This window comes from Solibacillus sp. R5-41, from assembly GCF_002736105.1.
Taxonomy (GTDB): domain Bacteria; phylum Bacillota; class Bacilli; order Bacillales_A; family Planococcaceae; genus Solibacillus.
The window spans coordinates 3,008,229-3,123,571 of sequence record NZ_CP024123.1 but is presented as its reverse complement, the minus strand read 5'-3'; the positions used below and the strand labels follow the sequence as shown (position 1 = coordinate 3,123,571).

Annotated in this window: 101 protein-coding genes, 1 pseudogene and 3 other annotated features (1 of these 105 only partly in view); of the genes and pseudogenes, 83 read left to right on the top strand and 19 right to left on the bottom strand. The window is 37.8% G+C overall.

Features of this window, described 5'->3' with window-relative positions:
* The 4 genes from CSE16_RS15410 to CSE16_RS15395 all read left to right on the top strand — a co-directional run.
* Window positions 1–556 carry the 3' portion of a response regulator gene (locus CSE16_RS15410; RefSeq protein WP_099424730.1) on the top strand. The gene continues 128 nt to the left of window position 1, outside the view, so only the last 556 of its 684 coding nucleotides appear in the window; its start codon lies beyond the left edge, outside the window; it ends in the stop codon at window positions 554–556.
* A 222-nt stretch (window positions 557–778) separates the two neighbouring features.
* Window positions 779–1,801: a tripartite tricarboxylate transporter substrate binding protein gene (locus CSE16_RS15405; protein WP_172954445.1), complete on the top strand. Its 1,023-nt coding sequence runs from the start codon at window positions 779–781 to the stop codon at window positions 1,799–1,801.
* A gap of 59 nt (window positions 1,802–1,860) precedes the next feature.
* Window positions 1,861–2,325 carry a tripartite tricarboxylate transporter TctB family protein gene (locus CSE16_RS15400; RefSeq protein WP_099425855.1) on the top strand — a complete coding sequence of 155 codons (465 nt, stop codon included), beginning with the start codon at window positions 1,861–1,863 and terminating at the stop codon, window positions 2,323–2,325.
* Window positions 2,326–2,344: 19 nt separating this feature from the next.
* On the top strand, window positions 2,345–3,871 hold the full coding sequence (locus tag CSE16_RS15395; protein ID WP_099424728.1) for a tripartite tricarboxylate transporter permease: 1,527 nt from the start codon (window positions 2,345–2,347) through the stop codon (window positions 3,869–3,871).
* 387 nt (window positions 3,872–4,258) lie between these two features.
* Here the strand turns inward: CSE16_RS15395 and CSE16_RS15390 are convergent, their stop codons facing one another.
* A complete protein-coding gene (locus CSE16_RS15390; RefSeq protein WP_099424727.1) occupies window positions 4,259–4,669 on the bottom strand; it encodes a VOC family protein in 411 nt (136 codons plus the stop codon).
* 570 nt (window positions 4,670–5,239) lie between these two features.
* On the opposite strand from CSE16_RS15390, the gene CSE16_RS15385 reads away from it, so the two are divergent.
* From CSE16_RS15385 to CSE16_RS15370, 4 genes are all read left to right on the top strand, one after another.
* A complete protein-coding gene (locus tag CSE16_RS15385; RefSeq protein ID WP_099424726.1) occupies window positions 5,240–7,135 on the top strand; it encodes a PrkA family serine protein kinase in 1,896 nt (631 codons plus the stop codon).
* A gap of 494 nt (window positions 7,136–7,629) precedes the next feature.
* Window positions 7,630–8,793 (top strand): sporulation protein YhbH, encoded by a 1,164-nt coding sequence (gene yhbH / locus CSE16_RS15380; RefSeq protein WP_099424725.1) that lies wholly within the window; start codon window positions 7,630–7,632, stop codon window positions 8,791–8,793.
* A gap of 12 nt (window positions 8,794–8,805) precedes the next feature.
* The gene (locus CSE16_RS15375; protein ID WP_099424724.1) at window positions 8,806–10,212 is read left to right on the top strand and encodes a SpoVR family protein; all 1,407 of its coding nucleotides are present in this window, start codon (window positions 8,806–8,808) and stop codon (window positions 10,210–10,212) included.
* Between the two features lie 251 nt (window positions 10,213–10,463).
* A complete protein-coding gene (locus tag CSE16_RS15370; RefSeq protein ID WP_099424723.1) occupies window positions 10,464–12,128 on the top strand; it encodes a ribonuclease J in 1,665 nt (554 codons plus the stop codon).
* 105 nt (window positions 12,129–12,233) lie between these two features.
* Here the strand turns inward: CSE16_RS15370 and CSE16_RS15365 are convergent, their stop codons facing one another.
* The 4 genes from CSE16_RS15365 to CSE16_RS15345 all read right to left on the bottom strand — a co-directional run bounded on the left by CSE16_RS15365 (window position 12,234) and on the right by CSE16_RS15345 (window position 15,483).
* Window positions 12,234–12,959 carry an alpha/beta fold hydrolase gene (locus CSE16_RS15365; RefSeq protein ID WP_099424722.1) on the bottom strand — a complete coding sequence of 242 codons (726 nt, stop codon included), beginning with the start codon at window positions 12,957–12,959 and terminating at the stop codon, window positions 12,234–12,236.
* 660 nt (window positions 12,960–13,619) lie between these two features.
* Window positions 13,620–14,429: an aminoglycoside adenylyltransferase domain-containing protein gene (locus tag CSE16_RS15355; protein ID WP_099424720.1), complete on the bottom strand. Its 810-nt coding sequence runs from the start codon at window positions 14,427–14,429 to the stop codon at window positions 13,620–13,622.
* A 242-nt stretch (window positions 14,430–14,671) separates the two neighbouring features.
* Window positions 14,672–14,953: a hypothetical protein gene (locus CSE16_RS21460; RefSeq protein WP_157764842.1), complete on the bottom strand. Its 282-nt coding sequence runs from the start codon at window positions 14,951–14,953 to the stop codon at window positions 14,672–14,674.
* Between the two features lie 56 nt (window positions 14,954–15,009).
* Window positions 15,010–15,483, bottom strand: a complete 474-nt coding sequence (locus tag CSE16_RS15345) for a GNAT family N-acetyltransferase (RefSeq protein WP_099424719.1) — start codon at window positions 15,481–15,483, stop codon at window positions 15,010–15,012.
* A 295-nt stretch (window positions 15,484–15,778) separates the two neighbouring features.
* Here CSE16_RS15345 and CSE16_RS15340 point away from each other — a divergent pair, with 295 nt between their 5' ends.
* Window positions 15,779–16,552: a Cof-type HAD-IIB family hydrolase gene (locus CSE16_RS15340; RefSeq protein ID WP_099424718.1), complete on the top strand. Its 774-nt coding sequence runs from the start codon at window positions 15,779–15,781 to the stop codon at window positions 16,550–16,552.
* A gap of 329 nt (window positions 16,553–16,881) precedes the next feature.
* Here the strand turns inward: CSE16_RS15340 and CSE16_RS15335 are convergent, their stop codons facing one another.
* On the bottom strand, window positions 16,882–17,328 hold the full coding sequence (locus CSE16_RS15335) for a universal stress protein (protein ID WP_099424717.1): 447 nt from the start codon (window positions 17,326–17,328) through the stop codon (window positions 16,882–16,884).
* Window positions 17,329–17,516: 188 nt separating this feature from the next.
* Window positions 17,517–18,113 carry a biotin transporter BioY gene (locus CSE16_RS15330; protein ID WP_099424716.1) on the bottom strand — a complete coding sequence of 199 codons (597 nt, stop codon included), beginning with the start codon at window positions 18,111–18,113 and terminating at the stop codon, window positions 17,517–17,519.
* Between the two features lie 297 nt (window positions 18,114–18,410).
* On the opposite strand from CSE16_RS15330, the gene CSE16_RS15325 reads away from it, so the two are divergent.
* Window positions 18,411–19,877: a protein adenylyltransferase SelO gene (locus CSE16_RS15325; protein ID WP_099424715.1), complete on the top strand. Its 1,467-nt coding sequence runs from the start codon at window positions 18,411–18,413 to the stop codon at window positions 19,875–19,877.
* Window positions 19,878–19,932: 55 nt separating this feature from the next.
* Here the strand turns inward: CSE16_RS15325 and nspC are convergent, their stop codons facing one another.
* From nspC to proC, 3 genes are all read right to left on the bottom strand, one after another.
* Window positions 19,933–21,120 carry a carboxynorspermidine decarboxylase gene (gene nspC, locus CSE16_RS15320; RefSeq protein WP_371514500.1) on the bottom strand — a complete coding sequence of 396 codons (1,188 nt, stop codon included), beginning with the start codon at window positions 21,118–21,120 and terminating at the stop codon, window positions 19,933–19,935.
* Between the two features lie 8 nt (window positions 21,121–21,128).
* Window positions 21,129–22,361 (bottom strand): saccharopine dehydrogenase family protein, encoded by a 1,233-nt coding sequence (locus CSE16_RS15315; protein WP_099424713.1) that lies wholly within the window; start codon window positions 22,359–22,361, stop codon window positions 21,129–21,131.
* 407 nt (window positions 22,362–22,768) lie between these two features.
* On the bottom strand, window positions 22,769–23,578 hold the full coding sequence (proC, locus tag CSE16_RS15310) for a pyrroline-5-carboxylate reductase (protein ID WP_099424712.1): 810 nt from the start codon (window positions 23,576–23,578) through the stop codon (window positions 22,769–22,771).
* A 471-nt stretch (window positions 23,579–24,049) separates the two neighbouring features.
* Here proC and CSE16_RS15305 point away from each other — a divergent pair, with 471 nt between their 5' ends.
* The 16 genes from CSE16_RS15305 to CSE16_RS15230 all read left to right on the top strand — a co-directional run bounded on the left by CSE16_RS15305 (window position 24,050) and on the right by CSE16_RS15230 (window position 45,853).
* Window positions 24,050–25,048, top strand: a complete 999-nt coding sequence (locus CSE16_RS15305) for a CDC27 family protein (protein WP_099424711.1) — start codon at window positions 24,050–24,052, stop codon at window positions 25,046–25,048.
* A gap of 105 nt (window positions 25,049–25,153) precedes the next feature.
* Window positions 25,154–26,443 (top strand): trigger factor, encoded by a 1,290-nt coding sequence (gene tig / locus CSE16_RS15300; protein ID WP_099424710.1) that lies wholly within the window; start codon window positions 25,154–25,156, stop codon window positions 26,441–26,443.
* Window positions 26,444–26,680: 237 nt separating this feature from the next.
* Window positions 26,681–27,952 (top strand): ATP-dependent protease ATP-binding subunit ClpX, encoded by a 1,272-nt coding sequence (clpX, locus tag CSE16_RS15295; RefSeq protein WP_099424709.1) that lies wholly within the window; start codon window positions 26,681–26,683, stop codon window positions 27,950–27,952.
* 237 nt (window positions 27,953–28,189) lie between these two features.
* Entirely contained in the window at window positions 28,190–30,529 is a 2,340-nt protein-coding gene (lon, locus tag CSE16_RS15290) for an endopeptidase La (RefSeq protein ID WP_172954442.1), read from the top strand.
* Between the two features lie 2 nt (window positions 30,530–30,531).
* Window positions 30,532–31,113: a ribosome biogenesis GTP-binding protein YihA/YsxC gene (gene yihA / locus CSE16_RS15285; protein WP_099424707.1), complete on the top strand. Its 582-nt coding sequence runs from the start codon at window positions 30,532–30,534 to the stop codon at window positions 31,111–31,113.
* 385 nt (window positions 31,114–31,498) lie between these two features.
* Entirely contained in the window at window positions 31,499–31,672 is a 174-nt protein-coding gene (locus CSE16_RS15280; protein ID WP_099424706.1) for a YjfB family protein, read from the top strand.
* 286 nt (window positions 31,673–31,958) lie between these two features.
* The gene (locus CSE16_RS15275) at window positions 31,959–33,602 is read left to right on the top strand and encodes a phosphate ABC transporter ATPase (RefSeq protein ID WP_099424705.1); all 1,644 of its coding nucleotides are present in this window, start codon (window positions 31,959–31,961) and stop codon (window positions 33,600–33,602) included.
* A 102-nt stretch (window positions 33,603–33,704) separates the two neighbouring features.
* The gene (locus CSE16_RS15270; RefSeq protein WP_099425854.1) at window positions 33,705–35,147 is read left to right on the top strand and encodes an S-layer homology domain-containing protein; all 1,443 of its coding nucleotides are present in this window, start codon (window positions 33,705–33,707) and stop codon (window positions 35,145–35,147) included.
* Between the two features lie 14 nt (window positions 35,148–35,161).
* Window positions 35,162–38,131, top strand: coding sequence for a VWA domain-containing protein (locus CSE16_RS15265; RefSeq protein WP_099424704.1), 2,970 nt, complete (start codon window positions 35,162–35,164; stop codon window positions 38,129–38,131).
* A 251-nt stretch (window positions 38,132–38,382) separates the two neighbouring features.
* Window positions 38,383–39,741 carry a glutamyl-tRNA reductase gene (gene hemA / locus CSE16_RS15260; protein WP_099424703.1) on the top strand — a complete coding sequence of 453 codons (1,359 nt, stop codon included), beginning with the start codon at window positions 38,383–38,385 and terminating at the stop codon, window positions 39,739–39,741.
* Window positions 39,742–39,986: 245 nt separating this feature from the next.
* The gene (gene ccsA, locus CSE16_RS15255; RefSeq protein ID WP_099424702.1) at window positions 39,987–40,814 is read left to right on the top strand and encodes a cytochrome c biogenesis protein CcsA; all 828 of its coding nucleotides are present in this window, start codon (window positions 39,987–39,989) and stop codon (window positions 40,812–40,814) included.
* Between the two features lie 18 nt (window positions 40,815–40,832).
* Window positions 40,833–41,765, top strand: a complete 933-nt coding sequence (hemC, locus tag CSE16_RS15250) for a hydroxymethylbilane synthase (RefSeq protein WP_099424701.1) — start codon at window positions 40,833–40,835, stop codon at window positions 41,763–41,765.
* Window positions 41,755–42,498: a uroporphyrinogen-III synthase gene (locus CSE16_RS15245; protein WP_099424700.1), complete on the top strand. Its 744-nt coding sequence runs from the start codon at window positions 41,755–41,757 to the stop codon at window positions 42,496–42,498. The genes hemC and CSE16_RS15245 overlap by 11 nt, the downstream gene beginning before the upstream one ends.
* Window positions 42,495–43,475 (top strand): porphobilinogen synthase, encoded by a 981-nt coding sequence (gene hemB, locus CSE16_RS15240; protein ID WP_099424699.1) that lies wholly within the window; start codon window positions 42,495–42,497, stop codon window positions 43,473–43,475. Before CSE16_RS15245 ends, hemB begins: the two co-directional genes overlap by 4 nt.
* 1 nt (window position 43,476) lies before the next feature.
* Entirely contained in the window at window positions 43,477–44,766 is a 1,290-nt protein-coding gene (gene hemL / locus CSE16_RS15235; RefSeq protein WP_099424698.1) for a glutamate-1-semialdehyde 2,1-aminomutase, read from the top strand.
* A 346-nt stretch (window positions 44,767–45,112) separates the two neighbouring features.
* Entirely contained in the window at window positions 45,113–45,853 is a 741-nt protein-coding gene (locus CSE16_RS15230; protein WP_099424697.1) for a hypothetical protein, read from the top strand.
* Here the strand turns inward: CSE16_RS15230 and CSE16_RS21960 are convergent.
* The gene (locus CSE16_RS21960) at window positions 45,834–46,025 is read right to left on the bottom strand and encodes a hypothetical protein (RefSeq protein ID WP_099424696.1); all 192 of its coding nucleotides are present in this window, start codon (window positions 46,023–46,025) and stop codon (window positions 45,834–45,836) included. The two genes, CSE16_RS15230 and CSE16_RS21960, sit on opposite strands and share 20 nt — an antisense overlap.
* A 643-nt stretch (window positions 46,026–46,668) precedes the next feature.
* On the opposite strand from CSE16_RS21960, the gene CSE16_RS15215 reads away from it, so the two are divergent.
* From CSE16_RS15215 to CSE16_RS15195, 5 genes are all read left to right on the top strand, one after another.
* Window positions 46,669–47,457, top strand: a complete 789-nt coding sequence (locus CSE16_RS15215; protein ID WP_099424694.1) for a helix-turn-helix domain-containing protein — start codon at window positions 46,669–46,671, stop codon at window positions 47,455–47,457.
* Between the two features lie 473 nt (window positions 47,458–47,930).
* Window positions 47,931–49,079 (top strand): chromate efflux transporter, encoded by a 1,149-nt coding sequence (gene chrA, locus CSE16_RS15210; RefSeq protein WP_099424693.1) that lies wholly within the window; start codon window positions 47,931–47,933, stop codon window positions 49,077–49,079.
* A gap of 108 nt (window positions 49,080–49,187) precedes the next feature.
* Window positions 49,188–49,566: a binding site (T-box leader), on the top strand.
* A gap of 88 nt (window positions 49,567–49,654) precedes the next feature.
* Window positions 49,655–52,297, top strand: coding sequence for a valine--tRNA ligase (locus tag CSE16_RS15205; RefSeq protein WP_099424692.1), 2,643 nt, complete (start codon window positions 49,655–49,657; stop codon window positions 52,295–52,297).
* Window positions 52,298–52,394: 97 nt separating this feature from the next.
* Complete coding sequence (locus tag CSE16_RS15200; protein WP_099424691.1) at window positions 52,395–53,663, top strand: bifunctional folylpolyglutamate synthase/dihydrofolate synthase; 1,269 nt, start codon at window positions 52,395–52,397, stop codon at window positions 53,661–53,663.
* Window positions 53,664–54,911 (top strand): bifunctional folylpolyglutamate synthase/dihydrofolate synthase, encoded by a 1,248-nt coding sequence (locus tag CSE16_RS15195; protein ID WP_099424690.1) that lies wholly within the window; start codon window positions 53,664–53,666, stop codon window positions 54,909–54,911.
* Between the two features lie 198 nt (window positions 54,912–55,109).
* On the opposite strand, the pseudogene CSE16_RS21955 reads toward CSE16_RS15195, so the two are convergent.
* The 3 genes and pseudogenes from CSE16_RS21955 to CSE16_RS21595 all read right to left on the bottom strand — a co-directional run.
* Window positions 55,110–55,295, bottom strand: a pseudogene (locus CSE16_RS21955) (site-specific integrase); the annotation flags it as partial.
* A gap of 396 nt (window positions 55,296–55,691) precedes the next feature.
* Window positions 55,692–57,347, bottom strand: a complete 1,656-nt coding sequence (locus CSE16_RS15185) for an alkaline phosphatase (RefSeq protein WP_099424689.1) — start codon at window positions 57,345–57,347, stop codon at window positions 55,692–55,694.
* Window positions 57,348–58,278: 931 nt separating this feature from the next.
* On the bottom strand, window positions 58,279–58,425 hold the full coding sequence (locus CSE16_RS21595) for a hypothetical protein (RefSeq protein WP_172954393.1): 147 nt from the start codon (window positions 58,423–58,425) through the stop codon (window positions 58,279–58,281).
* Window positions 58,426–58,535: 110 nt separating this feature from the next.
* Between CSE16_RS21595 and CSE16_RS15175 the strand changes: the two genes are divergently transcribed.
* From CSE16_RS15175 to CSE16_RS15070, 22 genes are all read left to right on the top strand, one after another.
* Window positions 58,536–58,817 (top strand): hypothetical protein, encoded by a 282-nt coding sequence (locus CSE16_RS15175; protein ID WP_099424688.1) that lies wholly within the window; start codon window positions 58,536–58,538, stop codon window positions 58,815–58,817.
* Window positions 58,818–59,038: 221 nt separating this feature from the next.
* Window positions 59,039–59,656, top strand: a complete 618-nt coding sequence (locus tag CSE16_RS15170) for a translation initiation factor 2 (RefSeq protein ID WP_099424687.1) — start codon at window positions 59,039–59,041, stop codon at window positions 59,654–59,656.
* A 94-nt stretch (window positions 59,657–59,750) separates the two neighbouring features.
* The gene (locus CSE16_RS15165) at window positions 59,751–60,344 is read left to right on the top strand and encodes a Maf family protein (RefSeq protein ID WP_099424686.1); all 594 of its coding nucleotides are present in this window, start codon (window positions 59,751–59,753) and stop codon (window positions 60,342–60,344) included.
* Between the two features lie 10 nt (window positions 60,345–60,354).
* On the top strand, window positions 60,355–61,053 hold the full coding sequence (radC, locus tag CSE16_RS15160; protein WP_099424685.1) for a RadC family protein: 699 nt from the start codon (window positions 60,355–60,357) through the stop codon (window positions 61,051–61,053).
* 808 nt (window positions 61,054–61,861) lie between these two features.
* Entirely contained in the window at window positions 61,862–62,878 is a 1,017-nt protein-coding gene (locus tag CSE16_RS15155) for a rod shape-determining protein (RefSeq protein ID WP_099424684.1), read from the top strand.
* Between the two features lie 12 nt (window positions 62,879–62,890).
* On the top strand, window positions 62,891–63,811 hold the full coding sequence (gene mreC / locus CSE16_RS15150) for a rod shape-determining protein MreC (RefSeq protein ID WP_099424683.1): 921 nt from the start codon (window positions 62,891–62,893) through the stop codon (window positions 63,809–63,811).
* Window positions 63,811–64,338, top strand: a complete 528-nt coding sequence (gene mreD / locus CSE16_RS15145; RefSeq protein ID WP_099424682.1) for a rod shape-determining protein MreD — start codon at window positions 63,811–63,813, stop codon at window positions 64,336–64,338. The genes mreC and mreD overlap by 1 nt, the downstream gene beginning before the upstream one ends.
* A gap of 31 nt (window positions 64,339–64,369) precedes the next feature.
* Complete coding sequence (locus tag CSE16_RS15140; RefSeq protein WP_099424681.1) at window positions 64,370–65,038, top strand: septum site-determining protein MinC; 669 nt, start codon at window positions 64,370–64,372, stop codon at window positions 65,036–65,038.
* An 87-nt stretch (window positions 65,039–65,125) separates the two neighbouring features.
* Window positions 65,126–65,923, top strand: coding sequence for a septum site-determining protein MinD (minD, locus tag CSE16_RS15135; RefSeq protein WP_099425853.1), 798 nt, complete (start codon window positions 65,126–65,128; stop codon window positions 65,921–65,923).
* A gap of 287 nt (window positions 65,924–66,210) precedes the next feature.
* The gene (locus CSE16_RS15130) at window positions 66,211–66,756 is read left to right on the top strand and encodes a M23 family metallopeptidase (protein WP_099424680.1); all 546 of its coding nucleotides are present in this window, start codon (window positions 66,211–66,213) and stop codon (window positions 66,754–66,756) included.
* A gap of 1 nt (window position 66,757) precedes the next feature.
* Entirely contained in the window at window positions 66,758–67,369 is a 612-nt protein-coding gene (locus tag CSE16_RS15125) for a M50 family metallopeptidase (protein ID WP_099424679.1), read from the top strand.
* Between the two features lie 40 nt (window positions 67,370–67,409).
* Window positions 67,410–67,495, top strand: a sequence feature (ribosomal protein L21 leader region).
* A gap of 16 nt (window positions 67,496–67,511) precedes the next feature.
* Complete coding sequence (gene rplU / locus CSE16_RS15120; RefSeq protein ID WP_099424678.1) at window positions 67,512–67,820, top strand: 50S ribosomal protein L21; 309 nt, start codon at window positions 67,512–67,514, stop codon at window positions 67,818–67,820.
* A gap of 21 nt (window positions 67,821–67,841) precedes the next feature.
* Window positions 67,842–68,180 (top strand): ribosomal-processing cysteine protease Prp, encoded by a 339-nt coding sequence (locus CSE16_RS15115; protein WP_099424677.1) that lies wholly within the window; start codon window positions 67,842–67,844, stop codon window positions 68,178–68,180.
* A gap of 13 nt (window positions 68,181–68,193) precedes the next feature.
* A complete protein-coding gene (gene rpmA, locus CSE16_RS15110) occupies window positions 68,194–68,490 on the top strand; it encodes a 50S ribosomal protein L27 (protein WP_099424676.1) in 297 nt (98 codons plus the stop codon).
* Between the two features lie 322 nt (window positions 68,491–68,812).
* Window positions 68,813–69,337 (top strand): Spo0B domain-containing protein, encoded by a 525-nt coding sequence (locus CSE16_RS15105; protein WP_099424675.1) that lies wholly within the window; start codon window positions 68,813–68,815, stop codon window positions 69,335–69,337.
* A 5-nt stretch (window positions 69,338–69,342) separates the two neighbouring features.
* Complete coding sequence (gene obgE, locus CSE16_RS15100; protein WP_099424674.1) at window positions 69,343–70,632, top strand: GTPase ObgE; 1,290 nt, start codon at window positions 69,343–69,345, stop codon at window positions 70,630–70,632.
* Window positions 70,633–70,649: 17 nt separating this feature from the next.
* The gene (locus CSE16_RS15095; protein WP_099424673.1) at window positions 70,650–71,105 is read left to right on the top strand and encodes an ACT domain-containing protein; all 456 of its coding nucleotides are present in this window, start codon (window positions 70,650–70,652) and stop codon (window positions 71,103–71,105) included.
* Between the two features lie 413 nt (window positions 71,106–71,518).
* A complete protein-coding gene (pheA, locus tag CSE16_RS15090; protein WP_099424672.1) occupies window positions 71,519–72,391 on the top strand; it encodes a prephenate dehydratase in 873 nt (290 codons plus the stop codon).
* A 10-nt stretch (window positions 72,392–72,401) separates the two neighbouring features.
* On the top strand, window positions 72,402–72,791 hold the full coding sequence (locus CSE16_RS15085; protein WP_099424671.1) for a thiol-disulfide oxidoreductase DCC family protein: 390 nt from the start codon (window positions 72,402–72,404) through the stop codon (window positions 72,789–72,791).
* Window positions 72,792–72,895: 104 nt separating this feature from the next.
* Window positions 72,896–73,441, top strand: coding sequence for a sigma-70 family RNA polymerase sigma factor (locus CSE16_RS15080; protein ID WP_099424670.1), 546 nt, complete (start codon window positions 72,896–72,898; stop codon window positions 73,439–73,441).
* A complete protein-coding gene (locus CSE16_RS15075; RefSeq protein WP_099424669.1) occupies window positions 73,434–73,844 on the top strand; it encodes a helix-turn-helix transcriptional regulator in 411 nt (136 codons plus the stop codon). Before CSE16_RS15080 ends, CSE16_RS15075 begins: the two co-directional genes overlap by 8 nt.
* Window positions 73,831–75,105 (top strand): FtsW/RodA/SpoVE family cell cycle protein, encoded by a 1,275-nt coding sequence (locus tag CSE16_RS15070; protein ID WP_099424668.1) that lies wholly within the window; start codon window positions 73,831–73,833, stop codon window positions 75,103–75,105. Before CSE16_RS15075 ends, CSE16_RS15070 begins: the two co-directional genes overlap by 14 nt.
* Window positions 75,106–75,121: 16 nt before the next feature.
* Here CSE16_RS15070 and CSE16_RS15065 read toward each other — a convergent pair whose 3' ends face one another.
* Window positions 75,122–75,649, bottom strand: coding sequence for a transcription repressor NadR (locus CSE16_RS15065; protein ID WP_172954392.1), 528 nt, complete (start codon window positions 75,647–75,649; stop codon window positions 75,122–75,124).
* A 202-nt stretch (window positions 75,650–75,851) separates the two neighbouring features.
* Here CSE16_RS15065 and CSE16_RS15060 point away from each other — a divergent pair, with 202 nt between their 5' ends.
* The 8 genes from CSE16_RS15060 (at window position 75,852) to CSE16_RS15025 (ending at window position 82,981) form a co-directional block, all read left to right on the top strand.
* The gene (locus CSE16_RS15060) at window positions 75,852–76,865 is read left to right on the top strand and encodes a LysM peptidoglycan-binding domain-containing protein (protein ID WP_099424667.1); all 1,014 of its coding nucleotides are present in this window, start codon (window positions 75,852–75,854) and stop codon (window positions 76,863–76,865) included.
* On the top strand, window positions 76,856–77,695 hold the full coding sequence (locus CSE16_RS15055; RefSeq protein ID WP_371514492.1) for a phosphotransferase: 840 nt from the start codon (window positions 76,856–76,858) through the stop codon (window positions 77,693–77,695). The genes CSE16_RS15060 and CSE16_RS15055 overlap by 10 nt, the downstream gene beginning before the upstream one ends.
* A gap of 174 nt (window positions 77,696–77,869) precedes the next feature.
* Window positions 77,870–78,490, top strand: a complete 621-nt coding sequence (ruvA, locus tag CSE16_RS15050) for a Holliday junction branch migration protein RuvA (protein ID WP_099424665.1) — start codon at window positions 77,870–77,872, stop codon at window positions 78,488–78,490.
* 15 nt (window positions 78,491–78,505) lie between these two features.
* On the top strand, window positions 78,506–79,510 hold the full coding sequence (gene ruvB / locus CSE16_RS15045; protein WP_099424664.1) for a Holliday junction branch migration DNA helicase RuvB: 1,005 nt from the start codon (window positions 78,506–78,508) through the stop codon (window positions 79,508–79,510).
* Between the two features lie 15 nt (window positions 79,511–79,525).
* On the top strand, window positions 79,526–80,563 hold the full coding sequence (gene queA, locus CSE16_RS15040) for a tRNA preQ1(34) S-adenosylmethionine ribosyltransferase-isomerase QueA (protein ID WP_099424663.1): 1,038 nt from the start codon (window positions 79,526–79,528) through the stop codon (window positions 80,561–80,563).
* A 96-nt stretch (window positions 80,564–80,659) separates the two neighbouring features.
* Window positions 80,660–81,811 carry a tRNA guanosine(34) transglycosylase Tgt gene (gene tgt, locus CSE16_RS15035; RefSeq protein ID WP_099424662.1) on the top strand — a complete coding sequence of 384 codons (1,152 nt, stop codon included), beginning with the start codon at window positions 80,660–80,662 and terminating at the stop codon, window positions 81,809–81,811.
* 151 nt (window positions 81,812–81,962) lie between these two features.
* Window positions 81,963–82,223 carry a preprotein translocase subunit YajC gene (gene yajC / locus CSE16_RS15030; RefSeq protein ID WP_099424661.1) on the top strand — a complete coding sequence of 87 codons (261 nt, stop codon included), beginning with the start codon at window positions 81,963–81,965 and terminating at the stop codon, window positions 82,221–82,223.
* A 101-nt stretch (window positions 82,224–82,324) separates the two neighbouring features.
* A complete protein-coding gene (locus CSE16_RS15025) occupies window positions 82,325–82,981 on the top strand; it encodes a DUF421 domain-containing protein (protein WP_099424660.1) in 657 nt (218 codons plus the stop codon).
* On the opposite strand, the gene CSE16_RS15020 is transcribed toward CSE16_RS15025, so the two are convergent.
* A complete protein-coding gene (locus CSE16_RS15020) occupies window positions 82,946–84,451 on the bottom strand; it encodes a putative polysaccharide biosynthesis protein (RefSeq protein ID WP_099424659.1) in 1,506 nt (501 codons plus the stop codon). The two genes, CSE16_RS15025 and CSE16_RS15020, sit on opposite strands and share 36 nt — an antisense overlap.
* A 93-nt stretch (window positions 84,452–84,544) precedes the next feature.
* On the opposite strand from CSE16_RS15020, the gene CSE16_RS15015 reads away from it, so the two are divergent.
* Together CSE16_RS15015 and secDF are read left to right on the top strand one after the other, a co-directional pair.
* Window positions 84,545–84,871, top strand: a complete 327-nt coding sequence (locus tag CSE16_RS15015) for a post-transcriptional regulator (protein WP_099424658.1) — start codon at window positions 84,545–84,547, stop codon at window positions 84,869–84,871.
* A 204-nt stretch (window positions 84,872–85,075) separates the two neighbouring features.
* On the top strand, window positions 85,076–87,349 hold the full coding sequence (gene secDF / locus CSE16_RS15010) for a protein translocase subunit SecDF (RefSeq protein WP_099424657.1): 2,274 nt from the start codon (window positions 85,076–85,078) through the stop codon (window positions 87,347–87,349).
* Window positions 87,350–87,411: 62 nt separating this feature from the next.
* Here the strand turns inward: secDF and CSE16_RS15005 are convergent, their stop codons facing one another.
* Window positions 87,412–87,774: a LapA family protein gene (locus CSE16_RS15005; RefSeq protein ID WP_099424656.1), complete on the bottom strand. Its 363-nt coding sequence runs from the start codon at window positions 87,772–87,774 to the stop codon at window positions 87,412–87,414.
* 160 nt (window positions 87,775–87,934) lie between these two features.
* Here CSE16_RS15005 and CSE16_RS15000 point away from each other — a divergent pair, with 160 nt between their 5' ends.
* From CSE16_RS15000 to CSE16_RS14965, 8 genes are all read left to right on the top strand, one after another.
* Complete coding sequence (locus CSE16_RS15000; RefSeq protein WP_099424655.1) at window positions 87,935–88,225, top strand: DHH family phosphoesterase; 291 nt, start codon at window positions 87,935–87,937, stop codon at window positions 88,223–88,225.
* A 982-nt stretch (window positions 88,226–89,207) separates the two neighbouring features.
* Window positions 89,208–91,289, top strand: coding sequence for a single-stranded-DNA-specific exonuclease RecJ (recJ, locus tag CSE16_RS14995; protein ID WP_253896099.1), 2,082 nt, complete (start codon window positions 89,208–89,210; stop codon window positions 91,287–91,289).
* Between the two features lie 14 nt (window positions 91,290–91,303).
* On the top strand, window positions 91,304–91,816 hold the full coding sequence (locus CSE16_RS14990; RefSeq protein ID WP_099424653.1) for an adenine phosphoribosyltransferase: 513 nt from the start codon (window positions 91,304–91,306) through the stop codon (window positions 91,814–91,816).
* 227 nt (window positions 91,817–92,043) lie between these two features.
* Entirely contained in the window at window positions 92,044–94,236 is a 2,193-nt protein-coding gene (locus CSE16_RS14985; protein ID WP_099424652.1) for a RelA/SpoT family protein, read from the top strand.
* A gap of 272 nt (window positions 94,237–94,508) precedes the next feature.
* Window positions 94,509–94,949: a D-aminoacyl-tRNA deacylase gene (gene dtd / locus CSE16_RS14980; protein ID WP_099424651.1), complete on the top strand. Its 441-nt coding sequence runs from the start codon at window positions 94,509–94,511 to the stop codon at window positions 94,947–94,949.
* Between the two features lie 250 nt (window positions 94,950–95,199).
* Window positions 95,200–95,415, top strand: coding sequence for a DUF2642 domain-containing protein (locus tag CSE16_RS14975; RefSeq protein ID WP_099424650.1), 216 nt, complete (start codon window positions 95,200–95,202; stop codon window positions 95,413–95,415).
* A 66-nt stretch (window positions 95,416–95,481) separates the two neighbouring features.
* On the top strand, window positions 95,482–96,375 hold the full coding sequence (locus tag CSE16_RS14970) for a manganese catalase family protein (RefSeq protein WP_099424649.1): 894 nt from the start codon (window positions 95,482–95,484) through the stop codon (window positions 96,373–96,375).
* Between the two features lie 152 nt (window positions 96,376–96,527).
* Window positions 96,528–98,582 (top strand): EAL domain-containing protein, encoded by a 2,055-nt coding sequence (locus tag CSE16_RS14965; protein ID WP_099424648.1) that lies wholly within the window; start codon window positions 96,528–96,530, stop codon window positions 98,580–98,582.
* A gap of 85 nt (window positions 98,583–98,667) precedes the next feature.
* Here the strand turns inward: CSE16_RS14965 and hisA are convergent, their stop codons facing one another.
* Window positions 98,668–99,423 (bottom strand): phosphoribosylformimino-5-aminoimidazole carboxamide ribotide isomerase, encoded by a 756-nt coding sequence (gene hisA, locus CSE16_RS14960; RefSeq protein WP_099424647.1) that lies wholly within the window; start codon window positions 99,421–99,423, stop codon window positions 98,668–98,670.
* A gap of 221 nt (window positions 99,424–99,644) precedes the next feature.
* Between hisA and CSE16_RS14955 the strand changes: the two genes are divergently transcribed.
* Entirely contained in the window at window positions 99,645–102,152 is a 2,508-nt protein-coding gene (locus CSE16_RS14955) for an SF1B family DNA helicase RecD2 (protein WP_099424646.1), read from the top strand.
* 58 nt (window positions 102,153–102,210) lie between these two features.
* Here CSE16_RS14955 and yeiL read toward each other — a convergent pair whose 3' ends face one another.
* Window positions 102,211–102,885, bottom strand: coding sequence for a transcriptional regulator YeiL (gene yeiL, locus CSE16_RS14950; RefSeq protein WP_371514490.1), 675 nt, complete (start codon window positions 102,883–102,885; stop codon window positions 102,211–102,213).
* A gap of 88 nt (window positions 102,886–102,973) precedes the next feature.
* Here yeiL and CSE16_RS14945 point away from each other — a divergent pair, with 88 nt between their 5' ends.
* The 11 genes from CSE16_RS14945 to udk all read left to right on the top strand — a co-directional run bounded on the left by CSE16_RS14945 (window position 102,974) and on the right by udk (window position 115,065).
* Window positions 102,974–104,125, top strand: a complete 1,152-nt coding sequence (locus CSE16_RS14945) for a 3-phenylpropionate MFS transporter (RefSeq protein WP_099424644.1) — start codon at window positions 102,974–102,976, stop codon at window positions 104,123–104,125.
* Between the two features lie 213 nt (window positions 104,126–104,338).
* Window positions 104,339–104,548: a binding site (T-box leader), on the top strand.
* A 69-nt stretch (window positions 104,549–104,617) separates the two neighbouring features.
* Window positions 104,618–107,290 carry an alanine--tRNA ligase gene (alaS, locus tag CSE16_RS14940; protein WP_099424643.1) on the top strand — a complete coding sequence of 891 codons (2,673 nt, stop codon included), beginning with the start codon at window positions 104,618–104,620 and terminating at the stop codon, window positions 107,288–107,290.
* Window positions 107,291–107,434: 144 nt separating this feature from the next.
* The gene (locus tag CSE16_RS14935; protein ID WP_099424642.1) at window positions 107,435–107,707 is read left to right on the top strand and encodes an IreB family regulatory phosphoprotein; all 273 of its coding nucleotides are present in this window, start codon (window positions 107,435–107,437) and stop codon (window positions 107,705–107,707) included.
* A complete protein-coding gene (ruvX, locus tag CSE16_RS14930; protein WP_099424641.1) occupies window positions 107,704–108,120 on the top strand; it encodes a Holliday junction resolvase RuvX in 417 nt (138 codons plus the stop codon). The genes CSE16_RS14935 and ruvX overlap by 4 nt, the downstream gene beginning before the upstream one ends.
* A gap of 64 nt (window positions 108,121–108,184) precedes the next feature.
* Complete coding sequence (locus CSE16_RS14925) at window positions 108,185–108,472, top strand: DUF1292 domain-containing protein (protein WP_099424640.1); 288 nt, start codon at window positions 108,185–108,187, stop codon at window positions 108,470–108,472.
* A 136-nt stretch (window positions 108,473–108,608) separates the two neighbouring features.
* Entirely contained in the window at window positions 108,609–109,121 is a 513-nt protein-coding gene (locus CSE16_RS14920; RefSeq protein WP_099424639.1) for a DUF1292 domain-containing protein, read from the top strand.
* 640 nt (window positions 109,122–109,761) lie between these two features.
* Window positions 109,762–110,880, top strand: a complete 1,119-nt coding sequence (gene mltG, locus CSE16_RS14915) for an endolytic transglycosylase MltG (protein ID WP_099424638.1) — start codon at window positions 109,762–109,764, stop codon at window positions 110,878–110,880.
* A 682-nt stretch (window positions 110,881–111,562) separates the two neighbouring features.
* Window positions 111,563–112,195 carry an O-methyltransferase gene (locus CSE16_RS14910; protein WP_099424637.1) on the top strand — a complete coding sequence of 211 codons (633 nt, stop codon included), beginning with the start codon at window positions 111,563–111,565 and terminating at the stop codon, window positions 112,193–112,195.
* A 6-nt stretch (window positions 112,196–112,201) separates the two neighbouring features.
* A complete protein-coding gene (locus CSE16_RS14905) occupies window positions 112,202–113,134 on the top strand; it encodes a peptidase U32 family protein (RefSeq protein WP_099424636.1) in 933 nt (310 codons plus the stop codon).
* A 17-nt stretch (window positions 113,135–113,151) separates the two neighbouring features.
* Complete coding sequence (locus CSE16_RS14900; protein ID WP_099424635.1) at window positions 113,152–114,429, top strand: peptidase U32 family protein; 1,278 nt, start codon at window positions 113,152–113,154, stop codon at window positions 114,427–114,429.
* Window positions 114,430–115,065: a uridine kinase gene (gene udk, locus CSE16_RS14895; protein ID WP_099424634.1), complete on the top strand. Its 636-nt coding sequence runs from the start codon at window positions 114,430–114,432 to the stop codon at window positions 115,063–115,065.
* Window positions 115,066–115,343: the final 278 nt, after the last annotated feature.

The following is a 115,343-nucleotide window of genomic DNA, read 5'->3' as shown; positions in this document are numbered from 1 at the left end:
AATTTGGTTAGATACATTGAAGCCGGATTTAATATTATTGGATATATATTTTCCAGATAAATTAGGTACGGAGCTAATTGATTATATTAAACAAACGAATATTGAAACAGATATTATATTAATTACAGCTGCTGCCGAAGTTGATATTGTTAAGAAAGCATATGCCAGTGGGGTAATTGATTTTTTATTAAAACCTTTAACAATGCAACGATTTAGGGAGTGTTTGCAAAAGTACAAGGAAAAAAAGGATATATTAAACTCTTCGGATAGGTTAAAAGCGAATGAAATCCATCGCTTATGGAATAACATGACTTTTACAGAGGAATCGAGAGAACACAGTCCTAAAGGGATTGATCCGGTGACGAAAAATGGAGTAATTAACTTCCTAAATACTTGTGGTGGTGGAGTTACAGCTGAAAAATTAGGACGAGAACTTGGTATTAGTCGTACAACCGCGCGTCGCTATTTAGAGTATCTAATGGTAGAAAAAATAATATATGTAGAGCATATATACGGTACTGTTGGTAGACCCGAAAGGCGATATTTTATCAAGTAAATAGAACGAAAAAAGAGTATGTAATTGTTTAATGAAAAACAATTACATACTTTTTTATTTGCAAACAATTGAAGGACTCAGTGAACATTATGAACAAAATGGATAATATAAAATCAATAGACAATATTTCCGAAATGTATAAATAAATTGAGTTATATATTTTAATAAAGATAGCGCTTACAAAAAGGGAGCGTATATTCGAAGGGGGGAATATTCATGTCAATGAAAAAGAAACTAGTTGCACTATTTTCAGCAGCATCACTAACGTTAGCGCTAGCCGCTTGTAGTGATGGCGGAGGGGAGTCAGGCGGTAGTAGTAGCAAGGAAGAGTATCCGAAAAATAACCTTACAATTGTTGCTCCGTCTGGGGCAGGTGGAGGCTGGGATTTAACAGCTCGTTCAATCGGTAAAATTATGAATGAAACCAAATTAATCGAAAAAGCAATTACAGTTGAAAACAAACCTGGTGGTGGCGGTGCTGTATTTATGGCAACATACGCAACGAAAGAAACGGAAAATGATCATATGTTAATGGTCAAGTCTCCACCAATTTTAATAAATAATTTAAAAGCAGAGGGTAACAGCCCATATGGTTATAAAGATACGACACCACTTGCACAATTAACGAAAGACTTTGGCGCAATTGTTGTTCGTGCGGATTCACCATATAAAAGCTTAACGGAATTATTAGATGCAATTAAGGCTGATCCAACAGCGATTACAATGGCTGGTGGTTCGGCACCGGGGTCAATGGACCACTTAATTACAATTTTACCAGCATATGAGTACGGTATTGATCCGAAAGCGGTAAAATACGTTTCTTATGACGGTGGCGGTGAAGCGATGGCAGCTTTATTAGGGAAAAATGCGGATGCAATTGGAACGGATATTTCAACAGTTGCAGCGTACGTTAAGAGTGGTGATGCTCGCGTATTAGCCGTAACATCTCCAAATAAAGTGGCGATTGAAGGGTTAGAAGATGTTCCTACACTTTATGATTTAGGCATTGATACAGAATTTACAATTTGGCGCGGAATTTTCGGTCCGAAAGATATGACTGAAGCTGCTAAAGAATATTGGGTTGAAAAATTAACTGCTCTAAATGACAAGGAAGAATGGAAAGCAGAGTTACAACGTAATGGCTGGGAGCAAGACTTCCGTGTAGGTGACGATTTTACTAAATTCCTTGAAGAACAAGAAGGAACGATTACTGAAATTTTAACCGCTTTAGGAATGCAAAAGTAATGTAAAAGATGCGAGCAAAAATGAATTGCTCGCATCCTCTTTTAGGAGGTATCAAAATGATGAATTTAAAATTCGATCGATTCGCTAGTGTTGTTTTTCTTGCTTTAGGTATTCTTGTTGTTGTCGAATCACAAAATATTTCTAAAAGTGCATACGGCTCACAAATTGGACCTAGCACTTTTCCGTTAGGTTTAGGCATTATTCTTATTATTTTAAGTATTTTCTTGTTTATTGAAACAATCAAACATAGGGCTACTTATAAAATTGTAGGTGAGGAAGAGGATATTAAGTCTCCTAACTATAAGCGATTTTTCATAATATTTATCGCGGCTTTGGGTTACGTTCTATTACTAGAAAAACTAGGTTATTTAATTACTACATTTGCGTTTCTTGTTATCGGATTCCAAACGCTAGAAAAGGGAAAATGGGTTCCTACGATTATTATAGCGGCCGCCTTTTCAGCAATTATTTATTTCGGATTTGTATATGTTTTAGGCGGCTCTTTGCCGGGATTACCAATTTAAGGTGAAGGGGGACATGTAATTGGACACTATACAATATTTAATGAATGGCTTTGCAATAGCATTTCAATGGCATAATATTTTATTTGCTTTATTAGGGGTTATTATTGGTACTGCGGTTGGCGTTTTACCAGGTATTGGACCGATGAGTGGGGTAGCGTTATTAATACCAGTTACTGCTACATTAACATCGGGCTTACCTTTAGAAATGGCTGCTACTAGTTCAATCATCTTACTATCGGGCGTCTACTACGGTGCGATGTATGGTGGATCTACAACATCCATTTTATTAAATACGCCAGGAGAATCCTCCTCAGTCGTAACAACTTTAGATGGTTACCAAATGGCGCGACAAGGAAGAGCAGGGGCTGCATTATCAATAGCTGCCATTGGATCATTTGTTGCAGGGATTGTTGCCTTAATTGGGCTAGTTTTATTAGCTCGACCATTATCAAAGATTGCAATAAATTTTGGACCTGCTGAGTACTTTTCGTTAATGTTACTAGGTTTAGCAGCAGTTAGTGGTTTAGCAGGGAAATCCATTACAAAAGCATTAATTATGACTGTACTAGGTTTATTATTAGGTACTATAGGGATTGATGCAGTCTCAGGTATTGCACGATTTACGTATGATCAACCAGTACTCTTTGGTGGAATTGAGTTTTTAACTGTTGCAGTAGGGCTATTTGCTTTAGGAGAAGTGTTTAAAACGATTTTCGAAAAGGACGGCAATGACGAGCCAATAGCGAAAATTAATCGAATTTTACCAACAAAGCAAGACTTAAAAGATAGTGCTGCACCAATTGCCCGTGGATCTTTACTTGGCTTCTTTTTAGGTGTATTACCAGGTGCAGGTGCTACGCTAGCATCCTTCTTTGCTTATATTACGGAGAAAAAAATTAGTAAAAATCCAGATTCATTTGGAAAAGGAAATATTGCAGGGGTAGCCTCCCCGGAATCTGCAAACAACGCATCTTCGGGTGGTGCGATGATTCCGCTTTTAACATTAGGTATTCCTGGCTCTGGTACGACTGCTATTTTAATGGGTGCCTTTATAATGTACAACATTCAGCCAGGTCCATTATTATTCGAAGAACATCCGCAAGTTGCTTGGGGATTAATCGCAAGTATGTTTTTAGGTAACTTAATGCTACTCGTTTTAAATATGCCTTTAGTACGTGTTTTTGCAAAAATTATTCAAACACCTAAGAAGTATTTATTACCTATTATTTTTGCAATTTCAATTTTTGGAGTTTATGCAGTTCAATATACAACATTTGATTTACTATTATTATTAGGCTGTGGTGTTTTAGGCTATTATTTCGCTAAAAATGATTTCCCAGTTGCTCCGCTTGTTTTGGCCTTAGTATTAGGGCCAATGATTGAAAATAATATGCGCCGTGCATTAACGATTTCAAACGGGGAATACAACATTTTTGTAGAGAAACCTCTATCACTAGTCTTTTTAGTAGTGGCATTTTTATGGATCTGTATTCCGTTAGTTTTAAAATTACGTGGTAAAAACGTCATTATTAATGAAGAAGGTTGAGTAGCACGTGTATTTATTAAAGTGAACATCTCCTTTTTGAGGGGATGTTTACTTTTTTTGCTTTTATATTATGGGAAAGCTGATTTATGAAAACATATGATTTAATAGCGTTTAATTCAGGTGATTTATTGTGTTCGTATGATATTTAATATTGGGTTCTAGTGAGACTTGCATAAAATCGTTTTTTTAACATTGTAAAACCGTTGTAAGAAAAACGTACGTCAGAAGTTGCATTAACTAAATTTGCGGAATTCTGCATATAAGGATGTATAAATGATGTTAAGAGAAAAAACCACGAACGTTGGCTTAACAACATTCGTAGCTTAATGGTGTACCCCAAAACTTTGATTTGGGAACGTTTTATTGAATAAATATTTCTACTGTCTTTTAAATACCCTCAGTGTTCATTAATACAATACGCCAACCATCGGGGTCTGCAATTGTCACACCTTTTTCTTCCCAATAAGGATTTTCTGGTGGAATTTCGAAATACCCCATATTAGCGAGTCGAGATTGTACAGCTTGAATTTGTGTGGTATCAGGCATATAAAAAACGAGTAAATTATCATCTGTTGGTGCAGGGCATGGACTTCCATCCACATGCTCAGTAAATTCTAAATGATACGTCGCATCGGGTAAGCCAATCATAATGCCATTGTATCCGCGATGCCCTTCGAACCCTCCGATTTTTGTAAGCCCAAGACCTTCGCAATAAAACTGTTCTATTAATTTTAATTTATCTGTTGGTCGCGCAATGCGAAATTGTGCAATATGAAATGTTTGTGTCCACTGTTTCATAATTATCCCCCCCTCTTTCCATTTTAATGGTAAAAGGAGAAAAATACTTTACAACTTTTGATTGAATTAAAGTAGGCTAAAACGTTCCCAAAGCACGTTAGTGAATCTTTTTTTCTTAGCGTTATAAACTAGCTTTTTCTGGAGCTTCCCTTATTTAACTAAAAAAAAGCGCCAGGCATATCAATATTTAATAATAATAGTCTAGGTATCCTATTCTGTGCATTTGAATTAGTGAAATATAGCCAACAAATTCTTTATCATTTATTTCGTTGTCTTTATAAGTACTTTTAATAATTGTATTTCAATCATTTCGATGTAAATAACGCCTTTTCAACATAATTATTCTCCTTTGAAAAAACGGGAATCCAAACTTCACCAAAATTATAACGTAGTGGATTTGGTGGGGAAATGGAAAAATAAGATAAATATGATGATCGCTTAAAGACCGAATAGTTCTCAAAAATTTGGTGACTACTTTTAGAACAATGACAGATAATAAAAAAGTCTAGGTATCATAATTTCCCTCCGTTCATATTATGTAAAAACCGTGCCCAGGATGGAGGGAAGACAATCGAATTTTTAAGAAAAATTAGGAATTATCGAGAAGAAGAAAATAGGCTGAAGTGGGAAGGTAGTTTTGCAGATTACTTAAGGATTGTGAAGGAAAGACCAGAAGTTGCTCAAACGGCCCATTCACGCGTTTACAATATGATTAAAAGCTCCGGGCTTGAACAACGAGATGGACAAAAATTATTCAACTTTTTTGGAAAAGAAATTTTTGGTTTGGAAGTAGCATTGGAGCGGTTGGTCGAAGAATATTTCCACCCTGCTGCGAAAAGGCTAGATGTTCGCAAAAGAATATTATTATTAATGGGGCCGGTTAGTGGAGGAAAGTCAACGATTGTCACGTTATTAAAACGGGGACTTGAACAATATTCACGAACAGAAGAAGGCGCAGTTTATGCGATTAAAGGGTGTCCGATGCATGAGGATCCTCTCCACTTAATCCCGCAGCATTTGCGCAAAGACTTTTATGAAGAATATGGGATAAGGGTTGAAGGAAGCTTATCACCACTAAATGTGATGCGTCTTGAACAGGAATATTATGGACAGATTGAGGAAGTTCGAGTGGAGCGCATTTTCTTCTCGGAAGATAACCGAGTTGGGATTGGTACGTTTACACCTTCAGATCCAAAATCACAGGATATTGCAGATTTAACCGGCAGTATTGACTTTTCGACAATTGCAGAATATGGGTCAGAGTCTGATCCACGTGCATATCGTTTTGACGGTGAGTTGAACAAAGCGAATCGCGGTATGATGGAATTTCAAGAAATGCTGAAATTAGATGAAAAGTTTTTGTGGAATTTACTTTCGTTAACGCAAGAAGGGAACTTTAAAGCTGGTCGATTTGCCCTTATTAGTGCGGATGAATTAATCGTGGCCCACACCAACGAAACGGAATACCGTACATTTATTGCAAATAAGAAAAATGAGGCATTGCATTCAAGAATTATCGTTATGCCAATTCCGTATAATTTAATCGTCAGCCAAGAGGAAAAAATTTATGAGAAAATGATTAATGATAGTGATATGGCACATGTTCATATTGCACCACATGCTCTCCGCGTTGCAGCGATTTTTTCGGTGTTGACTCGATTAGAAACACCGAAAAAAGCAGGCGTAGACCTTCTTAAGAAAATGCGCTTGTATGATGGTGAAAGTGTTGAGGGTTACAATCAAGTGGACTTGGAAGAGCTGAAAAAAGAGTATCCAAACGAAGGAATGCATGGAATTGACCCGCGTTATGTAATAAATCGTGTGTCTTCTGCCATCATTCGTAAAGAAGTACCATCAATTAATGCGCTGGATGTTTTACGGTCATTGAAGGATGGACTTGACCAGCATGCTTCGATTTCTCAGGAAGATAGAGAAAAATATATGAATTATATTGCGGTTGCCAGAAAAGAATACGATGATATTGCGAAAAATGAAGTGCAAAAAGCGTTTGTGTATTCGTATGAAGAATCTGCGAAAACAATGTTAAATAATTACTTGGATAATGTGGAAGCCTATTGCAATAAAAATAAAATCCGTGATCAGTTAACAGGGGAAGAAATGAATCCTGATGAAAAATTAATGCGCTCAATTGAGGAGCAAGTCGGGATTTCTGAAAATGCTAAAAAGGCATTTCGTGAGGAAATTTTAATTCGACTATCGGCATTTGCACGGAATGGAAAACGTTTTGATTATAACTCGCATGATGCATTGCGCGAGGCTATTCAAAAGAAATTGTTTGCGGATTTAAAGGATGTCGTTAAAATTACGACTTCATTGAAAACACCAGACGAAGCACAGCTTAAAAAGATGAATGAAGTCGTTGCAACACTTATTGATGAGCATGGCTATAATTCAACTTCAGCAAATGAACTATTACGCTATGTAGGTAGTTTATTGAACCGTTAATGAACAAAAGGGGTATCCAAATAATTTGGATATCCTTTTTTATTTTTTGAATAAAGTACAAAAACGAAAAAAAATCGCATAGTATAGACAAAGCCATTTTTTATCGGCTGTTTTAAGAATTGCAACATTACCTTTTAGAATAAGTGATAATTTATTAAGGAAAAGAAATTTTATCAGAAATTTGGGCTCAATACTACACTATAAGTTAATTGGGAAATAGTCTAAATATGAACCCGCCGCCTTCCACTGGAAACGGCGTACCAAATCCAGAAAGTTACAGAATGCATAATCTGATATATGCTGACCTTGCACAAAGTAAAAAGCTGTGTGACTCATGTGCTTAGCCAGCCTAACAAGTGCACCATAATTAGAATCCATATTAAAAATCTTTCGTCAACAGAAGGAATTATTTATTTCTCTTTATATAGTCTTACTCATGTTTAAAAATTAGCCGACATTTGGAAAAAAAAAATTGATAGATTGGTGAGGATAAAATGAGTGAACAAGATCAAAATCGTTTTGTTGTCTCACAGGAAAATTGGTCTCTCCACCGTAAAGGCCACCAAGATCAGCAACGTCATAATGAAAAAGTAAAAGATGCCATTAAAAATAATTTACCGGAATTAATAAGTGATGATAGCATCATTTTGTCGAATGGTGACAAGGTGATTAAAATTCCGATCCGTTCTTTAGATGAGTATAAAATCCGCTATAACTATGATAAGTCAAAGCATGTTGGTCAAGGGCAAGGAGATAGCCAAGTGGGAGATGTTGTGGCGCGGGAACCTGCTGGAAAGAGCGCGGGCCCAGGGAAGGGAAAAGAAGCTGGAGACAAACCAGGGCAAGATTATTTTGAAACTGAAATAAGTATTGAAGAAATACAGGGGATGCTGTTTAAGGAGTTGGAATTACCGAATTTACAGCAAAAAGAAATGGCGGATATTACGACTGAAAAGATTGCATTCAACGATATCCGTAAAAAAGGTTTAATGGGAAATGTCGATAAAAAACGAACGATTATTACAGCGATTAAACGCAATGCATTGCATGGAAAAGCAGCAATTAGTCCGATTTACAATGATGATTTACGTTTTAAAACGTGGGATGAAGTCGTTAAACCCGAATCAAAAGCGGTCGTGCTTGCGATGATGGATGTTAGTGGGTCAATGGGGAATTTTGAAAAATCTTGTGCAAGAAGCTTTTTCTTCTGGATGACGAAGTTTTTACGTTCGAAGTATGAAACGGTTGAGATTGAATTTATTGCGCATCATACCGTTGCGAAAATCGTGACAGAGCAAGAGTTTTTTACAAGGGGAGAAAGTGGCGGTACGATCTGTTCATCTGCTTATATAAAAGCATTAGAGCTAATTGACCAAAAATATCATCCAGCTCGCTATAATATTTACCCTGTGCATTTTTCGGATGGTGAAAATTTAACAATTGACAATGAAAAGTGCTTGAAATTAGTGCATGAACTGATGAAGGTGTCGAGCATGTTTGGCTATGGTGAGGTCAATGAATCGAACCGTTCCTCTACGTTAATGTCTACTTATAATAAAATAGACGACCCGAAATTCCGCTATTCGATTATTAAGAAAAAGCAGGAAGTGTATGATGCGTTGAAGAGTATTTTCAAAAAACAGGAAGCCGATTTGTGAGGAGGCTAATGAATGGAAAAAGAGCTTCGCCAAGCAATTGATGAAATTACGGAAATCGCAGTAGGGTGTGGTTTAGATTTTTATCCGATGCGCTATGAAATTTGTCCGGCTGATATTATTTATACATTTGGTGCTTATGGGATGCCTACCCGCTTTACCCACTGGAGTTTTGGGAAACAATTTCACAAAATGAAGCTGCAATATGATTTAGGGCTTAGCCAAATTTATGAGCTTGTCATTAATTCTAATCCTTGTTACGCCTTTTTACTCGATACAAATTCGTTAGTACAAAACAAACTCATTATCGCGCATGTGTTAGCCCATTGTGATTTCTTTAAAAACAATGTGCGCTTCTCGAATACGAGACGAGATATGGTCGAAAGCATGACCGCAACAGCTGAGCGGATTGCGAATTATGAAATTTTGTACGGAAAAGAGGAAGTGGAACGGTTTTTGGATGCGGTATTAGCCATTCAAGAACATATCGATCCTTCCATATTGCGTCCGAAGCTGTCTGCGCCAGAGGAAGATGGAATAGAAGAAGTGCGTATAATAAAAACGCCGTATGACGATTTATGGCAATTGGGGGAAACAGAAAAATCGCCACAATTAGCACAACCAGCACGACCGAAAAAGAAGCAATTCCCCGCACAACCAGAAAAAGATTTATTGCTATTTATTCAAGAATATAGTCGAGAATTAGAAGATTGGCAGCGTGATATTTTAACGATGCTGCGTGAAGAAATGCTGTATTTCTGGCCGCAATTAGAAACGAAAATTATGAATGAAGGCTGGGCATCTTACTGGCATCAACGAATTATGCGAGAATTAAATTTAACAACCTCCGAAACGATTGAATATGCCAAATTAAATGCGGGTGTTGTGCAGCCTTCAAGAACTTCGATTAATCCTTATTATTTAGGGATAAAAATCTTTGAGCATATTGAAAAGAAATACGATAACCCGACGGATGAAATGAAACGTTTTGGTGCGAAACCAAATGCAGGTCGGGAGAAAATATTTGAAGTGCGAGAAATTGAATCGGACGTTTCCTTTATTCGAAATTATTTATCGAAGGAATTAGTAAAAGAAGAAGATCTGTATGTTTTTGCAAAAAAAGGCCAGGATTATCGAATTACAGATAAGGATCATGAAGAAGTAAAAAACCAACTAATCTCCATGCGTGTAAACGGAGGATTTCCATATATCGTAGTAGAAGATGGCGATTATTCGCGAAATGGGGAATTATATTTAAAACATGGCTACGAAGGAATGGAATTAGATATGACCTATTTAGAACATGTTCTTCCGTATATTTATCAGCTTTGGGGTCGCCCTGTTTCCTTAGAGACAGTATTAGAAGGAAAACCGATTATTTATATGTTTGATGGTAAAAAAGGTACTCGTAGATTTAAATAAGAGGGGGGTTAAATACCCCAAATAAATAATTTGCACTTTCCAGGACGTAAAAATCCACTGAGGAAGTGCTTTTTTGTGTTGCTAAAAAGAAAATTACTTAACATTTAAGCGAATCAATCGGTACATAGTGGATTGGGAATCTGAAATGATTATAGTCGTATATCTCGGCCTTTATAAAGCAATACTAGTATGTGTTAAAGCAATCAACAATTGACTTTTTTCAATCATTGAAACAGCAGGAGGGAATAGTATTGGCAAGCACAGAAAATGGGTTATCCATTTTTGCCTTAGGTGGCATTAATGAAATTGGTAAAAATATGTATGTTATCCAATATTCAAATGAAATTATTATCATTGACTGCGGTGCAAAATTTGCAGATAAAAGCTTGTTGGGTGTTGATTTAATTATCCCTGAGCTTACTTATTTACAGGAAAATAAAGATAAAATTAAAGGTTTAATTGTGACGCATGGACATGAGGATCACATTGGTGGTATCCCATACATGCTTAAAAAGTTAAATGTGCCAATCTATGCTTCTCGTTTTACACTTGGTTTGATTGAATTAAAACTAAAAGAACATAAATTACTTCGTGAAACTGAATTAATTGAGATTACTGCTGATTCCCATATAGATTTTGAACATATTGCTGTTACTTTTTTTAAAACAAGTCATAGTATTCCGGACTGCTTAGGATTAGTCTTTCATACACCTGAAGGTAAGGTTGTTCATACAGGGGATTTTAAATTTGACTTAACACCAGTAAATGATCAAGTATCAGACATTCATAAAATGGCTGAGATAGGTACGCAAGGCGTTTTGGCATTAATATCTGAAAGTACGAATGCAGAACGTCCTGGGTCGACACCATCGGAAAAATTAGTAGCTAGACATTTAGAAGATGAGTTTCTAAAAGCGACAGGGAAGATTTTTATCTCAACTTTCGCCTCAAACGTCAATCGAATTCAGCAAATAGTTGAAACCGCTAAAAAAACGAATCGAAAATTGGTATTGCTTGGTCGGAGCATGGTGAATGTTACATCCGTTGCAATGGAACTTGGCTATTTAAACATTCCTAGTTGGATGCTTGTTGATGCTCGTGATATGAAGCAAATCCCGCCAGAGCGTGTTGTTATTTTATGTACGGGAAGCCAAGGGGAGCCTCTAGCTGCACTTTCCCGGCTATCAACTGGCAATAATCGCGACGTCAAAATTGTACAAGGAGATACAGTAATTTTTGCTGCCTCACCCATTCCAGGAAATGAAAAAGATGTTTCTAAAATTGTAGATAATGTATTTCAACTTGGTGCAAAGGTTGTTTATGGAAGTTCCAGCATAACGGGGATGCATGTATCGGGACATGGTTATCAAGAGGATTTGAAGCTAATGCTCACATTAATGAAACCTAAATATTTTATTCCAATCCATGGTGAATATCGAATGCTTCATATACACCGTTTATTAGCTGAGGCGGTTGGTGTACCGTTTTATAATACCTTTATATTACAAAATGGAGATGTTGTTGATATTGCGGGTACTGTTGCTAGGCAAACACGTAGCATACCTGCTGGCGATACGTATGTTGATGGTATTGGTATTGGAGAGGTAGGGGAAATTGTATTACGCGACCGAAAACAGCTTTCCGAGGATGGGATGTTGGTTATTGTCGTAACGATCAGTAAATACGATGGTTCAATTATTGTTGATCCCGATACAATTTCTCGTGGATTTGTTTACGCAAAAGAGTCAGAGGGAATGTTAAATGATATAAATGAACTTGCTAAAGAAGCAGTTAATAAATTTAATGAAGCAAATCCTTTTGCGATGAAGCGAGCAATTAAAAAAGTAGTTGATCAATATGTATTTACTCTTACAATGAGAAAACCAATGATTTTACCTATAATTATTGAAATTTAGCCTAATATTTCTCACATCAAAAGACCTGTCTCGAAAGGCGTAAAATCTACTTTTAAGACAGGTTTAATAATTTTTTCATTAATTATCATTAGGCTTTTTCGTTTGTCATTTTTTTAGTAAATCATCAAGCAAACGATTGAATACTTTTTGATTTTCTAGTGGCGCATTATGTCCTACACCTTCTACTATTTCGGTTCTCCCAAACCGAGCAAGAGTTTTAATCGACCGCTGCATTAACCAATTTTCCTTTTCGCCAATTGTGAATAGAAACTGAGTATTAGCATTTGTGATGCTAGCCGGTAGTATAAAATTTAAATTTGCTTTTAAAATCATTATTAAATTTTCTCGACTAATATTACATGTGTCAATAAAATATTTTTCGAAATATGTATCACTTATTCCAAGTGTTTTTGCCTGTAATTTAGCAAATGTTTTTTTCTGGATTAATGGATACGTTACAAAGATTGTTAGGGGAATACATAGGCTCATCGTTTTTTGTGGAATAACTAATGCACTATTAATCATTGCGCGTTTGAAAGAATTTGGCCGTTCGTTGATCATTTGAAGGGCAATTTGAGAACCGAGAGAAAATCCAATGATGTTCCAATTTTTATTAGGGGCTACTTCTTCAAGTATAGTCCATAATTTATTTATGGTTGTACTCATAGAAAATAGTTCATCACTGTTCGCTCCATGGCCGGGTAAATCTGGGACTATACAATGATAATTATTGAAATAATTAATTTGTGACTCCCACATCCAACTACTTACACCACCACCATGAAGAAACAGCAATATTTCTTCACCATCGCCAAATTCTTTAAATACCATAATGTAACCCCCTGATCATTTTTAACTAACTATAAAGCGATTAATAAAGAATGAGTAATCAGTGAAAATGATATCCGATTTTAGTTAACTATATAAATTAAACTTAAGAATCCCTCATGTAAAAATTCACAAAAAGGGGTAGTTGATTTCCATTTCTTTCCGGATACTTTCTGCGGGCACGGCTCCAACTAACTTGCTTCGAGATAAATCTCGAAACAAGTGGATTTTCTGGCCAACACGATGTTGGTCATGAAGGCGTTGTCACAGGACTTGACGGTTTTAGTCTTCGTTCCTTTGCTACTGTTCGCGCTGAAATGAGTATCTACCAACCTAATTTCTAATTATATTCTTCCTAATATAAAGTTAATTTCATATGTTCAATTACTATATTGAAATACTAGTTCGGCACTAAAATCTGTTCTTACAATACTATCCCGCTTGCAACATATGCCGTCTGCTCCCACCTCCCACGGTAGCGGCGCAATAAATGCAGAAAGATTCAGAGGCAAAACTTTATATAGGATAGCCTTGCACAAAGCTTTGTGACTCATATGCTTAGCCAGCCAAACAAGCGCGCACTTTATAAGAATCCATAATAGAAACCTTACATCGAAAGGAAGGAAACTTTTGTTTAACTTATATAGTTGAAACATCAAACGTTTATTGAAATAGGTTATTACACTTATGGATCATGAATTCCATATAGTCCAATGCGTCTTTTCGCCTTTTGAAAACAGATTTGTAAAGAGACTTTTTATTGCCGTTTCGCAATCGCATGGACTCATGAATAATCTTATGCCACTTTTGTGGAACTTCTTTTAATGCATATTCCCCCGCTCCAACTTTCGAGGTAATATCTTTTTCTTTAAAAGAATAATAAAGGCGAGAAACCCCCAAAACCCCCCATTCCACCATATTTAAACTAAATAATAATCCTATGTAATTGCTGGAAGGAAACTTTTTGCAAGCACGCCACCAACCGAGCCAATAAGTATTAAGATTATTTCTCATATTACTCGTCAAAATATTCCAATCTATTGTATAGCTGTCCTCTTCAATTTTTTGTCCTATAATCGTGATACCGTATTTTTTTAATTGATAAGCGTCGATTGAGTTTTTATCGAACATTGTATAACCAAGAAACTTTCCATCATTAAAGCGCATTGAAGGAATGCTTCCGTTGTGTAACGACTCCATATCTTTGTTCGTAATATAAAACCCGTCTAATATTATTTTTTTGTATTTACTGTGCAGTTCCTTATGAATTTCTTTTAATGTTGTTAATTCTTTTTCAGTTAATTCCCTGTTAATTACTGCAATAAAATCAATATCACTAAAACCATCGTTAAATGCCCCTAATGAGATGGAACCGTAAAGATAATAAGCTTCAATTAAATTGGGTAATTTCAATTCAATGTAATCAAAATATGATTGTAAAACTTTCTGAATTTCCTTTGAGTTTTTCTTCATTCGATTCTCCGATGTATTTTTATTTATAATTATTTTAACATTCAGAACCTTGCAATTCCATAAAAATGAAAAACGAGTTGAGCTTTGAATTCCCTTTTTTTACTGGAGTTTATGTTATTGCTGTCAGAAATAATGTATTAGTGGGTGTCTCGTATGTATAAAATCATTACGGAAGAAACTTAATTGGCCATTCCTAGTTCACATAATAAAAGAATGCGTTTTTTTAAATTATGAAACGAGGTTTAAATGAATAATAGTACAAAGCAGTTTTGGGATAAGTGTTGGCTTGAATTGGGGAAAAACAACTGAGCAATTGTAGATGCTTTCCAGTTTGGTGTAGATGCCGATTTTCTGGAAAGCTTAGTTGTAGAAGGGAAGAAAACCGCTACATGTTCGGGCTTTGTTTTGTATGAGCTAGAAAAAGAGCCGTTACCACAGAAAGGGCTATTATTATTTACTCTTCGTAGGGCATCGTAAACTGCAAAAGCGCCGGAAAATAATAATATCCCAAATAGTAGCTCCATCACTTTGCCTCCCAATTAGGTTCATTTATTTCGAATGAAAATCAATTTTCCAAACCTCATATTTGTATGTGCATCTTGCTGCTTACACTTTCCATTCCGAAATGTTGATAAAATTCGATTGCATTAGTATTAAATGCCCAAACATTTAATTCGACCGAGGTAGCGCCCATTTCCTTAGACCAATCCATACATGCTTCAAAAAGTAATTTTCCGACACCTTGCTTTTGCATATCTTTTTTGACACCAAAATCGTGAATATACCCATATTTACGTTGTACCAGTGATTGGAATGGAGGGGAAGATTCAATGCTTATGACAGCAAAACCGATGACAGTTTCGTTCATTTTGGCAATGCAAATAGTACTGTTTCGATCTTCGAGTAGTTCTTGATAATAAGTTTCGGGCATAACCGAATCAGCATGTTTAAAAACAGACGGCATATGAAGTGCATGTTCATCATGGCCTTCTTTCACTAGAGCATTTACAGCCAAATAATCTTCTTCTGATGCTGAACAAATGATTGGCAACAATTCTCTCACATCCTTTAAATTGATTGTTTTCAAAATTGTAACATAGCTTAGTAATAAAGATCGATAATTTTAAAAATACAAACTATTCGCAAAAAAATTTGATACAATTACTTTAATATGATGAATTAAGAAAATTCAATGAAAGAACCATATTGTGGCTTATTTTTCTAAAGGTCGCTCGATAATTATTTTAAATCAGATGGAGATTATGAAGGGATGTAATGTAATGTAATTGAATTATAGCGCGTATTTTTGAATAAGCTCTACGGAGAAAATGATACAAAAGGAGTTTACAATGAATTATAAGATTGTATTTTTTGATGTCGATGGAACACTAATAAATTATGAAGATGGTTATATTTCTGCAAGTACAAAGAATGCGATACAAATACTAAAAAATAAAGGAATCAAATTAGTAGTAGCTACGGGTAGACCATTATCGATGTGTCAGGAATTAAAAGATTTAGGGATTGACACGTTTATCACAGCGAATGGCGCATATACTAAACACCAAAATCAAGTAATACATAAAATACCATTGGCAAAACATATTGTTCGTTCAGTAAAAGAGGTTGCGGATGAAAATAAACAAAGTCTTTCATTTTTTACAGAAGAATTAACAATGAATAAAATACACAATCCAACTACTTTCCAAGCAATGAGTGAGACACTGTCATTACTAGAATATCCTAAGATCAATGAAGAAAACGTTAATGAAGAAATCTATTTAATGTGTTTATATGCAGGAGAAGAAATTGTTCGGAAATATGAAATACAATTTCCGGAATTAACATTTCAACGCTGGCATCCATATATCGTTAATGTTTTGCAGGAGGAAGTGTCAAAATCGATTGCTGTTAAAGAAGTATTAAAATATTTTAATATCCATTCTAGTGAAGCGATTGCATTTGGTGATGGGGATAACGACATCGATATGTTAGAAAGTGTAGGTTATGGTATTTCCATGGGTAATGGAAGTGAAAAATTAAAAAATATTGCTGACTTTGTAACGAAAAAGTCAAATGAGGATGGTATTGAATTTGCGTTACAGCATCTTCAATTAATTTAATTTCAGCGGTTGAATTAAAAATGTTATATGAATTGTTTAATTCAACTGGGAAGTTAGAAAGAAGCCTATATCATTAGATTTAATTCTATGGGAAATTAAAATGTAATGTAAAAGAAGTTACTGCTTAGTCAGCCAATTCAAGCACCCACTTTATTAGAATCCGTATTAGAAAACTTGTCTCTGCAAAAGATAGTAACATTTTAATTTTTATCGTTAATCGCATATTCTGGCCAAGGCCTTTAAAATTCAATAAAAAAACATCTTGGCATAGGCGCAAAATGTCTTTTTGTTACTCTATTCATTTTAAATCATTGTAATCCATTATTAAATCATTCAGGTGTACGAACGACTAATACATCACATTTTGAATGACGAACGATTGCTTCGGTATTTGAGCCTATAAAAAATTGTTCGGCTGCATTTAATCCTGTTGCCCCACAAATAATTAGATCCACAGGTACAAGTTCGGCTAATTTTTTTGACAAAATGGTTTTCGGAACACCATTTGTGATGATTGTTTTTACATTTGTAACGCCCGCTTCTGTTGCTTGTGTACGATAATTTTCTAATAAAACTTCGCCATGCTTTTGTACAAGTTCAATCATATTTTCATATAACATCTCGACACTTGTTGAAACACTTGTATCGATAACATGAACAATATGTAAAGTTGAGCCGACATTGCGAATTGCTACGTCGATTCCTTTACGAAATGCGAGTTCTGCTTCTTTTGAGCCGTCTACTGCAACGACGATATTTTGATAATGGTTCCCCATAAAAAATTCCTCCTTTAGATTAGTTTAATTATATCGAATATTCAAGGAAAGTAAAAATAAAGGACCCTTTTCAGTTGAACTGTAGGGTGCATCATTATTGAAAAATAAAAACAGGTGAGGAACATTGACGATTCCTACACCTGTTTTTATGTGTGTATTATTTTATTTAAGTGGAGCCAAGTTCAATGTTACTTTTGTTTAATAGGAATGAGTTTCAACGTTTTTTGGATGCGGAATGCGAAGAAGCCTGCAAAAATCGCTAAAATAATATCTTTTGGCATAGGTGGTAACATCCATAACCATGCCATTTTATAACTAAAACCATCTGGTGCTGCTGCCCATAATTTATAAGCAAAATACATCCAAGTAGTTCCTAAAACATAGTTAATTGCTGTTGCTGTAAGTGCAGCGGTAACATAGGCAATTCGTGTTTGGAAATGCTCTACGATTAAGCCTGCCACATAGGCACTTATAATAAATGTTGCGATAAAACCAAATGTGGGCTTCAAAAGAATTGAAGGTCCACCCATAAATTGTGCAAATACCGGCGCACCAGCAAGACCGATGAGCATATAAACGGTACAAGCGATCGCCCCTTTTCGACTACCTAATACTAATCCTGCTAAAACAGCAAAAAAGGTTTGAAGTGTAATCGGAACACCGCCAACTACTAAAAACGGTGCAAATGTAGTGATATTCGCCCCAATCATAATTAGTGTAGCAAATAATGCGCTATAAACGAGGTCAATTGTTTTTAAGTTAGAAGTTTTAGATATTGTTTCCATAGTAATCTCCTTAGTGTTAATGTGCGAAAAAAATAGGTTAACGTAAATATAAAGGGAAATAGAATTGTTGTCAACTGATTTTTAGTTCAGGTTAACGTAAGGTGGTTTCGTTACGACCAGGACGCTTTCCATCTGTGCGCCGCATGTGCTTAGCCAGCGTAACAAGTACATACTTTATAAGTATCCATATAAAAAACGTATCGAAGTATAATAAACAACATAAGCATCAACATAGTTATTAGGAAGCAAAAACAGCTATAATAGAAGGCAAAGCTTGAAGAAAGAAAAGAGGATACAATGACGAATCAAACAAAAGAAAATTATGGATTTCATTTTGATAATAGCTACTTACAATTACCACATGAGTTTTATGGAAAAGTGAAATTAAATCCGGTTGAAGAGCCAGCAATTTTATTATTGAACCGAACTTTGGCTAAGCAGCTTGAGTTAGATGTAGATGCGTTATTTACGGATGGTGCACCGATTCTTGCAGGAAGCCAAATGCCAAATGAAGCGGCACAAATTGCACAAGCATATGCCGGACATCAGTTTGGTCATTTTAATATGCTTGGAGATGGTCGCGCTTTATTAATCGGGGAGCATGTGACAACAAATAATACCCGTTTCGATATTCAATTAAAAGGCTCGGGGCGCACACCATATTCACGTGGTGGAGACGGTCGCGCGGCATTAGGACCGATGTTGCGTGAGTTTTTAATAAGCGAGGCTATGTTTGCATTACATGTCCCAACAACACGCAGTTTAGCGGTCACGACAACAGGGGAGCCCATTTACCGTGAGCAAATATATGAAGGGGCCGTGCTAACACGTGTTGCCGCAAGTCATTTGAGAGTCGGAACATTTCAATACGCAGCTAATTTTTGTGACCGTGACGCATTAAAGGAATTAGCGGACTATGCAATTATTCGACATTACCCACAATTAATGCATGCCGAAAATCGTTATGTAGCATTTTTGGAAAAAGTGTTAGATCGTCAAGCATCTCTTGTTGCTAATTGGCAATTCATTGGATTTATCCACGGGGTAATGAATACCGATAATATGACGATTAGTGGGGAAACAATTGATTATGGACCATGTGCGTTTATGGATCACTATAATCGCAGCACGGTATTTAGCTCAATTGATACACAAGGTCGCTATGCATATGGTAAACAGCCTCAGATGGCAGGATGGAATATTACCCGTTTAGCAGAAAGTTTATTACCGCTCATTCATGACGATGTGGATGAGGCGATACAGCTCGCTCAAAAAACAATTGAACAGTTCCCAACTTTATATGAAGCGTATTACTATAATGGGATGCGCGAAAAGCTGGGGATGTTAACAGCTGAGCTTGGGGATGAGGCATTAGTGGATGAACTACTTACTTTGATGGAAGAACATGAAGCTGATTATACGAATACATTACGTGCCTTATCGGAAAATAAACGACCGAATAAACCGATTTTTCAGTCTCCGAATTTTGGAGAGTGGGAGCAAAAATGGATGACGCGAATTACGCAGCGAGGGGCGACTTTAGAAGAAGCACTAAAAGTGATGCAATCGGTCAATCCAATCGTTATTCCACGAAATCATCAAGTAGAGCAAGCGATTCAAGCATTTGTGGAAGGGGACACGGCACCCTTTTTGGAGTTATTGCAAGTGCTAACAAATCCATTTCATTTACAACCGGAACATCAAAAATACACACAGCTCCCTAGCGAAGATGAACCGCCATTTGTGAGTTATTGCGGGACGTAAAATAAAAGGGGGAGATGTTGAATCAACAACATCTCCCCCTTTAAAAAATATTTAATTAAGACAATCGGTTACGGTAGTCCTCATATTGGAACGAACGGATTACTTTTATTCCTTGCTCATCATTGTATGAACAAATACTCGGTAAGTTAACCCCGTTGAACATATGTGTTTTGACCATCGTATAATGAGCCATATCCGTAAAGACAAGCTTGTCACCAGGTTGTAATGGTTCATCGAATGAATAATCCCCGATAATATCCCCAGCAAGACAAGTCATCCCACCTAAGCGGTACGTATATTGTTTTTCGTTTGGCATACCTGAGCCAATAATCATCGCGCGATAAGGCATTTCCAACGTATCTGGCATATGACAAGTTGCTGAAGAATCAACGATCGCTAGTTCCATACCATTGTGGACAATATCAAGCACTGTCGCCACTAAATAGCCGGTATTTAATGCAATAGCTTCACCTGGTTCTAAAATAACTTTTACTTGATACGTATCTTGAATGCGATTAATTAAGCGAACTAAAAGCTCCACATCATAGCCTTCACGAGTAATGTGATGACCACCACCAAAGTTAATCCATTTCATTTGATGTAAGTATTCACCGTATTTTTCTTCGAAGTGGACAAGAATGCGCTCTAGTACATCCGCACCTTGCTCACACATCGCGTGGAAATGAATGCCCTCTACGCCATCAAGCTCATCTGGACGGAATGATTCTACCGGAATACCGAGACGTGAATTGATGTAGCAAGGGTCATATAATGGTGTTTCAACCTCTGAATAACCAGGATTTACACGTAAACCAATTGAAATGTTTTTCTCATGATTTTGCACTTTTTGCTTGTATTTATTTAGCTGATCAAATGAATTGAACACAATATGGTCTACATATGTTAAATATTCATCGATTTCATGCTCAGCATAAGCAGGTGCATACGCATGAACCTCTTTGCCGAATTCTTCATAGCCTAAACGCGCCTCAAATAAAGAGGATGAAGTAATTCCTGCAAGATAGTTCCGTGCTAATGGGAATGTCGACCACATTGAAAAGCCCTTTAAAGCTAATAAAACTTCGCAGCCTGTACGGTCTTGTACGGACTTTAACAGTTCTAAGTTTTTTGTTAATAAGCGCTCATCTACAACAAATGCAGGAGAAGGGGCCGTTTGCCAATCAATTCCTGTTGCTTTTTCGAGTGCTTCATCCATAATGGATCGCTTGCGTTCATTTTTCATGCTGCTCATTATGCCTTAACATTTTCTTCAGAAGTGAAATCTAAATCAACTAAATCTGGATTTTCTGTTTCTTGCCATGGAAGACCCCATTTATTTAATGCATTCATGAAAGGATCTGGATTGAAGTCCTCTACATTCCAAACGCCTGGTTTTTGCCATTCGCCGTTCATTACAAGCATCGCACCAATCATAGCAGGTACACCTGTTGTGTAAGAAATCGCCTGAGAACCTACTTCACGATAGCACTCTTGGTGATCGCAAATGTTATAAACATAGTAAGTTTTTTCTTTTCCGTCTTTTAATCCTCTTACGATACAGCCAATATTTGTCTTTCCTTTTGTAAGAGGTCCTAATGTTGCAGGGTCAGGTAATACGGCCTTTAAAAATTGAATTGGTTGAATCATTTGGCCTTGGAATTCAATTGGTTCAATTGATGTCATGCCAATGTTTTCAAGAACGTTTAAGTGTGTTAAATACTTTTGGCCAAACGTCATCCAGAAACGGATTTGTTTTAAGCCTTTAATATTTTTTGCTAAAGATTCTAATTCTTCATGGTAAAGAAGGTAGCAATCTTTTTCGCCTATTTCTGGTAAGTTGTATACCATTTTATATTCTAAAGGCTTCGTTTCAACCCATTCGCCTTCTTTCCAAAAACGACCGTTCGCAGTAATTTCGCGAATGTTGATTTCTGGGTTGAAGTTCGTAGCGAATGGAAGTCCGTGGTCTCCACCGTTTGCATCAACGATATCGATGTAATGAATTTCATCGAAGTGATGCTTTTGTGCATGCGCTGTGAATACGCCTGTTACACCTGGGTCGAAACCAGAACCTAGAAGTGCAGTAATGCCTGCTTCTTCAAAACGCTCCTTGTATGCCCATTGCCATTTATATTCGAATTTCGCAGTATCAAGTGGCTCATAGTTCGCCGTATCGATATAATGCGTTTTTGTTGCCAAGCATGCATCCATAATTGTTAAATCTTGATATGGTAAAGCTACGTTAATTACCACATCTGGTTTAAATCCATTGATTAGTTCAATTAGTTCGTCCGTATTGTCCGCATCCACCTGTGCAGTATGGATAATCGTTTTACCGCCGTCTAATTTCTCTTTCAAAGCATCGCATTTAGATTTTGTTCGACTTGCGATCATAATCTCCTCGAATACTTCAGAATTTTGTACACATTTGTGTACTACTACGCTAGCTACTCCGCCAGCACCAATAATCAATGCTTTTCCCAATTCCTTGTCACGCTCCAAATCTCATTTTATTTTATTTGTTTCAATCCGAAACAAGATTGATTATATAAAATAGTAGAGCAGTTAGCAATTATGTTTTTATTAAAATATTATTGAAGGGTTTTTTTGCGTTAAAAAAAGAAAAAAAACGCAAAATTGAGTAATTGCATGTTTTTGTATAGGGAATATAAAAGGTAATTAGGCAGAGTAAGCGTTAACTTGCTTCAGCAGACTCCTTATACTTCTATATGTTGGGGTGAATGCCAAGTAAAGCCTTTATTCAGTGGGGGTTAATACCTCGGCTGAAAAGAGGAACTCTGACTAAGAATGTTGCGTCCTACGGCAATGCCAGAGTGGCCAACATCGTGTTGGCCCAAAGCCCCGGCGGATGTCACAGATTTTTTGTCGCTTTATTTCACGCGGTCCTTTTGCAGGAGTGCGTCTTTATTCGTTACGGCATCTACCGCATCATAAATTGTGCTTTCAAAATGGTTTACTTGTAATGAAGTAACGCCTTGAATCGTTGTTCCACCAGGGGAACATACTTGGTCAATAAGTGCCCACGGATGTGCTTCGGATTGTAACACCATTTGTGCGCTTCCTAAAACAGAGCTTGCGGCAATTTCAAGCGCCATTTGCTTTGGCATACCTTCACGAACTGCAGCGCGAGCAAGGGAATCAATATATAAATACGTAAACGCTGGAGAAGAGCAACCGATCGTTGTAAAAATTGAAAATAGATTTTCTGGTAATTCCACGATAGTTCCGACAGTCGAAAATAATTGTTCTACTAAACTTTTTTGATCCACATTGGTAGATTGTGTTGAGTAGCAGCTTGTAGAGGCACCAATTGTTGCATTGATATTAGGCATAACGCGGAAAACAGGCGTTGTTGGTAGGAAGCTTTGTTGTAAATAATCAAGTGATTTTCCTGCTGCAATCGAAATGACAAGATGATTGTCAGTTAAATGTTGTTTAATTGTTGGCAGTACATCGGGAAACATTTGTGGTTTGACAGCAATCACGATTACATCAACATTTTGCATCATTTCTTCAATAGATGACGCGGCCTGTATGCCATACATTTGAACAAGTACATCTGTCTTATTTTCCGTGCGGTTTATTCCGTAAATGGAGGACGCTTCAAACTCGCCACTTGCCACCATTCCTTTAATAATTGCTGAGGCCATATTCCCAAGACCGATAAAACCGTATTTCATTTCAATATTCCTACTTTCGTATTAGAAAAAGCATGAGAAAGGCCTTTAAATTCGCAATAATGCATAGCGATTAGTATACCTCACGTAAAAAGGAATGCAACTAGACCGTCTTATTCGGTAAGAATTTATATAAGTTAAGCCAAAGAATCTATCCTTTTGATGTAAGTATTCTATTATGGATTCAAATATAGTGCGTGCTAATATGGCTGGTTAAGCACATGAGTCACACAGACAATGTTAGCACACATCTGTACGACTCATCTTTGTGCTTTGTTCAAGACAGAGCTCGCGGAAAGCGTCCGGACCGGAAATCACCACCCCTTTTTTAGGATAACTTTTAAAAGAGGGATTCTTTAGTTCAATTAATATAAAATTGTTTGAAAATATTGTTGTTCTTGCTATACACATGTAAAATAAAATCAATGATAAGAAATGAAAACACTTTGACTTATTATTGATGGAGTGAAGCGTATGAAAAAAAAGAAGAATTTTAAAAAGCATGGAAATGTGGTTCTTTTTCCCGGTACTATTGAACGAATGGTAGATGAAGCGCGTGAACTTGCCGAAAATTATCACTACGCTCAGGCGAATGAATTGTTTGAAAAGGTTTTTAAATTAACAACGGGTGATGAAACTTCTTTAAGTGTTTATGCTTATTCTTTATATGAAGCGAAAAATTTCAAAAAGGCAAAAGAAGTATGTGAGGAGTTATTGACGCTTGGTCCAAGTATGTATTTTGAGGTAATGGAGCTCTATTTAACGATTTGCATGCAGCTAAGACAATATAAGCAAGTTGAAAAAATAATTGCATCTTTATTTGATGAGGATGTCATTCCACTGGACCAGGTCGAAAAATTCCATCGATTACAAAAGCTGAATGCTGATATTGCAGAGAATCAGAGTACTCAGCTCGAGGAATTTGTTGAAGAGCCATCATTTGAAGAAATGTTTGAGTTGGACGGAGCAGCCTTTATACAAAAGTCTTTTCAAGCACAATTAGTCATCGTCCATGAGCTAGAAGGAAAAAATGTTCGACCAATGATTACTGAGCTAAAATGGATTGTCGAGCATGAAGACGTGCATCCGTTTATACAAAGCTTAATTTTAATTTTATTAGTGGAACAAGATGTCAATGTATCACTTAAAATTTCTAAATTCAATCGGATGGAAATGGTTAACCCTGCACAATTGGAGCTGCCAATGGAAACGCCGCAATTTCAAGCGGTATATCAGCATGTGTTGAATCGTCTAGAGCAGGAGCCTTCTACGCTTGAATTAGTGGAATCACTAATTGCCAAGCACGCGATTGTTACGTATCCATTTGAATGGTTAGACTATGATAGTGAAGATGTGGCAATCAGCTATATTGATTTTGTAAGGACAATGTTCGGGGAAATTCGGGAAATGGATTATGAAATTATCGACTTTATTCAAAGTCTCGAAGGATTAATGAATTTAACAGACATATGAAAAAAGTTGAAACATTGAGCATATATGATATACTAAAATGGTTGTCAAATTATATAAACGACGAGTTTGTTAATCAAACAAAAGTTAACTTTGGAGGTAATATACATGTCAGTAAAATGGGAAAAACAAGAAGGTAATCAAGGTTTATTAACGGTTACTGTAGCTGCTGTAGAAGTAGATAAAGCAATCGATGGTGCATTCAAAAAAGTAGTAAAACAAATTAACGTACCAGGTTTCCGTAAAGGGAAAATGCCTCGTCCGATGTTCGAAAAAATGTACGGCGTAGAAGCATTATACCAAGATGCATTAGAAATCGTGATCAATTCTTCATACCCAACAGCTTTAGATGAATCAGGTGTTGAGCCAGTTGATTTCCCTGAAATCGCAGGTACTGAAAACTTCGCTAAAGGAACTGACTTCACTTACACTGCAACAGTTACTGTGAAACCAGAACCAAAATTAGGCGAATACAAAGGCTTAGAAGTTACAAAACTTTCTACTGAAGTAACAGACGAAGAAGTAGAAGAGCAAATTACTGCTCAATTAGCTAAAAAAGCAGAATTAGAAATTAAAGAAGATGAAGCAATCGTTGATGGCGATACAGCTGTAATCGATTTTGAAGGCTTTGTAGGTGAAGAAGCATTCGAAGGCGGTAAAGGCGAGGATTACGCACTTGAAATCGGTTCAGGTTCTTTCATTCCTGGATTTGAAGAGCAATTAGTAGGCGCTAAATCTGGCGAAACTAAAGATGTAATGGTTACTTTCCCAGAAGAGTACCATGCTGAAGAATTAGCAGGTAAAGAAGCGAAGTTTGTAGTAACTGTGAAAGAAGTAAAAACAAAAGTACTTCCTGAGTTAAACGACGCATTCGCAAAAGAAATCGACCCAGAAGTTGAAACGGTTGATGCTTTACGTGCAAAAATTAAAGAAACTACTGCTGCTCAAAAAGAAGCTGAATCAGAAGGTTCTTTACGTGATGAGTTAGTAGAAAAAGCTGCTGCAAACGCAGAAGTTGACGTTCCACAAGGGATGATCAACACAGAAGTAGACCGCATGATCCAAGAATTCGGTCAACGTTTACAATCACAAGGTATGAACCTTGAATTATACTACCAATTCTCAGGTCAAAACGAGCAAGCTTTACGTGAGCAAATGGCTGCTGATGCAGAAAGCCGCGTACGTGTTTCTTTAGTATTAGAAGCAATTGGTCAAGCTGAAAAAATCGAAGTTTCTGAAGAAGACATCAACGCTGAAGTTGAAAAAATGGCTTCTCAATTTGGCATGACAAGCGAGCAAATTTTAACTGCTTTAGGCGGTACTTCAGTTTTAGAGAACGACATTCGTACTCAAAAAACTGTTGAGCTTTTAGTTGAAAATGCTAAAATCTCTAATTAATAAAATTGTAAGCAGATAGACTTTTTAACAAGGTACGGGCTATCCCGTACCTTGTTTTATCACATAAGCATCTTTTGACATACATGGATAAACATTATTTTGCACTATATGTTGCAAGGGAAGTTTTTCTAATACATAATCAATTTTAATACAAAAAAAGCAACAAGCTGCAGTCAATTTATTTGATAAAAGTAAAAGAATCTTGTAAGATAGTTGCTTGAATAGGGGTGAACCAAATTGTTTAAATTTAATGATGAAAAAGGCAATTTAAAATGCTCTTTTTGTGGTAAGCCACAAGAACAAGTTCGTAAGTTGGTTGCAGGACCAGGCGTATATATTTGTGACGAATGTATCGAGTTATGTTCAGAGATTGTCGTCGAAGAGCTGGGTATTGAAGAGGAAATTGAATTCAAAGATATTCCGAAACCTAAGGAAATATTAAATATTTTAGGTGACTATGTAATTGGACAAGAGCGTGCGAAAAAAGCACTAGCTGTTGCTGTTTACAATCACTATAAGCGTATTAATTCAAATTCTAAAATTGATGATGTTGAATTATCGAAATCAAATATTGTATTAATCGGTCCAACAGGTAGTGGTAAAACATTACTTGCCCAAACATTAGCACGCATTTTAAATGTACCTTTTGCGATTGCAGATGCAACGAGCTTAACAGAAGCTGGTTATGTCGGTGAGGACGTTGAAAATATTTTATTAAAGCTGATTCAAGCGGCAGATTATGATATTGAGCGAGCTGAAAAAGGGATTATTTATATTGACGAGATCGATAAAGTAGCTCGTAAATCAGAAAATCCTTCGATTACTCGCGATGTATCTGGTGAAGGTGTACAACAAGCATTATTAAAAATTCTAGAAGGTACAGTTGCAAGTGTTCCCCCTCAAGGCGGACGTAAGCATCCACACCAAGAGTTTTTACAAATTGATACATCGAACATTTTATTCATCGTTGGTGGGGCATTTGATGGAATCGAAACAATCATTAAGCGTCGTCAAGGTGAAAAAGTAATTGGTTTTGGTTCAAATTCAAAGGCTATGGAAGAAGAAGGCACATTAATGTCTCAACTTGTTCCAGAGGATTTATTGAAATTTGGATTAATTCCGGAATTTATCGGTCGATTACCAGTACTTGCTACATTAGAACAATTAGATGTAGATGCACTTGTACAAATATTAACAGAGCCAAAAAATGCGTTAGCGAAGCAATATCAAAAAATGCTTGAACTTGATAATGTCGAGTTAGAGTTTGAGGATGAAGCGCTGGTTGAAATTGCAAAATTGGCCATTGAACGAAAAACAGGTGCTCGTGGATTACGTTCGATTATTGAAGTGACAATGTTAGACGCTATGTTTGAGTTACCATCACGTGAAGATATTAAAAAATGTATCATTACAGCTGAAACAATTCGCGATAAAGCAGAACCAAAATTAATTTTAGAAGATGGCTCTGTTTTAGTAAAAGATACGGACAACAAAAAAACGTCAGCTTAATTTTAGTTGACTTTCGAAACAAACATGCAGCTGACTTTGACTTCATAAGCAAGTCCAAGGTCAGCTTTTTCTTAACAAATAAATCTTACATATATGTATAAATGTGAACTTGTGTTTAATTTACCTTTCGAAAGACACGCTGTTCGAATAAAAGAGTCTATATATAATTAATTGTATGTAAAATTTTAAAAAGGTAACACATACTACATTAACTGCGGGTTGTTTTTTTTGATTTGGATGGAGGTGAATACCCGCGTGAATAAAATACTAAAAAATATGCCAATTTTGCCTTTAAGAGGTTTACTCGTCTTTCCATCGATGGTTTTACATATTGATGTTGGACGAGAGCGGTCTGTTGCTGCTTTAGAGCATGCGATGTTAAATGACAGCACAATCTTTTTAACGACACAAAAAGATTTACGCGTCGAATCGCCAGCAAAAGCAGATCTATTTGATTTAGGAACAATAGTGCGTGTAAAGCAAATGTTAAAACTACCAAATGGGACGTTACGAATTTTGGTCGAAGGTGTAAACCGTGCGAAAATGCTTCGCTACAAGGAGACGGAAAAATTTACAGTGGCTGATTTAGAAGTGTATGTAGATGATACTTACAAAGACGCTGAAACGGAAGCATTAATGCGTACACTTTTAACTTATTTCGAGAAATATGCAAAGTCTTCCAATAAAATTACGACAGAAACAATTGAATCGGTATTGGAAATTGAAGAACCAGGCCGTTTAGCCGATGTTATTGCATCGTATTTACCAATTAAAGTTATAGAAAAACAAGAAATTTTAGCGATTACTTCGATAAAAAAACGAATAGATAATTTAATTATTCGTTTGCATGATGAGCAAGAAATATTGAATTTAGAGAAAAAAATCGGCTCGAAAGTAAAACAAGCGATGGAACGCACGCAAAAAGAATATTATTTACGTGAGCAAATGAAGGCGATTCAAACAGAGCTTGGCGATCGTGAAGGAAAAACAGGCGAAATTTCAGAGTTGCATAAAAAGATTAATCAAGCTGGAATGCCACAGTCAACATTGGAAGTAGCTTTAAAGGAATTAGATCGTTATGAAAAATTACCTGCTGCGAATGCAGAGAGCGGTATCATTAGAAATTATTTAGAATGGCTTATTTCGATTCCTTGGAGTAAAAAAACAGAGGACCGCATTGATATTACCTATGCAGAGGAAGTTTTAAATCGCGATCATGATGGCTTGGAAAAAGTGAAAGAACGTGTGCTAGAGTATCTTTCGGTGCGCCAGCTTATGAATTCATTGCGTGGGCCGATTCTTTGTTTAGCTGGACCTCCAGGAGTAGGGAAAACAAGTTTGGCGCGTTCGATTGCAGAAAGTTTAGATCGTAAATTTGTTCGCGTGTCACTTGGTGGCGTTCGAGATGAATCTGAAATTCGCGGACACCGACGTACGTATGTTGGTGCAATGCCAGGGCGTATTATTCAAGGGATGAAAAAAGCAGGGACGGTCAATCCGGTATTCTTGCTGGATGAAATTGATAAAATGTCAAATGATTTCCGAGGAGACCCATCTGCCGCGATGTTAGAAGTACTTGATCCGGAGCAAAATAATACATTCAGCGATCATTATATTGAAGAACCTTACAATCTGCAGGATGTATTATTTGTCGCAACTGCCAATGATTTAAGTACAATTCCAGGGCCTTTATTAGATCGTATGGAAGTTATAACGATTGCAGGTTATACGGAATTTGAGAAAAATGAAATTACAAAAAATCACCTCGTTCCTAAGCAAATGAAAGAACACGGGTTAAAAAAGGCACAGCTTTTAATTAAAGATGAAGCCATTTTAGATTTAATTCGTTACTATACACGTGAAGCGGGTGTGCGTGGTTTAGAACGACAAGTGGCAACCGTTTGTCGTAAAGCAGCAAAAATCATAGTTTCAGGTGAAAAGAAAAAAGTAACGGTGAATTCGAAAGTATTAGTTGATATGCTAGGGAAACACCGCTACCGATACGGACAAGCAGAAATAGAAAATCAAGTAGGTGTTGCGACTGGTTTAGCGTATACAACGGTCGGTGGTGATACACTACAAATTGAAGTTTCATTAACACCAGGAAAAGGGAAACTTCAATTAACAGGGAAGCTTGGCGATGTGATGAAGGAATCAGCACATATTGCATTATCTTATGTACGAACATTGACGCATCAGCTTGATTTGGATGCGGATTATTTCGATCAACATGATATTCACGTCCATGTTCCAGAAGGCGCTGTACCAAAAGACGGTCCATCGGCAGGTATTACGATGGCCACTGCGATTGTGTCAGCAATTACTGGAAAAGCGATTAAACGTGAAGTCGGCATGACAGGCGAAATTACGCTTCGTGGTCGTGTATTACCAATCGGGGGCTTAAAAGAGAAATCATTAAGCGCACACCGAGCAGGATTAACGACAATCATTATTCCAAAAGATAATGAACGTGATATTGATGATATTCCAGAAACAGTTCGTGAGCAGCTCATATTTAAACTAGTGTCACAGGCAGAAGAAGTTCTGGCTATTGCACTAGACGGAGGTTTTAAGTAGTAATGAAAGTCCATAACGTTGAAATGATCGGTAGTTTTGTCCGACCAGAACAATTTCCAGAAGACGGTTACCCAGAGTTTGCCTTAGCAGGGCGCTCAAATGTTGGGAAATCATCTTTCATTAACCGTATGATTGGTCGTAAAGCGATGGCGCGAATTTCGTCAAAGCCAGGAAAAACACAGCAATTAAACTTCTATAAAATTGAAGATCAGTTTTTCTTTGTTGATGTACCAGGGTACGGTTATGCAAAAGTTTCAAAATCAGAGCGCGCAGCATGGGGTAAAATGATTGAACAATACTTCATGGGACGCGAGCAACTAAAAGCAGTCGTTTTAATTGTTGATTTACGTCATCCACCAACTAATGATGACTGCATGATGTATGATTTTTTAAAGCACTATAATATTCCTGTTATCGTTGTATCAACAAAAGCGGATAAAATTCCAAAAGGTAAATGGGATAAGCATAAAAAAATCGTACGTGAAACATTACAAATGGATAAACAAGATCCTTTATTCGTGTTCTCTTCAGAAAAAGGCCTTGGTTTCGACGAAGCATGGGCTGAAATTGAAGCACGTATGTAAGGAAAAACAACAACATCCATCAATTAAAAAATCATCCTTTTGGTCTAACCAGGAGGATGATTTTTTGCGCTTTCAACATGATCTTGTCGTTACAGATAAGCATCGATTATGTGCAAAGATTGTATTGTTACCATAGAAATCGGTTCCTCATCATAACCGGGGGGATTTCCATTTCTGTACGGTCGCTTTCCGCGGACACGTCCTGAGCCTGTAGTCTCAGGCATCGTGCTGTTCCCGCAGGAGTCGCCTTCCCTCCCAATCAACATGCATTTCTATATAGTCAAGCGCATCATTGAGTATCGACCACAATTTTATTTCACGAATTTTAATGAATTCCTTGATGTCGCGCGTCATTTGCCGATAAACCTTTTAGGAGGTGCTACATATGGATATTGCCGCTTTAGCAATGTCAATGAAGCAAGCACAATTAATGCAAAATGTTTCATTGGCTGTCACAAAACAAGCGATGGAATTTCAACAGCAAAGTACAGAACAAGTTATTGAACTTCTAGATGCACCACACCCAACATCGGGTCACTCGATTGATGTTTCGGTTTAAAAAAAGCGGCACAAGATTTTTTATGTGCCACTTTAATCTAACTTTGGTGAAATATAGCGATCAAAGGAAACTTTCATCCGTGGTGAAGCTCGCGAAATAATAGGTGTACTTACATAAAATATGGAATTTTTGTAATGCAGGTTAAGGACGTGTATGAGAAAAGTGTCCATACCGTAATAGAGTTCAATTTAATTACGGTAATTATCCAAATCATTACATATAAACATTTTTGTCTTATATTTTGATATAATTGCTAGGAGAAAGTAAGAAAAAGGAGGCGGAACAATTGCTGAAAAAAATGGCAACAATTTTATTGGCGATTATTTTTGCTTTAGCAGCACTGCCATTTGGGCAACAGACTGAAGCAGCTACGACATATAAATTTGTCAACGTGAAATATGATGAAACAGAAAATAAGGATGGTACGGTTAATCGTACGTTAAGCAAGGTCACTTTAGAAAATAGTGCTGGAAAAACAGCAACTTTTAATATCGATAAAACGGCAAGGCTGTACATAAATAATACCTTAACTACGATTGATGGTTTTAAGGCAGGTATGGATGTTACGGTAAAAGTAAATTTAAGAAAAGTAACGGAAATGCGTGGTACAACAAATATAGAAGATGGTGCTATTGTTCCAAATAGTAAGCAAAGTGCGGGTGTTGTCACAAAGATTGACCCGAATGGCTTATTTATTACAGTGAAATTAGATAATGCTGGAACGAAATCGTATTACGTGAAAAATAGCACGACGATAATAAAAGGCAAGTCAACGGTTGATTTAAGTGCACTATATGAAGGGGATCGTGTGAAGCTAAAATTTGCTTCAGCAGATACTTCAGCGGTATCGGAAATTAATATTATCACTACTGGTGTTATGGTAGAAAATTTATACAAGGCCAAATTAAATACAGTAAACACAAGTAAAAATACGTTTACCGTACATAATGCGCATCCATTTACGAACTGGTTATTCGGTGAAAATGAAAAGATGGATAAAAATACATTTGAATTTACAAGTAACACAACGATTTATGCGGGCAATGAAAAAATCTCGGAAAATCAATTGAAAAACTATAAAAATAGCGACTTGTATTTTGTAACGACAAAGCAATTTAGTAAAGAGGTCGTTGAAAAAATTGTAGTATTAGCTAAAAATGAACGCTCGTATTACCAATCATTATCTGAAGTGAATTCGAAATATGGTTACTTTGCGTTATCTAAAGTGGGTAGATTATTTTACCATGATGGTTCTATTTTAGTTCGTAACGGTCGCTTAGTAGAACCTGATACGCTTGCTGCGAATGGGACAGCCTATGTCATTACGGATGGCACGACGAGTGATAAATATGCCCATGTGGTGAATGTTACGAACGACAGCTTCACATCACCAAACTTATCGTCGCATCAGCTCTATTTTGGTCGTTTAGACGTAGCTGATTTAGATGCTTATAAAGTCGAACTTTCGGGCATGGAGTACTTTAAAAATAACTTCTGGACGAAATTCAATTCTGAATCGATCTTCTCATTTAGTAATTCAACAGCGGTTACGGAGTTAGATGGCGATACGAAATACAAAATTATTCCAGAAACTGAATTGTTCTTATATGAAGGGCAGTACGGATACTTCTATGTGAAGGACGGCCATATTCAAGCGATTCACTTTATCAAAAATGGAGCACGTTCTGTCATTACAGCAACGGGTCGCGTGAATAGCATCGGGACAAACTCCATTTCGGTTAAAGATGTTAGCCAGTGGGTAAATGGCGGGGAATGGTCATACTTCGGAGAAACGAAAGTAGACTTGAATAAGGTAGTCATTATTAAAAACGGAAAAGCGATTAAAGCAAGCGAATTAAAACCTTCTGATCGCGTCGTATTATTAATGGACGAAAATCTCGTAACACATGTAGTAATGGTAAACGAATAAATGGAGGGCATGTAGGATTTTACGCCTACATGCCGTCTCATCTTTACAAAGGTGCTTTCATTGCACAAATTAAAAACGAAAAGAGGGATAATTGTTGTGGGAATGAAAAAAAATGTTCTTTTCTTTATAGCATTTACCGTTTTCCTAAGTATGATAGTTAGTTTACCAGCACGAACTTCAGCTCAATCCATTGACTTAAATGGTGGCATAAAAAATGAGTATATATATGAAGAATATGTGTTCATTACAGGGAAGCCGATTAAATTTACAGGTACAAGTAAAAATGTGACAGTAACAGTCAAAGAAAATAAAGGCAAGCTAACGGAAACGTATAAATTTACATTAACTGGACCAAATAGCGAAAAACTAGCACGTAATTTTGTATATACATATGATGTGACAAATTATGATCAAATCGGTCAAAGTACAGCGGATGGAGAAGTAACGAAATTTACCGAAACAATAACGATTGGCAAGGATAAATATACGTTAGTGGATTATCAATTATCTAAAAGCGCTGTGACGGATAAGCGACCAGCATCGGATTACTATACAGGTAATGCCATTGCGAGAAAAACTTACACATATAGTAGCGGTAGTGGGCGCAATGAAAAGGTACAAGAAATTACCGTAAATGCTGATAGTCGTCATGTAGGGTATGAAAACTTCTGGGGAGCTACAGAAACTCAAATTACAGAGTTTGAAATGATTTATGCAGATGGCTCAATTGGTACAGTAGAAAATCGGGTATCTACAACGAAATCACGCGAGTTAGAGTATGATGAAAGTATGTCGTCTTTAGCAAGCTTTAATGGCACTTACAAAGCAATTAGTTCGGCTGATACACTTTCAGAATATGTTTATGAACTGCCTAAAACGAAGGGTAAAATCGCATTAGATAACGACTATATGCCAAAAGTTGAAATGTTAAAAATTCCAAAATTCCGTGATCTTTCATCGCACTGGGCACGTGGAAGTATTGAAAAACTATATTCTTTAGGAATTTTAGATGACCAATCCAATTTCTTCTCACCAAATACACCGATGTTACGCTATGATTTTGCGATTGCAATCGGTAAAGCAGTTGATTTACGTGTATTAGAGGATACTTCGAAAAAGAAAAAAACACCACCTACAAGCATTTTTAGAGATGTGAAACGCACAACAAAAGATTATAACTATTTAGTCGCTTCTGTTAATAAAGGGGTTATTCAGGGGATGACGGCTACAAATTTTGAACCGGATGGCTATTTATCACGACAACAAGCAGCAACTATTTTAGTGCGTGCATTAGGGCTTGAAGGCAAAGCGCCAGATCCAGGCTATACAACGTCATATGTGGATGATAACAAAATATCAGATTATGCACGAGATTCTGTTTATGTAGCATCAGAGCTGGGATTGATGAAAGGCAGTGGGGGTAAATTCAACCCGAAAGGCATTTTGACACGTGCCGAAGCTTCATCAATTATTGAACGTTATTTAAAATATTTAGAGAATGACTTAAAGCAAAATTATCGCGATGATATTTTGTTCTTTGAATAAGGGAGTGAGTTCTTGTGACAAATTTTAAGAAGCTAATAGCGGTATTTTTATCTTGTCTGATTGTATTTTCAAGCGTATTACCTATGAACCCAATCGAAGTAGATGCAGCGACGAATCAGATTAAAGATATTAGTACGACAAATGCAAAGTACAAGCCTGCAAAATGGGCAGTTGACAATAATTATTTTCAACTTTTTCCAGGTGGTAAATTCCAACCAGATACGCCCGTAAAAGAGTGGGAAGTATTGCAAATGATTGCAAAACTAGATGGGAATTATCAGTTTAAAAGCTATGAAAAAGATATGATTTACTCGTATTATGGAGAATTGAATATTCCATTATATGGAGTTGGTATTGTATCAAAACAAAACGCGACTATTTCGAGAAGTCATTTTGCACGAATTTTTGCTGCGATGAATGGCTTAGATTTATCAGAAAAGCAAGCGATTCAATATTTATATATGAGTGAAATTACGACAGGAACGACAGGTAAACGTACGTTTGAAGATTACAAACCTACGAGCAATCTTAACCGCGGCGATTTAGCTGTATTTATGTACCGCATGAATCAACAAGGAAAGATTGCATTAGAAGGGTTAACGAGTAAAGCAACAGGTAAGGACGATCATAAAATTACATTACCAGCGGACTTTATCGAAAATGCAGATGGCTCGGTTATATTGAAGCCAAAGCCAGGAGAAAATACGGATGATAAAGTAAATCGTCCAAGTGTTTATAAAGCAGTAGAAAGCATTAATGTAGCTTCTGAAAAATTAATTGCAAATGGTGTCGATTCAACATTAATTACGATTCAATTAAAAGATAGCTATGGAAATCCAATCCCATATGATGAATCATTAGCATTTAAAGTGACTTCTGAAGCAGGTGCATCTTTCTCTGCAACGGATTCAAGCACAAGTGGTAAAGCAAAAGTTGTGTATACGGATGGACCGGAGCTCAATGTATTTGTGACCGCACCAGCTTTGACGAAATCATATGTCGATAAAATTCGATTTGAATTAGTGAACAATGATGATCCAAAATATTATACGTATAAAAATCAAGTAATTGAGGCATCGGTTCGCTATGTTCCGGAAGCGGAATTACGTATTTCGTATGAAGTGTTTGATCCAGATCAACCGGACTGGACAGGTGGGAATGTTGACCCAGGCGTGAAGCCATTACCAGCATTACCAGAAGGCGTTATTGACGGGAAAACGGTACCATTTTCTGTGAATGGTGTCATTACGGTTTCAGATTATGATGAAGATTTAAAACTGATGACAGGTTCTAAATACGAAACATATAACCATCCGACAACAGGGAAACCAATACAAGGTGAAATTACTTCTAAAGAAATTCAGTATGGCAATGCAGAACTAAAATTAGAAGGTCAAGTTATTTCAGTATGGTTATTTGAACAAATTTTAGAGTATATGATTTATGGCAATGAAAAGAATCCAAATGGCTGGGGCGGAGTTGGCTCAGCGAAAGTGATGTATACGCTTAATAAAGAAGGTCGAGCAACATACGACTTGCAAGGTGTTATGAGTGAAGAACATACGTCTCAATTTGATTCGACATTACATGCAGCGATCATTTATTTAATCAACTTTTTACCAAAAGCAGATGATATTACGTTAGCGCATGAAGAAAGTGTCCTTGCGATTAAAGCGCTGTACGACAAACTTAGTCAAATTGATAAAAATATTTTACAAAAAGGATTTGCGCAAGCGATTGGTAAGCTTGAAGGGGCATTGTCGAAAATTGAAGTTTTGAAAAAGGGACAAGAGCTAGAGGAACGTCCTGAAGGTATGGACCGTTATACGAAGGTCATTGTGAATGTCGTCGCGCCAAGTGGTGTCGTTATTACGGATTACCGGGGAACAGTCGAGGTAACATTTAATGGTACGTCAAGAACTGTTGCTTTTGATACGAATACAAAGGACTATAATACAGGGACAGGTTATGCCGGATCTGCGGTCGTGTATTTTGATGATATCGTTTACGGAAAATCACCTGTAACAGCGAAACTCGTCGACAAAGACCCACGTTATGCGAAAGCATTGCAAGGACTTGATAATAAAACGGCAACAAGTGAAATTTTCGCCAATCCTAAGTTTGAGAAAAATATTTGTAAAGGCAAAGCAGAGGTAGCATTTGTTGTGGATCACTCGGGCTCAGTTCGCAAAAACGATCCAAATAACGACACAGCGAAAAAAGTAAAACAAGTAATTAATCAGCTAGCTCAAGATACAAATCATGTGTATCACTTTAACCGTAAGCCTTACCATGAGAAATCAGGCACGGCAAGTGATGTGACAAAAATTCCGAGTTTACTAGAATATCAATACGAAAGCAATGCAACAAATATTGCAGATGCGGTGGATATTGCGATTAACAAATTCTCAAACAATCAGCAGACGGCAAAAGCGCTTGTACTCGTAACAGATGGTAAAACGTCGAAATCAAAAATTGACAAGATTACACAATTAGCAAAAGACAAAAATGTGAAAGTGTATACAGTTGCGATTGGGAAGTATAATACAATTAATGAAACGCTATTAAAAACCCTTTCAACAGATACAGGTGGCGCGTACTTTAATTCTGAAACTATTTATAATATCCATGGTTCATTCCAGGCGATTATAAATTCAATTTTATGTAATAAAGAAGTGGTAGATAATAGCTGCGCAGTAGGAGATACATTGTTTAACGAAGCTTCTGTTAATATTTCACGTACAAATGTGATTTTAAATGCACGTATTAATCAAAATTGTACGAATGTGTCTGCTGTATCGGTTATTTTTACAGCCTCTGGAGGAAGCGTCACGTATGATTTACAAAGTCGAGGTGCATCGATTTTTAGATTAACACGCTATGTAAATGAATTTAAACCATTCAATTTATACAATGACGTCGAATTCCAAGCATTTGATCAAGCAGGCAAATTAATTGCTGCGAAATCAGTTAAAATTCAATAAATTATAGTGGTATAAATTCGCATCTATTTAAAAAGGCATGTTTGTTTTAATCAACATGCCTTTTTTTCATTCATAGCGGACAAACTATAGACTAAGTTCATTGAAAAGAAACGGGAACTTTGTTACACTTCTTTTAGAATCATTATTAATTAAAAATACTTTTCATAGCTTGTTCACAAAATGAAAGTGAAAATTATGTTCTTTATGATAAAATAGAAACCATGAATGAAACGTGTGAGGTGTGAGGGTTCATGCATACATTAGTAGTAGGCTTGAATTATAAAACGGCGCCTGTCGAAATTCGCGAAAAGTTATCCTTCATTGAACAGGATATACCTAATGCAATGGCAGCGCTACAACAGGAAAAAAGTGTCTTAGAAAATGTAATCGTTTCAACGTGTAACCGTACAGAAATATATGCGGTTGTTGATCAGTTGCACACAGGACGCTATTATGTAAAAAACTTTTTAGCTAATTGGTTCAAAATTCCAATGGATCAGTTTGAGGACCATTTATTTATTCGCGAGGAAGATGAGACGTTCAATCATTTATTCCGAGTAATTGCTGGAATTGACTCAATGGTGTTAGGCGAAACGCAAATTTTAGGACAAGTAAAAAAGAGCTTCCTACAAGGTCAAGAAATGGGCACAACAGGAACAGTGTATAATCAGCTCTTTAAGCAAGCGGTTACATTTGCCAAACGTGCGCATAATGAAACAGCAATTGGAGAAAATGCTGTTTCGGTATCATATGCAGCAGTTGAATTAGCAAAGAAAATATTTGGTTCTTTACAAAACAAGCATGTGGCGATATTAGGTGCTGGTAAAATGGGTGAACTAGCGATTCAAAACTTGTATGGTAATGGTGTAGGAAAAGTAACAGTTATTAATCGTACATTTGAAAAAGCGCAACATTTAGCGTCGAAGTTTGAAGGCAATGCGAAATCAATGGACGAGTTACAATGCACATTGCTTGAAGCGGATATTTTAATAAGCTCGACAGGTGCAACTAGTTATGTAATTGATCATGGTTTGATGAAGGATGTCGCAAAGCTCCGTAAAGCTGATCCATTATTTATGGTCGACATTGCGGTTCCACGTGATTTAGATCCAAAAATTGGTGATATTCCGAACATCTTCTTATATGATATTGATGATTTACAAGGAATTGTACAAGCGAACTTAGCAGAGCGTGAACGTGCGGCTACTGAAATTACAGCGATGATTCAAGAAGAGCTTGTCCAATTTAAAGATTGGTTTAATACGCTTGGTGTAGTCCCAGTCATTTCGGCGCTGCGTAAAAAGGCTGCTTCTATTCAAGAAGAAACGATGCTTAGTATTGAAAATAAAATGCCCGAGTTAACAGACCGTGAGCGAAAAATTTTAAGTAAGCATACGAAATCGATTATTAATCAACTTCTAAAAAATCCGATTTTACAAGTGAAGGAAATGGCGAATTCGACTCAAGCAAGTGAGCAACTCGCGTTATTCCAACAAATTTTTGGAATTGAAGAGGAAGTACAGCAAGAAGTGCGCGCTCAGCAACAGGAGCAAAGCAATGCACGCAAAAATACAAATGAAACAGCTGTGAATCCAGGCTTATCTTATTAAGCAGGAGGAGTAGTTGGCTTAAGTTCGTCGCGTTATTAACCAATGGGGCGATGTTCAGTGCGTGTTTGAACACATAAAAAAATACTAACACCGCTTTTATCTCACCACCCATAGAGGTGGGGGTCTTCTGCTGAACGAAGATTAACAGGAGCGTTTTCGTATCTATATGGTAAAATTATAGATAGTGAAGACGCTTTTTTGACATTATTTTAACTATAGAGAAGTTTTTTAGGAGAAGGTTGCGTATGACAGAAGTAGCGATGACTAGATTATATGAGCTCATGATTATTCTTTATGCGCTTAGTATCGTTCTGTATTTTATTGATTATTTATATAAAAACTTAAAAGCAAGAAGGGTGGCTTTTTGGTTTGTATCCATTGTTTGGATCATGCAAATAGTATTCATCGTCTTGTTTATAGTCGAAACAAAACGATTCCCAGTACTGTCCTTATATGAAGGGGTATTTTTTTATGCGTGGCTTTTAACAACACTATCCATCATTTTACATTGTATTGCCCGCGTAGATTTACCTGTATTTTTTATTAATGTATTAAGCTTCATTTTTGTTACGATCCACATGTTTGCACCTAATACGACAACTCAAATTGTGGGAGAATCACTTGTTTCAGAAATGCTGTTTATTCATATTAGCTTTGCTATTGTTTCTTATGCAGCTTTTTCATTATCCTTTGTTTTTTCGATTTTGTATTTAATTTTATATCGTATATTAAAACAAAAGAAGCTTAATAATTTATGGTCCAGGCTACCAAGTCTTCAACAGATGAGTAAATGGATAAGTTATTCGAATATAGTAGGTGTTCCATTGCTCCTTATTAGCCTAATTTTAGGGTTAGAATGGGCCTATATGACATTAGAAGGGCTTTCGGTTTTCGATGTGAAAATTATTAGTTCATTTATCGTATCTGTTGTCTATTTACTTATTTTATTATTACATCGCCAAGGTAAATTAGTTGGTGTAACATTTGCCTGGGTACAAGTTTATTTATTTTTACTTGTTGTTATTAATTTTTTCCTTGGCAGCAAACTATCGAATTTCCATTTATGGGTTTAACAGAAAGGTCGGAGTATTTTGAGAAAAATTATTGTCGGTTCACGAAAAAGTAAATTAGCTTTAACACAAACAAATTGGTTTATTAATGAGTTAAAAGCTGCGGGTGTCCCATTTGATTTTGAAATACAAGAAATCGTGACGAAGGGTGACCGTATTTTAGATGTCCAATTATCAAAAGTTGGTGGTAAAGGGCTTTTCGTAAAAGAAATCGAGCAAGCACTGTATGATAAAGAAATAGATTTTGCCGTGCATTCTATGAAAGATATGCCTGCTGTATTGCCAGACGGTCTTGTAATTGGCTGTATTCCACCACGTGAAGATGCGCGTGATGCCTTTATTTCAAAAGGTCATGTGAAATTTGCAGATTTGCCACAAGGAGCAGTCGTTGGGACAAGCTCATTACGCCGTAGTGCACAGCTTTTACAAGTGCGACCGGACCTAGAAATTAAATGGATTCGTGGAAATGTAGATACTCGTTTAAATAAATTAGAAACAGAAGAGTACGATGCGATTATTTTAGCGGCTGCTGGCTTAAAACGTCTTGGCTGGAGTGATGAAGTTGTAACGGAGTATTTAGATATCGATATTTGTCTACCTGCTGTCGCACAAGGGTCACTTGGAATTGAGTGTCGTGCCGATGATGCGGAATTATTAGAGCAATTAGCGAAATTGACAGATGCACTGACTTGGCAAGCAGCTCATGCCGAACGCTCATTTTTAGCGGCGATGGATGGCGGATGTCAAGTACCAATCGCAGGTTATGCGACAGTGGACGGGGAATCGATTACATTAACAGGTTTAGTTGCAGCACCAGACGCCTCTATTTTCTTTAAGGAGTCTATAACAGGTACAAATGCAGATGCTGTCGGAAAAGAAGTTGCTCGATTATTGACGGAGCAAGGAGCATTTGACTTAATTCAAAAGGTGAAGGCTGAGCTTGATGCCGAGTAAATTGCCGCTAGCAGGTAAAACGATTATTTTGACCGGTTCGAACAAAATACAATCGATTGTACCTTTTATTAAAGCAAGTGGTGGGCGCGTGAAAACGTTTCCGCTCATTGAAGTACAGGAATTGGTGTCGGATAAAGATGAAATGCGTCTCACACAATGTAATGACTATGATTGGCTCATTTTTACGAGTCAAAATGCGGTCAGTGCATTTGTAGCGAAACTAACGCGGTTTGGGATTTCGGCATCTACAATTCAATGTAAAATTGCGGTTGTTGGTGAGCGAACAGCCGAAAGCCTACAACAACATGGTTTGGCGTATCATTTTATGCCAACTGTGTATAGTGCGGACGTTTTTGTACAAGAATTCGACTATGAAGGCAGTGCACTATTTTTACGTGGTAGTCTTGCGAAGTCGACAATTGCGGACGGTATTGGCGCAGATGAATGGACGCTTTATGAAACGGTGCCATCTATCAAGTATATTCAAGCGCTTCATGAAACTTTAATTGGCGAACCAGAACCGATTGTCATTTTTGCTAGTCCGTCTGCTGTTGAAATTTATGCACAGGAGCTAGTCCCGATGCTTGATTGGAGATTCGTCAAATTTGCAACGATTGGTCATGTTACGACACAAGCTTTAGCGAAATATGGGATTACACCGATTGTCCAACCGCAACAATATACGATGAAGGCCGTTATCGAACAACTTATTTTGGAGGAAACAAAATTATGACTGAACTATTTTTCCAACGTCATCGCCGCCTACGTCAAAGTGCAGGTATGCGTGCATTAGTAAAGGAAACATACTTAAACAAAGAGGATTTAATTTATCCATTATTTATTATTGAAGGCGAAAACATTAAAAATGAAGTAAGCTCAATGCCAGGTGTATTTCAGCTTTCTTTAGATAATTTGGCGACAGAAGTAGATGAAATTGTTACTTTAGGTATTCGTGCGGTATTATTATTCGGTATTCCAGCTGAAAAAGATGCTGTTGGTACTGGTGCGTTCCATAATCACGGAATTGTACAAGAGGCAACTCGTCTTATTAAGGCACGTCATCCGGAGCTATTAGTCATTGCAGATACGTGCTTATGTGAATTTACAGATCACGGACACTGTGGTGTCGTAGAAGGCAATCAAATTTTAAATGACCCTTCACTTGATGTTTTAGCGCGTACAGCTGTTTCACAAGCACAGGCAGGCGCGGACATTATCGCACCATCGAACATGATGGACGGCTTCGTGTCGGCGATTCGTGCAGGTTTAGACGCAGCAGGCTTTGAGCATATTCCGATTATGTCTTACGCTGTGAAATACGCATCGAGCTATTATGGACCTTTCCGTGAAGCTGCGGATGGTGCACCGAAATTTGGTGATCGTAAAACGTATCAAATGGATCCGTCCAATCGTATGGAAGCGATTCGTGAAGCGACTTCAGATATTGATGAAGGTGCCGATTTCTTAATTGTGAAGCCAGCGCTTGCTTATATGGATATTATCCGGGATGTGAAAAATAGCTTCCCAGTTCCAGTTGTTGCTTACAATGTGTCGGGTGAATATTCAATGGTCAAAGCCGCTGCCGGGAATGGTTGGATTAATGAAAAAGCGGTTGTTTTGGAAACATTGCTTGGCATGAAACGTGCAGGATCCGATTTAATTATTACGTACCACGCAAAAGACGTGTGTCGTTGGTTGGAGGAGAAATAATATGCGTACTTATGAAAATTCTAAAGCAGCATTTACAGAAGCAATTGATTTAATGCCTGGTGGTGTAAATTCACCCGTACGAGCATTTAAATCGGTTAACCTAGAGCCGATTTTTATGGAGTCTGGTTCAGGTGCCGTTATTAAAGACATTGATGGCAATGAATATATTGACTATGTTTTATCATGGGGACCGCTTATTTTAGGACATACGCATCCAGAAGTTGTCACAGCTATTCAAGAACAAGCGGCAAAAGGTGCTTCATTTGGCGCGCCAACATTATCTGAAAATAAATTAGCGAAATTAGTATTAGATCGCTTACCGTCTGTCGAAATGATTCGCTTTGTTTCTTCAGGAACGGAAGCAACGATGTCAGCTCTTCGTTTAGCGCGCGGATATACAGGACGCGACAAAATCTTAAAATTCGAAGGTTCTTATCATGGGCACGGGGATTCATTACTAATTAAAGCGGGTTCAGGTGTTGCGACATTAGGTTTACCAGATTCTCCAGGTGTACCTGTGGCTGTTGCAAAAAATACGTTAACGGTTGCGTACAATGATTTGGAATCAGCAAAATTAGTATTCGAAAAATATGGTCAAGAATTAGCCGCTGTTATTTTAGAGCCTGTTGCAGGAAATATGGGCGTTGTTCCACCACAACCAGGCTTTTTAGAAGGCTTACGCAAGCTAACAGAAGAAAATGGTACGGTGTTAATATTTGATGAAGTCATGACAGGCTTCCGTGTCGATTATGGTTGCGCACAAGAATATTTTGGCATCCAACCAGATCTTACTTGTCTTGGGAAAGTAATTGGTGGTGGCTTACCAGTAGGTGCATTCGGCGGGAAACGTGAAATAATGGAAAATATTGCGCCAGCAGGTCCGATTTATCAAGCGGGTACGTTATCAGGAAATCCACTTGCAATGACGGCAGGTTTTGAAACATTATCACGTTTAAACAAAGAAACATACACATATTTCCGCAAGCTTGGTGACCAATTAGAAGCTGGTTTCCGTGAAGCGGCATCAAAATACAATATTCCACATACTGTAAATCGTGCGGGTTCGATGATAGGCTTTTTCTTCACGAATGAAGATGTTATTGATTTTGAATCGGCAAAAACTTCTGATTTAGCATTATTTGCGGAGTACTTTAAATTAATGGCGGAAGAAGGCATTTTCTTACCACCATCTCAATTCGAAGGTCTCTTTATTTCGACAGCACATACAGAAGCGCATATCGAAAAAACGGTACAAGCATTCCATAAGGTGTTTGAAAAATTAGCTCGTTAATAACAATTGTTCAATTTCGCCTTGGCGTAATTGCGTCCAGATTTTGAATTGTGCTCGCACAATTCAAAGTCTGTGACATCCGCCGGAGGCATTATTTTCATTCAGTGGGCGTTTGAATATCCACTGAAAAAAGACTGAAATAGCATTCATCTTACCATCTGTAGAGGTGGGAGTTATCTACTGAATAATAAAATGACATTTTGCCTACGGGTCGAAATGTCATTTTTGCATTTATTATGTACATACGGTTTGGTAAATTGTCTATTAAAGCACGTAATGTGTCGATATCATAAAGTTTTTCATAAAGAGAATAGATTGCACATAGAGTTATTCGAGGGGGGATCAGATGAAGGATATTTCCTGGGAAATGGATGAGTACTTCTTTTTTCCAAACCATTTGGGTTCTGTAGCAGAAGTACAATCGTTAAAAATTTCACCACAATGGGTGCCGGTGGAACTCGACAATTCGATGCGACTAAATGGTATTTATCATTTTGCTGTAGAAGTTGCTTTCAATAATACGGCGGAAGCGACATTACAAAAAGGCGCCTATATTGAAGAATTAGATTTTAGTGATAACGTTGGCTATTTTGAATATGCCTTACCATTTGGTATTGATTTACCAGATACGGCTAAGCAGCTTGACGGTGTGAAAGTCATAATTGAGGGAGAGCAAAGTGCGGTATTTGATGGAGGCTGTCAGGTAAAGTGGAATGTTCGGTGTCAATATGAAGATAATGTCGTAGAGAAAATCGACAATCAAGAAATATTGGTATTTAAGGACGAAAATGACGAACTTGAATTAAAAATAAATACCCTTTCAGAAACGCTTGAAGCAAGTGCCATTCAAGAAACGTATGAAGCAAATGTAATTCATGAAACACCTGAAGTAAATAAAGTTCCGGAGATTGCTGAAGTAAAAGAAACGGTCGTGCTTAATGTAGTGAATGAAGTCGCTGAATCTCCAAAGCAACTGGAAGAACAATTGATGTATACCGTACCTTCAGATGACTTTTATCACGAACTGTCTGAAGCGTATAAAGTACATCAAATTGTCATTCCAAAAGCTAGAGATAATCACAAGTAAATAAATAACTAAGTCCAATTAAAAGAACGAGTAAAATAATATCGCCTGTTGTCGGGAAAAATATTGTTCGGATAGCTTGGAAAATCGTTATGGGGATGATGCAGTGTTTAATATAAAAACGAGTTTTCCGTAACCAAGGTGGAAGTAAGTATGGATTATAACCTTTCCGCACGTTCATCATCTCCTTTTTGTTAGTATATGCAAGACTAGGTCATGAAGTGAAAAATTGATGCATCGGATTTTGAAAATGAAAAGGCATGGCTTAGCGATCAAGCGGGCTATGTCTTTTCATTTTATTTAAAACAACATCGGGTTAAGTTGACAGGAAAAATTAATACGATTGACACGAATTCCTATATAAAATTGTACGGTATTACATAAATGCAACCGTAAGTTGTCAAAGTGCAACTCCAAGATGGTAGAACTGTATGCCCTTTATTTCTAAAGTAAATAGTGAAGTGAAATTTATTAATGGAGGGAAAAATCATGGTCAAAATGAAGGTTGCAGGAGTTATTTTAACGTTGGGATTATTAGTCTTTTTGAAAATTTACCTGAATTCAATACCAAGAATTAGCGAGTCAATATCAAATATCGTCGTTTTTCTAGGTGTAGTCATTGCTACCATTATATTTGTTGTGTCCAAATTAAAGAAGATGAGTAGTAACAAGTAGGGGAAATTGGGCTGTAAAAAAACTGAGCGAATAATTAATTATTTATCTTTTAATGACAGAATATTTAGTGTATTCATTTTGCTAATACGTAAAGGGAATTTGTTACAATATATATAAACCTATATTTAAAGGAGTTCATACAAATGACATTTGGTGAAAAACTTTTTAAATTAAGAAAAGAAAAAGGACTGTCTCAAGAAGCATTAGCGGAAAAACTAAACACAACAAGGCAAGCAATTAGTAAATGGGAAAATGGCCAAGGATACCCAGAGACAGAAAGGCTTCTTATGATTGGAAATGTTTTTGAGGTAACTATCGACTATTTATTAAAGGATTCTGTTGAGCCAAGCAATGATAAAAAAGCCGGATATTATGTTAGCAAAGAAATGGCAGAAGGATATTTATTGTCTGCAAATAGGGTTTCAAAATATTTAGCGTTAGGTTTTTTCTTAATCGCCTTATCCTGTATTCCCTATTTCATATTTAATCAAGACCCAGCAATATATATAATCCCAACCATTGTTTTAGCTACATTTGGTATCGGGATGTTTGTATCAACATCATTTATTGAAGAAAATCAATATAAAGTATTAAAAACAGAACCCTTGCTATTTGATGAAAATTACCTTAAAGAGTTGACTAATAGATACAAAAATTTAAAGAAAAGATATTTCGTTATTAATCTAGCGGGTTCCGGTTTATTTATCTCTGGAATATTAACTTTAGGAATCGAAAGAAGGTTTTTTACTACTGAATTTTTATTACCTTATTATCCAATCTGTATTGGATTAATTGCAATTGGTATCTACATTGTGATACGAACTTCAAGCCAGCTTGATGCATATAAATTATTGGCGAAAAACGATATCTATACTAATAGAATTTTTTTTAAATTTCAAAGGAAGTTGAGAAAAAGGATGGATGAATTTTAAAAGAAACTGCCTCAAGGTATTCATCTACTGAAAGTGATTGTGATTTATTTGGAGGGGAATAGACACAATTAAAGTTTGAAGCAATCCTAAAATACTGTGATGATTCATTAGGCAAATCTAAATAAGAAATCGCCGCCTCTCATTGGAAGCGGCGTATTCAATGCAGAAAGCTTCAGAATCCTAAACTATAATAGTGGGACTCAGGCTAAAACCGCCACGTGCTTAGCCAGCAGAATATCCACTAGCAAATAAGAATCCTTAATAGTAATTCTAATTAGTATAGGCTGTCCTTTGGTGTGGGAATTTATTGAAGGTGGATAGACATATTGAAAGTTAAAACATCATTTGAAACAGCACAGGGGAATGCTAAAATGTGAAGTTATTGTAAAAATAATTATTGTTTTGTAATTGTCCTTTTAGGAACGTGGAACATTTAGTAAAGTTAGGGCAAGTTCTTTTTTAGGAGTGAAATATTGCGGAATTTATGGGTTATTTTTTGGACATCGTTGAAACTAGGATTCACATCATTTGGAGGACCCGCTGCACATTTAGGTTATTTCCAGCAAATATATGTAAAACAAAAAAAGTGGCTGACAGATGAACAATATTTAGATTTATTGGCATTAAGTCAGTTTTTACCCGGACCCGCCTCCAGTCAGGTAGGTATGGGGATTGGGCTTCGAAAAGGTGGTATCACTGGTAGTATTGCAGCGTTTATCGGATTTACATTACCGTCAGTGATGATGCTCATTATATTTGTTTACATAATGGAACGCTTTCAATTTAGTATTGGCTGGCTACAAGGTTTGAAAATTGTTGCGGTTGCGATTGTTGCCCAAGCCATTTTGGATATGGGTAAAAAAATACTAAAAACCCCTATGCAGTATGCGCTGTTAGTTTTAGTTGCGATTTTATTACTGTACGCTACATCTATTTATTCACAAATTGGTGTTCTTATCGGAAGTGCAATGATTGGTTATTTGTTTTTTAAACAGCCAGGCCAAGTGATTCCAAGTGTCGTTTTTTCAAAAAAATGGGGAGCCGTATTTTTATCCGCATTTTTTGTTTTATTACTCGGCTTGCCTATTGCTGCCCAAACATTAAAATGGGAATGGCTTGTGCTATTTGAAAAGTTTTATTTAGCGGGGTCGCTTGTTTTTGGTGGTGGCCATGTTGTTTTGCCGTTACTAGAATCTCAGTTCGTTGGTTCTTACGTGACAGCAGAAGATTTTTTAGCAGGCTACGGCTTAACACAAGCTGTCCCAGGTCCATTGTTTACGTTTGCTAGTTACTTAGGGATGGTGATTGGTGGAATTCCGATTGCTATACTTGCGACAGTGGCTATCTTTTTACCGGCATTTTTATTAATTGTTGGGGCGTATCCATTTTGGTCAAGTATTAGTAGTCATCAAGCGTTGCGCGGGGCTGTGGCTGGAATGAATGTTGCGGTAATAGGGATTTTAATCGCTGCTTTTATTTCGCCAATCATCACGTCAACGATCTATGATGTAATGGATGCATTTTGGGCAATCGTTTTATTTGTTTTACTTGTAAAGTTTAAAATAAAGCCATGGAATATTGTTCTCATTGGCGTTTTAATTGGCTTTACGTTTTATCGATAAAATCAGCTGAACAAAGAATTTTGTTTGAGCTGTATTATTTTGCGATGGAAACCATCCCTAATACTTGAAATTTTGACGAAAAGAGCTTAAAATATATTCAATTATATAATTGAAACGTAGAGTAGGAAGAGTATGCTTGAACGTGATGGTTAGAGAGGAAACGGTAGCTGAAAAGTTTCTACATTGCACAAGCAGAAGGTAGCCTAGGAGTTGACTTAGTGAACAAAGAGTAGCTAATGTCCGGTTTAACACCGTTATCGAATGAAGTGCCAATTGGCTTTATAAAAAGTGTTTCACAAAGCGTAAATTGACGAATAAATGGCTTGAAAGAAAGCGTTTGTCAGTCAAGGAACGACGAAATGAAGCAACCGCAGTGAACTTAAGGTTCATGAGGATTGCTGAATGAGGAGTGACGCAGAATGCGAACGCTTGACTCAAGCCATTGGAAATAAAGGTGGTACCGCGAAACAACTCCCTCGTCCTTTTAGTGATGAGGGAGTTTTCTGTTTGTTCAAAATCTGGACGTAATTACGTCGAGACGCAATCGATTATCATTTTCTAAAGGAGAGAGTACAATGACTGAAATTTCAATGCCTACAAAGTATGATCCGCAGTCCACAGAAGCAGGCCGCTATGAATGGTGGTTAAAAGGTAAATTTTTCGAAGCAGATCCAACAAGCGATAAGGAACCATACTCAATTGTTATTCCACCGCCAAACGTAACGGGGAAATTACACCTTGGTCACGCATGGGATACAACGTTACAAGATATTTTAACTCGTATGAAGCGCATGCAAGGCTATGATGCACTATGGTTACCAGGGATGGACCACGCAGGGATTGCAACTCAAGCGAAAGTAGAAGAAAAACTGCGCGGAGAAGGCATCACACGTTATGATCTTGGCCGTGAAAAGTTTCTAGAAAAAACATGGGAATGGAAAGAGGAATACGCTTCTCATATCCGTGCGCAATGGTCAAAACTAGGTCTTGGTTTAGATTATTCAAAAGAACGCTTCACATTAGATGAGGGCTTAAACGTAGCTGTTAATGAAGTATTCGTAACATTATACGAAAAAGGCTTAATTTATCGCGGTGAGCGTATTATTAACTGGGATCCAGCTGCTAAAACAGCGTTATCTGACATCGAAGTAATTCACAAAGAAGTAGAAGGCGCATTTTACCATATGGAATACCCATTAGCAGATGGTTCTGGCGTATTACGTGTTGCGACGACTCGACCAGAAACGATGCTTGGTGACTCGGGTATCGCGGTTCACCCTGAAGATGAGCGCTATGCACATTTAGTAGGGAAAACAGTTATCCTGCCAATCGTTGGACGCGAAATTCCAATTGTTGCAGATGATTATGTAGATAAAGATTTCGGAACAGGCGTTGTTAAAATGACACCAGCCCATGACCCAAATGACTTTGAAGTAGGTAACCGTCATAACTTAGAGCGAATTTTAGTTATGCATGAGGACGGCACGATGAATGAGCGTGCTGGTAAATATAATGGTATGGATCGTTTTGAATGCCGTAAGCAAATCGTAGCGGACTTACAAGAAGCGGGCGTATTAGTAGAAATCGAAACGCATGTCCACCAAGTAGGTCACTCAGAGCGTACAAATGCTGTAGTAGAGCCTTATTTATCGAAGCAATGGTTCGTGAAGATGGGTCCATTAGCAGAAGATGCGTTAGCGATGCAAGTGAGTGAGGACGAAAAAGTAAACTTCGTGCCAAATCGATTTGAAAATACGTATAACCGTTGGATGGAAAACATTCATGACTGGTGTATTTCACGTCAATTATGGTGGGGGCATCAAATTCCGGCTTGGTACCATAAGGAAACAGGCGAAGTATATGTAGGTAAAGATGCGCCAGCAGACGCTGAAAACTGGACGCAAGATGAAGATGTACTCGATACATGGTTCTCATCTGCTTTATGGCCGTTTTCTACGATGGATTGGCCAAATAAGGAAAGTGAATTATTCAAACGTTATTATCCAACAAGCACGCTCGTAACGGGCTATGATATTATTTTCTTCTGGGTAAGCCGCATGATTTTCCAAGGGAAGGAATTTACAGGGCAACGTCCATTTAAAGATGTGTTAATTCACGGATTAGTACGTGATTCAGAAGGGCGCAAAATGAGTAAATCCCTTGGTAACGGAGTAGATCCTATGGAAGTAATCGAGCAGTATGGTGCTGACTCTTTACGTTATTTCTTAGCGACAGGGTCTTCACCAGGGCAAGATTTACGTTATTCTACGGAAAAAGTAGAGTCAACGTGGAACTTCGTTAATAAAATTTGGAATGCTTCACGTTTTGCATTAATGAACATGGAAGGCTTAACATTCGAGCAAATCGATTTAACAGGCGACCTTTCAACTGCAGATAAATGGATTTTAACGCGATTAAATGAAACGATAGAACGTGTTACGACATTATCGGATAAATATGAGTTCGGTGAAGTAGGGCGTGAGCTTTATAACTTTATCTGGGATGATTTCTGTTCTTGGTACATTGAAATGGCGAAATTACCATTATACGGTGAAGACGAATCAGCAAAATTAACAACACGTTCAGTATTAGCGTATGTTTTAGACAATACGATGCGTTTATTACACCCATTAATGCCATTCGTAACAGAAGAAATTTGGCAGCACCTTCCGCATGAAGGTGAGTCGATTACAGTAGCGGCTTGGCCAACTGTAAACGCTGCTTACAACTTTAAAGATGAAGCGGTGGAAATGCAGTTATTAATGGATATTATTCGCGCTGTTCGTAACATTCGTGCAGAAGTAAATACGCCAATGAGCAAAAAAGTAGCGATGACAATTTCAGCAAAAGATGCGTCAATTGCAAGTATTTTAGAGGCGAACAAAGGCTATATCGAAAAATTCTGTAACCCAGATGGCTTAACAATTGGCGCAAGCATAGAGGCACCTACTCAAGCAATGTCAGCGGTTGTATCTGGAGCAGAAATCTTCATGCCACTTGCAGGCTTAATTAATATTGACGAAGAAATTATTCGATTAGAAAAAGAGCTTGAGAAATGGGCGAAGGAAGTAAAATTAGTTTCAGGGAAGCTATCAAATGAGCGTTTCGTTTCAAAAGCACCAGAAGCGTTAGTAGCGGTAGAACGTGAAAAGCTAGCGGACTATGAAGCAAAATTTGCAACAGTTGAAAAACGTATTGCAGAATTGAAGAATATGTAAGTTCTATAAAGAGGTGCCGTTATTCTTCGGCACCTCTTTACTTATCTTCATTCAGCAGAAAATGCCGATGCGTAATTGATAGAAGAGAGGGATTAAGATGTTTCAAACTATACAGCAGTGTACGGATTTTATATTTACGCTAAAGGCGAGTCAGTATAAAGGGGAACCATTGCAATCTGCGAAGATCATTTTAGAGCAGTTAGGGAGTCCAGAGCAAAAAACGAAATTTATTCATTTTGCAGGTTCTAATGGCAAAGGCTCAACATTAAATGCAACACGAGAACTGTTAATGGAACATCGTTTAACAGTAGGTGCCTTTATTTCACCACATTTTGAACGTGCGAATGAGCGTATTACAATTAATAAAAAGCAAATTTCGGATGAAGCTTTTTTAAGAATTGCGAATCGAATAACGGGTATTATCGATGAAAAGCTAAATGGGCAGTTTCCGAGTTTCTTTGAATTCATGACACTCATTGCGCTTCAATATTTTTCAGAACAGCGGATCGATGTCGCGTTATTAGAAGTTGGGATTGGTGGAAAATTAGACTCTACAAATGTCATCACACCAGAAATTTCGGTTATTACAACGATTTCACTAGAGCATACAGACATGCTAGGGGATACATATGCACAAATCGCGTCTGAAAAGGCAGGGATCATTAAGTGTGGCAAACCTGTTGTGATTGGTGTGAAAAATAGCGAAGCACTGACAACAATTAAGCAAGTTGCACTTGAACAAAAGGCCCCGATATTTGTTTTAGGAGAGCAGTTTACTGTTGAAAGCCACGACGTCGGTATTTTTGATTATAAGGGATACGCTTCGATTGAAAAAATTGAGCTTGCGATGGTTGGTGAACACCAGGTGAATAATGCGGCGCTTGCGATAACAGCAGCTCAGCTTTTTTTGAACATGCTTGATTCTGAAAAAGTAAAGAAAGCGATGAAGCAGGCGAAATGGGCAGGACGATTTGAGCGTGTTGGGACAACGATCATTTTAGATGGTGCACATAATTCAGAAGGAACAATTTCGCTTATTGAAACACTTAAGCACGTTGAACCGCATAAAAAATACAAATTTATTTATGCGGCATTGCAAGATAAGGACCATGAAGTAAGCATCCGATTAATGGACAATATAGCATCCGCCATGTATTTCACACAAATTGATTTACCGCGCGCAGCAAAAGCACAGCAGCTAGCGAGCCAAAGTGAGCATGCACAAAAGTTTGCACATGAAAATTGGCAGCAACTAATTGAACAGCAAATGCATGAGCTAAAACAAGATGAATTATTAATTATTACAGGGTCCCTTTATTTTATAGCAGAGGTGCGCGGTGAATTTGTGAAGAAAGGGTTGATTTAATTGATTCCACTTCTTGAGTATTATAAAGAACGGTGGCATGTGCAAAGCGAGCGAGTAATCAAGCCGGGTTTAGCTGCGATTAAGCAGGCGCTCGAAAGATTAAATAATCCGCAAAATGCCCTTTCAGTTGTTCATTTTGCAGGGACAAATGGAAAAGGTTCTACCCTTACTTTTGTAGAACAAATTGCAAGGCAGCATGGGTTAACTGTTGGGAAGTTCATGTCGCCATGTATAGTGGATATTCATGATCAAATTCAAATAAATGGACATCCCATTGAGAGTGAGCAGTTGGACGGGCTATTTCAACAATTGGAAAAGGCTGGTTTAAGTGGGAAGCTAACCGATTTTGAACTATTAACCGTCATTGCATTTCTTTATTTTAAACAACAAAACGTCGATTTAGTGTTGTTAGAGGCGGGTATGGGCGGTCGTGAAGATAGTACAAATGTTGTAGAGCCCATCGTTTCGATTATCCCAAGTATTGCGCTGGAGCATACGAATTTTTTAGGGACAACTTTGATGAGCATTGCCACTCATAAAGCAGGCATTATTAAAGCAAATAAGCCCGTAATTATTGGGGGTTTACCAGAAGAAGCCGAGCAAGTTATTATTGCCGAAGCACTGCAACAACAAGCAAAACTCTTAAAATTAGGGCGGGACTTTGACGTTTACGAAGCGGAACAAGGTGAGGTGTATGAAAATGCTGTGCAACATTTAGTCATTCCAGCACTGCAACGTCAGCTACCTGGTCAGCATCAGGCACAAAATATGGCTTTGGCTATTACCGCTTTTTTTGAAGTGGCGAAAGCTTTGAATGTGTCACCTGTGCTAAATAAAGTGCAAGCAGGGGTACAAAATGCAACGGTTCCTGGACGCTTTGAGCAAGTTTTACCGAACCTATATTTTGACGGTGCACATAATCCTGCAAGTATTCGAATGCTTGTCGATACGATTAAACAGCAATTTCCAGGGAAGCGCATTGAATTTGTACTCGGTATTTTGGCGGATAAAGATGTAGAGGCGGTACTTCGGATTTTGGAGGAAGTGGGGGATGCTTTTTATTTTGTAAATCTTGAAAATGAGCGCGCGATGAAGGCAGCATATATTTTACAATTGAGTCGTGCGAAAGAAAAAGAAATTATAGCAGATGAGCAATCGTTCTTACGAGAAAAAATACCGCAACAAACAATCCGATTTGTAACGGGATCACTCTATTTATTAAGTGAAATTCGTCTGAAGTTAAAATAAAATCGCGAGTTCTAAAAATAAGTTCCAAGGGAATGGATACATTCATAAGGCTTTATTTCAAGAGCGCCCAGCAAATAGTATCGGAAATTAGGGGGAAAGTTTTTTTCGACATGACGACAATAGTCTAGTCAAACTATCTTAAAGTGTTGAATTAACGGAGATTACAAAAGCGTGGTAACATTTGGATACCGTTTAATATTATTTTTGTTTAAATTCTAAAATTTGAGCAGGTTTGAAGTCGTGTTCCATCTGGAATACGGCTTCTTCTTCTGTGGAAGGAAATAAATGTGAATATGTGTTTAGTGTAGTGGCTACATTAGAATGACCAAGTCTTTTCGCAACTATGGATGGTATTGCACCATTGTTAATTAAATAACTCGAATGTGAGTGCCGGAAATTCTAAATTCTAATTTGTTTCACATGTGCAGTTTTCACGTACTTTTCATACCTTGCTCTTAATCCTGTTGAAGAGATAGCACTTGTAATTTTACCAAAACCAAATACAATGTAGTTCATTTTAGGATTTTCTCTAGTTGAATAGTATGTAGTTATTGGATAAAACAGCTCAAGAATTAGGTTGGTTGTGAGCGAAAGAAATTGTTGAGTAACGAAAAGAGAATGTAGGATGAATTATTATATTTTTTTATATTTCGGGCTTACTTCGTTCCGACTTGGCTTCATCAAAATGGCGACATTTACTTTTGGTAATGAATCAATTTTTACATAGAAAAAACGGGCGATGTCAAAAGCTGATTATTCAACTCTGACTCGCCCGGATTTCTATTTAATAGAATTTAATGCTTCTTGTGAAACGTAGAAATCAGTACCATTATAAACATTGATCGTATTGAATGTAAAAGTGTCAGTTACCGAATCACCATTTTCTAATGTCTTCTCATAATTGACAATGTTTTTGTTAACAGGAATCGAATATGTGTGATTATCCTTTTGTGCGATGAATATAGGATTTTCTTTATCGGATACATCAATTTTAGTCGTGAAGCCTTTTTTTGTTAATGCTTCTGATGCAGGCACATACAATTCATCCGTCAATTCACCTAAATCAAAGTTCATAAATTTAGCCATCGTAAGTGCTAAATCTGTATTTTCCACAAGTCCTGTCACTTTAGAAGGACCATAAGAGTATAGGAACACATCCTCACCTGTATGCCCTCCGGTTGTAAAGCCAATGTTAGCACGGTTGGCAAGCATTTTTGCCATTTCACTGCCTAAATCTTTAGCAGATGTTAATGTTGCAAGCTCTTCCTCTGTTAAATTATCTAAACCGTAAAGAGTAGCTACCTCAACAATATTTGATTTGTCCTCTTTTAATTGGCTAAGTGCACCCTCAATAGTCATCGTTGCTTTTTTCAATGGATCAATATAAGCGGATACAGGGATACTTGAGTATGTACTTGTTGTATTAGCATTACCCATCGTTATTCCAGAGTTACCATGGTCTGTTACAGCAATAACCATTGTATTTCCGTCTTCTTTTGCGAATTCAACCGCTTCTTTTACAGCATCATCAAACGATAAAATATCACTGATGATACCAATCGTATCGTTAGCGTGTGCTGCCCAGTCTACTTTACTACCTTCAACGAATAAGAAGAAGCCGTCCTCATCTTTTTTTAGTGTATCGATAGCTTTGTCTGTCATTTCAGCAAGTGTTGGTTCATCGATATTTGTAGCTTTACGGTCAAAATCATAAGCAAGTGCACTTGGTGCAAAGCTTCCCCAAATTCTATCGGCGTCGGTCTTTAATAATTCATCCCGTGTTTTCACAAGATCGTACTGCTGATCTTCAAGAACAGAAATTAAATTTTCCCCATCTTTACGAGCGTTTTTTGTTGTGCCTGGTGTTAACGATTCTAGTCCGCCACCTAAAACAACATCAATGTTTTGGTAAACCTGTTGCTCCGCGATATCACCGTACTGACTTCTATTTTTTACATGAGCAGAAAAACCTGCTGGTGTTGCATGTTGGATTTCTGAAGTTGAAATAATGCCCGTTGCCTTACCTTCTTTTTTAGCACCCTCTAAAACATTTGCTACAGGTTTGAAGGCATCCTCTGTTGCGATTTGTTCAAGCCCTGGAGAATTAACGACAGAAGGTAAAACACCGACATATTTATCGTTTGATTTGTGTCCAGTCGCTAATGCTGTTGCGGCAGGCGCAGAGTCAGTAATAGCAGAATCTGCAGAGTAAGTACGCATCGCTCCTGATAAAATTTCGTCCATTGCTAGGTTTCCACCTTTATACCAACGAGAAAGAGTGACGGCGTTATTACTGCTACCGTCCATCACAAGCATGATAACGTTTGTTGGTTTTTTTACTTCCGCTGCTTTTACCTCTGGTTGTGCAATACTAACCGATGATAAAGTGATTGCGCTTGCTAAAAATAATGAACTCCATTTTTTTGAAAACTTCATGGTTTTCCTCCTCATAATTGAAATCTATGTAAGTGTAACTGAGAAATGTGTAGTTGCTATTAAATGGATGTAAAAGATTATGGAGTTTTTGTTAATGTAGTGTGTTTTTTCAAAGTTTGGGAGTGCGTATGCTAGGTCGATCTTTAGAGGAAAAAGGGTATACTACGTTAGCACCTCGCTATAAAGGTCACAGTGTGGAATAGAAGAAACTCCACAAAAGGAACGTCCAGTGCCGTTTTATGTTTGGTTAAATGAGCGTGAGAGTCATCCACAGGTTGCTAACTTTACAACATTAGAAAACTGGCTTGAATGGTGAAAGGAGAGATGGTGAAAAGACGTATTTTAAAATCATGGAATTAGCAGGTCAAACAAACATATTTGATTAATGATTACGCCAATGAGCATCCGTAATAATGGATTTATGTAAGGTGATAACGTGAAAACTAGATTTTATGATGATGAAGTTTCATATATAAATAGTTGCCATCCACAATTATTAGAGATAGGGGAAATCGTCGGTAAGCATCACGATTTTTATTTGATAAAACGACAAACAATTGGCAAGGGAAGTGTCATATGTACCAGGAGATGGTTGGAAAGTATCTGTAGGAGTAAATAGAGCCATGAACGAATTTAAGTACAATGACTTTGAAAAGATACCACACCTAGTCCTTGGTGGCGCTATGTGATACGGTAAAAGTAATTTCATCAATTCAGCTGTTTGCAGTCTAGTTCAAGCTGAACCTGAGCGCACAAACCTTTACTTAATAGTATAAGCTACTTCCTTCTACATCTAACATTTGCCGTTCTAATCACATCAAAATTAACAATAGACCAAGATAGGTATTTCTATCTTGGTCCACAAATATTCTAGTTAAAAATGCTGCAACTACACGTTTTTGTTTTACATTAAAAAGAAAAAAATCTAAATTTAATAGTCATCGTCTTGCTTATCTTCTCGTTGTTCAGAAGGTTCTTCAGTTGGATCTGGCTCCTGTTCATCATTTGCTGTTCCACATCCAGATAATATTCCAATAGAAAGTATTGTTGTAAAAGCACCTATTATTAATTTTTTCATGTATTCACCTCTTTTAAGAAATTTTTATTTCACTTTATTATTAGCCAAAAATTTTTACGTATACTGTTTTTTTTTAGAGGCAGTCTTTAAAATAGCCGTCAAAATTCCTATTGAAAACAACAGTAGCATTTAACGTTCCAGCACTAACAGGTTTAATTTTAGATAAATCATTGGAAATGCTAGCGACCATTTTAGATCCAGTTATCTCTATTTTAGAGGCCATCTCATTTCCAATTGCGAGTTTGATTATGATTGGGGTGTGTTTCTTCTTTTTGATAGGTAATCCAGAAAAGTTTTGGGGCATGATAATGAATGCCGGTTTAGGTTATGTACTTATTCAGTTTTCACTTTTATGTTTGGATATATTGCGCGTGGTTGGTGAGGCAGTTTAATAAGAAAAAGACCACTCCGTAATGGGTGGTCTGTGGTTACGTTTTTGGTAACAAAATATTAAATCTTTACGTTAAGTATCTAAATTGACTATCGAATAAACCTCAACAATCTAGCATATATTTAAGTTAATAAATTATATTGCCTTCCAAAGTAGACGACAATAGTCTTGTCCTTTTTTGCGCTTACTTTGGTACTGTAAGCAATAAAAAGAGGTGAGCATATGCCAATTTATCGAACATTTAAAAAAAATGCCGTTGTACAAGCTGTCGTTTATGGAGCTTTAACCGGATTAATAGGCGTCATTGCATTTGTTATTATATTACAATTACCTAAAGAGCCAATCGAACAAGGGGAAGTCATTAGTACTTCGCAGCAGCCAACTGAAGTGAATGAAAAGGGTCCGGTCAAGCAACAGTTTTTCGCATTGCAGCATGGCGTATATTCTAGTTTCGATAGCGCAGCACAATTTTTAGCATCCTTCCCAACGTTAAATAAAGCATCAATTGTTCGTGTCGGTGATCAATTTTTTATTTGGTCTAAAATCGATATTGAGAAAGTGGAGGGGGCGACTCAAACGGTGCCGAGTTCCTTTTATAAATCCATTACTTTGTCGAGTAGCTGTCCGAATCATGCGGAAAATCAGTTGCCGAAAACGTTAATGGATACGAAAAACTTAATGCTTGACAGTGTAACGAGTGAGCAACAAGTGAATTTACCAGAAGATTGGAGTGTCATACTTCCGGAAATTCAAAAGTTATCTGGAAATACGAGTGTCATCCGTTTACATGCATTAATAAATTATTATGAACGCTTAGATTGCTTGAAAATTGACTTTTAGCGGTGAGAAAGCCGTCATATTTCATAAATCGTAAAAAACAGTTATTTTTCAAAATTCCAATTGTCGTTTACTATTGACGGTAGGAGGAATGGAAATGAATTTTACTACGAATAATCAAATTGTTTTAGCATCTGCATCTCCAAGAAGAAAAGAATTATTGGGGATGCTTGGCGTTCCTTTTGTTGTCCAAACAAGCAATGTTGAGGAAACAAGTGTACAAGCAAATACAGCACAGCAATATGTGAAAGAAGTGGCACTATTAAAAACGAGGGATGTTGCGGCCAATCATCCTGGGCAATTAATTATAGGTGCTGATACAATCGTCATTTACGAACAACAAATTTTACACAAGCCAAAATCTCATGAAGAAGCGGTTCATCATTTGAAGAAATTGGCAAGTAATCGACATCAAGTAATGACCGCAGTAGCAATCATTCAGCCTGATGGTACAGAAACAACTTTTATTGAAGAAACAACGGTTGTATTTAAAGATGTTTCGAATGCATTGATTGAGGCTTATGTTCAAACAGGGGATCCTTTTGATAAAGCTGGTGGCTACGGTATTCAAACAAGTGGTGCGTTACTCGTCGATCGAATCGAAGGAGATTATAATAATGTTGTCGGTTTACCAATCGCAACATTAGTAGAAACTTTGCTTACTTTACAACTACTAAAAATTTCTTTTTAGGAGGATGTAAATGTCAGTAACGCCGATTGATAATATTAAAATAAGAGACGTCCATGAAGCAGACCGACCGCGAGAAAGACTAATCCGTCAAGGGGCAAAAAGTTTATCCAACCAAGAGCTTATTGCGATTTTACTCGGGACAGGTACGAAAAATGAATCGGTCTTAGCGGTGGCGAATCGTGTGTTATTAAACTTTGAAAAGCTGCATAATTTAAAGCATGCAACATTAGAGGAAATGAAGGATATAAAAGGGATTGGAGAAGCAAAAGCGGTGTTATTACTTGCGTCGATAGAGCTAGGGCGTCGATTAGCATCGAAAGAATTAGAGGAGCGCTATACAATCCGTTCCCCCGAAGATGCCGCATCGTATTTAATGCAGGATATGACCTCGTTGCAGCAGGAGCATTTTGTCTGCTTGTTTTTGAACGTAAAAAATCAAGTGCTACATAAGCAAACGATTTTTGTAGGTAGCTTAAATGCGAGTATCGTGCATCCGCGAGAGATTTTCCGTGAAGCAGTAAAGCGTTCAGCAGCAGCGATTATTTGTTCACATAACCACCCGAGTGGCGTGCCCACACCAAGTCCTGAAGATATTGAAGTTACAAATCGCTTGCACGAGGCGGGTCAAATTATTGGTGTAGACTTGCTCGACCACATCATTATTGGGGATCATCAATTTATTAGTATGAAAGAAAAAGGCTATTTTTAAAATAGAAATTGTCATTTTGGTAATCAATCAAAATGGCAATTTTTTGGTGTAAAAAACATATTAATTTGAACAATTGAAAGTAACTTTATATTAGAATGGAAATCTGAATAAGATGATCGTCGCCTCCTACATTAGCGGCGCCAACGATCAGAAAGTATGAGTAGGGAAAACTTACAAAATGGCTGACCTGCACAAAGATGAGTCGTACAGATTTGTGACAACAAAGAAGTGTGATTCATGTGCTTAGCCAGTCAAAAAAGTACAAACTTTATCAGAATCCATAATAGAACGTATTGGTAGTAGGAATTCTTTAGTTCAAATTACATAGTTTGAAGGTTTGTTAACAATTTCAAAAATTCCGTGCAACTTATACGGATACAATTCGTCAATTGAGTTGATCAATTACGCCCTAGCGTAATTGTGTCCAGATTTTTTTCGAGCTTGATCGAAAACTCCTCTAAAAAACTGTGACATCCGCCGGGGCTTCAATTTGATTCAGCTGGGGTTAGAACCCCTACGTAATAAAGGCTATACTTGACATTCATCCCATACTTATAGCAATGGTGGACTTCTGCTGTAGTAATTTGCATCGTGGGATTGTTAAATCTTACATAGTAAAAATTAATTGTTTCGTTGAGAAAATAGAAATACAATAGAAAAGTAGCGTACGAGAAAAAACATTCGACAAAAGTCGAGATTCAGTGCTTAGAACACTATAATTTTTCGATTCTATCCGCTATAATAAAGGGTATGATTTTAATAATTTCATCGAAGAGATAATGGCCTAAATAGAAAGGGAGTACTTAATTTGTTTGGATTAGGAAATAAAGATGTCGGGATTGATCTTGGCACAGCGAATACACTTGTATTTATTAAAGGAAAAGGGATTGTTTTACGCGAACCTTCAGTGGTAGCGAAAAATACAAAAACAGGGGATATCGTTGCAGTAGGTAATGATGCGAAAAATATGATCGGACGTACACCAGGTTCGATTGTCGCAATTCGTCCAATGAAAGATGGCGTTATTGCAGATTTCGAGATTACAACAGCGATGATTCAATATTATTTAAAAGAGGCATTGAAAGCTTCGGGTTCAAACTGGAAAAAGCCGAATGTTATGATTTGTGTACCTTATGGCATTACTTCAGTAGAACAACGTGCGGTAATTGATGCTTCACGTCAAGCCGGTGCAAAGGAAGCATTTACAATTGAAGAGCCGTTTGCAGCTGCAATCGGTGCAAACTTACCTGTATGGGAGCCTACTGGTTCAATGGTAGTTGACATCGGTGGTGGTACGACAGAAGTAGCCGTTATTTCACTTGGCGGTATTGTAACTAGTGAATCAGTACGTGTTGGCGGTGACGCAATGGATCATTCGATTATTGCATACATTCGTAAAACGTATAACTTAACAATCGGTGAGCGTACAGCGGAATCAATAAAAGTGGAAATTGGTACAGCACGTTCAGAAGGACCAACAGAAACGATGGAAATTCGCGGTCGTGACTTAGTGACAGGTTTACCAAAAACAATTGAAATTACTTCAGAAGAAATTTCGAAATCATTACACGAAGCAATTGTTGCAATTTTAGACGGTGTGAAAAAAACATTAGAACAAACACCACCAGAATTATCTGCTGACGTAATGGAACGCGGAATTGTTTTAACAGGCGGTGGAGCTTTGTTACGTAATTTAGATAAAGTAATTAGTGATGAAACGAACATGCCTGTATTTATCGCAGAAAGCCCATTAGATTGTGTGGCAATCGGGACAGGTAAAGCTTTAGATAATATTGCATTGATTCGTGCGCAACAACTAAGATAAGGAGGACTGGCAGTGCCACATTTTACAAATAAAAAATTAATCGTTCTATTAATAAGCGTAATTTTCCTTGTGGCATTGATTGGTTTCTCTCTACGTGATCGTCATAACGCAACATTACCCGAGCAAATTATTAAAGATACAGTTGGCTTTGCACAATCTATTATTGCAAAGCCAACAAATTACATAACAGGTATTTTTAGCAATATTGAATCGCTGTTAAATACGTATGAAGAAAATATCCGCTTAAAAATGCGCCTTGAGGACTTTGCTGCATTACAGGCAGAAGTCGGTGTCTTAAAAGCAGAAAATGCTTCATTACGTGAACTAACTTCGATCGAGGAGAGTTTGCGTGATTTCGACCCGATTCAGGCGACGGTCATTGCGAGAAACCCTGATCAATGGGAAGAAAAGATTATTTTAAACAAAGGTACAGCAGATGGCGTTGAAAAGAATATGGCTGTTATGACTGCACGTGGCCTAATTGGCAAAATTGTAATTGCGACGCCGTTCACTTCAGAAGTTGAACTTCTTTATACTAATAATGAAAATTATCGTGTATCTGCAATTGTACTGGGAGAAAATAATAAAGAAATTCATGGTTTAATAGAAGGTTATGATGAAGAGCGCAACGAATTATTATTAAAGCGAATCGATTCGAGTTTAAAATTAAAGGTGGGCGAAAAAGTCCAAACTTCTGGTTTAGGTGGAATTTTCCCGAAAGGAATTTTAATCGGAGAAGTGACAGAAGTGACAACAGATGACTTTGGTTTGACAAAAATGGCGTACGTGAAACCTGCTGCAGATTTCTCTATGCTAGAAAATGTGATCATTGCTAAACGTAAAACGATTACTATTGATGGGTCTGACGGTAACGCAACAAATGGTGATTTAACAAATGGACCGGTTGCAGAGGAAGAAGAGGGGGAGGAATAATGCTCGTTCGGTTTCTAATTCCAGCTGTCGCGGTGCTCTTATTTTTACTAGAATCTAAATTTGCGATGTACTCCCCAATCGAATTAAAAGGCGCAACCATTATTTTAGTTCCGCGCTTTTTAATTCTATATTTAATCTTTTTAGCCATTTATTATAGTCGCAAAAAAGCGATGATTTACGGACTTATTTTCGGGCTCTGCTTTGATGTTTTTTACATTAATATTATTGGGCTCTATACATTTTTATATCCCGCTGTTTGTTTCCTTGCTGCTTGGAGTGTGAAAAGAATTCACCCACATCTCGCAGTTTCTATTTTAATTGCCATTACACTAATGAGTTTATTAGAATTTGCTATTTATGAATTTTTCTATGTTATTCAATTTACTTCGATGGCATTACAGCCTTTCTTGTACAATCGACTTGTGCCAACCATTTTAGCGAATTCTTTATTTTTAATGATACTAGGTTGGGCATTCAAATATTTGATTAGCGCTCGTGTGCTTCAGCGTGCACAGCAGCATTCTTAATACAACGAAGCGTGAGGTGACATGTATAGTTATGAAAAAACAACTTGTCCATATTAAGGGGACAAAAGAAGGGTTAGCACTTCGACTAGACGATCAATGTTCCTACGCGGAGTTAATTGAAGAACTAGGAAATAAAGTTACAGATGGCCATCTTGATGGTAAAATAGATGTGCAATTACATTTGGGGAAGCGCTATTGTACACCCGAACAAAAACAGCAATTAATAAAAGCCGTAGAGCAACAGCAAAATCTGCGTGTTTCTAAAGTGCAAAGCGATGTAATGTCGATTGAGGAAAGTAAGCATTTACTTGAAGTGAATCGCTCAGAGAAATATGTTGGAATTGTTCGCTCTGGTCAAATATTAAGAGCGCCTGGTGATATCATCGTACTAGGAGATGTCAATCCAAATGGACGCATCGAAGCGGGCGGTAGTATTTATGTGATGGGCAAGCTAAAGGGGATTGCGCATGCAGGTTCCCAAGGCAATGAAGATGCGATTATTTCTGCATCTCATTTCGAGCCAACACATGTATTAATTGCGAACCAGGTGGAAGTAATGACAAATGAAAGACAATTCATTTTAGATCATACGGAACAATTATGTGCTTATATTGGTTCGAACGGAGAAATCTGTTACGATAGAATACAAGAAGCAAGAAATATACGACCGAATTTGTCGACATATCGAGGAGGAAGCTAAATGAGTGAAGAAGATGTCCTATTTGCTGAAAATATAGATGAAGCAATAGCTCAAAATGCTACCTTACATAAGAAAGGGGCTGCTAATGTGGGAGAGGCAATCGTTATAACTTCTGGAAAAGGCGGAGTAGGTAAAACGACTACGTCTGCAAATTTAGGCACTGCATTAGCATTGCAAGGGAAGAAAGTTTGTTTAGTAGATACAGATATCGGACTGCGTAATTTAGATGTAATTTTAGGGCTGGAAAACCGAATTATTTATGATTTGGTGGATGTGATTGAAGGTCGTTGTAAAACGCATCAAGCACTTGTGAAGGACAAGCGCGTTGATGATAAACTATTTTTACTTCCAGCAGCACAAAATACCGATAAAAATGCTGTAGTACCAGAACAAATGAAAGTGTTAATAGATGAATTGAAGCGTGAATTTGATTATGTATTAATAGATTGTCCTGCTGGGATTGAGCAAGGTTATCGAAATGCTATTGCAGGCGCTGACCATGCGATCGTTGTGACAACACCTGAAATTTCAGCTGTTCGTGATGCGGATCGTATTATTGGCCTATTAGAACAAGAACAAATTACACCACCCAAACTCATTATTAACCGAATCCGTAAACATTTAATGAATAGTGGTGATGCAATGGATATTACAGATGTGACGACGCATCTATCCATTGATTTATTAGGAATTATTGTAGATAGTGAGGATGTCATTAGCTCTTCAAATAAGGGAGAGCCGATTGTCATGAATCCAAACAATAAGGCGTCAGTTGGCTATCGTAATATTGCACGTCGTATTTTAGGTGACTCTGTTCCGTTAATGACGCTCGACGATGAGCAACCAAAAGGGATGTTTGCAAAATTAAAGGCCATCTTTAAATAAGAGTAGCGAAAAGTTGTCGATTATTATCGGCAACTTTATTTTTTTGGGATAAAAACAAGTCAACGTACAAATAGGGAAAGTGGAACTTATATACCAATACAAGTTGATACCGACTCCAGCGACAAAGGAACAACAATAAATATTCAGAAAAAAAGAAACAAAGGCTAATATCGCGATGACCTGTGACAACGCCTTGGTGACCAACATCGTGTTTGCCCTTTCACCCCTTCGTTATGAATCGGATTTTTGGATGAATCATATACTAGACAAAAAGGTGGGGTGAGTGCTTGAAAAAGTGGCAATGGGTAATCGCAAGTATCCTATTTTTTACGATACTGAGTTTTAACACATTCGGTGACATAACTGTTAAACGAACAATCAAGAGGGTCGTATACAGCTCTGAGGACTTAATAGTTATGCGCTCGGTATTGTCGGATATCGCTTTTCCAAAAGATAAACAAGTGACAGTGAATGCGACACCCGATGAATCGATTGAGCAGCTGTTAGCTTATGCGATGATTGAACGTTATAACGAAGGATTTTTATTGTCATATGAAGAACCACTGTTATTGAAAGCGCTATATGACGGACTAATTGTTTTTACGGGACATACAAAATATAACGGGAAAACGATTTCCATTATATATGAGAATGGTACAACAGTTACATTTGGGTATGTTGATCAATTTTCGGTATTGCCTTATATGACCGTTTCCAAGGGAGAAGTGATTGCGGTAAAAGAAAAAGGGAAACTTTATATTCAAATTGAAAAAGGTGGAGAAGTATATAATTTAGAACAAACAACAAAGTGGCTGAAAGAACAACATACATAATATGAAAATCGCTATTCACCCACTTTTTTTGTTGCTACTTCTGTTGTTTGTCCTATCAGGGAATATTGCATTGTATAGTGTGATTCTCATGTCATTATTTCTTCATGAACTCGGTCACTTTATTGCTGCGAAATTAGTTGGCGCACGGATAGAACGCTGTATCATTGTACCGTATGGCGGAGAAATGACATTAAAAAATGAACATCAACTTTCATACAAAAAATTAACGATTATCGCACTTGGAGGGCCCATTGCAACCGTTTTAGGGATTTTAATCGCATTGACGTTGCCCACCATTTTACGAGAAGGATTTATAAATGCACAATTAATTTTACTTTCAATTAATTTACTGCCGATTTGGCCATTAGATGGAGGGAAGATTGTTTGCTACGGTTTGTTGCATTATTTTCCAAAGTCGGTTATTTTTGAAACGTATTTATCGCTCTCAATTGGTTTACTTACGGTGCTCGTTTTAGTATCATTAATCATGCTACCAGAATCTATTTCACTCACGATACTAAGTCTTTTTTTATTGAGCAAAGTAATAGGTGAATGGAAAACGAGAAAATACCGATCAGCATTTGAAAAACTTGTAATGAAGCGGTTGACTTGATAAGTTTGGTATGGTAGTATTTTAATGTTATTGTTTGTAGCACCCGCTACAACCGCGCTGACAGGGTTCCAAAAGTATCGCATGCGATCACCTTGAATGTAATAACAGGCGAGTCTTAGTATATATGAGGAGGTGCATTGGAATGTACGCAATTATCGAAACTGGTGGTAAACAAATTAAAGTTGAAGCAGGTCAAGAAATCTATGTTGAAAAACTAGGTGTGGCTGCTGACGAAATCGTAACTTTCGACAAAGTTTTATTCGTAGGTGGAGAAACAGTTAAAGTTGGAGCTCCAACAGTTGCTGGTGCTACTGTAACAGCGAAAGTTGTTAAAGAAGGTAAGCAAAAGAAAATTACTGTTTTCAAAATGAAAGCGAAAAAGAACTACCGTCGTAAGCAAGGTCACCGTCAACCGTACACTAAATTAGTAGTTGAAACTATCAACGCTTAATTTAAGTGAGGTGGCTGGACTATGATTACAGTTACAATTAACAGCGATGCAAATCGTAAATCGTATGGATTTGAAATATCAGGTCATGCATTGTCAGATGTTTATGGACGTGACTTAGTTTGTGCTGGTGCTTCTGCTGTTTCTTTCGGAGCAGTGAATGCAATTGCACATCTTACAGGCATTACACCAGACATTGAGCAAGGCGCAGAAGGTGGTTACTTAAAGGTAACGTTACCAACAGACTTAGATACTGAAACAGACGACAAACTTCAGGTGATTCTGAACACAATGGTTACGCAGTTTTATACAATGACGGCGAGCTATTCAGAATTTATCGAATTGAAATATAAAATAGTCTAGGAGGTGGAACATAATGTTATTATTAACTTTAGATCTACAATTCTTCGCATCTAAAAAAGGTGTAGGTTCTACTAAAAACGGACGTGACTCTGAGTCAAAACGTTTAGGCGCTAAACGTGCTGACGGTCAATTCGTAACTGGTGGTTCAATTCTTTACCGTCAACGCGGTACAAAAATTTACCCAGGTACAAACGTAGGACGTGGTGGTGACGATACACTATTCGCAACAGTTGATGGCGTTGTAAAATTCGAACGCATGGGCCGCGATAAGAAAAAAGTATCTGTATACCCAACAGCTCAAGAAGCATAATTCTTGTTAGCATGCCCTCCTACAACATAGTAGGAGATCATGCTTATGCAGATAATAAATTTAATTTTGGTATCTGCCAATTAAAGGGCTGCATTTATTGCAGTCCTTTTTTTTAAATCAGTAAGTATTATTATTTGCATAGAAACAAGAATCAATTCGCTCTCGATTTGGAGCGAATTGTATTTTTCTAATGAATGGATAATTGAAATTTTCCTAAAGTATTTTGCGTAGAACGAGGACAAAGACATTGTTATTGTTTTTTTAGGAAAAATGTCGACAAACTTGCTATACTAATAACGAAACTGTAAACGGAGTGAAAAAAGTGACCGTAAAATCTTTAACAGTAAATGAAGCATTGCGTTTTGCAAATCATGATTTTTTAAACCATCTTCATTTAATTCAAATGAATTTAGATTTACAGCGAGTAAATGAAGCGAAAGAAACTATTGCACAATTATCTGAACATTGTAAAATGCTTTCTAACATTAATCAACTCAAGTTACCGAAAACCGTAGAATGGCTTCAAACCGTTAGTTGGTGTTATCCTGCCATACAAATGTGCCTGTCTAGTCATGTAGCGGCACAAGTAAATAGCAAGTACGATGAAGCAATCGTTCAATACTTGGAAAATACAATTATTCATGTATATGAAAGTTTAGATCCGTATGAACAGCAGCAGCTACAATTAAGCATCGAATCAAATGAAAAACAATGTCATATTACATTTCATTTGACGGGCAAGTGGCAGCATGCGCTATTCCATACAGAACAGAATATTTTAAATGTGAAAACATATGAACAAACGGATACATCGTGGAAATATGTTTTGAGCATATATGAGGAGTGAAATAAATGTTTGTCGATCACGTAAAGGTTTATGTTAGAGGTGGAGACGGCGGAGATGGAATGGTTGCATTCCGTCGTGAAAAATATGTACCAAATGGTGGACCAGCTGGTGGAGATGGCGGTCACGGTGGTAACGTAGTATTTGAGGTAGAAGAAGGCTTACGTACATTAATGGACTTCCGATATAAGCGTCACTTTGCGGCAGAGCGCGGAGAACACGGTATGAGTAAAGGGATGCACGGTCGTAAATCGAAAGACATGATTATTAAAGTGCCACCTGGTACAGTCGTTATGAACGCGGAAACGAAAGTGGTCATTGCGGACTTAGTCGAGCATGGTCAACAGGCGGTTATTGCAAAGGCTGGTCGTGGAGGTCGTGGGAACTGTCGTTTTGCGACACCTGCAAACCCTGCACCTGAGTTAGCAGAAAAAGGTGAACCAGGACAAGAGTTAGATGTTATTTTAGAATTAAAAGTATTAGCAGACGTTGGTTTAGTTGGCTTCCCATCGGTTGGGAAATCAACACTATTATCGGTTGTCTCTTCAGCTAAGCCAAAAATTGGTGCGTACCACTTCACTACAATTGTACCGAACTTAGGGATGGTTGAAACAGATGATGGTCGCTCATTTGCAATGGCTGATTTACCAGGATTAATCGAAGGCGCACACCAAGGTGTTGGTCTAGGTATGCAATTCCTTCGTCATATTGAACGCACACGTGTTATCGTCCATGTGATTGATATGTCTGGTATGGAAGGGCGCGATCCATATGATGACTATGTCACAATTAATAAAGAATTAGAACAATACAACTTACGCTTATTAGAACGTCCACAAATAATCGTTGCCAATAAAATGGACATGCCAAATGCAGAAGAAAACTTAGAAGCATTTAAGAAGAAAATTAGCGAAGATGTGAAAATATTCCCAGTTTCAGCGGTTTCTCGTCAAGGATTAAAGCCGTTATTATTTGAAGCGGCTGACTTAATCGACGTAACACCAGAATTTTTACTGCATGAAATTGAAGATGAAGAATCGGATGCAACGGTGCTTTATAAGCATGAAGGATCAGGTGGAGACTTCGAAATTACACGTGACGATGATGGTGCATTTGTCCTTTCTGGATATACAATTGAACGTCTATTTAAAATGACAGACTTTAGTCGTGAAGATGGAATTCGTCGATTTGCTCGTCAGTTACGTGCGATGGGTGTTGACGAAGAGTTACGTAAACGTGGCGCAGAAAACGGTAATACAGTACGTTTAATGGAATTTGAATTTGACTTTGTCGATTAAGAATTAGGGGGAAAACTATGAAAAACGTTGCAAATCAACGATATTATTTAGTGCGTGAAGACGTATTAACTGACGCGATGCAAAAAACTTTAGAGGCGAAACAGCTGTTGCAAAATGGCACGGTTGCTTCCATCTGGGATGCTGTAAAAGAGGTCGATTTGTCTCGAAGCGCTTTTTATAAGTATCGTGATGCCGTTTTTCCTTTTCACTCGATTGTTCAGGAACGAATTTTAACAATCTTTATTCAGCTACAAGACCGTAAAGGCACGCTTGCGAAATTACTTGAAACGGTTTCAGAGGCACATTGTAATGTGTTGACGATTCATCAAACAATTCCGATTCAAGGCCGTGCCAATGTAACACTTTCATTGGATGTGACAAGCATGTCCTATGAGTTAGATGACCTCGTTCGTAGCTTAAAGCAACTTGAATTTATCGAGTCTGCTGAAGTGATTAGCTCAGGTGCACTATAATGAAGAAAGGCAGAACACATGCTAAAACCATGTGTTCATGTACTTTCTATATTCACGAATTAAGAGAAGGGCGTCATGTTACGCCCTTTCTTATTTAGGTAAAGAATACTGAAAATTTAGAACTGTATAACCTGAACATATGAATCCTGCTTTTTAATGGGGAAAAACTCCACTAGTTTATCTGACAACATTTTAAAAGAATGCAAGTTGATTGGAATGAAGGGGAGGCGACTCCAGCGGGAACAGCACGGGCGGAAAATCCACTTGTTTCGAGATGCATCTCGAAGCAAGTTAGTTGGAGCCGTGCCCGCGGAAAGCGTCCGGACCGGAATGGAAATCAATCCCCCTGTTATGAAAAATATCTAACAGGAGGAATTCTTTAATTCAACTTATATATAAAAGGAGGGTCCAACATGTCAGAACAAAATTGGGGAAAACGCATTGCTTATTTAGGTCCAGAAGCATCCTTTACCTATTTGGCAACGAAAGGTTTATTCCCGAATGAATGGCATATACCTTATGCATCGATTCCGGACTGTATTGAAGCTGTTACAGAAGGGAAAGTAGATTTAGCTGTTGTACCAGTGGAAAATGCGTTAGAAGGCTCTGTTCCTTTAACGGTTGACTATTTATTTCACGAGGCTAGTTTGTATGTAACCGCAGAGGTCATGTCAAAAATTCAGCAGCATTTACTTGTTAATAAAAAATATGCAGGAGATTGGAAAGCGCTAGAAGAAATTTATTCGCATCCACATGCACTCGCGCAATGTCATAAGTATTTATATTATAATCATGCACTCGTTGAACAAACACCGTATTCTTCAACAGCGGCGGCAGCAGCACTTGTTTCTCAAACAGAGGACCGTTGTATTGCGGCGATTGCCAATGAATCTGCTGCAGAAAAATATGGATTACATATCGTCCAAAAAAATATTCATGATTTTCATTTTAACCATACACGATTTTTTGTCCTGTCAAAGCAAAATACAAGACACGCCATTGTCCCGTTGCAAGCGCAGCCAAAAACGTCATTTATGGTAACATTGCCGACAGATATTTCTGGGGCATTGCATCAAGTATTATCCGTTTTTGCATGGCGCAAACTCAATTTAAGTAAAATTGAATCACGTCCTTTAAAGACAGGTCTAGGGAATTATTTCTTCATTATTGATATACTAGCAGATGAAGAGGAACCAATGATGAAGGGTGCAGTCGAGGAGCTTCATGCGCTCGGTTGCGAGGTGAAATCGCTCGGTACATACTTCACTTATGCTACACCGGAATGAGGTGAAAAAATTGAAAAGCATTGTGCTTTTTGATGGTGAATGTAATGTTTGTGATGCAAGCGTCCAGTTTATTTTAAAACATGATGCGCAAGGCTATTTTCAATTTGCCTCGTTACAAAGTGAAATCGGGCAATCCTTATTAAAGCAATACGACATTCCACCAGCGACCAATAGTTTAGTGCTTATTGATCAAGGGAAGGCGTATATCCAATCCACAGCTGCTTTAAAAATCGCCAAAAACTTAGACGGCTTGTGGAAATGGTGTTATGGCGCAATGTTGATACCACCAGCGATTCGTAATCGTGCGTATAATATACTGGCCAATAATCGATACAAATGGTTTGGAAAAAAAGAAGCGTGTCTCTTGCCAACGAATGAACAGAGAAAACGCTTCTTATAAAGTGAAAAGGTTGCATCCTCATACCAAGGAAGCAACCTTTTTTGTGTGACATGAAAACTATTCGTGAACATGCCTCGTCTAATTTACAGGAAAGGAGGAAAACAATGGATAGCTACCTAATGCAAACGACAACAACACAAACGAATGAAGAAATCATCGATGAATTAATGAACACATATGGTCAAGATGTATTGCAACTTGTTGTGCAATACGTACATAACGTGACAATCGCCGAAGATTTAACACAGGAAATTTTTATAAAATGCTACAAAGCACTTCCGACCTTTCAGCAGCAATCTTCGATAAAAACATGGCTTTGGCGTATCGCAATTAATCATACGAAGGATTATTTAAAATGCTGGTATTTCAAAAAAGTTGATTTAATTGAACAAACTTATTTACAGGAACAGACGAGCCATCAAACGGTGGAAACGATCGTTATACAACGAGATGAAGATTATGCGCTCGTCAATGCTGTCATGCAATTACCGATCAAGTACCGGGAAGTCATTTATTTATGTTATTACGAGGAGCAAACGATGAAGGAAATCGCCGACGTTTTACAAGTGAATGAGAATACCATCAAAACTAGATTGCGTAAAGGCAAACGACTACTAAAGAAACAGTTGGAGGGTGAGTTCAATGGATGACCGATTAAAAAACTTAAAAAAAGCGATGAATGAATCTATTTTTTCCCAGGTAGAATTTACAGCTACTCACCGAGAACGTGTACAGCAACAGTTGAATGAATCACAAGTAGAACAACATATTTTGTCACTGCTCGTGGATAAAAAATCTGGAATTGAATTAGCACAGCTTTTACATGCACGAGGTGTACGGGAGATTTTTAATAATGAAGGCATTATTTATTCGATTTTACATGAGCAAGAAAATAAGGGACGCATTATCTCACAGTGGGATGACACAGGGGGGAAATACTATCAACTGACGAACAGTGGATTGAAATGGCTGCGTTCTCAAAATCGAGAATCAAAGACCCACTTTAAAATCAAACACCGATTGTTGGAGGTGCGACTGAATGAACATTTCTGATTTTTTACATGCCGTTACAAGCTATATTCGCTCAAAAGAAGCGAAAGTACATGTGCGACAAGAATTAAAGCAGCATATAGAGAATGCCAAAAAGGCGTGGCTACAAAAAGGCTATACAGAGTCAGAAGCGGAGCAAAAGGCCATTGCGGAAATGGGCAGTGCAAGCCAGTTAGGAAAATCACTCAATAAAATTCACAAACCAAAATGGGATTGGCTGTTAATCAGTTTAATGGCGGTTATTTTTCTTTTAAGCTTCTTACCGCTACTTGCTTTACCAGAAGGACTAGGACAATATAATAGTTCAATATTAATTGAAAAGAAAGTGTTTCATATTTTAATTGGATTTTTTTTAATTTTCAGTTTTATGTTGATTGATTACAGAAAGCTACTGCGCTTTGACCTGTATTTTTATGCTACGGGAATGGCTATTTTACTGTTCCTTGAATTGTTTCCAAATCAATTTGTAAATGGTCAAGCAATTTTCGTAATGGGGCCGATTGTTGTGCAAGTATGGGTGGCATTACCATTTTTACTAGTCGCATGGGCAGGCTTTTTTACGAGAAGGCAATGGAAATTATGGCAGCTACTCACGTTATTTTTCATTTCATGTTACCCGATACTAGCCAATCCTAGTTTGGCAGCGTTATTAATTTACATCATTGTCGTTGCTGTTTTATTTTTATGTAGTCATTATACGAAGAAACAAAAAATCGTCCTACTTAGTAGTTTCTTTTTAGTAGGAGGAAGTTTACTTGGCTTTTCGATTTCTCAAGCAATGCCGTATCAATTAGATCGCCTTAATGGTTTTATCTCACCAGAAAAAAACGCAGATGGTTCAGGTTACTATTATTTGTTATTGGAACGAGCTTTAAGTGAAGGCGGATGGTTCGGGGCGAATGAGGTTTTATTAATACCTGATAGTCATACTGATTTTGCATTTGTCCAAATTGTCCATGTTTACGGGCTTGCCGTGGGGCTTCTCGTTGCTAGTATCCTACTGTTAGTAGCAATTCGAAGTATATGGATCGCACGCTTCATACAAAATCCGTTTGGTAAAATGTTAATTATTGGTGGTGTGACACTGTATAGTAGTCAATTCATGTATGCAATTTTAATCGTGCTCGGGCTTGTTCCGATTATCGCAATCCCAATTCCATTCATTAGTTATGGGATGGTGCCTGTTACCATAAACGCGTTTGTTATTGGTATAATTTTGAGTGTATATAGAAGAAAAAGCTATCCAAAAAGTCAATTTACCTGACTTTTCGGATAGCTTTTTAATTTTCCACTAATATACCGAGCGCTCTTAGTTTTGCCTCTGCTAAATTTAAGTTTTCCTCAGCTGTGGCACTTATCACATGTAAATGGGTACCATCTGTTAAAGCGGAAAGAAATTGTGCATTTGTTTCTTGAACTCGCTTCATAAAATGTTCTACTTCTAAACGGTTTGAAACGCGGATAGACGCAGTTAATTCTCCATAAACCGGATGCTCAACAATGACACTTTCAACTGTTACACCGCAATCGACTAACACAAATAGCTCTTCCTTTGCCTGCTTTGCGGTATGCATGCAAACAATTTTACGCTCAAATCGCGTCTGTAGCATATTGTGCATGTAAATATAGCCTTGGCTCGTTGAAACAATTGGTTCATTTCGTGCTTTTAATAAGTTCATATCATTGACGATTACTTGACGTGACACATTTGTATGCTTTGCTAAATCTGTGCCAGTTAATGGTTGTGTCGCATTTTTTAATAGGGCGAGCAGCTCATGACGTCGCTCTTCACCTAACATTTTTTTCATTACTTTCACCTCTTCTAAAGACAAACATTGTAATCATAGTGTAACATATAGCGCAAATTGTTGGGGCATCACTACGAGTTGGGCTAAAACGCTTTACTGAAATGTATTCTCTTTGGTCACGGTTAAAAACCATATTGTAGATGAAATATTGTGGCAACTGAGCAATTAGCGCATATGCTATTACGAGAAAAGGGGGAAATACGTGCGAGTTCATATTGTTCAAAAAGGTGATACATTATGGAAAATTGCCAAGCAATATTCCATTGGCTTTGAAGATTTAAAGCGATTAAATGCTCATTTAGCAAATCCTGATTATATTGTTCCGGGGATGGAAATTATCTTACCTGATGGAGGAACAAAGAAGGAAAAAGAAGTAATGCACAAGGCTATTGTGAAAGAGCAGGAAAAACCAGTAAAACCGATTGTGAAGGAAAAACCGATAGTCCCAACACCAGTTCCAACACCAACTCCAGTACCAGTTCCACTACCTGTTCAGCCAAGACCTTTGTGGCAAGGGGATTTTTATTACCAGCCCCCTGCAGTACCCGTACAAATCCCGAATTGGCAACAAACACATGTCCATTTTCAACCAACTATTGAAGCCCCAATCATGACACCTACACCACAACCGCTGCCAGTTCCGCCAACACCTACTCCAATGCCAATACCACCGCCTGTTATGCCACAACCGCAACCACAACCACAACCACCGATTTTTATTCAGCCACCGATACAGCACCATTGTATGCCGCCAATGCAACATCATTGTATGCCACACTTCATGCCACCGATGCAACATCATTGTATGCCACATTTCATGCCACCAATGCAACACCATTGCATGCAACCGATGCCAATGCCGATTTGTCAAAACTGTCATGGCATAAGAATGGAAGATTCCCCAGCATTTATGCCGATGTATCAGGAAGAATCGCCAATTGCGCAGATGGATCATGGTCACGACAGGGATCAGCAAGTTCGACATTACTATAATGAAATGCAAAATATGAATCTGATGCCAATGCCAATGCCGATGCCGATGCCGAATTCATGTGGCTGTCAAGAATCGCCGATGATGCCAATGCAAAATTCATGTGGCTGCCAACAACCGCCGATGATGCCATATCCAACTCCATACCCAATGCCAATGTACATGATGCCACAGATGCATCCGCAAATGAATCCGATGCCACATCCACCGAAGTCATGTCATTAGTCATTAAAGAAAATTGTTGGAAGTGGGAGTCAGCTAAAGGCGATTTTTTTATGAAGTATTATGAAGATGTGTACATCGCGCAAAAAGTAAAAACAATTCATAAAAAGCTAAAAAGTATTCAATTTCCATATCATTTGAACGTTGAAAAAAATGGGGATACCCATATTTTGAAGCAAAGCTGGTATGAAGGAAGAAGTGCGGATTTTAGTAAGCTTTCAGATCAACAAAAATCCTTGGAGGCGCTGCAAGCTTTACATGAAACAAATGAACAAATTTATTGGCAGGAAATCGATTTATTACCTTACTATGAGTTGAGGGAAAAATGGTATCGTCGGTTTGAAAGGTTCATTGAACATGAGCATGAATTGAAAATTTTATTGCGTGATGATTATAAAAAAATTGTCACGATGGCTTCAAATGCATTAAATCAAATCGATGGAATTAGTACGGAATTAGAAGAACGAACGCTACTGCATGGGGATGTTGTTCATCATAACTTCATGTTTGGAAAAGATGATGTAAAGCTCGTTGATTTCGACTTAGCGGCAATGGGGAAAAAGACAGATGAACTCATTTTATGGGTCCACCGCGTCTTACCAAATGTTGACTATGATTTGAAAAGCTTAATGCGGGAACATCCCTATTTACAACATGTTAGGCAAAAAGTACATTATTTACTCTATCCAAATGAAATAATGAGAGAGTCATTATTTTATTTGAAATTATTACCACGTCAAAAACAAGGCTGCTATCCATTTATTAAAAAATTTGCGGGCGATGTGCTTCGTCATGAAAAAAAATTAACGCAAATGGTTTTGGAATTAGCATAAATGAGATTGTTATGAAATGATAGAAGTATATCAGTGTTACTTCATGAATTGATATGCTAAAATAGTGTAGACTGTCTCAATTTTAGGCAGTCTTTCTTCATGTGAAATGCAACGTACGTTCGGTTTGAGTGGAACAGTATGTTATAATAAAGGCATGAATGTGAGGGATAGGACATGTATGATTATTTAAAAGGACAAGTAACAAGAATTACACCAGAATTTATTGTGTTGGAGCAGCAAGGAATTGGTTGGCGATTATTTACACCCAATCCTTTTGTATTTAGACAATCTGCGAGTGAGCAGCAAATATATGTTTCGATGCAAGTTCGTGAAGATGCCCAGCTATTATATGGATTTAATAACTTAGAGCAACGTGAATTGTTTAAAAAGTTAATTCAAGTATCGGGCATTGGTCCAAAGGGCGCGCTTGCGATTTTAGCTAGTGGCAATCCAACACAAGTTATTCAAGCGATTGAAATGGAAGATGAAGCTTTTTTAATTCGTTTTCCTGGTGTCGGAAAGAAAACAGCCCGCCAAATGATATTGGATTTAAAAGGAAAGCTTAGCGCATTACTGGATTCATTTGAGCTGCCAAGTACAGATGAGGAACTGCCGTTATTTGGTGTTAATCCGAATCAGCATGAACTTGAGGAAGCGATGCTCGCATTGACTGCTTTAGGCTACTCTGAAAAAGAGTTGGCAAAAATCAAACCGTTGCTTGAGGACGATGAAAAACTGTCGACAACAGATGGCTATATGAAACAAGCGTTGAAATTATTATTGAAAATGAAGTGATAAGGAGTGAGAACCATGTCAGACCGTGTACTTTCAAGTGAAGCATCTGAAGCAGAACAACAACTTGAGCTTTCTTTACGTCCGCAGCGACTTGTACAATACATAGGGCAGCATAAAGTAAAGGAAAACTTAAAGATATTCATTGAAGCTGCAAAACTTCGTCAGGAAAGTCTTGACCACGTACTCCTTTATGGTCCGCCTGGTTTAGGAAAAACGACATTAGCGATTGTTATAGCCAATGAAATGGAAGTTCAGGTGAAAATGACAAGTGGTCCAGCCATTGAACGTCCCGGTGATTTAGCGGCGATTTTAAGTTCGCTTGAGCCAGGTGATGTGCTATTCATTGATGAAATTCATCGTTTGCCTCGAGCGATTGAAGAAGTACTTTATTCTGCAATGGAAGACTTTTGCCTAGATATTGTTGTTGGTAAAGGTCCAGAAGCGCGCTCGATCCGGCTCGACTTACCACCATTTACTTTAATAGGTGCAACAACGCGAGCAGGTGCTTTATCTGCACCACTGCGAGATCGTTTTGGCGTTCTCACGCGTCTTGAATACTATGATGAAGAAGCATTAGCTGAAATTGTTATTCGTTCAGGTGCATTATTCGGTGTCGAGATTGGTCAACATGCTGCTGCTGAAATTGCACGGCGGTCGCGAGGTACACCACGTATTGCCAACCGCTTGTTAAAACGGGTGCGTGATTATGCACAAGTATTAGCAAATGGAGTTATTTCACCAGAGCTTGCGGCCCAGGCGTTAGAATTATTACAGGTGGATCCGAGAGGGCTTGATCATATCGACCATAAATTGATTCAGTCCATGATTGAGCGTTTTGGTGGAGGACCGGTTGGCTTGGATGCGCTAGCTGCTTCAATTGGAGAGGAGCGCATTACAATAGAAGATGTGTATGAACCGTATTTATTACAAATCGGTTTTATCCAAAGGTCTCCAAGAGGGCGTATTGCAACGGACCTTTGCTATAATCATTTTGGCTATCCGCCAGCACAAAAAGAATAGAAGGAAGTTTTGAATTTGAAAGTAGAAGATTTTGATTTTCAATTACCTGAAGAATTAATTGCACAAACTCCATTACTTGATCGCACAGCAAGTCGACTAATGGTTGTTAATCCAAACTCATTAGACTTGGAACATCATACATTTGCCAAAATTTTAGATGAATTCCAAGCAGGAGATTGCCTCGTATTAAATGATACGCGTGTTTTACCAGCGCGTTTAATGGGTGTAAAACCGGATACAGGGGCAAATATTGAAGTATTATTATTAAAGCAAACGAATGATGACGAATGGGAAACGCTCGTGAAGCCTGCGAAACGTATTAAAGTCGGGACAGTCGTTACGTTTGGCGAAGGTTTACTTACGGCAACATGTACAGGGGAGCTTGAGCATGGCGGTCGTCTATTTAAATTTGACTATGACGGCATTTTTTATGAGATTTTGGAGCAACTAGGCGAGATGCCATTGCCACCATACATTCGAGAAAAGTTGGATGACCAGGACCGTTATCAAACGGTTTATGCAAAAGAGCGCGGTTCAGCTGCAGCTCCAACAGCAGGACTTCATTTTACAGAGCCATTACTTGATGCAATTCGTGCAAAAGGTGTTGAAGTAGTATTTGTTACACTTCATGTAGGTCTTGGTACATTCCGTCCGGTAAGTGTAGACTCGATCGAAAACCATGATATGCACTCTGAGTTTTACAGCGTGACTGAGGAAGCTGCTGCTACGATTAATCGTGTAAAAGCAAATGGAGGCAACATTATTTCTGTTGGTACAACATCTACGCGTACGTTAGAAACGGTTGCCTCAAAAAATGATGGGAAAATCGTTGCGGAACAAGGTTGGACAAGCATCTTTATTTATCCAGGCTATGAATATAAAGCAATTGATGGGTTAATTACAAACTTCCATTTACCAAAATCGACGCTTGTCATGCTCGTAAGCGCGTTAGCAAGCAAAGAAACGATTTTACATGCGTATGAAACAGCAGTGGAAGAACAATATCGCTTCTTTAGCTTTGGCGACGCGATGTTCATTCGTCCAAAAAAATAAAATCGTAATAATCCAAATTACGTCCGCCATTTTAGGGCTGCGCAAATAAACAAAGTACTGTTTTTACTTTAGTTGAAGAGAGGAATTAAATTTACAATGACACAATCACAACCACCAATTCGTTATGAATTAATTAAAACATGTGCGCAAACAGGAGCGCGTCTAGGAATCGTCCATACGCCACACGGTTCTTTTGAAACACCAACGTTCATGCCAGTAGGGACACAAGCAACAGTAAAAGCGATGAGCCCTGAGGAATTAAAAGAAATGGATGCCGGTATCATCCTATCGAACACTTACCATTTATGGTTACGTCCAGGAAATGATATTGTGAAAGAAGCAGGTGGCTTGCATAAATTCATGAACTGGGATCGTCCGATTTTAACGGATTCAGGCGGCTTCCAAGTATTCTCACTAAGCAAATTCCGTAAAATTGAAGAAGAAGGCGTTCATTTCCGCAATCATTTAAATGGGGACAAGCTGTTTTTATCTCCTGAAAAAGCGATGGAAATTCAAAATGACCTTGGCTCGGATATTATGATGGCATTTGATGAATGTCCACCATTCCCAGCGACATATGAGTATATGTTAGCATCTGTAGACCGTACGACACGTTGGGCTAAACGCTGTAAAGAAGCACATCAACGTTCAGAAGAGCAAGGTTTATTCGGAATTATCCAAGGGGGCGAATACGAAGAGCTACGACGTCGTTCAGCAGAGGCACTTGTAGAACTTGATTTCCCTGGTTATGCCATTGGTGGTCTATCAGTAGGCGAGCCAAAAGATATTATGAATCGCGTGTTAGACTTTACAGCACCACTTATGCCAGCGGACAAGCCACGTTATTTAATGGGAGTTGGTTCTCCAGATTCACTTATTGATGGTGCAATGCGCGGGATTGATATGTTCGACTGTGTGTTACCAACACGTATTGCACGTAATGGTACATTGATGACTTCAGAAGGACGTATGGTCATTAAAAATGCAAAATACGCAAAAGATTTCACGCCAATCGATGAGAACTGTGATTGCTACACATGTAAAAATTATACTCGTGCCTATGTGCGTCATTTAATGCGTACAGAAGAAACATTTGGCTTACGTTTAACGTCTTACCATAACTTACGCTTCCTAATCAAATTAATGGAAGATGTACGACAAGCAATTCGTGAAGACCGTCTAGGTGATTTCAAGGAAGAATTTTTCGAAAAATACGGCTACAATAAACCAAACGCTAAAAACTTCTAATTTTATTCGTTCTGCAAAAGACTCTCATATTAAGTGGAACAAAAACTTAAAAAAATCTACCTTTTAAATGAAATTTTAGAGTTTTTTTGCGAAAAAATAGCGATTTTATACTATACTAAGTAAGTGATATATAGAAAGGGGGAAATGAAACATGGAAGGTTTATTACAATTTTTACCTATTATCATTATGTTCGTAGCAATGTGGTTTATTTTAATTCGTCCAGCACAAAAGCGTCAAAAAGCGACGGTAGCAATGCAAAACGATTTGAAGCGCGGTGATCGCGTTGTAACGGTTGGTGGATTACACGGTGAAGTCGATGCAATTGAAGATACAGTTGTTTATATAAAAGTAGACGACGGCACACGTTTAAAATTTGAGCGCCAAGCAATTGGACGCGTTGAAGCAGTTTAATCGTAATAAAAAAAGCTTGCGGAAATTTATTTTCCGCAAGCTTTTTTGTATAGGAAAAGGCAAAATGGCAAACGCTTAATTGTAAAAAGAGGTGTTTTTGGATGAATGATTATGTGCTAATTATAGGGAAAACCGTCACACTCTATTTTATTTTGCTCCTTGTTTTCCGTTTGATGGGTAAACGAGAAATCGGCGAATTAAGTATTGTGGATTTAGCGATTTTTGTATTAATTGCCGAGGTCGCTGCGCTCGCACTCGCGGATATACATAATCCATTTATTAAAGACATTTTACCGGTTGGAATTCTATTCGTTATTCAATATGTGAATTCACTTCTCCTTTTAAAAAATAAGCGTTTACGAGATTTTATAGAAGGAGACCCATCAATGATTATAAGAGATGGGTGGATTGTTGAAATCGAAATGAAAAAGCAACGCTATAATTTGGATGACTTACTGCAGCAACTACGAGAACAAGGTGTTGGGTCGATTCAAGATGTCTCGTATGCTTTTTTAGAGCAGTCAGGAAAATTATCGATTTACAAAAAAGACGAGCCGCCGTTAATTATGCCCCTCGTACTAGACGGCTATGTTGATAAAAGGCATTTAAGACTCATCAATAAGGACCAGGAATGGCTCGAGCATGAATTGATGGTGCTAGGCTATACAAACATGAAGGATATTTTTTATTGCAGCTACGAAAATGAAAAATTATTTGTTCAATTACGAACGAGAAAAAATAGTACGAATATATTTTAAATCCTCTAAGCGAACTTGTCTTGTGAGCAGTAGCAATCCGAGGATAATCGCAATGGTCATTAAGCTAGATTCTACGAAAGGTAGCCCTTGTGCAAAGAATGGTTGGATGAAACATGTAATAATAAATAACACATAAGGCACTAAAAATATTTGAAAACCAATGGCGATTTTTTTGTGTTGTCGAATGGAAGCAATGTGTAAAAAAGACGTAATAAGTACACCAAAGCCGATTGCGATAATGGCACCGTGCTCTTGAATTGTTTGCTGGGAAGCTAAAATAAATAAAAGAAAGAGCTTACCAACCCCGCCATAGATGGAGTTCATCATGGCAGCGCGCGCTTCATCCGCCGCTTGTAAAATAGCATGAAGAGGGCTTTGAATATAATAAAAATAAAAAATGGGTGCTAAAATTTTCATATAACCTCGGTTCTCTTCGAGGTGGAACAAGCGCACGGCTAATTCATCCCCGTGTAGAAAAAAATACGTAGCCGCAAGACAACCAACGAGTGAGGAAACCCTCAGTGACATCGCAATGCGCTTATTGAGCAACTTCCAATTTTGCTTTGCAAGGGCACCACTAACCGCCGGAATTAATACGATGGCAAGCGCACTTGGAATGAAGGCTGGAAACAAAAGTAACGGGATATGCACGCCCGAAATAATTCCGTATAACGTCGTAGCTGCCGAAGCCGTTATCCCCGAGACAGTCAAAGCTTTTAAGAAAATAATCGGTTCTAAAAACCAAGTAAACGTCCCAAATAATTTACTTCCCGCTGAAGGAAGGGCGATTTTAAAAATTGGATTCACTGGATACTTTTTCGTCGTCTGTTTTTTCATTTGACGCTTCGTTTTCCAATAATAAAAGGCTAAAAATAAAAAAGAAAATACTTCACCGAGTCCCGTAATCGCCATCGCGAACGCAGCTGTTTTAGCTGGATCATGAGGCGTCACAAACAAAGGAAGTAATAATACGATGAGAGCAATTCGGACACCTTGCTCAAAAAGTTGTGCCCATGCTGTCGGTGCGATTTTCGTGATTCCTTGTAAATAGGCTTTAATTAAACTGGAAAAAATAACAAGAGGAATAGTACAAAGTCCGATATAAAGAGTAAAAACAATTTCTTCATTATGTAAGAGTGTTTTTGCAATAAAAGGAATGCTAAATGCGACTATTGGGAAGAATAGTAGGATGGAAAAAAACGAAATTTTAATTGCGGTTTTCATGACGGATTGAATATGCTCGTCTTTATTTTTGGCATAATACTCAGCAACAATTTTTGTAACGGCAATCGGAATGCCTAATTGGATAAGTGATATGAAAAATATAAAGGTAGGGTAGGAAGTCATATATAAACCGACTGCTTCTTCACCCGCAATTCGCATAAATTGCATTCTGTAAACAAAGCCAAAAAGCTTCGAAATCAAAATAACGAACATTAAGAATAATGTCCCTTTCATGAATGATCCCAATTATCTTATCCCTTCTCATTTCAAATTGATTCGTATACAATATCTATATGCATGAACAACTGTAGTTAAAACTTTGAACGAGGAGTGACAATAATGGCGATTCCATACGAAAGTTTATACCAAAAAGTTCAAATAGTGATTAATAATAAAATGGAGGAATTTCAATACTTCGGGTATAATGCCATTACGAAAGAAGACTTATGGAATTACTGCGTAGAAAAAAAGTGGCGCAAAAAAGAAATCGATACATTAAGATTACATGAAGTAGTAGCCACTATTTTTACAGTTACTTCATCAGAATTGATTAATTATGCACAAGTGAAAGGCTTAAAAGAAAATTCATTTCAAATAGAAATTACGGCCGAGGAAATGAATCATTTATTTCATAAAAAACTAACGAATGACACGGAAGAATCATGAGGAAATTAAGATGAATTATTTCGTGATAATTTGACAGGTAACACATCCTGTTTCATAATGATAGTGTTATGCTTTTTGAAGTTTTGGAATTTTCTTTTTCAAAAAGCAAAGAAATATATTTGATATTATAGGTACATAGTTTTGGAAGGTGCATTTGCTTTTCCATCGTGCATGAATGTGCACGAAAATGAGGAGGATTTTTAAATGAAATTAGCAAACCGTATTATTACGTTTGTTCTAGTCGTAGCCTTGCTATTTACTGGAATGGGCACAACGGTAGAAAAAGTTTTAAATGACGTTAAGCTCGGTCTCGATTTACAAGGGGGATTCGAAGTTCTTTATGAAGTGGAATCACTTGTGGATGGACAAAAAATAACTCAAGCCGTTTTAGCGGACACTACTTCTGCTTTAGATAAACGTATTAATGCATTTGGTGTAAGTGAGCCAAGTATTGATATTGAAGGGGAAAATCGCATTCGTGTTCAGCTTGCTGGTTTAGAAGACCAAGCTTCAGCACGTGAGCTATTATCGAGCACGGCAAATTTATCTTTCCGTGATGTAGATGACAATCTATTGTTAGATGGTACGGATTTAAAAGAAGGTGGCGCAAAAGGCTCGTTTGACCAGCAAAACCAACCAATCGTTACATTAACATTAAAAGATGCAGCGAAATTTGCCGAAGTAACTGAAAAAGTAAAGAACATGGGTCCAGGACGCAATCTTTTAGTTGTATGGTTAGACTTTGAAGAAGGGGTAGACTCATACGCAGCAGAGTCACAAAAGCCACCTGCAGATCAAAAATATGAATCAGCAGCATCTGTAACGCAAGTATTAAATACAACAGATGTAATGATTTCTGGTAACTTCACTGTAGAAGAAACAAAGCACTTTGCATCTGTATTAAATGCTGGTTCTTTACCAGTTAAATTAACAGAAATTTACTCGACATCAGTCGGCGCACAATTTGGTGAGGATGCGTTAAATGATACGGTATTTGCAGGGATTATCGGTGTTTTAATAATCTTTGTCTTTATGCTACTATACTACCGCCTACCAGGTTTCGTTTCGATTATTACATTATCAGTATTCACATATTTAGTATTAATCGTCTTTAACGGGATTAATGCCGTGCTTACATTACCAGGTATCGCAGCGATCGTATTAGGTATCGGTATGGCCGTTGATGCGAATATTTTAACGGCAGAGCGTATTCGTGAAGAGCTACGTGTTGGACATTCGGTGAAGGATGCCTTTAAGCTAGGCTCTAAACAATCGTTATCTGCTATTATTGATGCACAATTAACAACATTACTGGCTGCTGGTGTTCTATTCTACTATGGTACAAGTTCAGTAAAAGGTTTCGCAACAACATTAATTATTTCGATTTTACTATCATTCATAACGGCTGTTTGGGGTTCTCGTATGCTACAAGCTTTACTTGTAAACAGTGGATACTTCAACAATCCTGCATGGTTTGGTATAAAAAAATCACAGCAATATAAGGTTGAAGATGGAATAACAACACTTGATTTAACGACGAAATTCGATAAATTAGACTTTGTAGGTAATCGCAAAAAATTCTACATGCTTTCTACGATCATCTTAGCAGTAGGTATTGGAATTTTAGCTGTGTTCAAATTGAATTTAGGAATCGACTTCTCAAGTGGTACACGCGTTGAAATTTTAGCTGATACTGAATTATCACAACAAGAAGTGATCGATTATTTAGAAGAAATCGGCTACGAAAATAGCGATGTTGTCATTTCGGGAGAAGCACAAAAAATGGCAGTAATGCGCTACAAAGAAGACTTCTCTCAAAAAGAAGTGCTTGATTTTAAGGCACAAGTTACGGAAAAATATGGTCATGAGCCAAGCTTAAGCACCGTTTCTGCAACAGTTGGTAAAGAGCTTGCCAAAAATGCAATCAAGGCATTATTATTAGCGGCATTGGGGATTATCATTTATGTCGCAATCCGCTTTGAATGGCGCATGGGACTCGGTGCGATTATTTCATTACTACATGATGTATTCTTCATCGTAGTTGCTTTTAGTGTTTTACGTTTAGAAGTGGATATTACATTTATCGCAGCAGTATTAACGATTGTAGGTTATTCTATCAATGATACGATCGTAACGTTTGACCGTATCCGTGAAAATATTGACCGTCATGAAAAAATCACTACAAAAGCAGAGCTGGCAAATATCGTGAACAAATCGCTTCGTCAAACGATGGGACGTTCTGTAAATACTGTATTAACTGTAATTATTGTTGTTGTAGCCCTTATTTTCTTAGGTGCTCCTTCAATTCAAAACTTCTCGATTGCATTACTAATCGGTTTAGTAACAGGTATGTACTCTTCAATTTGTATTGCAGCACAAGTGTGGTACACATTAAAATCACGTGAAATGGACAAAAAAGGTACAGCTGTTGTGAAAAAAGAGAAAAAACAATGGGGTTCAGATGAGCCACAAGTATAATAAATAACAAACTAGCAAGAAGTTAAATTTGACTTCTTGCTAGTTTTTTTGTTGGGAGAAAATTAATCGACTTTTATTTGTCGATCCCCTGCTACTCCATTGCTTAAATTGTTGGAGGCAGGATTGTTTAAATCTTCTTTTAAGCGCGAAATTTCGTTTTTCTTTTCTTTGATGATTGTGCATGCTTCTTCCAATTCTTTCTGTATGCTTTTCACTCGCTGGTAGCTACTAAAAATACGGGAAATTGAAAAACAAAGACTGATGACAACACCTGCGAATACAGAACCAAAGATGACTAAAACAAGTGGCCATCTTGTTTCACCGAATACATAATTGATGGGTACTTCTGTTACATTGACCGTGGCAAAAATGGCTACAGCAATGGCAAAAAGAAGCCCGATTACTAAAACCCACTGCATTTTCATAGCATCTAACTCCTCACTTTCAAATAATAAGCTGATCTATTTAGTTTATTTCCTTTATTAAGTATTTATTAAACCAATGGGGGATTTCTCTTCGAAACACAATTCTTTTCAAAACAAGCCCACTTTTCGGTATAATAAACTGCATGAGGAAGTGAAAAAAATGATTCAATCGAAAAAAGTTTGGACAGTAAATGAACCAGATGAGCAGGCTGTAAAAAAAATGAGTGAAGCATTAAATATTTCAACAATTGCTTCTAAAATTTTATTAGCTAAAGGGTGCGAATCTGTTGAACAAGCACAACAATTATTAACTGTGGATGACAGCCAATATCATGATCCATTTTTAATGGCGGGTATGGAAGAGGCGGTTGCACGTATTGAGCAAGCGCTTGATGAAGGTGAGAAAATCGTTGTGTACGGGGATTACGATGCGGGTGCGACACGTTTCTAAGTGAAAAGCTTAGACACTAGGGAATGCGCCTATCTTTATTCAACTTGCTTCAGCAGAAGTCCACTACTTTTAAAAAGTAGGGGATGAATGCTAAATATGCAAATTTATTCAGTGTGGGTTCAAACCCCTGCTGAATCAAGTTAATGCCCTGCGGATGTCACAGATTTTTCAGGGGAGCTTTTCGAGCGAGCTCGAAAAAAATCTGGACGCAATTACGCCGAGGCGTAATTGATTAGACGTCTAAAACGCTTACTGAATAAAGATAAGGCTCCAAAATCAATTAAGCTAAGGCGTAATTGATTTTCCCTAGGAGAACTGATTTCTTGATAGGTGGAATGATGGAGGAACGCCCTGAAACGCCTACTCTAATACTCCGACATGCTTTTACTAAGGTTAACTAGCGAAGTATGAAGCTCGGTGAAGTCGGCAGAGAGATACCGTCATTTTACAAAGTGAACAAACCTTTCACACTGTAAAAAACGAAAGCTGTCTAGCGGTAGATGGTGTGTCCTATATGCCGGGAGTCCATAAAATATCTATGGTTAGAATGTGCTATGAAGGCACTGACGAATCTCTGGAAGTACAGGTCTAGACGTAAATGTTGTAGAAATGCAACAGGTGGCAGATGCCATTGTATGTGTGGGGGAGTAAAAATACGCTGTTATGAAAGCCCATAACTTGTTACAGGCAAGTTCCAGCATACAGGACTATAGGAGAAACCTAAGGATCTATGCAAGGATAAGGAAATCGGAACGTGGAAAGCGGTTGATGTGGAGATAGTAACCTATCTGTGAAGCAGTTCAGTATATAAATGGGCGACCAATTAAAACTGATTTACTAACCGTGAGAGTGGAGTCACAGTACCTTTGAAGCTGCCATAATAAGCGGTGGAGGGACAGGCTCTAGTCGGGAGGATTGATTCTTTTCGATGGAACGCCGTGTGAGGTGAAAGTCTCATGCACGGTGTGAAGTGGGGGAAAAGTTGGCGATTATATCAAAAACTTACCTATCACTATATGGTGTTACAAGTACAACGGTTTTACTCAATGTACTGCTCGATTTAGGAGCGGATGTGGATTTTATCATTCCAAATCGTTTTATTCACGGCTATGGACCGCATGAAGAGTTGTTTCGTGAAGCACACGAAAAAGGCGTACAACTTATTATAACAGTCGATAATGGTATAAGTGGTATTGAACCGATTCGTCTCGCAAAAGAGCTAGGGATGGATGTCATCGTCACGGATCACCATGAGCCGGGAGATGAATTGCCAATAGCTGATGTCATTGTGCATCCGCGCATACCAGCGGGGCATTATCCATTTGGTGAGCTTGCTGGTGTTGGTGTAGCCTTTAAATTAGCGCACGCTTTATATGGTGAGCTACCTGACCATTTATTTGAGTATGTTGCAATTGGAACGATAGCTGACTTGGTACCTCTTGTCGGGGAAAATCGTTATTTAGTTCAACGTGGATTAAAGGCATTACGTCAATCACCTAATCCTTGGGTACCGGCACTTTGTGAAGTAAGTAGTACTGTGCAAAAAGAAATTAATGAAGAAACAGTTGGCTTTTATTTTGGCCCTAGGTTAAATGCAATTGGTCGTTTAGGCGATGCATCACCAGGCGTTCAATTTTTAATGAGTGAAGCGCGAGAGCAAGCGAATCAGCTGGCCAAGCAGCTGAATGATAAAAATACAGAGCGAAAAAAAATTGTAGAAGAGCTGACAGAGCAAGCGATTGCGATGATTGAAACGAATCCGACGATTAAAGATAGTCTTGTATTAGTTGTTGCTCAAGAAGGATGGAATCCAGGTGTTGTAGGCATTGTAGCATCGCGATTAGTTGAAAAATATTATCGTCCTACTATCGTTTTATCGATTGACCGAGAAAAAGGAATGGCAAAAGGCTCTGCACGAAGTATCGAAGGCTTCCATTTGTTTAATGAGTTAGCGAAAAACCGTGAAATTTTACCGCATTTTGGTGGACATCCAATGGCAGCAGGGATGAAGCTTCCAATGGAAAAAGTGGATGAACTAAGAAAGCGTTTAAATGCACAAGCTAAGCTCGTATTAACGGAAGAGAAGCTTGTTCAAACTTTACAAATCGATTTGCCGATTGAACTGAGTGAAATTACAGTAGAGGCGATTGAAGATATTCGTAAACTGGCTCCGTTTGGGACAGAATTTACAAAACCACTCTTTGCAATCCGTGATGTGAAGGTGAAATCGATGCGCAAAATTGGCTCTGCTGAAAATCATTTGAAAATGGAATTAGAGGATGCTTACGGGACCCTGGATAGCATTGGCTTTGGAAAAGGTCATTTACATGATGAAATTTCGTATGGCATCCCGATTTCGTTAGTCGGCGATTTACAAATCAATGAGTGGCAAGGCAATAAAAAGCCGCAATTCATGATTCAAGATGTTCAAGTAAACCAATGGCAATTATTTGATATACGTGGCAAAAGTCAAACGGCGAATTGGTTAGCAAAAATACCACTTGAAACAACAGACTTCATTGCCTTTTCAGAACAAACGAAAGCACATTTTGAACAGTTAATTCCGAAGCCGATTGTATGGATTACGGAAGAAAGTGTCTTGCATGAACTGACGTCAAATATCGTCTTGCTTGATTTACCGAGTCAGACAACAGTTTTAGAAAAGCTATTGAAAACCATTGCAGTGGAACGAATTTATGTGCATTTATATACAGCGGACTCTCAATATTTTAATGGAATGCCAACGCGAGATCATTTTAAATGGTATTATGCATTTCTTAAAAAACGCCCGTCATTCGACTTGAAAGCTCATATTCAGCCATTATCACAGCATATCGGACTGAATGTCGATGTAATTAAATTTATGACAAAAGTGTTTTTTGAACTAGGATTTGTTACAATAGAGAATGGTCTGACGACTGTGAATGAAAATGCACCAAAAATGGCATTATCAGAAGCATCGACCTATAAAATACGATCACAACAAATAGAATTAGAGCAAAAGCTATTATATGCCACGTATAAAGAGTTAAAACAATGGTTTGATGAACGGCTGAGTTCTTGAGGAGGACATAAAGAATGGATTTAAAACAATTTGTGACAACGGTGGAAAACTGGCCGAAAGAAGGTATTAGCTTCAAGGATATTACAACGATTATGGATAACGGTCCAGCATACAAATATGCAACAGATCAAATTGTTGAATATGCGAAAGAAGTAGGCGCTGAAATTATTGTAGGTCCAGAGGCGCGCGGTTTTATCATCGGCTGTCCGGTTGCCTATGCGCTTGAAATCGGATTTGCACCGGTTCGTAAACCTGGGAAATTACCGCGTGAAGTGATTTCGGCAGAATATGGTTTAGAATATGGTACAGATATATTAACAATGCATCATGATGCTGTAAAACCAGGTCAAAAAGTATTGATTTGTGATGATTTATTAGCTACTGGTGGTACAGTAGAAGCAACGATTCGACTTATTGAGCAATTAGGTGGAGTTGTTGTTGGCTGTGCGTTTTTAATTGAGCTTGAAGAGTTAAATGGCCGCCAAAAAATTGCAAAATACCCAATCAAAACATTAATTCAATATTAATTTCTAAACCCCGTTTCGGCAAAAGCTTGAAACGGGGTTTTTGCTAGATAAAAATGCCCATCAACGTGTCTCGCGGAGCGTACTTTATGTCCTTAAAACTTTAATTATTCACATATTTAACGTTTCTACAAAACTAAATGACCTACTACCTTTACATACCCTCCCTATTTTTTATACAATTGAATTTATATCAAATGTGAAAATAAATGGAACAAGGTGGACAAAAAATGGCGAAAGAACAAATATTGGCGCCCGAAGATGTTTTCGAGCTCGCCAAATCCTATATGAATGATGAACATGTTGCCTTTGTCGTAAAAGCGTACGAGGTGGCGAAAGAAGCACATAAAGAACAGTTCCGGAGCTCTGGGGAACCTTATATTATACATCCTGTTCAAGTAGCGGGAATTTTAGCTGAGCTTCAAATGGATCCGGAAACTGTAGCAGCAGGTTTTTTACATGATGTTGTTGAGGATACGGATGTGACGCGCGCGGATTTAGTGAATGCATTTAGTGAAGAAGTGGCGAAACTTGTCGATGGCGTAACGAAGCTTGGAAAAATTAAGTATTTGTCGAAAGAAGAACAACAGGCTGAAAATCACCGGAAAATGTTTGTAGCAATGGCGCAGGACATCCGTGTGATTTTAATTAAATTAGCAGACCGTATGCACAATATGCGAACGCTGAAGCATTTACCAGCCGAAAAACAACGCCGTATTTCACAGGAAACACTCGAAATTTTCGCGCCGCTTGCCCATCGTTTAGGGATTTCAAAAGTAAAATGGGAGCTGGAAGATACAGCATTACGTTATTTAAATCCGCAACAATATTACCGCATTGTCAGCTTAATGAAGAAAAAGCGTGATGAGCGTGAAGCCTATTTAGATAATGTAATGGATGAAATTAATTCACAGCTGAAAGAAGTAGAAATTGAAGCCGACGTTTACGGCAGACCAAAGCATTTAAATAGCATTTACCGAAAAATGACGTTGCAAAAAAAGCAGTTCAATGAAATATATGATTTATTTGCCGTTCGCATATTAGTGGATAGCATTAAAGATTGTTATGCTGTAATCGGAATTATTCATACATTATGGAAACCGATGCCTGGCCGCTTTAAAGATTATATTGCGATGCCAAAGCAAAATTTATATCAATCGCTTCATACAACTGTCATTGGTCCATATGGTGATCCACTTGAAGTGCAGATTCGTACGAAGGAAATGCATAAAATTGCAGAATTCGGTATCGCAGCACACTGGGCATACAAAGAAGGTAAAACTGTTGAAAAGGCTGAAAATATTGACCAAAAGTTAACATGGTTCCGTGAAATTTTAGAATTCCAAAATGAATCATCGAACGCCGCAGAATTTATGGAATCGTTAAAATTCGATTTATTTTCGGACATGGTGTATGTATTTTCACCAAAAGGGGATGTAATCGAGCTACCAGCAGGCTCTGTGCCGATAGATTTTGCTTACCGCGTCCATTCAGAAGTAGGGAATAAAACAATTGGTGCAAAAGTAAATGGGAAGATGGTACCACTTGATACGCCACTGAAAACGGGCGACATTATTGAAGTACTCACATCGAAGCAATCATTCGGTCCGAGCAGAGACTGGATTAAAATTGCACAAAGTTCTCAAGCAAAAAATAAAATTAAACAATTCTTTAAAAAGCATGTGCGTGAAGAAAGTGTCGTTAAAGGGAAAGAAATGGTTGAAAAAGAAATTAAAGCGCAGGAATTTGATGCGAAGGAAGTATTGACGAATGAAAACATTAAACGTGTCATTGAAAAATTCAACTATACCCATGAGGATGACTTGTATGCAGCAGTTGGAGTAGGTGGCATTACCGCTCAGCAAATCGTCAATCGCTTAGCTGAAAAGATGCGTAAGGAACGTGAGCAGGAAGAAGCGCTTGAAAAAATCGTAAAGAGTATGAACAACCCTGCACCTAAAAAACGTACAGAATCGGGCGTAATTGTAAAAGGAATCGAAAATTTACTCATTCGCCTTTCGCGCTGCTGTACACCTGTTCCGGGCGACGAAATCGTTGGTTTTATTACAAAAGGGCGTGGTGTTTCAGTACACCGAGCAGACTGTCCAAACATTCAAGAGGGTGGTACAGTGGAGCGCCTAATTGAAGTTGAATGGGAAAATGAAGTGACACATACACGAAAAGAGTATCCAGTTGATATTGAAATTTCGGCATTTGACCGTCCTGGTGTTTTAAATGATGTCATGCAAGCGGTAAGTGAAGCTAAAACGAATATTTTAGCTGTAACAGGACGTGCTGATCGAGATAAAATTGCAACAATTCATTTAACGATTGCGATTTCCAATATATCAGGACTTCATAAAGTAGTGGAAAAAATTAAGCAATTACCGGATATTTATTCGGTACAACGCGTCATTAATTAACTTGCTTCAGCTGAAGTCCTCCATTTCAATATGTGAGAGATGAATAGACAACTATCCAATTTATTCAGTGGGGGTTCAAACCCCAGCTGAATCAAGTTAATGCCCCGGCGGATGTCACAGATTTTTATAGGAGTTTTAAGGAGGAAGTCAGCCTAAAGACGTCACATCGTGTGACAACGGCTGACTGACCCACGTCCTGTGGCCCTAAGCTCGAAAAAAATCTGGACGCAATTACGTCGAGGCGTAATTGATTAGAGGGAAGGTTTTTGAAGATGAGAGTCGTATTACAACGTTCAAAAGAAGCATCTGTTACAGTAGACGGTACGGTAACCGGTGCTATTCGTAAAGGCTATGTTTTACTTGTGGGAATTACGCATACTGATACAGAAGAAGATGTTGCCTACGTGGCGAAGAAAATTGCCGATTTACGTATTTGGGAAGATGAAGCAGGAAAAATGAATCGTTCGATTTTAGAAGTTGACGGTGAAATTTTATCTGTATCGCAATTTACGTTATATGCTGACATACGCAAAGGAAAACGCCCGAGCTTTGTTGAAGCAGCAAGACCAGAACCTGCTGAAAAATTATGGCATGCCTTTAATGAACAATTAAAAACATATGGACTACATGTAGAAACAGGTATTTTCGGAGCGATGATGGACGTCGCGCTCATTAATGATGGACCCGTGACGATAATCGTTGAATCAAGATGATTTACTGAACGAATCACTTCTTTAAAGCATATAGTACAATATGCTTTACCTTCGAACAATGAGTGTTCAATCATTGTTTGAAGATAAAACCTCTGGCGGATGTCACAGATTTTGAAAGGAGTCCTGCACGATACAGGTCAGTTAGCAGTTGTCGCATGGATGCGACGAACTTAGGCCAACATCCTAAATTAACACTATTCAAAATCTGGACAAAAGTTAGCCGAGGCGTAATTGATAAAGGAGTGATTTTTTGGTTCAACCTGGAAATTTTCCGAATTACTATTTGTTAGACGCATTACAAAGTTATCTTGGAAAAATGGTCGCTGTTCAGCAAACAGGCAACCATGTTCAGCAGGGGATTTTAACTTCTATTTGTCCAGATTACATCACACTAGATGTATATGGTGTCCCATTTTTTATCCGTATTGAGCAAGTCGTTTGGGTAAACCCATTAACGAGAACCTAGAACCTCCTATGAATATGCGCCTCTCAGCTGTCATATGCTACCTATGACAATTTAGGAGGTGTATTTTTGTTTCATCGTGTAAATCAATTACCTATCGAACTGCCACTTTTGGAGTATGGAGACGCCAATGCAGCGAGTGCAGTACAAGAATTACTTGGTGGAAAATTTGGCGAAATGTCAACATTAAATAACTATATGTTTCAATCATTTAATTTTCGTGGCAAAAAAAAATTAAAGCCATTTTATGATTTAGTGGCAAGTATTACATCCGAAGAAATTGGGCATGTGGAACTTGTTGCCAATACGATCAATTTGTTGAATAAAAATTCCTCTTTTACTGCTCCTCCAAATATGACGCCATTACAAAATGGAAAAAATATGCGTAATACACAGAGTTTTATCGCATCCGCTCAAACTTCCTTACCATTTGATTCAATGGGCAAGCCTTGGACTGGGGAGAATGTTTTCTCAAGTGGGAACTTAGTATTAGATTTATTGCATAATTTCTTTTTAGAGTGTGGTGCGAGAACACATAAAATGCGTGTTTTTGAGATGACAGATCATCCTACCGCACGAGAAATGATTGGCTATTTATTAGTGCGTGGAGGGGTGCATGTTATCGCTTATGCGAAGGCAATAGAAATGGCAACAGGACTTGATGTGACAAGGATGTTGCCGATACCAAGTTTAGATAATCGAGTGTTCAATCAGGCGCGCAAATATGAGGATCGCGGTTATGGCAACGTGCTGTTCACGTGGAATTACGTAGGTGATTACGAGGACATCAACAAAATTTGGAAAGGTACACATCCGATTACGAACGAGCCACTCATTGTGCAGCAAGGTGCGCCGAAGGGTTATAAAATTCCAGAGTTAGATGAATTGCCAGAGGAATTTGCACCGGGGATTGGACCGGAAGAATTTCAAATGATTGCAAAGCGGTTAATGGCAAATATATAATACTAAAAGCATGTTGATTTTTGTTTATCAACATGCTTTTTTACTGTGTATGTGCATCTCAATGCCTTATCTGTTCATCGAGTTTATACTAGTAAATTGTTAATAATCGGTAGTATAATTACGGATGAATGGAAGGGGAGGAGTAAAGGACTATGTTTGAGCTACCGGCATCAGCAGATATACACATTATTGAAGGCGAGTATTCCGCCCCACTTGTTTTACTTTCTTTTGTGATTGCATTTTGTGCATCCTATACCGCATTATTTATTAATCGTCGCATACAAGGGAATGGTTTTTTTCATAAAAATATTTGGCTAGTACTGGCATCATTAGCAATGGGACTAGGGGTATGGTCGATGCATTTTATAGGAATGAGTGCATTTGAGCTACCGATTAATATGGAATATCATATAGGTATAACGGTGCTTTCGATGGTACCGGCCATTATCGCCTCTTATCTAGCTTTTTACTTTGCGAATAGTAAAAATAAAAAGCTGTTTTCATATATTGTAGCGGGTATTTTTATGGGTCTGGGTATTTCACTCATGCATTATTTAGGAATGGCCGCAATGAAAATCGATGCATATTATGTTTATAAACCAATAATTTTTACTGTATCTATTTTAATAGCAATTGCAGCCTCATTTGCTGCTCTGTATATTTTTTCAGTTGTAAAAAATTTCATGGATAGGATTTTTGTTAAAGTAGTGGCAGCACTTTTATTGGCAATCGCGATTACGAGTATGCATTATACTGGGATGCAAGCGATACAGTTTTATGTCATCGGTGAAAGCGCTTTGCATCTTGTCGATGGAACAGAGCCACATTCAATGAATATTATGTTTTTAATTATTTTTGTGACTGTCGGTATTAGCAGTTTATTTATTTTAGCTTTTTTAACAAGCCGACTGGATAAATACGTGGAATATCGCTTGCAAAATTTTGATGGATTAACACAATTACCGAACCAAAAACAATTTGCCGATGATCAAAAAAGTGATAAAGATACGCATTTAGTAGCAATTATACATATTCATAATTTAGAAAAATACAACTCAAGTTATGGCTATTACTTCGTTGATGAAATGATTAAAACGATTTATGAGCTAATTGACAGACTATTGCCTGAAAGTACTAAAATGTATCGAACAGAGGCAAATCGTTTTACAATTGTTAGTTCAACAATGGAGCAATCGCAGCATTTGCATGTTTTGTTAGAAAGAGTTTGTGCCGTGCTTATGCATCCGCTAGTAATAGATGAGCGAACGATTACAGTTGATATGGTTTGCGCGGTCTCAAAATCAACTGTGAAACAACCGATTCAGGAGCTGTTTTCAAATGCAATTGCGGTATTGCAAGCACCTATAACGGAATTTAAACATGAAGTGATTGAATTTAATCCGGATATTCATACATTTAATTTTGAAAATCAATTAAGCCTAGATATTTACACGGCGATGAAGAATGATGACTTATTTCTTGTCTACCAGCCTAAAGTTGACCCTAATCACGATAGTTTAGTCGGGTTAGAGGCATTAATTCGCTGGAACCATCCCGTATTCGGCATGGTATCACCAGGTATATTTATCCCGGTGTTAGAAGAAACAAAAAAAATATCGGATGTAACGGATTGGATTATTGAGAAAGTGTGTGAGCAAATTGACCAGTGGGATAAATTAAATATCCCGTTTCAACAAGTTTCGATTAATATTCCTGGCTTGTATATAACATCGCCTCGCTTATCGGATACGTTGAAATTAATCTTATTGAAATATCATGTTAAGCCTGATCAACTAGAACTAGAAATTACGGAAACGAGCGTCATACATGATATACAAAGTGCGATTTTAGCAGTAAGTAAATTTAGAAAAAAAGGGTTTTCTGTCGCGTTGGATGATTTTGGAACAGGCTTATCCTCGCTGTCTTACTTGAAAGAAATTCCAATTTCCACGATAAAAATTGATAAATCGTTTGTCGACGGTGTTCCTGAGTCGATAAAGGACGCTGCGATTTTAAAATCGATTATCACTTTATGCTATTCGTTGGACTTAAATGTTGTAATTGAAGGAGTCGAAACAGAGCCGCAATTGGAATTTATTCAGAAAATGGATAAAAAGCCGATTGTGCAAGGCTATTATTATTCGAAGCCGTTAACAGCAGAAGAATTTCGAGAATGGATGAATGGACAGTTAGTCGAGAAAAAATAAGAATAGCTGCCTGAAAGTAGAGAGTTTCTCGATTTTCAAGCAGCTTTTTTGTCCTTGCAGTATTTTCAAACAGTGCTAACTTATTTTATTTTTGACAATACTTAACAACTGAATCATACGCTAAATCACCACCGAAAATGGATAGTGCACTTCCTATAGTGACATGAAGTTTACCGTTTGATAGCTGTTCGAATTTTTGTAAATCCTCCAGTGAACGGACTCCGCCAGCATACGTTGTAGGAATCGTTGTCCACTGCGCTAAATCATGCACTAAACTTTCTTGCATTCCACTTCGTTTGCCCTCTACATCCACCGCATGTATTAATAGCTCATCACAGTAATTTTCAATCTTTTTTATTGAGTCGGCATTCACTTCAAAATCGCTAAATTTTGTCCATTTATCTGTTACGACAAACCATTTTCCGTTTCGTTCACGACAACTTAAATCAATGACAATGCGCTCTTTTCCAACGGCATTAATTAATTGCTGTAAGCGGTCCATATGGAGTAAACCTTCATGAAAAATAAACGACGTGACAATGACGTGAGAAGCTCCTGCGTCAATATATTTCTTGGCATTGTCCGCCGTTATGCCACCGCCAATTTGTAAGCCAGATGGATAGGCAGCGAGCGCGCGGATGGCTGCTTCTTTATTACCAGGTCCAAGCATGATGACATGTCCGCCCGTTAATTGGTCTTGCTGAAATAACGCCGCATAATAACTGGAGTCCTGTTCAGACGAAAAATTTTCAATGATCGCTTGATCTGTATGACCGAGCGTGCTACCTACGATTTGTTTTACTTTTCCTTCATGTAAATCAATACAAGGTCTAAATTGCATCTAGTTCACAAGCCTTTCTGTTCCAACATCTGTTTCTATCATACCATTGACCGCTTATGAATTGTTATAAAAATCAGATAGTTTGGCGGTGTTTTAAAACCAGATTCTCTTTTGTTACGCGCGTTTGAATGAACAAAGGTGGATTTCTGATTCTGTAAAAGACAGGGCAATTTACATATGGTAAAATAAGCGTACAAATGAGCAAGGAAGTGGGCGTTAAAGTGGCGGAAAATCTCGATTTATTTGAACTGAATAAGCTCTTTATTCTTGGACGTCCCATCGTCACAATTTTTCATAATCCAACAAATATGTATTCCATTGTCCGCGTGAAAATTCAAGAAACAAATTTACAATATGAGGAAAAAGAAATAATCGTCGTTGGGTATGTCCCGCAATTAGCAGAGGATGAACTATACCGATTTACGGGTGTCATGAAAAGTCATCCAAAATACGGCATGCAATTTCAACTTGAAACATTTGAAAAAGAAGTCCCATCAACGGAGCAAGGGATTGTTCATTATTTGTCAAGTGATTTATTTACAGGAATCGGGCGGAAAACGGCGGAATCTATTGTGGATAAGCTTGGACTCAATGCCCTAACGAAAATATTAGAGGATCCGAATGCGCTTGACGCTGTGCCGCGATTACCAGCTGAAAAAAAGATACTGATTCGACAAACAATTGAAGAAAATTTAGGGCTAGAGCGTGTTATGGTACGTCTAAATGAGTGGGGATTTGGTCCACAATTAGGCATGAAAATATATCAAAAATACCGTGAAGAAACGATAAATTTATTAATGGAAAACCCATATCGCTTAATTGAAGATATAGAAGGGGTCGGGTTTATACGTGCGGATGAGCTAGGATCGAAACTCGGTATGACCGGCAATCACCCAGACCGAATAAAAGCGGCAATTTTCCACGTCTTAACACATGCTGCCTTGTCAGAGGGGCATGTTTATTTAGATGCCGAAATTGTCTTGCCTGCTGTTAAAAATATGCTAGAGCAAAGCCAACGTATTGAAATTCCTTATGATGCGATTTCAAAAGCGTGCATTGAAATGCGAGAGGAATCGAAAATTTGCGGGGAGGAAACCCGCCTCTATTTGCCTTCTCTGTATTTTAGTGAAGTAGGTATTGCGAGTAAAATCATCGAATTAAAAAGTAAAAATGAAACGAGTGAGCGTTTTTCGCGCGATGAAATTCGTAAAGCGATTGGCGATGTGGAGGAAAGCTATAATGTGACCTATGCACCAACCCAAGTTCAAGCGATTGAAACGGCGATGAACTCGGCTGTCATGATATTAACAGGTGGACCTGGTACGGGTAAAACTACAGTAGTACGTGGACTTGTTGAGGCATATGCGGAACTTCATGGACTCTCATTGAATCCGAAAACATATATAGAAAAGGAGGAGCCATTTCCGATTGTTTTAGCGGCTCCAACTGGACGAGCTGCAAAACGTTTAGCTGAGTCTACTGGTTTACCAGCGATGACGATTCACCGATTACTCGGATTTAACGGACACGAAAAAGACGAGGAAACGGAACGTGAAGTGACAGGTCGCCTTGTCATCATTGATGAAATGTCGATGGTTGATACGTGGCTTGCACATCAATTATTAAAGGCATTACATGAGGATGTTCAAATCATATTCGTTGGGGATCAGGATCAATTACCACCTGTTGGTCCCGGACAAGTATTAAAGGATTTACTTGCATCTAAGCAAGTTCCGGTTGTTGAATTAACGGATGTTTACCGACAAGCAGAAGGTTCGACCATTATTGAAATTGCGCATCAAATTAAAAAAGGGATTGTGCCGGATACACTGACGACGAAAACATCGGACCGTTCGTTTATTCAAGCTGCAGCTCCCCAAGTAACCGGTGTTGTCACACAAGTTGTAAAGGGTGCGCTTGCAAAAGGGCAGGCAATTCGCGATATTCAAGTGCTTGCACCGATGTATAAAGGCCCCGCAGGAATTGATGCACTCAATAAAGAAATTCAACAGCTCGTCAATCCGAATGATGGGACAAGGAAGGAACTCGTGTTTGGCGATACGATCTACCGAATTGGCGATAAAGTGCTCCAGCTCGTCAATCAACCCGAAAGCAATGTATTTAATGGCGATATGGGGGAAGTCATTTCAATTATTCGTGCAAAGGAAACGATTGAAAAGCAGGATTTATTAATTGTTTCTTATGATGGGATTGAAGTGACGTACCAGCGTGCAGATTTGAATCAACTTACACTCGCGTATTGCTGCTCCATCCATAAATCACAAGGCTCAGAATTTCAGACAGTCATTATGCCTGTTGTTCGCGGCTATTCGAAAATGCTACGACGAAACTTGCTTTATACAGGCATTACACGTGCAAAAAACTTTTTAATTTTATGTGGTGAGCCGGATGTTTTAGCAAACGGCTTAGCCAAAACAGATGACCTAACACGTTTTACAAGCTTAAAAATGCGTTTAAATCCAATAGCATTGGAAGACGCGCAGAAAGCCGAAGTTCAAGGAAAAGAGGAAATCCAACCGAAACCGGAACAAGCTGCGGAAAAAAAACAACGAGAGCCATCTAACGAGCAGCTGGGTTTATTAAATGTTTCGCAATCGCATAAAATTGGGGAAACATTGCTGAATCATTTAACGACTGAAACAGCGCCTTACGTTCATCCGCTAATTGGAATGGACAATGTCTCTCCTTATGATTTTGTGGAGGATTAATTGAATAAAGCGGCCATTTTGATTCTGTCAAAATGGCCTTTTCGTGATTTTATCAGCTTTATAGCACTTCTTCACTTAAGGTGCGGAGCTTGTCTTTATTTTGAATCAAATAACCTCGATTGTGTTTAACGAGGATGCCTGCTTCACAAAATGCTGCAAGCGTATATAATAAATGCCGATACGAGACGCCTAAAAATTCACAAATCTCGGTATGCTTTTCTTTATAAAAGTCATGATCTGAACTAAGTAATATAAAGGCGGCAAGACGGTTTTCTAATGGATACACTTGATTTTGTGTATATTTGGCGGTCACTTTCATTGCCTTATCACTTAAAAACATGCAAAGTTCACGTAGGAAAATGACGTCTGTTAATAATTGTTTTTTGCATTGTTGAATGGGGATGGCAAGGCATATCGTTTTTGTGACAGTTTGGATGCCTTTTGAAACTCTTTCGCCATCTATAAGCTCAATTTCGCCCATAAAAATTGGAGATGTAATGAAATCAATGAGTGATACTTTTCCATTTTTGTGTGTTACATATAGCTTGGCTTTCCCTTCGACCATGTAATACAAATACTCTGGATGGGAGCGTTCCTTAAAAATGAATTCTCCTTTTTCAAACTGGTGAACGGCCAAATATGGCGTCATATCAACTGAAAATAATTGATTAATCGGGTATTTTTCAATATAAAACTTCCGTAATTTATTTGTTAAAACTTTCAAATTACTCACCAACTTTATAAAATATGAGATATCTCACATTATTGTAATAAAGAACGTGATATGATTCAACGAAATGTATTGGAGGGAATAAATTTTCATGAACAATCAACGTTGGTTATCTCGAAATTTCTTTACGTTTTTTATTACATGGGGCATATTTTTACCATATTGGACAGGCTGGTTAGTTAATGATAAAGGGTTAACTGTGTCAGACGCGGGCATCATTATGAGCTTCGGCTTAGTGGCACGCGCGTTGTCAACGATGTTTATATTTCCTTATGTATCAAAAATTTTAAGCAATAAGCAAGTTTTATTATTTTTTACAACAATGTCATTGATCGTAACGATTTTTTATATACCAATGGACTCATTCGAAGGCTTGTTTATTGTGACGATGCTATTTAGTGCGATGTATCCTGCGTTATTGCCGGCAGTTGAAAGTGGTGCAGCGACATTAATGCAGCAGGGGGATGTCCATTACGGAAAAGCACGCTCACTTGGTTCTATTGGCTATGTTTTATCGGTATTAGTCATCAGTATGTTTACCGGTACTTACGGGGAACAAGTTATATTATGGTTTATGATTTTAGGGTTAATCGCGTTATTAGCAATTCAGCTACTGCCGGCACCTAAAATTTTACTTATGCGACCTGTGCATGAAAAAAATACGAAGTCCTTATCCATGAAAGGCTTACTTGAAGTGAAAAGCTTTGCTGTTGTGTTACTTGTCGTCATTTTACTACAAGGAGCACATGCCTCTTATTACAGCTATGGATATATTTACATACAAGATTTGAATGTCAACCCATTTTACATTGGCCTTATTTTAAATGTCGCGGTAGTATTTGAAATTATTTATTTCTTAAAGGCGGATACGTTTTTATCAAGCTGGCGCCCGTCATCGTTATTAATTTTAGCTGCAGTAGGTGCTAGTGTGCGCTGGATTACTATCTATTTATTTCCGAGCATCCCTGTATTTATTGTTTCACAAGCGCTTCATGCTCTGTCGTTTGGGGTGGCGCATTATGCATTTATTCGCTACATTACGCAAAACTTACCGAAAGAGCAAATTCCGAATGCACAAGGAATTTATTCGGCATTTGCGATGAGTTTAAGTGCAGCCTTACTAACACTACTCGGTGGTGCACTTTATGAAATAGAACCAGGTCTTGCATTTTTAGGGATGGTCATTTTCACCGTGCCAGCTATCTTCCTAGTTATTTTGACGCGCAATCGATTTAATTATTAACTTGATTCAGTGAGAGGGTTCAAATCCTCACTGAATAGGGGAACTCAGGCTAAAGGAAGGAACCAAAGGCTAAACCCGTCTCTTCTTGTGATAACGCTTTGTAACAAACTCGTGTTGGACCATTCCCCTGGAAAAGAGTTAGCCGAGGCGTAATTGATTTACATTCCATTTGACAGTTTGAATTCATTTTTTTATAATAAAAAGTAGAATACAATGAACACGATGATGGAAAAAGTATGTTTTACAAACGTGTATAGAAAGAGATTTCAAGGCTGAAAAAATCTCCTCGACGTAATTCAGAAAGCTACTCCAGAGTGCAACTAATCCCTGCCGTTTGCTAACGTTACTAGCACTTGAGATATAGTGACTTTATGTCATTATAAATTAGGGTGGTACCGCGAGATAATAGTCTTCGTCCCTTTACTAGGGATGAGGGCTTTTTTGTGTTTACATCATCATTTTTCATTCATAATTATTAGGAGGAAATACAGTATGACAACAAAAACAATGACAGCAACAGAAATTCGTCGTCTATTTTTAGAGTTTTTTAAAGAAAAAGGACATCACCATGAACCATCTGCACCACTTGTGCCAATTAACGATCCATCTTTATTATGGATTAACTCAGGCGTTGCGACATTAAAGCCTTATTTTGACGGACGTATAATTCCGGATAATCCACGTATTACAAATGCGCAAAAATCAATTCGTACAAACGATATTGAAAACGTTGGGAAAACAGCGCGTCACCATACGTTCTTTGAAATGTTAGGGAACTTTTCAATCGGTGATTATTTCAAAAAAGAAGCAATTCATTATGCATGGGAGTTTCTAACTGATGCAAAGTGGATGGGCTTTGAAGCAGAGAAATTATCTATTACAATCCATCCAGAGGACCAAGAAGCGTACGATGTTTGGCATGACGAAATTGGTATTCCAAAGGAACGCTTAATTCGTTTAGAAGGTAATTTCTGGGATATCGGAGAAGGTCCATCTGGTCCAAACTCAGAAATTTTCTATGACCGTGGAGAAGTATACGGCTTTGGTGCGCCTGAGGATGAAATGTATCCAGGTGGCGAAAATGAGCGTTACTTAGAAATTTGGAACCTTGTGTTCTCACAATTTAACCACAATCCAGATGGCACATATACGCCACTACCAAAGCAAAATATTGATACAGGTATGGGGCTTGAACGTATCGTTTCAGTAATTCAAAACGTACCAACGAACTTTGATACAGACCTTTTCATGCCAATCATTGAAAAAGTAGAACAATTTGCGAACCGCAGCTATAAGCGTCCAAATGAAGTTGATTTAAAAGAAATCTTTGGATCATCTGAAGATATTAATACACCGTTCAAAGTAATTGCTGACCATATTCGTACAGTTGCCTTTGCCATTGGTGATGGTGCATTACCGTCAAATGAAGGTCGTGGATACGTATTACGTCGCTTATTACGTCGTGCAGTGCGCTATGCGAAACAAATTGGCATCGAAAAACCGTTCATGTTTGAATTAGTTCCAACAGTTGGCGGAATTATGGAAGATTTCTATCCACAAGTAAAAGAAAAAGAAGCGTTCATTCAACGTGTTATTAAAAATGAAGAAGTTCGATTCCATGAAACATTGGATGGCGGTTTAGCAATTTTCAACGATGTTGTAGAAAGCCAAAAAGCAAAAGGGGAAGCAATCATTCCAGGTGCTGATGCGTTCCGTTTATATGATACATTCGGTTTCCCAATCGAATTAACAGAAGAATACGCGGAAGAAGTAGGTATGACAGTTGATCATAAAGGTTTCGAAACGGCGATGGAAGAACAACGTAACCGTGCTCGTAATGCCCGTGCAGATGTCGATTCAATGCAAGTGCAAAATGAAGTATTAGCCAACTTAAAGCAAGAGTCAACGTATGTATACAATGTGCTTGAAACAACAGGAACAATTGCAGCTATCGTTGTGGATGGTCAAGAAGCACAAGTAGCGACAGAAGGACAAGAGGCGTTAATTATCCTTTCTGAAACACCATTCTACACTGAAATGGGTGGACAAATTGCTGATACAGGTGTGATTGAATCTGACAGCTTTAAAGCACTTGTAAAAGATGTTCAAAAAGCGCCAAATGGCCAACCTTTGCATACAGTATTTATCGAATCAGGTGAAATGAACGTTGGGGATACAATGACAGCGAATGTTGATCGTGAAAAACGTACATTAATTTTGAAAAACCATACAGCAACACACTTAATGCACCGCGCATTAAAAGATGTATTAGGTGACCACGTTGCGCAAGCGGGTTCTTATGTAGGTCCAGATCGTCTACGTTTTGACTTCTCACATTTCGGTCAAGCTACGAAAGAAGAATTAGCTCAAGTAGAGCGTGCAGTGAACGAAAAGATTTGGGAAGATATCGAAGTAGTTGTTCAAGAAATGGCGATTGACGAAGCAAAAGCAATGGGCGCAATGGCATTATTCGGTGAGAAATACGGCGATGTTGTACGTGTGGTAGCAGTATCGGATTATTCAATCGAACTTTGTGGTGGTCTTCACGTTCAACGTTCATCTGAAATTGGTTTCTTCAAAATCGTTTCAGAAGGCGGTATTGGAGCAGGTACACGCCGTATTGAAGCAGTAACTGGGAAAGCGGCTTACTTTGCAGTTAAAGAAGAAGAAGCGATTTTAAATGAAGCGGCGGCTTTATTAAAAGCAAATCCAAAAGATGTCGCAACACGTGTCTCATCTTTACAAGCGGATTACAAAGAATTGCAACGTGAAAATGAGTCATTATCTCAAAAAATGGCTAATGCGCAAGCGGGTGCAGTGATTGATGCAGCTCAAAAAATTGGGGATGTTACGGTATTAGCAACACGCGTCGATGCAAAGGATAATAACCAATTGCGTCAAATGATGGATGATTTAAAAGAAAAAATGGATGCAGCTATTATTGTCCTTGGTGCAGTGGCAGATGATAAAGTTATGCTTTGTGCAGGTGTGACAAAAGATATTGTAGGTGGACAACACCATGCAGGAAATATCGTGAAAATGGTTGCTGAAGCATGTGACGGTAAAGGTGGCGGCCGTCCAGATATGGCGATGGCTGGTGCGAAAGATGCAACGAAATTAGACGACGCATTAACAGCTGTCTATGACCTTGTAAAATCATTCTAATTTATGACTAGCACGTAAACAAAATATAGTTTATGGTAAAAGTAAATAAGCATATTTGAAGTGCATGGATGAATAGGATATAATAGAAAAAATGGAGATGGTTCTATATTCCATCTCTCTATTGCTGAAAGCGAGGTGCTGGTCTTGAGTTCATTCGATCAAACGATGAAATTTAGTTTTCCTGAAGAGTCAATGGAACAAGAAGTGAAGCAAGTGATGTTGAAGGTGTATTCGTCATTAGAGGAAAAAGGCTACAACCCAACAAACCAAATTGTAGGTTATTTATTATCTGGTGACCCGGCATACATCCCTCGCCACCAGGACGCACGCAATTTAATCCGCAAGCTTGAACGAGATGAAATTTTAGAAGAGCTCGTAAAATTTTACATTAGAAAGAATACCGAGGCGGACAAATGAGAATTATGGGTTTAGACGTCGGCTCTAAAACAGTCGGCGTTGCAATTAGTGATGCGTTTGGCTGGACTGCGCAAGGCATTGAAACAATTAAAATTAATGAAGCAGTCGGCGAATTTGGCATTCCTCGTATTAAAGAGCTTGTCAATGAGCATAGTGTAACGGAATTTGTTGTAGGTTTTCCAAAGAACATGAATAATACAGTGGGGCCACGTGGAGAAGCATCTGAGGCCTATAAACGGTTATTAGAAGAGACTTTCGGTTTCCCTGTAAAGCTTTGGGATGAACGCTTAACAACAATGGCGGCAGAACGTATGTTAATTGAAGCAGACGTAAGCCGAAAAAAACGCAAACAAGTCATTGATAAAATGGCGGCTGTCATGATTCTACAAGGATATCTCGACAGCAAAAACTAAGTTTGCTGGAAAAATAGCAAACGGAACAAGGCTTGGCCTTAATATTATGAAGAGGTGACTTTTAATGTCAGAACAACAACATCAAATTACAGTAGTAGACGAAAACGGTAACGAACAACTTTGTGAAATTTTACACACATTCGATTCAGAAGAGTTCGGTAAATCGTATGTATTATATTCATTAGTAGGTGCTGAAGAAGATGCAGAAGGTGCAGTAGAAATTTTCGCATCATCATTTGTTCCTGCTGAAAACGGTGAAGATGGCGAGTTAGAGCCAATCGAAACAGAAGCTGAATGGGATTTAATCGAGAGCGTTTTAAATGCGATTGAAGACGAGCTAGGCGAAGAATAATTTTGACATGAGTGGATCTTTTAAGCGAATCCACATAACAATGGACAACATCCTATACTTTTAGTATAAGGGAAGTCTTGCTAAAACAGAGGAGGCGACTGCCGACTCTGTTTTGCTATTTAGGAGGAAATCAACGATGGAAGAACAAATTTTTGTATTACAAACAGAAGATGGCCAAGAACAGCAATGTCGCGTTGTCTTTACATTTGACTCAGATGATCATTCATACGTGTTATTTTCATTAGTGGGCGATGAAGATTCAGGTGTATCTGCATTGCGTTTTGAATTAGATGAAAATGGCGAAATGGCAGGCTTTGCAGACCTTGAAACTGATGAAGAATGGGCAATGGTTGAAGAAGTGATGAATACGTTAATTAGCGAGTTTGGTGCAGATCAAACGAATTTCTTTACAATTACAAATGATCAAGATGAAGAAATCATGTGCCAAATTTTACACCGTTTTGAACGCAACAATAAAGACTATTTATTTTATGCGGTTGTAGAAGATGAAGTGCCAAATTTAGATGAAGTGTTTGCCTCTGCCTTTATTGCGGGTGAAAATGGTGAAGTAGCAGACTTACTACCAATTGAAACCGATGAAGAATGGGCAATGGTAGAAGAAGTATTGGCGTCATTAGCACAACAATAATAATTTTGTAAACGAGCAAATTGAATAATAGAAGAGGTCCTAAACAATTAATCCATTGTTTAGGACCTTTTCAATGTGATAATAATATAATTTAAATATAGAAATTCTACTTAATATTGCAATGGAATTCATCCGCAAGTTTCAGTGAATTACGTAAAATGTAAGTCCGCGGAATGGAAATATAAATAAGAATCCGCCTCCTCCCACGGTAGCGGCGTAATAAATCTAGAAAGCTCTAGTAGGCCATACTTTATAAGAGGAACTTAGGCTAAAACCGCCACGACGTGTGGGAACGCCTGAGTGACCAACGTCGTGGCGGCCCGGCCTTGGACAAAGCACAAAGATGAGTCGTATAGATTTGTGACAACAAAGCTGTGATTCATGTGCTTAGCCAGCCTAACAAGCCCAGACTTAATTAGAAAACAGTATAGGAAACTTACACCTATGGAGGGAAACCCCTTTTCTACCTTATATAAATAAGCATATTTCTTCGGGGAATACCAATTAAAATGAACCAAATAAGTTAAATTACGTCTGAAATTATGTCGCGAAAACTAGAAAATTGTATTAGTTTCGCCTGTTTGATTGTATCAAGTAGAAATTTTTTGTATCATATGTAAGAGAATAAGGGGGGACACCCGTGATAAATGATGAACAAAAGCAAGAAATGTTTAAAAAAATGAAAGATAGAAAGGGAGAAATTAAAATCGTACGAAAAATTGTATTCGTTATCGCGCTTATTGCTCTCATTCTATTTGCAATTGGTGGCTATTCAGCCTATAGCTACATATCTTCCGCGTTAAAGCCAGTAAATCCTGAATCGGATAGAAAAATCGAAATTGAAATTCCGATGGGATCTGGGATTACGTTAATTTCAAAGATTTTAGAAGAGAATAAAATCGTACAAGACGCGCGTATTTTTAAATATTATGCAAAATTTAAAAATGAATCTGAATTCCAGGCTGGTAATTATTCATTAACACAGTCCATGACGCTGGACGAAATTATTGAAAGCTTAAAAACAGGGAAAGTTTACCGGGAACCAACATTTACAATGACCATACCAGAAGGCTTAACATTAGACCAAATTGCGAAAATTGTCGAAAAAAATACACAACATAAAGCAGCTGATTTTATGAAAAAGGTTGCTGATGAAGCGTATATTAAACAACTAATGGTCGAGTATCCAGAGTTATTAACGGAAGCGATTTTAGGTGATAACGTCCGCTTTGCACTGGAGGGGTATTTATATCCAGCGACGTATTCTTTCTTTGAAGAAAATCCAAGCTTAGACGACATCATTAATAAGATGTTAAGTACGATGGATTCAGTCGTTTCTGAATTCGAAACGGTACTTATTGAAAAAGAGATGACAGTCCATGAGTTGCTCACATTTGCTTCATTATTAGAAGAGGAAGCAACAGCAAAAACCGACCGTGAAACAATCGCGAGTGTTTTCTACAACCGTATGGACATTGATATGATGCTGCAAACGGACCCAACTGTACTATACGCACTTGGTTCTCACAAAGATCGTGTATTGTATGAAGATTTAGAAGTTGAAAATGCTTATAATACGTATAAAAACGTAGGGTTACCACCTGGACCAATTGCAGGTGCAGGAAAGTCATCGATCGAGGCAACGTTGAATCCATCACAAACTGATTATTTATACTTCTTGGCAGATAAAGAAGGTACAAATCACTTTGCCAAATCATATGATGAGCATTTAGCTAATATTGAAAAATATTTAAAGTAAATTAAATCAATTATGCCTTGGCATAATTGCGTCCGGAATCGGCTTTGTGCTTGAACAAAGAACTCCTTTCCGATTCCGTGACATCCGCCGGTGGCTTTGGGCCAACAGGGTGTTGGTCACTCAGGTGTTGCCGCAGGACGCGGCATTCTTAGCCAGGGTTCCACAATTACAGCGGTTTTTTGGTACAACTGAATAGTAACTTGAAACTCGGATTCATCTCATAACTTATAGAGGGAGGAGATGAATACTGAAACCAGTTAAGGAATCGAATGCTTTGCTTTTCCGTTAAAAAATGGAATTAGTAAAGATTATTCGCATTCCTTTTCTTTTCATGCTATTATAAGTTGTGATTTTTTGTCCATATATATAATTTTTTGTAGGCGCAAACATTTACGTTTCGTCTTTTTTCTTATAACTTGTTTCAGCAGAAGTCCCCTACTTCTATAAGTGGGGGATGAATGCTAAATACGCAATTTTATTCAGCGGGGGTTCAAACCCGGGCTGAATAAAGTTAATGCCCCGGCGGATGTCACAGATTTTTAAGGGGAGTTTTTTGAGTGAGCTCGAAAAAAATCTGTACACAATTACGCCGAGGCATAATTGATATAATGCAACATAGTGTGCTGCACAAGTAATTTATAAAAAAAGAAGTACCTACAAACAGCTAAAAGGGGTTTGACGAATGGAATTATCAGATACGTATATTGCCTCTTTCATTTCGGATCGTGATGAATTACTGCTGGAGATGGAGCAATTTGCACAGGAAAATCATGTGCCAATTATGCAATTAGCTGGTATTGAATCACTGAATCAGTTATTGCGTATTCAAAAGCCGAAGAGCATATTAGAAATCGGAACAGCAATCGGTTATTCCGCAATACGTATGGCACAAGCATTGCCAGAATGTCAGATCGTTACGATAGAGCGAGATGAGGCGCGTGTTCAACATGCGAAAGCGTTTATTGCGAGATCAACAGAAGCAAATCGCATACAGGTAATTGAGGGCGATGCGTTAGAGGTAGAACTTGAAGGGATTCAATCTACTTTTGATGCCGTTTTTATTGATGCCGCGAAAGGCCAGTACTTAAAGTTTTTCGAAAAATATTCACCGCTCGTACCATCGGGTGGCGTATTATATATCGATAATATGTATATGCACGGACTTTCAGACTTAGATATTAAAGAAGTACCGAGAAGAAAAAGAACAATGATCCGTAACTTAAAAACGTTTTCGGACTGGATTATGACGCATCCTGATTATACGAGCGCATTTTTCCCAGTTGGCGATGGATTGTTAATTTGTTTGAAGAGGTGACGAAAGGTGAAAAAACCAGAATTATTAGTAACGCCACAATCGGTGGAACATATAAAAGCATTACTACAAGCAGGTGCGGATGCATTTGTTATAGGTGAACAAAAATTTGGCCTACGTTTAGCTGGAGACTTTACGGTAGCTCAAGTCCAAGAAGCAACAGCAATCATTCATGCTGCAGGTAAAAAAGTATATGTCGCAGTGAACGCGATTTTCCATAATGACCGTATCGATGCATTAGATGCGTATGTATTAGAAATGCAACGAATTGGCGTGGACGCATTATTATTCGGTGATCCAGCAGTTGTGATGTCGGCTCGTGAGCAAGGGATTACAATCCCCCTACATTGGAGCCCTGAAACGATAGCGACAAACTGGTTCCAAGTAAATTATTGGGGCGAGCGTGGCAGTAAGCGTGCCGTTTTAGCGCGTGAGCTTTCAGTAGAAGAAGTTATTGAAATTAAAGAAAATACAGCGAATGAAATTCAAGTGCAAGTGCACGGTATGACATGTATGTTCCAATCGAAGCGTTCGTTGCTTGGAAATTATTTCTTATACCGCGACGAAGCAATGGAAATTGAAAACCGTAAAGACCAAAAAAATATGTTTCTACATGATAAAGAGCGTAAAAATAAATACCCAATTTATGAAGATCTCAACGGGACACACATCTTCTCACCAAATGATATGTGCATTATCGAGGAATTAAATGAACTATTCGAGGCAGGTATTGATTCATTGCAAATCGATGGGGTACTTCAAACATTTGACTATGTCGTAACGGTAACGAATTTATATCGTCAAGCAATTGATGCTTACTTTGACCAAGGTGAAGATGCATACGAGGACATTAAATCTGAGTTATTTGAGCAAATCGAGGCCATTCAGCCAGCTTTACGCCCACTGGACACAGGATTCATTTACAAAGAGACAGTATACTAGGAAGGGGAGCGTAACAGATGCTTCAATTAATTCAAAACGAAAAAATCCGTGCAACAGTGGACGGTAAAACAGTCATCACGAAAAAACCTGAGCTTTTAGCACCAGCGGGAAGCTTAGAAAAATTAAAAGTAGCAGTGCATTATGGAGCAGATGCTGTATTTATTGGTGGACAAGAATTCGGTTTACGTTCAAATGCAGGTAACTTCACGATTGAAGAAATGAAAGAAGGCGTTGAATTCGCCGAAAAATATGGTGCGGTTATTTATGTAACGACGAATATTTTTGCGCACAATGAAAATATGGCCGGTCTTGAAGAGTACTTACAAGGAATTCAAGGGGCTGGTGTAAAAGGAATTATCGTAGCGGACCCTTTAATTATCGAAACATGTAAAAAAGTCGCACCAAAACTAGAAATTCACCTTTCAACACAGCAATCATTGTCGAATTGGAAAGCTGTAAAGTATTGGAAAGATGAAGGGTTAGAGCGTGTCGTCCTTGCCCGTGAAGTTGGCGGAGAAGAAATGCTCAAAATGAAAGAAGAAGTGGATGTCGAAATTGAGGCATTCGTACACGGTGCGATGTGTATTGCGTACTCAGGTCGTTGTACCTTATCAAACCATATGACAGCACGTGATTCTAACCGTGGTGGCTGCTGCCAATCTTGTCGTTGGGACTATGATTTATATGAAAACAATGACGGGGAAGAAGTGGCGTTGTTTAATGAAGGTGAAGCACCGTTCGCAATGAGCCCGAAAGATTTAAAATTAATTGAATCGATTCCACATATGATCGAGCTAGGCATTGATTCATTAAAAGTAGAAGGGCGTATGAAATCAATTCACTACGTAGCAACGGTTATTTCTGTGTACCGTAAAGTAATTGATGCTTACTGTGCTGACCCTGAAAACTTCAAGATTAAAAAAGAATGGATGGAAGAATTAGCCCGATGTGCAAACCGTGCTACCGCTTCATCATTCTTTGAAGGCGAACCTAGCTACAAGCAACAAATGTTTGGTTTCCATTCACATAAAATGAAATGGGACTTCGCAGGTCTTGTATTGGATTACGATGCGGAAACACAAATGGTCACATTAGAGCAACGTAACTACTTTAAGCCGGGAGATACAATTGAATTTTTCGGTCCAAGCATGGAAACATTTGAGCTAACTGTCGGACAACTTTGGGATGAAGAAGGCGAAGAGTTAGATGTCGCGCGTCACCCATTACAAATTGTGAAATTTAAAGTAGATCGTCCAGTTTCAAAACTTGATATGATGCGAAAGGAGAATAAGTAAATGAAAAAGCGTCCAGTTGTTATCGGGATTGCGGGTGGTTCATGCTCGGGTAAAACGAGTGTAACGAAAGCCATTTACGATGTCTACCGTGAGCATTCAGTTGTTGTAATTGAACAAGATTATTATTATAAGGATCAAAGTCATATGACATTTGAACAACGTCTTGAAACAAATTATGACCATCCTTTAGCATTTGATACAGATTTATTAATCGAGCATATTCATGAATTACTGAATTACAAAGCAATCGAAAAGCCGGTCTATGATTACGTCAACCACACACGTTCTGATGAAGTAATTGCTATTGAACCACAAGATGTGATCATTATTGAAGGTATCCTTGTATTAGAAGATGAACGCCTACGTAATTTAATGGACATTAAGCTTTTCGTCGATACAGATTCGGATTTACGTATTATTCGTCGTATTCAACGCGATATTAAAGAGCGTGGACGTACGGCGGATTCCGTAATCGACCAATATTTATCAGCGGTTCGTCCAATGCATAATATGTTCATAGAACCGACAAAACGTTATGCAGATGTCATCATTCCAGAGGGTGGCGGAAACAACGTGGCAATTGATCTAATGGTAACGAAAATAAAAACAATTCTTGAATCTGATTCAATTGTGTAATATGATGAGTTAGTATTTACAATATTTTCATTTCATTTGACAAGTTCAAATGTCAATTATATAAGTATTAGTGAAATTCGGGTGCTAGTAATTACTGTACAAAATGCCTTCTATATTCGGCTTTTTGCACATAGTATGAACTAGTAGTCGGGTTTTCTACTATTTATGAACGCAATTACGCCACGGCGTAATTGCGTCCAAATTTTATCGAGCGCGCTTGAAAAGCTTCCTTTAAAAATTTGTGACATCCGCCGGGACTTTAACTTGATTCAGCCGGG

Excerpts from the sequence above, each read along its gene's own strand:
- obgE (WP_099424674.1), top strand. The coding sequence starts at position 69,343 with ATGTTTGTCGATCACGTAAAGGTTTATGTTAGAGGTGGAGACGGCGGA.
- CSE16_RS15215 (WP_099424694.1), top strand. The coding sequence starts at position 46,669 with ATGACATTTGGTGAAAAACTTTTTAAATTAAGAAAAGAAAAAGGACTG.
- CSE16_RS15125 (WP_099424679.1), top strand. The coding sequence starts at position 66,758 with ATGAAAATCGCTATTCACCCACTTTTTTTGTTGCTACTTCTGTTGTTT.
- CSE16_RS15405 (WP_172954445.1), top strand. The coding sequence starts at position 779 with ATGAAAAAGAAACTAGTTGCACTATTTTCAGCAGCATCACTAACGTTA.
- CSE16_RS15165 (WP_099424686.1), top strand. The coding sequence starts at position 59,751 with ATGAATTTTACTACGAATAATCAAATTGTTTTAGCATCTGCATCTCCA.
- CSE16_RS15005 (WP_099424656.1), bottom strand. The coding sequence starts at position 87,774 with ATGAAAATGCAGTGGGTTTTAGTAATCGGGCTTCTTTTTGCCATTGCT.
- CSE16_RS15335 (WP_099424717.1), bottom strand. The coding sequence starts at position 17,328 with ATGGGGAACCATTATCAAAATATCGTCGTTGCAGTAGACGGCTCAAAA.
- ccsA (WP_099424702.1), top strand. The coding sequence starts at position 39,987 with ATGACAGAAGTAGCGATGACTAGATTATATGAGCTCATGATTATTCTT.
- CSE16_RS15375 (WP_099424724.1), top strand. The coding sequence starts at position 8,806 with ATGGAAAAAGAGCTTCGCCAAGCAATTGATGAAATTACGGAAATCGCA.
- CSE16_RS15200 (WP_099424691.1), top strand. The coding sequence starts at position 52,395 with ATGTTTCAAACTATACAGCAGTGTACGGATTTTATATTTACGCTAAAG.
- yajC (WP_099424661.1), top strand. The coding sequence starts at position 81,963 with ATGGAAGGTTTATTACAATTTTTACCTATTATCATTATGTTCGTAGCA.
- hemL (WP_099424698.1), top strand. The coding sequence starts at position 43,477 with ATGCGTACTTATGAAAATTCTAAAGCAGCATTTACAGAAGCAATTGAT.
- CSE16_RS15330 (WP_099424716.1), bottom strand. The coding sequence starts at position 18,113 with ATGGAAACAATATCTAAAACTTCTAACTTAAAAACAATTGACCTCGTT.
- proC (WP_099424712.1), bottom strand. The coding sequence starts at position 23,578 with ATGAAATACGGTTTTATCGGTCTTGGGAATATGGCCTCAGCAATTATT.
- CSE16_RS14985 (WP_099424652.1), top strand. The coding sequence starts at position 92,044 with ATGGCGAAAGAACAAATATTGGCGCCCGAAGATGTTTTCGAGCTCGCC.
- ruvB (WP_099424664.1), top strand. The coding sequence starts at position 78,506 with ATGTCAGACCGTGTACTTTCAAGTGAAGCATCTGAAGCAGAACAACAA.
- CSE16_RS15170 (WP_099424687.1), top strand. The coding sequence starts at position 59,039 with ATGCCAATTTATCGAACATTTAAAAAAAATGCCGTTGTACAAGCTGTC.
- CSE16_RS14910 (WP_099424637.1), top strand. The coding sequence starts at position 111,563 with ATGGAATTATCAGATACGTATATTGCCTCTTTCATTTCGGATCGTGAT.
- hemB (WP_099424699.1), top strand. The coding sequence starts at position 42,495 with ATGACTGAACTATTTTTCCAACGTCATCGCCGCCTACGTCAAAGTGCA.
- secDF (WP_099424657.1), top strand. The coding sequence starts at position 85,076 with ATGAAATTAGCAAACCGTATTATTACGTTTGTTCTAGTCGTAGCCTTG.
- udk (WP_099424634.1), top strand. The coding sequence starts at position 114,430 with ATGAAAAAGCGTCCAGTTGTTATCGGGATTGCGGGTGGTTCATGCTCG.
- CSE16_RS15000 (WP_099424655.1), top strand. The coding sequence starts at position 87,935 with ATGATTCAATCGAAAAAAGTTTGGACAGTAAATGAACCAGATGAGCAG.
- CSE16_RS15400 (WP_099425855.1), top strand. The coding sequence starts at position 1,861 with ATGAATTTAAAATTCGATCGATTCGCTAGTGTTGTTTTTCTTGCTTTA.
- CSE16_RS21595 (WP_172954393.1), bottom strand. The coding sequence starts at position 58,425 with ATGAAAAAATTAATAATAGGTGCTTTTACAACAATACTTTCTATTGGA.
- CSE16_RS15070 (WP_099424668.1), top strand. The coding sequence starts at position 73,831 with ATGAACATTTCTGATTTTTTACATGCCGTTACAAGCTATATTCGCTCA.
- CSE16_RS21460 (WP_157764842.1), bottom strand. The coding sequence starts at position 14,953 with ATGGAGCTACTATTTGGGATATTATTATTTTCCGGCGCTTTTGCAGTT.
- ruvA (WP_099424665.1), top strand. The coding sequence starts at position 77,870 with ATGTATGATTATTTAAAAGGACAAGTAACAAGAATTACACCAGAATTT.
- nspC (WP_371514500.1), bottom strand. The coding sequence starts at position 21,120 with ATGAAAAATGAACGCAAGCGATCCATTATGGATGAAGCACTCGAAAAA.
- CSE16_RS15325 (WP_099424715.1), top strand. The coding sequence starts at position 18,411 with ATGACGAATCAAACAAAAGAAAATTATGGATTTCATTTTGATAATAGC.
- tgt (WP_099424662.1), top strand. The coding sequence starts at position 80,660 with ATGACACAATCACAACCACCAATTCGTTATGAATTAATTAAAACATGT.
- CSE16_RS15355 (WP_099424720.1), bottom strand. The coding sequence starts at position 14,429 with ATGAAGAAAAACTCAAAGGAAATTCAGAAAGTTTTACAATCATATTTT.
- CSE16_RS15245 (WP_099424700.1), top strand. The coding sequence starts at position 41,755 with ATGCCGAGTAAATTGCCGCTAGCAGGTAAAACGATTATTTTGACCGGT.
- alaS (WP_099424643.1), top strand. The coding sequence starts at position 104,618 with ATGACAACAAAAACAATGACAGCAACAGAAATTCGTCGTCTATTTTTA.
- CSE16_RS14965 (WP_099424648.1), top strand. The coding sequence starts at position 96,528 with ATGTTTGAGCTACCGGCATCAGCAGATATACACATTATTGAAGGCGAG.
- dtd (WP_099424651.1), top strand. The coding sequence starts at position 94,509 with ATGAGAGTCGTATTACAACGTTCAAAAGAAGCATCTGTTACAGTAGAC.
- CSE16_RS15340 (WP_099424718.1), top strand. The coding sequence starts at position 15,779 with ATGAATTATAAGATTGTATTTTTTGATGTCGATGGAACACTAATAAAT.
- radC (WP_099424685.1), top strand. The coding sequence starts at position 60,355 with ATGTCAGTAACGCCGATTGATAATATTAAAATAAGAGACGTCCATGAA.
- CSE16_RS15095 (WP_099424673.1), top strand. The coding sequence starts at position 70,650 with ATGAAAAACGTTGCAAATCAACGATATTATTTAGTGCGTGAAGACGTA.
- CSE16_RS15185 (WP_099424689.1), bottom strand. The coding sequence starts at position 57,347 with ATGAAGTTTTCAAAAAAATGGAGTTCATTATTTTTAGCAAGCGCAATC.
- CSE16_RS15055 (WP_371514492.1), top strand. The coding sequence starts at position 76,856 with ATGTCATTAGTCATTAAAGAAAATTGTTGGAAGTGGGAGTCAGCTAAA.
- CSE16_RS15065 (WP_172954392.1), bottom strand. The coding sequence starts at position 75,649 with ATGAAAAAAATGTTAGGTGAAGAGCGACGTCATGAGCTGCTCGCCCTA.
- hemA (WP_099424703.1), top strand. The coding sequence starts at position 38,383 with ATGCATACATTAGTAGTAGGCTTGAATTATAAAACGGCGCCTGTCGAA.
- CSE16_RS14945 (WP_099424644.1), top strand. The coding sequence starts at position 102,974 with ATGAACAATCAACGTTGGTTATCTCGAAATTTCTTTACGTTTTTTATT.
- hisA (WP_099424647.1), bottom strand. The coding sequence starts at position 99,423 with ATGCAATTTAGACCTTGTATTGATTTACATGAAGGAAAAGTAAAACAA.
- CSE16_RS15230 (WP_099424697.1), top strand. The coding sequence starts at position 45,113 with ATGAAGGATATTTCCTGGGAAATGGATGAGTACTTCTTTTTTCCAAAC.
- tig (WP_099424710.1), top strand. The coding sequence starts at position 25,154 with ATGTCAGTAAAATGGGAAAAACAAGAAGGTAATCAAGGTTTATTAACG.
- CSE16_RS15270 (WP_099425854.1), top strand. The coding sequence starts at position 33,705 with ATGAAAAAAAATGTTCTTTTCTTTATAGCATTTACCGTTTTCCTAAGT.
- CSE16_RS15305 (WP_099424711.1), top strand. The coding sequence starts at position 24,050 with ATGAAAAAAAAGAAGAATTTTAAAAAGCATGGAAATGTGGTTCTTTTT.
- pheA (WP_099424672.1), top strand. The coding sequence starts at position 71,519 with ATGTCAGAACAAAATTGGGGAAAACGCATTGCTTATTTAGGTCCAGAA.
- mreD (WP_099424682.1), top strand. The coding sequence starts at position 63,811 with ATGCTCGTTCGGTTTCTAATTCCAGCTGTCGCGGTGCTCTTATTTTTA.
- ruvX (WP_099424641.1), top strand. The coding sequence starts at position 107,704 with ATGAGAATTATGGGTTTAGACGTCGGCTCTAAAACAGTCGGCGTTGCA.
- CSE16_RS14900 (WP_099424635.1), top strand. The coding sequence starts at position 113,152 with ATGCTTCAATTAATTCAAAACGAAAAAATCCGTGCAACAGTGGACGGT.
- CSE16_RS15365 (WP_099424722.1), bottom strand. The coding sequence starts at position 12,959 with ATGGTATTTAAAGAATTTGGCGATGGTGAAGAAATATTGCTGTTTCTT.
- CSE16_RS15205 (WP_099424692.1), top strand. The coding sequence starts at position 49,655 with ATGACTGAAATTTCAATGCCTACAAAGTATGATCCGCAGTCCACAGAA.
- CSE16_RS15075 (WP_099424669.1), top strand. The coding sequence starts at position 73,434 with ATGGATGACCGATTAAAAAACTTAAAAAAAGCGATGAATGAATCTATT.
- rplU (WP_099424678.1), top strand. The coding sequence starts at position 67,512 with ATGTACGCAATTATCGAAACTGGTGGTAAACAAATTAAAGTTGAAGCA.
- CSE16_RS15025 (WP_099424660.1), top strand. The coding sequence starts at position 82,325 with ATGAATGATTATGTGCTAATTATAGGGAAAACCGTCACACTCTATTTT.
- CSE16_RS14920 (WP_099424639.1), top strand. The coding sequence starts at position 108,609 with ATGGAAGAACAAATTTTTGTATTACAAACAGAAGATGGCCAAGAACAG.
- CSE16_RS15115 (WP_099424677.1), top strand. The coding sequence starts at position 67,842 with ATGATTACAGTTACAATTAACAGCGATGCAAATCGTAAATCGTATGGA.
- CSE16_RS14925 (WP_099424640.1), top strand. The coding sequence starts at position 108,185 with ATGTCAGAACAACAACATCAAATTACAGTAGTAGACGAAAACGGTAAC.
- lon (WP_172954442.1), top strand. The coding sequence starts at position 28,190 with ATGGAGGTGAATACCCGCGTGAATAAAATACTAAAAAATATGCCAATT.
- CSE16_RS15140 (WP_099424681.1), top strand. The coding sequence starts at position 64,370 with ATGAAAAAACAACTTGTCCATATTAAGGGGACAAAAGAAGGGTTAGCA.
- CSE16_RS15015 (WP_099424658.1), top strand. The coding sequence starts at position 84,545 with ATGGCGATTCCATACGAAAGTTTATACCAAAAAGTTCAAATAGTGATT.
- CSE16_RS14990 (WP_099424653.1), top strand. The coding sequence starts at position 91,304 with ATGGATTTAAAACAATTTGTGACAACGGTGGAAAACTGGCCGAAAGAA.
- yhbH (WP_099424725.1), top strand. The coding sequence starts at position 7,630 with ATGAGTGAACAAGATCAAAATCGTTTTGTTGTCTCACAGGAAAATTGG.
- yihA (WP_099424707.1), top strand. The coding sequence starts at position 30,532 with ATGAAAGTCCATAACGTTGAAATGATCGGTAGTTTTGTCCGACCAGAA.
- CSE16_RS15280 (WP_099424706.1), top strand. The coding sequence starts at position 31,499 with ATGGATATTGCCGCTTTAGCAATGTCAATGAAGCAAGCACAATTAATG.
- CSE16_RS15390 (WP_099424727.1), bottom strand. The coding sequence starts at position 4,669 with ATGAAACAGTGGACACAAACATTTCATATTGCACAATTTCGCATTGCG.
- rpmA (WP_099424676.1), top strand. The coding sequence starts at position 68,194 with ATGTTATTATTAACTTTAGATCTACAATTCTTCGCATCTAAAAAAGGT.
- CSE16_RS15080 (WP_099424670.1), top strand. The coding sequence starts at position 72,896 with ATGGATAGCTACCTAATGCAAACGACAACAACACAAACGAATGAAGAA.